The organism is Marmoricola sp. URHB0036, assembly GCF_000426045.1.
Classification (GTDB): Bacteria; Actinomycetota; Actinomycetes; order Propionibacteriales; family Nocardioidaceae; genus Marmoricola.
This window is the reverse complement of sequence record NZ_KE384490.1, coordinates 477,046-588,881: the sequence shown is the minus strand read 5'-3', so window position 1 is coordinate 588,881 and position 111,836 is coordinate 477,046. Positions and strand designations below refer to the sequence as shown.

Here is a 111,836-nt window from a genome sequence, read left to right as displayed (position 1 = left end):
GGTCGGGATCGCGACGGGCGCCTACGGGATCTCCTTCGGCGCCGTCTCGGTCGCCAGCGGCCTCAGCGTCTGGCAGTCGTGCGCGCTCTCCCTGATCGTGTTCACCGGCGCCTCGCAGTTCGCGCTGGTCGGCGTGATCGGCACGGGGGGCACGCCGTTGTTCGCCGCCGTCTCGGGACTCCTGCTCGGCACCCGCAACGCGCTCTACGGGCTCAAGGTCAACCCCCTGGTCGGCTGGCGTGGACCGAAGCGGGTGGCGGCCGCCCACCTCGTCATCGACGAGTCCTCCGCGATGACGATCACCCGGACCACCCAGGAGCACGCCCGGGCCGGCTTCCTCTCGACCGGACTGTCGGTGTTCGTCCTCTGGAACCTGGCCACGCTGGCCGGTGCGCTCGCCGGCACCTCGCTCGGCGACCCCCGCAGGTACGGCCTCGACGCCGCCGTCGGCGGAGCCTTCCTCGGGCTGCTGTGGCCACGGCTGTCCACCATGCGCAACCGGGTCGCGGCCCTGCTCGGTGCGGCTCTCGCGCTGTCTCTGGTGCCACTGACGCCGGCCGGGGTCCCGGTGCTCGCGGCCTCGGTGGTGGCGCTCGGCATGGGCCTGATCGGGAAGGACACCGACGAGTGATCTGGCTGGCCGTCATCGGCTGCGGCGTCGGCTGCTACCTGCTCAAGCTGGCCGGCATGTCCGTGCCGGAGCGAGCGCTCTCCCACCCCGTCGTACGACGCACGGCAGATCTCCTGCCGGTCGTACTCCTGGCCGCGCTGATCGCCGTGCAGGTGTTCGCGTCCAAGGGACCCGACGGCCCGGAGCTGAGCATCGACGCTCGGCTCGCCGGACTCGCTGCGGCCTTCGTGGCGCTGCTGCTGCGGATGCCGTTCCTCGTCGTGGTGATCGCGGCGGCTCTGACGGCCGCGCTGATCCGCCTGTAGCGGTCGCGCCCCCAGAACAGCTCGGCTCGCCCGGGGCACCCGAGAAGCCCCGGACGAGCCGACGGGCCCGTTTCTGGACCAAGGGGTGGATCAGTCGAACGGATGGAGCAGGTGGGGGGTCCGTGTGCCCAGCACGGGCCCCCCACCCGGGGGACTCCTGACCTCCGGTGGGGGGAGGGAGGTCAGGACACGGATACCGCGCTCCATGCAGCGGCGACCGTGGTGTATTGGGTGCTGCTCGCGCCGTAGAGGTCCTTGGCGGCGTTCAGCGTGGCGGTGCGGGCGGCCTTGTAGTTGGTGTTGGAGGTCATGTAGACGGTCAGTGCCCGGTACCAGATCTTCTGCGCGGCGGCGCGGCCGATGCCCGTGACCGTGGAGCCGTTGCAGGTCGGTGAGTTGTGCGCGACGCCGTTGATGGTCTTCGCCCCGGAGCCTTCGGCCAACAGGTAGAAGAAGTGGTTGCCGATGCCCGAGCTGTAGTGGACGTCGACGTTCTTGGCGTTGCTCGACCAGCAGCCCAGCGAGCTGCCGTCCGAGGCGGGGTTGTCCATCCGGCGGAGGCCGAGGTGCTTCTTGAGGTCGAACTGCTCGCCGATGAGGTAGTCGCCCGGGTCCTTGGCGTTGTTGGCGTAGAACTCCACCATCGTTCCGAAGATGTCGCTGGTCGCCTCGTTGAGACCACCGGACTCACCGGAGTACGTCAGGCCGGCGGTGTTCTCCGTGACGCCGTGGCTCATCTCGTGACCCGCCACGTCGAGCGACACGAGCGGACCGTAGCTGGTGCCGTCGCCGTCGCCGTACGTCATCTTGGTGCCGTCCCAGAAGGCGTTGACGTAGTTCTTGCCGTAGTGCACCCGGTTGTAGGAGCCCTTGCCGGTGCCGAAGATGCCGTTGCGGCCGAACGTCGCCTTGTAGTAGTCCCAGGTCTCGTTGCTGCCGTACTGCGCGTCTGCGCCGGCGGTGGCCCGGTTGCTGTTCTGGCCGTTGCCGAAGGTGGTCGTCGTGCTGGTGATCAGGGTCCCGGCCTTGCAGCCGGAGCCGAAGATCTGGCAGAGCGTCGAGTCCTCGGTGTTGTTCATGTCGGTCGTGTAGGTGTTGCCCCGCACGCCGTCGTTCTTGAGCTGGTACGTCGAACCCGACTTGGTGACGCTGAGCGGGACGGTGCCGTTCCACAGGGTGTTGCCGGTGCCGTCGACGTTCTCGATCTCCTGCTCGGTGCGGATCACCGCGCCGGTCTTCGCGTCGACGTACGTCGCGAGGCGGCTCGGGGTGCCGTTGGCCTGCATCCCACCGCTCAGCACCTTCCACGCCAGTCGGGGGGTGGCGCCGGAGGCGTCGACGACGAGAGAGGAGCCGTCGACCCTGGCGTCGGTGATCTTGCGGGTGACCGCGCTCGGTGCGAGCGCCTTGGCCTTGGCGACCGAGCTCGTGACCGCGGGGGCGACGGCGAGGTCGAGCGTCTTCGCGAGCGTCTGGCTGCTGCCCTTCCAGGCGCCCGACTTCGACTCGTGCACGACGAGGTCGCCGCCGACGACGTCCAGACCGCGGTAGGTGCGGTGCAGCCGGACGTGGGTGGTGCCGTCCGGGTCGACGATCGTGCCCACGGCCTTGAAGCCCTGTGAGCTCCCGAAGTGGGTGACGGCCGGGTGTGACTTGGCTCCGGCGATCGCCCGGTCGGTGCGCGACGAGGACCCGGCGGAGTCAGCCGCCTGGGCCTGTGTCGTACCGAGACCGGCGAACGCCACCGCCAGGATGGCGGTGCCGAAGAGAGTCACGCTCGAGCGCATCTGGATCCTTCAGGCTGTGTGGGCGAGGAGAATCCCTGCGATCCCCCGTCCGTTCCAGACTGCCCGCCACGCTCGGCAATGGCACCTGCCACGCGCCTTCACATCGTTGTTTTGCAGAAACCTGCAACAGTGCAGGAATGCGCGAGGAGTCTCATGTTCAGGGCTCGTCTGATGGACCTCGGCCGTCGTGAGCGGCGTCAGGCGCGTGCGATCGCTCTCCCGGGGTCCCCGCGGAATCGCGAGCGCAGCGAGCGATTCTGTGGGGTGGTGGCTTGGCGGAGGAGGGAAGGCGCGGCAGCGCCGCGTTGACCGACGAGAACGAAGCCAGCGCGCGTGAATGACGTCGCGCAGCAGGCCATGGGTCCGTCAGACGGGCCCTAGGTCGAGGAGCTCCTCGAGACCGACGGTGAGTCCGGGGTGATCGGCGATCTGGCGGAGGGCCAGCAGCACGCCGGGCGTGAAGGAGACGCGGTCGAGGGAGTCGTGGCGGATGGTCAGGGTCTCCCCCACCCCACCGAGCACGACCTCCTGGTGCGCGACGAGCCCGCGCACGCGCAGCCCGTGGATGTGGATGCCCTCGACCTCGGCGCCCCGGGCGCCTTCGAGTCCGGTGGAGGTGGCATCGGGCACCGGGCCGAGCCCGGCATCCGCTCGGGCGGCCGCGATCAGCTCCGCCGTACGACGTGAGGTCCCGGAGGGTGCATCGGCCTTGTCGGGGTGGTGCAGCTCGATGATCTCGACCGACTCGTAGAACCTGGCTGCCTCGGCCGAGAACCGCATCATCAGCACGGCACCGATGGAGAAGTTGGGAGCCACCAGCACGCCTACGTCCGGGTGGTCCGCGAGCCAGCCACGGAGGGTGTCGAGACGGTCGGCGTCGAAGCCGGTGGTGCCGACGACGGCATGGATGCCGTGGGAGATGCAGAACTCGAGGTTGTCCATCACCACGTCGGGGTGGGTGAAGTCGACGACCGCCTCCACCCCGGCGTCGACCAGCGCCTGCAGCGCGTCGTCGACGTCGACCTTGGCCACCAGGTCGAGGCCATCGGCATCCTCGACCGCGTCGCACACGGCCCGCCCGACCTTGCCCAGCGCACCCAGCACGCCCACCTTGAGAGTCACGACGTCAGGTTAGCGACGCGAGGCGGTGGTCGCCCCTCGTGGGCGCACGGGTGGACCTCACGGTGGATCGCTGTTGCGGGCATCTCGCTCTGTGTCGGTGGTTGAGGAGGGAGCGGAAGCGAGCGTCTCGAAACCACTGAAGATCCTCGTTTGGCCTTGCACACAAGGGGATTCTCGATCGAGAACTGTCAGTGGTGGCTGGTTGGATTGGGTTATGTCGCACCCCTCCTCCAGCCTCGTGAGCGAGCTGGCAGAGGTGCGCGGGCGGGTGGCCGAGATGGTGGCGACGTTGTGGGCGGTCCACGACGGTGGCGAGCTGATGGACATCATCGGCGAGGTCGAGGCCCTCAAGTCGACCTTGGACGCGGTCTCACTCGGCGTGGTCCGCGAGCTGGAGGCCACCGGTGCGGTCAAGGACGCCGGGTGGGCCTCGACCCAGGACTTCCTCACCCACACCTGTGGCGGTCACAAGGGCACCGGTCCCGCGCTGGTGCGCCTGGCAGCCGCGACCACCCGGCCCGGTCTCGCGCCAGTGGCCGAGGCACTGCGCGACGGCTGGCTCTCCACCGCCCAGGCCCACATCATCGAACGCGCCGTCGACCGACTCCCTGGTGACGCCGACCTGCGGGCACGTGGGGTGCAGGTGCTCCTGGCCGACGCCAAGACCCTTGACGCCTCGGAGCTGAAGAAGGCCGCCCTGCACCTGGTCAGCGTGGTCGACCCCGACGGTGCAGAACGCCGCGACGAGAAGGCCCTGGACCGGCTCGAACGCGCCGCCCACCTCACCCGGCACCTCACCATCACCGACGACCAGGCCGGCGGCGCCTGGATCAAAGGACGCTGCTCGACCGAGGACGCCGCCATGATCAAGGCCACCCTCATCCCCCTGGCCGCACCACAGCCCCTCGCCAACGGTGAACGCGACCTGCGCGACCACGGCACCCGGATGCTCGACGCCCTGGCCGAGGCCTGCCGTCGGCTGCAGACCGCCGACCTGCTGCCGGAGACCCACGGCGCCACCCCACGGCTCACCCTCACGATGGACTACCACCACCTCCTCGACCTCTCCGGCCACGCCACCACCGAGACCGGAGAACACCTCTCCGCCTCCGCCGTCCGCCGGCTGTGCTGCGAGGCAGAAGTCATCCCCGCCGTCCTCGCCGGCACCTCCCAAGTCCTCGACGTCGGCCGACAGATGCGCCTCGCCGCAGCCGCCATCTGGAAAGCACTCGTCGCCCGCGACCACCACTGCCGCTACCCCCACTGCACCCGACCACCCCTGATGTGCCACGCCCACCACATCAAGCACTGGGTCGACGGCGGCGAAACCTCACTGCACAACATGCTCCTGCTCTGCGGACACCACCACCGACTCATCCACTCGGGCCCCTGGGAGATCATCACCACGGCGCCTGGCCAATTCGAGTTCATCGCCCCAGGAGCGCACGCTCGTCCTGCCACCGCGAGGCCGCCGCCACGCGAGTGACGCCAGAATGTTGGCATGACCGAAGTGCGGCCGGCGGCGGATGCGGAGTCGGGGCGATTCCTGCTCCAGCCCACTGTCGGCTGGTGGGTTCTCATTCGCTGCGGCCCGCCGGGCTTCGACGTGTACGTGCGTGTCGCCTTCGCCGACACTGTCGACCCTGTCGGGGAAGATCCCACTCTTCGCCAGGCACTCGCGACGCTGGCCCATCACACGTCGACGCCTGACACGGGATACGCCGCGATCTGGGAAGGCTGGACGAGCGGCGGTCCTGCTCCGAGAGCCCCTCGACTGCCGATCCCGCATCGAGAGATGTTGCTGTTCACCGGCCCCCTCAACGTGTTGAGGGACGCACCCGCCCTGGCCTGGTGGGGCTCGGCGGAGGGCTGCTACGCGGAGCCACACCTGGTGTGGCCGGAAGACCAGAGCTGGTGCCTGGCGTGCGATGTCGACGAGGAGATCGAGTTCACCGTGGGGTGCTCTCTCGAGGCGGCCCAGGCGTTGGCCACCGCCATGCCCGGGGCAGTGCGCCGGGTTCGCTACGGCGAGTGGGAACAGCTGGATCGCCAGGTGCCCTAGCGCACGATGGATCACCTGCCGAGGACCGGAACCATGCCGACGAGGGCGTGTGAGGAGGGCTGGCGGATCCGCGTGCGACGCGTCAGGCGGGGCCCACCGTGGCGAGGGTCTGGGGGCGCGTGTAGAGCTCGGCTGCGAGGTCGTGGACGTTCTTCGGGGTCACCGCGTCGAGGTGCTCGAGGACCTCGTCCATCGAGCGGAGGCGGCGCTGGAACAGCTCGGCCTCGCCGAGGCGGCTCATCCGGGAAGCGCTGTCCTCGAGGCTGAGCACCATGCCGCCGCGGGCCTGGCCCTTGCCGCGCTCGACCTCCTCCTCGGAGAGCCCGGACTGTGCGACCCGGGCGAGCTCGGCGCGTACGACGCGGAGCAGGTCGTCGGCCTTGCTCGGCAGGGAGCCGGCCGCGACCCCGACCATGCCGGCGTCGGAGTAGCCGAGGCCGAAGGAGTAGACCGAGTACGCCAGCCCCCGTCGTTCGCGCACCTCCTGGAACAACCGTGAGCTGGAGCCGCCGCCGAGAGCGGCGTTGAGCACGCTGAGCACGTAGCGGCGCGGGTCGGAGCGGGTCAGCCCCTGCATCCCGAGCACCACGTTGACCTGCTCGAAGGGACGCGAGGTCGAGACCTCGCCGGCGTGCAGCGGTCGAGGGCGTGCGGCGACGCGGGGGCCGGATGGCTTGGCGTCGCCGTCGAGGAAGCCGTTGCGGGAGAACGACTTCCGCACGCGGCGTACGACGTCCGCGTGGTCGACGTTGCCGGCCGCCGCGATGGTCATCGCCTCGGGGCGGTAGCGGCGCTTGTAGTAGCCGTTGACCTGTGCGCGGGTGAGCGCCTTGATCGACTCGGTCGTGCCGGCGATCGGCCGGGCCAGCGGAGTGCCCGCCCAGGCCGTCGCGGCGAACAGGTTGTGTACGACGTCGTCGGGATCGTCGTCGTGCATGGCGATCTCGTCGAGGATCACCTCACGCTCGGCCTCGAGGTCCTCGGAGGTGATCGTCGAGGAGGTGATCATGTCGCCGAGCACGTCGAGCGCCATCGGCAGGTCCTCGTCGAGCACCCGCGCGTGGTAGCAGGTGTACTCCCGCGCCGTGTAGGCGTTGAACTCCCCGCCGACCTCGTCGAGGGCGGCGGAGATGTCCATGGCCGAGCGGGTCGGGGTGCCCTTGAACAAGAGGTGCTCCAGGAAGTGCGACGCGCCGTTGAGCTGCGCCGCCTCGTCCCTGGAACCCACCTGCACGTACACCCCGACCGCTGCCGACCGGACTCCGGGCATGTGTTCGGTGACGACGCGCAGACCGCCCTTGAGGACGGTCCGGCGTACGCCGCCCGGTAGTGACCGGGTCACTCGGAGTCGTCGGCCCCGTCAGCCTCGTCGGCCTCGGCGGACTCGCTGTCCTCGACCACCGGCACCAGCGACAGCTTGCCGCGGTCGTCGATCTCGGCGATCTGGACCTGGAGCTTCTGACCGACCGAGACGACGTCCTCGACGTTGTCGACACGCTTGCCACCGGCGAGGGCACGCAGCTTGCTGATGTGCAGCAGGCCGTCCTTGCCGGGCAGCAGCGAGACGAAGGCGCCGAAGTTCGTCGTCTTCACGACGGTGCCGAGGTAGCGCTCGCCGATCTCGGGCATCGTCGGGTTGGCGATCGCGTTGACCGCGGCGCGGGCAGCCTCGGCCGCCTCGCCGTTGGTCGCCCCGATGTAGACGGTGCCGTCGTCCTCGATCGACAGGGTCGCACCCGTGTCGTCCTGGATCTGGTTGATGACCTTGCCCTTGGGCCCGATGACCTCACCGATCTTGTCGACGGGGACCCGCACGCTGATGATCCGCGGGGCGTGCACCGACATCTCCTCGGGGGCGTCGATGGCCTCGGCCATCACCTCGAGGATCGCGAGACGCGCGTCGCGGGCCTGCTTCAGTGCGGCACCGAGGACCTCGGCGGGGATGCCGTCGAGCTTGGTGTCGAGCTGGAGGGCGGTGACGAACTCCTTGGTGCCGGCGACCTTGAAGTCCATGTCGCCGAAGGCGTCCTCGGCACCGAGGATGTCGGTCAGCGCGACGTACTGCGTCTCACCGTCGACCTCGCCGGAGATGAGGCCCATCGCGATACCCGCGACGGGTGCCTTGAGGGGTACGCCGGCCTGGAGCAGCGACAGCGTCGAGGCGCAGACCGAGCCCATCGAGGTGGAGCCGTTGGAGCCCATGGCCTCGGAGAGCTGGCGGATCGCGTAGGGGAACTCCTCACGCGACGGCAGCACCGGGAGCAGCGCGCGGCGCGCGAGCGCACCGTGGCCGACCTCGCGGCGCTTGGGCGAGCCCACGCGGCCGGTCTCGCCGGTGGAGAAGGGCGGGAAGACGTACTTGTGCATGTAGCGACGCTTCTTCTCCGGCGACAACGTGTCGAGCTGCTGCTCCATGGTGAGCATGTTCAGCGTGGTGACGCCCAGGATCTGGGTCTCGCCGCGCTCGAACAGCGCCGAGCCGTGCACCCGCGGGATGACCGCGACCTCGGCGGACAGCGTCCGGATGTCGGAGAGGCCACGGCCGTCGATGCGGACCTTGTCGCGCAGCACGCGCTCGCGGACCAGAGACTTGTTCAGGCCGCGGAACGCAGCGCCGAGCTCCTTCTCGCGACCCTCGAACTGCTCGCCGAGCTTGTCGAGCACCGACGCCTTGATCTGGTCGAGACGCTCCTCGCGCTCCTGCTTGCCGGCGATGGTCAGCGCGGGGGCGAGGTCGGCCTTGGCGGCGGCCTCGACGGCGGCGTACACGTCGTCCTCGTAGTCGAGGAAGATCGGGAACTCCTGGACCGGCTTGGCGGCCTGCTTGGCCAGCTCGGCCTGGGCCTCGCACAGCTGCTTGATGAACGGCTTGGCCGCGTCGAGGCCGGTCGCGACGATCTCCTCGGTCGGCGCCTGGGCGCCGCCCTGGACGAGGTCGAAGGTCTCCTCGGTGGCCTCGGCCTCGACCATCATGATGGCGACGTCACCGGTGTCGGTGACCCGACCGGCGACGACCATGTCGAAGGTCGCCTGCTCGAGCTGGCTGTGGCTCGGGAACGCCACCCACTGGCCCTCGATGAGGGCGACGCGGGTGCCGCCGACCGGGCCGGAGAACGGCAGGCCGGAGAGCTGGGTGGAGGCCGACGCCGCGTTGATCGCGAGCACGTCGTAGGGCTGGTCGGGGTCGAGCGCCAGCACGGTGATGACGACCTGGACCTCGTTGCGCAGGCCCTTCTTGAAGGTCGGGCGCAGCGGGCGGTCGATCAGGCGGCAGGTCAGGATGGCGTCCTCGCCGGGACGACCCTCGCTGCGGAAGAACGAGCCGGGGATCTGGCCCACGGCGTACATCCGCTCCTCGACGTCGATCGTCAGGGGGAAGAAGTCGAACTGGTCCTTGGGCTGCTTGCCGGCGGTGGTTGCCGAGAGCAGCATCGTCTCGTCGTCGAGGTAGGCCGTGACGGAGCCAGCGGCCTGGCGGGCGAGGAGCCCGGTCTCGAACTTGACGGTGCGGGTGCCGAACTTGCCGTTGTCGAGAACGGTCTCGACGGCGGTGATGTCGTTGTCAGACAAGAGTGTTTTCTCTCTGGTTCGCGGAAGCGATCCGCGATCCGCTGCGAGAGGCCGGTCTTCGATCGAGGTCCGCGGGATGGAAACCCCGAAGACCACTACCGGAGACCGAGCCGATGGGCTCGCGGATCGCTCCTGGTGGATTGTTCTGTTGTCGTTTCTAGCAGAAACGCACCCACCCTGAGGGTGAGTGCGCTTCGTGTGTCAGCGTCGCAGGCCGAGGCGGGAGACGATCGAGCGGTAGCGCTCGATCTCGGTCTTCTCGAGGTAGTTGAGGAGACGACGGCGCTGGCCCACGAGGAGCAGCAGTCCCCGACGGCTGTGGTGGTCGTGCTTGTGCTGCTTGAGGTGCTCGGTGAGGTGGGAGATGCGGTGGCTCAGCAGCGCGATCTGCACCTCGGGGGAACCGGTGTCGCCCTCGACGGTGGCGTACTCGGCGATGATCTTCTTCTTGGTCTCTGCGTCAGTACCGATCGACACGTCGAACTACCCATCTTTCACTCGTTGCGCGGCGCGCCGGGGCCTGTTCACCCGGGCACTCTGGATCCGCGGCCGATGCACGGCGGATGTCACCCGATCGGGCAACTGCACAAGATTATCAGCGCTGGCCCGGAGAGACGAATCGGTGCTTGGCCCGCTTGGTCGCTTGCGCGGCGGCCGCCTTCAGGCGCGCCTCCAGCTGCCCCGGACTCATCAGCACGCTGGGGTGCGCGTCCGCCAGCGTGACGGGAGACAGAGCCGCGAAGGGCGGCACCTGGATCCGGGCCTCCCCGGTCGGCTCCCCGGTGGACGGATCGAGCTTCTGCTCGGGGAGCGGGAAGACGCTGTAGAGCTCGATGCGCCCGTTCAACCACGGACTCTGGCGGAACTCTCCCCAGCCGGTTCCCTCACCGTAAGGGTCCCGGGTGACCGAGAGCCGGCGCCCCTGTCGGTCGATGAGCTGCACGCCGGTCAGCAGATGCCCCTGCGCGTCGTAGGGGTAGACGTTGGCGACCGGCTCACCGTTGAAGGCCAGCCCGTCCGCCGGGGGGACGTAGTCCGACGACCCCCCGGCCGAGAGCCAGCCCGGCACGACCAGGAACCGCTGGACCATGACGGGGATCAGCGCGATTGCGAAGAGGTTCAGAGCGACCAGCGCAAGCCGCAGGACCAGCGACCGCCTGATCAATGCACCGGTGCGCCAGACACCGCGCCCCAGCTGGACGCTCAGCACCACCGCGACAACGGCGAGCACGGCTCGGTTGAAGGTGAAGCCGTAGATGTAACCGTGGTCGGAGAACATCTCGACGAGCAGTGCCGTGACGCACAGCGCCCGGCCACCCACCAGACCGGGCGCAGGGACTGGGCGAACTCGGGTATGCCGAGGTGGTCACCTGTGTCCCCCCAGCGGTTCCAGGTGGCCGCACCCCGGTCGAGCCAGGCCATCGTGCGCCCGCGGAGAGCGCTGGCGCCACGGGAACGGGTGACCGCTACCGGGGAGAAACCGGCCGCCGAGCGCAGCTCGGCGGCGTACTCCGCCGGCTCGGGCAACGCCTCGACGCCGCGCTCCTCGACCAGGTCGCTCATGTCTCCCTCGAGGCCGCCGACGAGCTCCTCGCGCTCCTCCTCGGAGAGGTCCGTGAGGTGGTCTCGCACGGCCGCGACGAAGAGCTTGACGTCGGGAGTCGTGATGATCGTGTTCATGCGGTTGCTCCCTCGAGGATTCCGGTGACGGTGGTGGAGAACGACGACCAGTCGTCCTTCTGCTGCTTGAGCTGGGAGCGTCCGGTGGGCGTGATCCCGTAGTACTTGCGATGGGGGCCGGTCTCACTGGCCACGACGTACGACGTGAGCGCACCCGCGGCGTACAACCGGCGAAGGGTGCCGTACACCGACGCGTCGCCGACGTCGCCGAGCCCGCGGTCGCGCAGGCGGCGGACGATGTCGTAGCCGTAGCCGTCCTCGTCGTCGACGACGGCGAGCACCGTCAGGTCGAGCACTCCCTTGAGGAGCTGGGTCGTGTCCATGCACGGCACACTACTGTGCGATGCGTACTAGCGCGCAAGACACAGCGGCGTGTCGTGGCAGGATTCCCGGATGACGACTCCCCAGCGCACTGCTCTCGCCGCATGCAACCTGTGTGAGGCCATCTGCGGGCTCGAGCTCACCATCGAGGACCGGCCCGAGGGGCCGAAGGTCGTCTCGATCCGGGGCAACGCCGAGGACCCGCTGTCCCGCGGGCACATCTGCCCCAAGGGTGTCGCGCTCGCCGACGTCTACGACGACCCCGACCGGTTGCGGCGGCCGGTGAAGCGCGTCGGCGACGACTGGGTGGAGATCGGCTGGGACGAGGCCCTCGACCTGACCGCCGACGGCCTGTCCCGGGCGCTCAACGAGCACGGACGCGACGCCATCGGCATCTACTTCGGGAATCCCAACGCCCACTCGCTGGGCGCCCAGACGCACGGCAGCGGGATGATCAGGAGCCTGCGGACGCGCAACAAGTTCAGCGCCAGCTCGGTCGACCAGATCCCGCACCAGTTCGTGGCCTGGCAGCTGTTCGGCCACCAGCTGATGATCCCGATCGCGGACATCGACCGGACCTCCTACTTCCTGGTCTTCGGTGCCAACCCGATGGCCTCCAACGGCTCGCTGATGACCACGCCCGACTTCCCCAACCGGCTGCGTGAGCTGAAGAAGCGCGGCGGGCGGATGGTGGTCTTCGACCCGCGTCGCACGGAGACGGCCAAGGTCGCCGACGAGCACCACTTCGTGCATCCCGGCACCGACGCCGTGGTCCTGCTGGCGATGGTGCACGTGCTGTTCGAGGAAGGGCTGACCACGCCCCCGTCGTACGTCCGCGAGATCGAGTCGGTGCGGCTCGCCGTCGCCGACTTCACCCCGGAGTACGCCGCGGAGGCCTCGGGCGTCCCGGCCGACGTGATCCGTCGGATCGCGCGCGAGCTCGCTGCCGCCGACGGCGCGGCGGTCTACGGCCGCATGGGGCTCTCGACGCAGGGCTTCGGCTCGATCTGCCAGTGGGCGATCCAGTGCCTGAACATCCTGACCGGCAACTTCGACAAGGAGGGCGGGGTGCTGTTCACCGAGCCCGCGATCGACATCGTCGGCAAGGGGATCATCGGGCGCGGTCACTTCGACATCTGGCGCAGCCGGGTGCGCCAGGCGCCGGAGTTCGGCGGCGAGCTCCCGGTGAGCACGTTGCGCGAGGAGATCGAGACGCCCGGCGACGGTCAGATCCGGGCCATGCTCACGGTGGCCGGCAACCCGGTGCTGTCGACGCCCGACGGCAAGCGGCTCGGTGACGCGTTCGACGGCCTGGACTTCATGGCGGCGGTCGACATCTACCTCAACGAGACCACCCGGCACGCCGACGTCGTGCTGCCGCCGACGACCGCGCTCGAGCGCGACCAGTACGACCTGGTCTTCCACACCTTCGCGGTCCGCAACACCGCGCGCTTCACCCCGGCGGTGTTCGAGAAGCCCGAGGGTGCGCTGGACGACTGGGAGATCTTCCGCGAGATCGCGCTGCGCACCGCCGCGCGCCTGGACCGGAAGAAGCCGTTGCGGAAGGCAGTGACGGAACGGGCCCGGTTGAGCGTCAGCCCGCGGACCCTCGTCACCGGCCTCCTGCTGGCCGGGCGGCGTACGACGATGAGGGCGCTGCGTGCCACCCCGGCCGGTGTCGACCTCGGGCCACTGCGACCCACCATGCCGGGCCGTCTGCAGACCCGCGACAAGCTGATCCACCTCGCCCCCGATCAGGTGATCGCCGACCTGCCCCGGTTGCGCGAGAGCATCGCCACTCCCGCTGGCGACGAGCTGTTGCTGATCGGACGTCGCCACCAGTCCGACAACAACTCCTGGATGCACAACAGCGTCCGGCTGACGCGAGGCAAGCCGCGCCACCAGCTGCTGATGCACCCCGACGACCTCGAGGCACGAGGACTGATCGACGGCACCTCGGTGCGGGTCGCCTCTCGGGTGGGGACCGTGACCACCGAGGTCCGGGCGACCGACGACATGATGCCGGGTGTGGTCTCACTCCCCCACGGCTACGGCCACCAGCAGGACGGTGTCCGGATGGCCAACGCGAGCAAGGTCGCCGGAGTGTCCATCAACGACCTCACCGACCCCGAGCGACTCGACGTCTCCGGCAACGCGGCGCTCAACGGGGTGCCGGTGACGGTCGTTCCCGTCTAGCAGACCGATGCCTGGTCGCCGCCCTCGTCCACGTCGAAGTCGGCCCGCCGGGTCACCTCGGCGAGCGCCTGCCGGAACACCGGCACCCAGGTGCCGGACCGGAGCACGATGGAGGCATGGCCGCCGGGAGCGGTGTAGAGGCTGGCACCCTCGATCGAGGCGGCCAGCTTGCGCTGGCGACGCTGCGGGATGGTGTGGTCCTTCTCCGTCACGACGACGGCGGTGGGTACGTCGACCCCCGCGATCCAGCCGGCCGAGTTGAACCGGCCGAGCTCGGCCAGCACCTCGGGGATGCTCCACGCGCTGGTGCTGCGGAACTCGGCCCTCCCCCACACGGTCGGGTCGGACCGGTCCAGGGACGGGACCTCGGGCAGGGTCGAGGCCAGCTGCTCGACGCGGGAGAGGGCGTGCCCGGCCAGCGTCTGCGTGACCACGGTGAGCACCGGGAAGAACAGCTTCTCGCGGGTGAGACCGCGGAAGTTGCGTGCCGTCGAGCAGAGCACGAGGCCGGCCACCCGGTCGGGGTGCTGGTGCCAGACCAGCTGCGCGATCGCCCCACCCATCGAGTAGCCGGCGACGATGGCCCGCTCGACTCCCAACACGTCGAGCAGCGCGATGACGTCGTCGGCGCAGTCGGCGAAGGTGAACCGTGGCGAGCGGATGCCACGACCGTGCCAGCGCAGGTCGAGGGTGACCACCCGGTGGGTCCTGGACAGCTCGTCGATCGCGAGCGCCCAGCTGAGGTGGCCGGTGGTCGCCAGGGCGTGCAGGAGTACGACGACCGGGGAGTCGGGCCGCGTGCCGGGCACGTCGATGACGAACGTGCTGCCGCGTCCGGGCAGCTCGACCATCCGGCCCTCGAGCAGCTGGTCCACGACCGGCGGTGGCAGCACCTGACGTGTGCCCGCACCGACCGCCGTACGGACGGCCCATCCGGCCGGGGCCAGGACGGTACGGACGGTCGATCGTGCGTCCGGCTTCCTCATGCAGCACCCTTCGTCGTGCGCAGCTCCTCGAGCGCGCGGGGAAGCTCGGCCACCAGGGGCGCCAGGTCCTGGACCAGGTCGGGGCAGCCGAGGAAGGAGAAGTTCATCCGGTCCACGTAGGACCACGCCGTCACGTTGAGCCCGATGCCCTCGAGGATCGGACCGACGCTGAACAGGTCGCGCAGCTGCGCGCCCGAGATCGACACCGGCTCGCCGGGACCCCGGACGTTGGAGACCACCACGTTGAACGGCGCCGGGTGGTGGGAGGCAGCGCGCGAGCGGGAGTAGAGCCGCATCACCCCGGTCAGCGGCGCCGGCGGCGCGAACTGCACCCAGTCGACGAGCATGCTGGCCCCGAGCGTCTGGTGGATCAGCTTCGACTCCCCCGTCGTCCGCGAGATCGCGCGCAGCCGCTCCTCCGGGTCGTCGAGGTCGGTGGCCAGGGTGGTGAAGATGTTGGAGACCCGGTTGCCGCCGAGACGCGGGCCGGCACCGGCGACGTCGGTCGCCACCGGCACGCCCGCCACGAGGGATCGGGCCGGCAGCTCGCCCCGGGAGGCGAGGTAGCGACGCAGGGCACCGCCCACGACGGCGAGCACCACGTCGTTCATGGTGACGCCGTGGGCGCGCTGCACCTCCTTGATCAGCCCGATCGGCAAGGTGGCGGTCGCGAAGTTGCGGCGCGCGGTGAGGGCGCCGTTGAACGGCGTGCGGGGTACGTCGAGGAGAGGTCGCGGCACCGTCACGGTCGAGGCCCGCCGGTGCCGCACGACGGCGGTCACCGCCCGCACCGTGAGCGACACCAGGCTGGGCAGGTCGCCGATCTGGCGGATCGCGTCGACCAGGGCCATCCGGAGCTGGGCCGACCACGTCGGGGTCGGCTCCAGCTGCAGGTCGCGGTGCGGGCGGTCGCGGGCCGGCCTCGGGTCGCCCCCGAGCCCGTCGACGATGTTGCCGAGCAGCGCGTTGGCGGCCACCCCGTCGGCGAGCGCGTGGTGCATCTTGGTGATCACGGCGATCCGGTTGTCGCCGTACGGCTGGCAGACGTGCATCTCCCACAGCGGACGGGTCCGGTCGAGCGGCGTACCGGCGACGCGGCCGATCAGCACCTCCAGGCCGGCCATGCCGCCGGGGGCCGGCACGTCGTGGGCGAAGACGTGGTGCTGCGGGTCGACCGCGCGGTCGGTGACCCAGAGCGGGTGGTTGAGGTGGAACGGCGCCGGCAGCGCACGCCGCTGCAGCGGCGGCAGCTCGGCCAGCCGGGCGACCATCTCGGCCTGGAGCCTGGTGAGGTCGAAGGCCTCCGCCGGCTCCAGCACCGCGATCTTCAGTGTGTGCATGTGCATGGTGGGTGTCTCCATGTAGAGATACCCGGCGTCAACGCCCTCCATGCGGTCCACGCGGCGAAGTCTGGGCGACCGGGAGCGCGACGGCAAGGACAAACTGGAATGTGTTCTAGTTCTCGTTTCCCGAAACGAGAACACGTTCTAGTATTGGTCGGTGGCCGACATCGATCTCCCCGAGGACGACGTGCGGGACCGTCTTGCCTACCGCGACGGCAAGTGGGTCGCCGGGCTGATCCCGCTGCTGCGGCTCGTGGTCAAGACCTGGTACCGCTCCGAGGTCACCGGCATGGAGAAGATGCCCGAGGGCGGCGCCCTGATGGTCTCGAACCACTCCGGTGGGCTGATCGCCATGGACGTGCCCGTGATCGCGGTGGCCTTCCACGACATGTACGGCGCCGACCGGCCGCTCTACGTGCTGGCCCACGACCTGCTGTTCCTGGGCCAGAGCGGCCCGATCATGCGCCGCGCCGGCTTCCTGCCCGCCACCCGGGAGAACGCCCACGCCGTGCTGGCGTCGGGCGGCGTGACGATCGTCTTCCCCGGCGGCGACTACGACGTGTTCCGGCCCTCGTCGCGGTCGACCACCATCGACTTCGACGGCCGCACGGGCTACGTGCGTACGGCGCTGCGGGCCGGCGTACCGATCGTGCCGGTGGTCAGCATCGGTGGCCAGGAGGACCAGATCCACCTCTCGCGCGGGGAGCTGATCGCCAAGCTGTTCAAGCTCGAGGAGCGGCTGCGCACCAAGTACGTCCCGATCACCTTCGGTTTCCCGTTCGGCCTCACCCTGGCGTTCCCGCCCAACCTGCCGCTGCCGACCAAGATCCGCACCGAGGTGCTCGACCCGATCGACATCGTGGCGGAGTTCGGCGAGGACCCCGACATCGACGAGGTCGATGCGGCGGTCCGCGAGCGGATGCAGACGGCGCTCAACGAGCTCAAGCGCCGCCGGCGGTTCCCGGTGCTGGGATGAGCCGCGTCGTCTCGTTCCTGCGGTCGTTGCGGCGCCTGCTGGTCACCCTCAGGGTGCTCGTCGGCAGCGGCATGATCGCGCCGATGCGGCCGGACAAGTACCTGCGCCAGGCCCTGGTCGTACGACGGCACGGGGCCAACGCGATGAGCGGCATCGGACTCTCCGCTGCACGTGCTCCGAAGGCCACCGCGCTGGTCGACGAGCGCGGGTTCCTGACCTGGACCGAGCTCGACCAGCGCGTGGACGCGGCCGGGGTCGGGCTGCGCGAGCTGCTGGCAGACGGCGAAGGCACCCAGCACCCGACCTTGGGGATCCTGTGCCGCAACCACCGCGGGCTCGTCGAGTCGCTGGCCGCCGCGACGCGCATCGGCGCGGATGCGCTGCTCCTGAACACCGGCTTCTCCGGACCCCAGCTGCGCGACGTGCTGGAGCGCGAGCACGCCACGGTGGTGGTGTACGACGAGGAGTTCGCTCCCCTGCTCGCCCAGGCCAGGGAACGACTGCCCCACCTGACCGAGGTGCTGGCCTGGGTCGAGGACCCCGAGCACTCCCATCCCGGCGTACACGTCCTCGACGAGCTGGTCGACGCGCACCGCGGCCGCCGACCCGCGAAGCCCGCGCGTCCCGGCCGCACCGTGCTGCTGACCTCCGGCACCACCGGCACTCCCAAGGGCGCTCGCCGCTCGGGAGGGGCAGCCGGGTCGCTGGCGGCCATGCTCGACCGGATCCCGTGGCGGGCCGGCGAGACGACCGTCGTGGTGGCGCCGATGTTCCACGCCTGGGGCTTCGGGCAGCTCGCGATCTCCGCGACGATGTGCTGCACGGTCGTGATGCGTCGCCGGTTCGACCCGGAGGCGACGCTCGCGCTGGTCGACCGCAGCCAGGCCACGGGCCTGGCCGTCGTACCCGTGATGCTGGAGCGGATCATCGGCCTTCCCGCCGCCACCCTCGAGCAGTACAGCCTGGCCTCGCTGCGCTTCGTCACCGCCAGCGGTTCCCGGATGCGTCCCGACGCCGTGACCGCGTTCATGGACAGGTACGGCGACATCGTGCACAACTCCTACAACGCCACCGAGGCCGGGCTGATCAGCACCGCCACCCCGGCCGACCTCCGGGTCGCCCCCGACACGGCCGGACGACCGGTCCTCGGCACCGACCTGCGGATCCTCGACGACCACGGTCGGGAGGTCCCGCAGGGCGAGGTCGGCCGGATCACGGTGCGCAGCGATTCGGCGTTCGAGGGCTACACCTCGGGCGAGACCAAGGCCTTCGAGGACGACTTCATGGTCTCCGGCGACCTGGGAAGGCTGGACGAGGCCGGGCGGCTCTACGTGGTCGGGCGCGACGACGAGATGATCGTGTCCGGCGGCGAGAACGTCTACCCGCTCGAGGTCGAGCAGACCCTCAACGAGCACAGCGATGTCGTCGAGGCCGCGGTGATCGGCGTCGACGACCAGGACTTCGGACAGCGGCTCGAGGCATACGTCGTGCTGCGCGACGACGCGTCGGTGACCACCGACGAGCTGAAGAAGCACGTCAAGACGCACCTCGCCGGCTACAAGGTGCCGCGTCGTGTGGTCGTCCTCGACGACCTGCCCCGCAACGACAGCGGCAAGGTGATGAAGCGGGAGCTGGGCACCTAGTCGACCAGGCCCAGCAGCTCGCGGGTGCGGACGACGTCGTCCGCCATCGTCTCGATCAGCGCGTCCACGCCCTCGAACTTGACCATGCCGCGGATGCGGGAGACGAACGAGATCTCCACCGACTCTCCGTAGAGCTCGAGATCGGTGCGGTCGAGCACGTAGGCCTCCACCCGGCGCTCGCGCTCGCCGTCGAAGGTCGGGTTGGTGCCGACGCTGATCGCGGCGGGCAGCGGCGTGCTGCCGGGCTCGTCGAGCCGGACCAGCCAGCCGGCGTACACCCCGTCGGCGGGGACCGCCCGCCCCTGCGGTGGCACGTTGGCCGTCGGGTAGCCGAGCTCGCGACCGCGGTGGTCGCCCTCGATGACGTGCCCGACGACGGAGTACGGGCGGCCGAGCGCCTCGGCGGCACCCTCGACGTCTCCGGCGGCCAGGCAGGTGCGCACGTAGGTGGAGGACCACACTTGCGGGCCACCGTCGAGGGCGATCCCCTCGGCGTCGAAGTCCCGCTCGCGGCCGGCCTCCACGAGCGCCGCCACGTCACCGGCGGCTCGGGCACCGAAGCGGAAGTTCGCCCCCACCACGACGTGGGCGGCGTGCAGGCCGTCGACGAGCACCCGGTCGATGAACTCGAGGGGTGTCCAGGCGGCGATCTCGCGGGAGAACGGGATCACGAACACGTCGTCGACCCCGGCCTGCGCCAGCAGCAGGCAGCGCCGGTCGACGTCGGTGAGCGTGAGCGGAGCGTGCTCAGGCCGCAGCACCGCCATCGGGTGCGGGTCGAAGGTGACGGCGACGACGCTCAGTCCGTCGCGGTCGGCCAGTTCCCTGGCCCGTCGTACGACGTGACGGTGGCCGAGGTGCACGCCGTCGAAGTTGCCGATGACCACGACCGTGCGACCGAGGTCGCCGGGCACGTCGTCCAGGGAACGCCAGATCCGCACGAGCCGAGGTTAGCGAGCGCCAGAGCAGACGGCGATCGCCGCCCCTCGCCGGAGGCCGCTCGGCGTCCGCTGACTGCTCATGGCCGAGTGGGCGAGGACTCGTCGACGAGCGCAGCGAGGAGCACGTCGAGAACACTAGCGGCGGGACTTCAGACGAAGACCGCGACTGCCCTCGCGAGCTCGTCGTCCTGCTCGTAGAGCGCGAGGAAGTCGCCGTCCGGACCGAACAGCGCGACCGGACCGGCGTGGCCGAGGTCGAGGGCCAGCTTGCGGCCGAAGCCGACGTCGGTCGCCTGCTCGGCGTCGAGGTCGACGCTCGGGAACGCGCTGCGAGCAGCCTCCGCGATGGGCAGGACGGCGAGCTCGTCCTCGAGCTGCTCGAGGGTGTGCGCCACATCGAGGGTGTAGGGACCGACGGCGGTACGTCGCAGCGCGACCAGGTGGCCGCCCACCCCGAGGTGCTCCCCCAGGTCGCGGGCGATGGCCCGGATGTAGGTGCCGCTCGAGCACCGCACCGAGATGCGCACGTCGTCGCCCTCGACCTCGTGGACCTCGATCGAGTCGACCCGCACCGTGCGCGGCTTCAGCTCGACCTGCTCCCCGGCGCGGACCCGGTCGTAGGCCCGCTTGCCGTCGACCTTGATCGCGGAGACGGCCGAGGGCACCTGCTCGATGTCGCCGACGAACAGCTCGAGGGCCTCGCGGACCCGCTGCTCGGTGATGCCGGCGGTCGAGGCGGTGGCGATCACCTCCCCCTCGGCGTCGTCGGTGGAGGTGGCGACGCCGAGGCGCACCGTGGCGTCGTACGCCTTGTCGGTGAGCATCAGGTGACCGAGCAGCCGGGTGGCCCGGTCGAGGCCGAGCACGAGCACGCCGGTCGCCATCGGGTCGAGAGTGCCGGCGTGGCCGACCTTGCGGGTGCCGGCCAGTCGTCGTACGCGGGCCACGACGTCGTGCGAGGTCATGCCGCCGGCCTTGTCGACGATGACCAGACCAGGAACGACCGTCACTCGTCCTCGACGGCGTCGTCGGCGCGAGGCTTCTTGTACGGGTCCGGTTCCCCGGCGTACGTCGAACCGCTGGCCGACTGGGCAGCGGCTGCGTCTGCCTCGCGAACCTTCTCGAGGAGGTCGTCGATGTGGCGCGCCGTCTCGGGCAGGGCGTCGTGGATGAAGTCGAGCGTCGGCACGTGCCGCATGCCGAGCTGCTTGCCGACCTCGGAGCGGATCAGCCCCTTGGCCGACTCCAGCGCGACGGCCGACCCCTCGAGGTCCTTGTCCTCGCCGAGGACGGTGTAGAAGACCGTCGCCTGCTGGGTGTCACCGGAGACGCGGACGTCGGTCACGGTCACGAACCCCAGCCGCGGGTCCTTGATCCTGCGCTCCAGCATCTCCGCCACGATCACCTGGATCCGGTCGGCGATCTTGCGGACGCGTGGGTTGCTCATGTGTCCCTCTGTTCCCAGGTTTCACCACCGGAGTAGTGAAACTGGCACTGACGTACGAAAGTTTTCGGAAGGGTGTGCCGGTTTCACTACCGCAGTAGTGAAACCGGCACGGCCCGAGGCGCTCAGGCCCGCGGGATCTCCTTCATCTCGAAGGCCTCGACGACGTCGCCCTCCTTGATGTCGTTGAACCCCTTCAGGACGAGACCGCACTCGAAGCCCTCGCGGACCTCGGCGGCGTCGTCCTTCTCACGCTTCAGCGACGCCAGGTCCAGGCTGTCCGCGATGACGTTGCCGTCGCGGATCAGGCGCACCTTGGCGTTGCGTCGGATGACCCCACTGGTGACCATGCAGCCCGCGATGTTGCCGATCTTGGAGCTGCGGAAGATCGCACGGATCTCCGCCTGGCCCAGGGTCTGCTCCTCGAACTCCGGCTTGAGCATGCCCTTGAGCGCTGCCTCGATCTCCTCGATGGCGTTGTAGATCACCGTGTAGTAGCGGATCTCCACACCCTCGCGCTCGGCCAGCTCGGTCGCCTTGCCCTGCGGACGGACGTTGAAGCCGATGATGATCGCATCCGAGGCCGCGGCCAGGTCGACGTTGGTCTCGGTGATCGCACCGACACCGCGGTCGATGACGCGCAGCGACACTTCGTCGCCGACGTCGATCTTGGCCAGCGAGTCCTCGAGGGCCTCGACCGAACCGGAGACATCGCCCTTCAGGATCAGGTTGAGCTCCTGGCTCTCGCCCTTCTCCATGGAGGCCATGAAGTCTTCCAGGCTGCGACGCACGCGACGCTTGGCCTGCATGGCCGCACGCTCACGCGACTCGCGCTTCTCGGCGATCTGCCGGGCCACGCGGTCGTCCTCGACCACGATGAAGTTCTGGCCCGCACCGGGGACACCGGACAGGCCGAGCACCATCGCGGGACGCGACGGGTCGGCGTACTCGATGTTCTCGCCGTGCTCGTCGAGCATCGCCCGCACCCGGCCGTACGCCGGGCCAGCGACGATCGAGTCGCCCACACGGAGGGTTCCGCGCTGGACGAGGATCGTCGCGACCGGACCACGACCACGGTCGAGGTGTGCCTCGACCACGAGGCCCTGGGCGTCCTGGTCGGGGTTGGCCCGCAGGTCGAGCGACGCGTCGGCAGTCAGCACGATCGCCTCGAGCAGCTTGTCGAGGTTGAGCTCGGACTTCGCGGAGACGTCGACGAACATGGTGTCGCCGCCGTACTCCTCGGGGACCAGGCCGTACTCGGTCAGCTGACCGCGCACCTTGGTCGGGTCGGCCTCGGGCTTGTCGATCTTGTTGACCGCGACCACGATCGGCACCCCGGCGGCCTTGGCGTGGTTGAGCGCCTCGACCGTCTGCGGCATCACGCCGTCGTCGGCAGCGACCACGAGGACCGCGATGTCCGAGGACTGCGAACCACGGGCACGCATGGCGGTGAACGCCTCGTGACCCGGGGTGTCGATGAAGGTGATGCGACGGTCGGTGCCGTCGACCTCGGTGTGGACCTGGTAGGCGCCGATGTGCTGGGTGATCCCACCGGCCTCCTTGTCGACCACGTTGGCGCTGCGGAGCGCATCCAGCAGCTTGGTCTTTCCGTGGTCGACGTGACCCATCACGGTCACGACCGGCGGACGGGCCTCGAGGTCTGCCTCGACACCCTCGTCGGACCCGAACTGCAGGTCGAAGGAGTCGAGCAGCTCGCGGTCCTCGTCCTCGGGCGAGACGACCTCGACGACGTAGTTGAGCTCCTCACCGAGCAGCTGCAGCGTTGCGTCGTTGACCGACTCGGTCGCGGTGACCATCTCACCGAGGTGGAACAGCATCTGCACCAGTGAGGCCGGGTCGACGCCGATCTTCTCGGCGAAGTCGGTCAGCGAGGCGCCACGGGCCAGACGAACGGTCTCGCCGTTGCCCTTGCGGACGCGGACGCCGCCGATCGTCGGGGCCTCCATCTGCTCGAACTCTTGACGGCGCGCCCGCTTGGACTTGCGTCCGCGACGCGACGGACCACCGGGACGACCGAACGCACCCTGGGTGCTGCCGCGACCGCCCGGACGACCACGACCCGGACCACCGGGACGACCGCCGCCGGCCGGCGGGCCACCGAGGCCGCCGCCGGGAGGACCGCCGTAGCCGCCACCGCGGGGAGCCCCGCCACGGGCGGGGGCGCCGCCGGGGCCACCGCGAGCGCCGCCGGGACCACCAGGACCACCACGGGCGCCGCCGGGCCCACCGGGGCCTCCGCGACTACCGCCGCCGGGACCGCCACCGAAGGCGGCCGGGGACTTGGGCATCATCGCCGGGTTGGGGCGCGGCATGCCGTCGCCACGACCTGCCGGCGGGCGGGGCGGGCGCTGGTCGCCGGTGCCGGCACCAGGTGCGGGGGCAGTCCGACTGCCCATGCCCTGGGTCGACGAGAACGGGTTGTTGCCGGGACGCGGAGCGCCAGGACGGGCCGGACGCGGGCCGGGCTTGAAGCGCGCGCCGTCGCTGGGCGCGTCGCCGTCGCCCCCCTGGGCCGCGGTGTCCTCGGTCGCCGTCTCCGCACTCGCGGCGGGAACCTCGGGCTCGACCACGGGCTCGGACTCGGCCGGGGCCTCGATCTCGGGCTCGGCCGCCTTCGTGCGCGGACCGGGCCGGGGTGCGGCGGTCTTGGCCGCGGGGACCTCGACGGTCTCCTGGGCCGGGACCTCGGCGGGAGCTGCGTCCTCGCCGGACTCGGGGGCCGAAGCCGCCTTCTTGGCCGGGGCCTTCTTGGCAGCCTTCTTGGCCGCCTTCGCCTCTGCCTTGGCGGCGAGGTCGGCACCGTAGGTGTCGTTGAAGCGCTTCTCGACCAGCGGGTTGATGCCCGACGAAGGAGCCTTGACGAACTCGCCGAGATCGCTGAGGAGGCCGATCACCTCCTTGCTGGGCACGCCGTACTGCTTGGCCAGATCACTGACTCTGGTGTTTGCCACGAATTCCTCCTGGTCCGAACTGACCCGGAGGGCAGTGGACCGCTAGTTGATGTGCAGGCTCATCGCGAAGTTCTCATCGCAGGCTCATGAGCTGGTGCTCCCGCTTCTGGTTGGGATCTGTCTCATCTCGGTGCTGCATCGTGCCGCGTGAGGTGCTCCCGCAACCGCTCCAGGCTCAGTGGCCCCCGCTCTCCGGTCTCGTGTCTGAGTGCCCGGACGAAGGCACGTTTGCGCTCGGCGAGTGCGAGACAGTCGAGCGTGGGGTGCAGATGCGCCCCGCGACCCGGTGCTGTGCCGCGTGGGTCGGGTACGACGAACCAGGAACCATGTGCTCGATCCTGGGTCTTCGCGTCCGTCCCTGCGACCACCCGCAACAACTCACGCTTGGCGGCTCGTACCCGGCATCCGATGCAGGTCCGGACTGGTCCGTCGCCGCGGGTCGGGCTGTCGAGTTGTGAAACCACCGCAGACCACCATACCGGGGCGGCGTGGCGAATCCGAAACGGGAAAGCCCGCAGTGGGCGTGACGAGTAGCGTTTTCGCATGTCCGACCCCGTCGCCCAGGTCCACGACGCGCACGTACGTCGACTGGCCGGCATCGATCCCCTCGTCCGGGTGGGCAGCCTCGACGTCACCAGCGAGGCCTGCGTCGAGTGGTCGGCCGACCGCCAGGCCGTGGCGCTGGTCGACGTCCGGGAGACCGACCCGGAGTCGGAGGCCGGACTGTGGGTGGAGGACCGGGTGGTCCGCCTGCAGGTGCGAGCCGCGACCGACCAGGCGGCAGCGGCCACCCACGACCTCCTCGAGCGTGCGCACCGGATCGCCGGCGACGCGTGCACCACGCACGTGAGCGTGGCCTCCCGGGACACCGCCATGGTCCGACCGCTCCTGCGGGCAGGGTTCGCCCCCAACGCGGTCCTCGCCGTCCACCGGCTGACCCGATCCGACGTCCAGCCGCTCTCACCCGGCGAGCAGCACGAGGTCGCGGTCCGCGAGGCCCGTCCCGACGATCTCGACGCGGTCGTCGCGGCCGACGTCGCGGTCCAGGCCTACGACGCCCGCCTCGGCGGACTCCCGGAACGCCCGGACGCCGAGCGGGTGATCAGGCCCGGGGTCGAGAAGGCACTGCGTGAGCGTCCCGGCTGGACCTGGGTCGCCGAGCTGGACGGTGCGGTCGTCGGCGTCTGCCAGATGGAACCGCCCGAGGACGCGCAGTGGGTCGCCGGCGAGGTCGCCAGCCCCTCGACGGCGTACCTCGCTGACCTGCACGTCGACCCCGCTGCCCGGGGTCGGCAGGTGGGCTCGCGGCTCGTCGCCGCCGCGCACCTGCGAGCCACCGCGGCCGGTGCCCAGGTCGTGCTGCTGCACCACGCGGCCGCCAACCCGCTGTCCACACCGTTCTGGGCCCGCGCCGGCTACCGTCCGCTCGTCACGGGTTGGGCCCGTCGTGTCGGCTGACGCGACGTTCGCGGACGACTTCGACGGTCCCGGCCTCGACCCCGACGTCTGGCTGCCGCACTACCTGCCGATGTGGAGCTCGCGGGAGGCGACGCGGGCGTCGTACCGCCTCGAGCAGTCGTGCCTCGTGCTCGACATCCCGCGCGACCACGGCCTGTGGCTCCCCGAAGAACATCCGTCTCCCCTGCGACTCTCCGGCGTGCAGAGCGGCAACCGGTCCGGGCCGGTGGGCAGCGCTTCCGGGCAGCAGGCGGTGTACGACGGGCAGCAGGTCCGCGAGGAGCAACCCGAGCTCGTCGGCCACCTCCAGGACGGTGGCCACCTCGAGATCCGGTGTCGGATGACGATCTCGGCCCGCTCGATGGCCGCCTTCTGGCTGTGCGGCTTCGAGGACGAGCCCGAGCACTGCGGCGAGATCTGCGTGACCGAGGTCTTCGGCAAGGACGTCGTGCCGGGCCGGTCGGCCGAGGTCGGCGTGGGCCTCAAGCAGATCCGCGACCCCCACCTGGCCCAGGACTTCGCCGCGCCTCGGCTGCCGATCGACGTCGCGGACTTCCACACCTACGCCGTCGACTGGGACGCCGACGAGGCGGTCTTCACCGTCGATGGCGAGGAGGTACGCCGCTGCGCCGCACCCCCGACGTACCCGCTCCAGCTGATGGTCGCCGTCTTCGACTTCCCGGAGTGGAGCACGGGCGACGACGACCAGCTGGTGCCAGAGCTCTGGGTGGACCGGATCAGCGGGCGGGCCCCTCGGACCGGGCGGTCCAACCTGTCAGTGGAGGGGTGAAGTCTCAGCCGACCAGTGACGGTTTGGCCGGGCGCCCGGCCAAACCGCAGCTCACAACCGTCACTCGACCGGAGGCTCCATGGGAGGCGCGACCGGCACCTCCGGCTCGGTGTCGGGGCGGATGTCGATGCGCCAGCCGGTGAGCCGGGCGGCCAGACGGGCGTTCTGGCCCTCCTTGCCGATCGCGAGGGAGAGCTGGAAGTCGGGGACGATGACGCGGGCCGAGCGGGCGGCCTCGTCGACCACGATCACCTCGGAGACGCGGGCCGGACTGAGGGCGTTGCCGACCAGGGTGGCGGGCTCGTCGGACCAGTCGACGATGTCGATCTTCTCGCCGTGCAGCTCGTTCATCACGTTGCGCACCCGCTGGCCCATCGGACCGATGCACGAACCCTTGGCGTTGACGCCCGGCACGTTGGACATCACCGCGATCTTGGTGCGGTGGCCGGCCTCGCGCGCGATGCCGGCGATCTCGACGGTGCCGTCGGCGATCTCGGGGACCTCGAGGGCGAACAGCTTCTTGACCAGGTTGGGGTGGGTGCGCGAGAGCATCACCTGCGGGCCACGCATCCCCTTGCGGACACTGACCACGAGGCACTTGATCCGGGTGCCGTGGGAGTAGTCCTCGCCGGGCACCCGCTCCCCCGCCGGCAGCAGCGCCTCGAGCTTGCCGAGGTCGACCATCACGTCGTCGGGGTTGCGACCCTGCTGGATGAGCCCGGAGACGATGTCGCCCTCCTTGCCGGAGAACTCACCGAACTTCCGCTCGTCCTCGGCGTCCCGCAGCCGCTGCAGCATGATCTGCTTGGCCGTGGTGGCGGCGATCCGGCCGAAGCCCTCGGGGGTGTCGTCGTACTCCCCGACCTTGTTGCCCTCGTCGTCGTGCTCCTCGGCCATCACGGTGACGTGACCGCTCTTCTTGTCGAGGGCGACGCGAGCGTGCTCCTGCGCGCCGCTGGACTTGTGGTACGCCGTCAGCAGGGCCTGCTCGATGGCCTCGACGAGCACGTCGAAGGGAATCTCCTTCTCCCGCTCGAGCATCCGCAGGAGGCTCATGTCGATGTCCATCAGGTTGTCTCTCTCTTGAACTCGATCTGGACCTTGGCCTTCTTCACGTCGGCGTAGGCGATGCGCTGCTCGGTTCCCTCGACGTCGAGGACGGCGCCCTGCTCGTCAGTGGCCGTGATGCGCCCGGTCACCGGCTCACCCTCCACCGGGTTCACCTTGACCAGGCGTCCGGCGTTGCGGCGCCAGTGGCGCGGCAAGGTGAGCGGACGGTCGACGCCTGGGGAGGACACCTCGAGGGTGTAGGCCTGCTCGCCCATCACGCTGGTGTCGTCCAGGACTCGCGAGACCTCTCGGGTCGCGTCGGCGATGTCGTCCATCGTGACGCCACCGTCCTTGTCGATGGCCACGCGCAGCACCCGGCGCTTGCCGGCGCTGGTCAGGTCGACCGCTTCCAGGTCGAGTCCCAGCGCGTCGATCGGGCCGGACAGCTCCTCAGCGAGGCGATCCCTGGTGTCCGCCGCGTTCATGGCTGAGACCTCCTGCTTGCTGTGTGCTGTTGTGGTGCCCTCACCCTAGCGCGACGAGCAACTCGCGCCGGGCACCCGGGAACGCGCGGTCCGACCCCCTACGATTCCGGAGTGGCCGACGACTTCCCCCCGCATCCGGCGCGCCCTGCCGACGCGTGGACGAGCCGCCGCACCGTGCTCGCCGGGCTCGTGGGCGGCGCTGCCCTGCTGTCGGTCGCCGGGTGCAGCACCGACGACAAGCCGGGCACGCGAGCACCTGACTCCCCGGCCGGCCTGGCCCCCGATGTCGCGGTCGCGACGACCGCGCTGGCCGAGATTCGCGCCGTGCGGGAAGCAGTCACCGGGACGTTGCGACGCTTCCCGGCCACCCGCTCGACGATCGGGTCCCTGGTGGCGCTGCACCAGAAGCACGAGGCGACGCTGGTCGACGCCGTGCCCGCCCGCGCGTCGACGTCGGCCGCCCCGGCGCCGTACGTCGTCCCGCGCAACCGCGACCGGGCCGTCCAGGCGCTGGCGGTCCACGAGCAGAAGCTGCACGACACCCTCGACCGGCTGGCCCTGCGCGCGCAGAGCGGCCAGTTCGCACGGCTGCTCGCCAGCATGGGCGCGGCCGTGCACCAACGGCTCGCGGAGTGGCCGTCGTGACCCCGGTCGAGGCGCTGCAGAAGACCCTCGCGGCGGAGCACGCGGCGGTCCACCTCTACGGCGTCCTCGGTGGCCAGGCCTCGAAGTCCCAGAACCCGGCCCTGTTCCGCCAGCTGGACGAGGCGTACGACGAGCACCGGGCCTCGCGCGACCGCCTGACCGTGCTGATCAACGCCAAGGGCAAGGCGCCGGTGGCGGCGCTCGTCGACTACGCGGTGCCCGGTCCGACGGCCACACCGAATCAGATCGAGGCCGTCGCCCGCACCATCGAGCGCCGGGTGACCGCGACCTACGGGGAGCTGGTCGAGAACACCGCCGGCGCCGACCGCGGCTGGGCGATCACCGCCCTGGACGCGAGCGCCCTGCGGGAGCTGGGGTTCGGCGTCGCGCCGAGTGCCTTCCCCGGGCTGGACTGAGCCGTCGTCCGATTGGCTCAGTCCGGACCGAACGCCTCGCACTGGCGGCGCATGACCTCCCGCATCGAGGTGCCGCGCGGCACCCCGTAGACCGTCCCGGGGAAGTCGAGCGGTTCCTGCACCGCCCACAGCTCGGCATGACGATCGGGTGCGAACAGCTCCGCCGGCCGTCCGGCGGCGATCCAGCCGATGGGGACGACGGTCCCAGGTGGGAGCTCGGAGTTGACGTGCAGCACGCTGTTGATCCGCAGCTCCGACCCGGCGCCGGCCCGCGAGCCGGGAAACATCGAGACGCCGGTCGCGACGAAGACCTCGTCCTCGACGGTGGTGCCGTTGAGATGGGTGTGCGGGCCGATCAGCACGGCGCTGCCGATGCGCAGCGGATGGCTGGCCCGGCCGCGGAGCAGCGCGTGCTCCATGACGACGACGTCCTCGCCGATGGTGACCGGGCCCAGGTCGCCGGTGACGACGGCGTTCGCCAGGACGCGTGCATGCGGTCCGATGGTGACGTCCCCGGTCACCACGGCGCTCGGGGCCACCCAGGCGGTGGGGTCGATGTGTCCCATGTGCCGACCTTAGGACGAGACGTCCTAGGGTCGGGGGCATGAGCGAGTTCGACGCCGCGGAGGCGGCAGTCCAGGCGGCACTCGATGCCGGTGCGCGGTACGCCGATGCCCGGGTGATGCATCGCCGTACCGAGTCCATGTCCGCCAGGAACGGCGAGGTCGAGTCGTTGTCGCAGGACGCCAGCTCCGGTCTCGGCGTACGCGCGCTGGTCGGGTCGGGCTGGGGGTTCTTCGCCGTACCCAACCTCGAGTTCGGTGTCTCCCGCGACGCCGGCCGCCGGGCAGCGGAGATCGCCGCCGCCAGCGCGTTGGTCGGTCGTGACGACTCGACGCTGGTGCCGAGCGAACCGGTCCAGGGGTCGTGGGCGAGCGAGTGCACCGTGGATCCCTTCACGGTCTCGCTCGCCGACAAGGGCGACCTGCTGGTGCGGGCCACCACGACGATGCGCGAGAACGGTGCCGACATCGCCGAGGGCCAGTACCAGCTCTGGGACACCGAGAAGTGGTTCGTCTCCAGCGAGGGGCACCGCATCGACCAGCACATCCGCGAGAGCGGCGCCGGGATCATGTCCACCGCGATCGGCGACGACGAGACCCAACGCCGCTCCTACCCCGCGGCTCGCGGCCAGTACGGCACCCGCGGCTGGGAGTTCGTCGAGGAGATCGACCTGGAGTCGCACGCCGCCCGGGTGGGCTCGGAGTCGCGCGAGCTGCTCACCGCACCGATGTGCCCCTCGGGCGAGACCACGCTGATCCTGGGTGCCGAGCAGCTCGCGCTGCAGATCCACGAGTCGGTCGGGCACGCGATCGAGCTCGACCGCATCCTCGGCTGGGAGGCGGCGTACGCCGGGACCTCGTGGCTCGACCTGGCCCAGCTCGGCTCGCTGAAGTACGGCTCGCCGCTGATGAACATCACCATCGACCCGTCGATCCCGGGCGCCCTCGGGTCGTTCGGGTACGACGACGAGGGCACCCCCGCGACCAAGCGCGACGCCGTCCGCGAGGGAATCTGGGTCGGCGTGCTCGCTGGTCGCGACTCCGCGGCGGTCGCCGGGCTCGACTACGGCGGCAGCGTGCGCGCCGACGGCTGGGCCCGGCTGCCGATGGTGCGGATGACCAACGTCGGGCTGGAACCCGGGCCGCACACCTTCGACGAGATCATCGCCGAGACCGACGACGGGATCTTCATGGAGACCAACCGCTCCTGGTCGATCGACGACCGCCGGCTCAACTTCCAGTTCGGCACGGAGGTCGGCTACGAGGTGAAGAACGGCAAGCTCGGCCGACTGCTCCGCAACCCGACGTACACCGGCATCGGTCCGCAGTTCTGGTCCTCGATGGACATGTTGTCGAACGAGACCGTCGCGTGGGGTACGCCGAACTGCGGCAAGGGCCAGCCGGGTCAGACCGGCCACACCGGCCATCCCGCTGCGCCCGCCCGGTTCCAGAACGTGCGAGTAGGAGTCCGCGCATGAGCGACCAGGGTCGACTCCCTGACCAGACGGTCGAGCAGGCACTCGCGGTGCTCCCCGGTGCGGAGGTCTCCGTCCAGGTCGACCGGCACCGGCTCGCGCTGACCAGGTTCGCCAACTCGGTGATCCACCAGAACGTGGCCGAGGACGCGACGACCATGCGGCTCGTCGTACACCTCGACGGGCGGACCGCCAGCGGCTCGACCAGCGTCGTCACGTCGGACGACGTGCGCTCCCTGGTCGATCGGGTCGCCGACGCCGTCCGGGTTGCCCCCTCCGACCCGAGCTGGCCGGGTCTGGCCCCGGTGGCCGAGGCCGGTTCAGCGGCCGGCGTCGACCTCGCGACGGCGGGCGCGACCCCGGCCGACCGGGCGGAGGTGGTCCGCGGGTTCGTCGACGGAGCCGAGGGACTCGAGACGGCCGGGTACTGCCGCACCAACCACTGGACCGGCGCCTTCGCCAGCTCGGCGGGGCAGTCGGTGTCGGGCGAGGCGGTGGAGTGCGGGCTGTCCGGGATCGCGCGGCTCGACGGAGCCGACGGGCTCGCGCGGTACGCGCCGTCGAGCATCGCCGAGCTCGACGGCCTCGCGCTCGGTCGACGGGCGGCCGCCAAGGCCCGGGCCTCGCAGGACGCCGTCGAGCTCCCGCCCGGGCGCTACGAGGTGGTGCTGGAGCCGAGCGCGGTGTTCGACCTGATCGGCAATCTCGGCGGCAACTCGTTCGGCGGACGTGCGGTGAACGAACGCCGGTCCTTCCTCGAGCTCGGCGCCGACCAGTTCGACCCGTCGATCACGCTGGTCGACGATCCGCTGGTGGTCGGTCTCGGGTACGACGCCGAGGGCACGCCGCGGATGCGGCTGCCCCTGGTCGACGGCGGTCGCACGGTCGGGGTGACCCACGACCGTCGTACGGCGGCGGAGGCCGGCACGACGAGCACCGGCCACCTGGGCATGGACGTGCACTACGGACCCATCGCCCGCCACCTCGAGCTGGCCGGGTCGGACCCGGAGGCGGTCGCAGCCGAGGTCGAGGGACCGGCCTGCGACTCCTCGGTCGGAGCCCTCGTCGCCGGGGTGGAGCGCGGGATCCTGGTCTCGGACTTCTGGTACACCCGCGTCCTCGACCCCCGGTCGGTCGCGATGACCGGCCTGACCCGCAACGGGGTCTGGCTGATCGAGAACGGCGAGATCACCACGCCGGTGAAGAACTTCCGGTTCACCCAGGCCTACGCCGACGCACTCGCCCCCGGTCACGTGCTCGGCGTCGGTGCGACGACGACCGCCGTCCCGGGCGACACCTACACGACGACGTCCCCGCGGTTCACCTGCCCGGCGCTGCACCTGAAGTCCTGGAACTTCACGGGCGGCGCCTCGGGCTGAGCTGCATGCCAGACTCGTGCCATGCCGACTCCGGTGGAGGGCAACGGCCAGGGGGCTCGCAGGGCCGAGGTCCTGGCCGCCCTCTCGATCTCGATCGACCTGGGCCTGGGACTGCCCATGGAGCACGTCCTGCGTTCCTCGCTGCTGGCCGCGATGCTGGCCGACGAGCTCGACCTCGACGACGAGCAGCGCGCGACGGTCTACTACACGAACCTCGTGCTCTGGATCGGCTGTCACGCCGACTCCCACGAGTTCAGCCGCTGGTTCGGCGACGACCTGGCGATGCGCCGTGACAGCTACCAGCTCGACTGGTCCGGGCTGCCCTACCTGGTCTACCTGGTCCGTCGTACGGGATCCGCACGGCCGCTGCCGATGCGCACCCGGCTGCTGCTCACGCTGCTGCTGACCCCACGTACCCGGATGGCGGCGCTGATCCACTCGCACTGCCAGTCGGCGGGCCTGATGGCCGAGCACATCGGGCTCGACCGCAGCGTGGGCGAGGCGGTGGCCTGCGCCTTCGAGCGCTGGGACGGGAACGGCCTCCCGGAGGGACGCAGCGGGGCGGAGCTGCCGCTGGCCACCCGCGTGGTCCAGCTCGCCGAGGTGTGCGAGGTGCACCTGCGGACCCACGGGACGAGTGGCGCCCTGGCGATGGCGCGGGCCCGCAGCGGACGGCAGTTCGACCCGTCGCTCGTCGAGGCGCTGCTGCGCTGCCGCAGCCGGATCAACGTGCTGCCCGACCAGGACGTCTGGTCTCGGGCGCTGGAGCTCGCCCCCGACCGGGACGTGATGCTGCACGGCGACGACCTCGACGTGATGCTGCGCGCGCTCGGCGACTTCGCCGACCTGAAGTGCCCGTTCACGGTCGGCCACTCGCGTGCGGTCGCCGACCTGGCCAGTGCAGCGGCGGGCCGGTTGGGGCTGCCGCCGTCCGACGTCGCACGAGTACGACGGGCGGCGTACGTGCACGACCTCGGCCGGATGGGCGTGCCCAACTCGGTCTGGGAGAAGCCGGCCACCCTGTCGGAGTCGGACCGGGAACGCATCCGGCTCTATCCCTACCTGACCGGCCGCATCCTCAGCCGCGTGCAGGGGCTGCAGGCCGAGGCGTCGATCGCCGAGGCACATCGTGAGCGCCTCGACGGCTCCGGCTACCCGCGGGGGTTGAGCGGGTCCGCGCTGCCGATGACCCAGCGGATCCTGGCCGCGGCCGACAGCTACCGGGGGTCCGTCGAGGCACGACCGCACCGACCGGCACTCGATCCCGCAGCGGCAGCGGCCCGGCTCCGCGAGGAGGTGCGGGCAGGTCGTCTGGACAAGGCAGCCGTCGACGCCGTGCTCGCCGAGGCAGGGCACCCCCGCGCGGGACGCTCGTCGGGACCGGCCGGCCTCACGGCGCGCGAGGTGGAGGTGCTGAGCCTGGTCGCGTGCGGCTGCACCACCAGCGAGGTCGCGCGTCGGCTGGTGATCAGCACCAAGACGGTGAGCAACCACCTCGAGCACATCTACCTCAAGGCCGGCGTCAACAACCGTGCCGGGGCGGCGTTGTTCGCGGCCGAGCACGGGTTGGTCGGCGCGCTCGAAGATGGGGCAACCACCCCATGATCCGGGGCTCCATGGCGGGGCACGATCACGAGGTCAGTCCCCGCCACACAAGGAGCCCCGATGAACACCAAGTCCGTGATCAGCCTGACGACCGGGCTCGAGGACGCCGAGAAGGTCACCGTCGCCTTCCTCGTCTCCGTCGGGTCGGCCGAGGCGGGCCGACCGACGCTGATGTTCCTGACCAAGGAGGCCGCCCGCCTCGTGGTCGGCGACACGGCCCGAGCCGCGGCCTGCGAGGGCTGCCCGCCGCTGGAGGACCTCGTCCGGAGGTACGCCGAGGCCGGCGGCCGCTACCTGGTCTGCCCGATCTGCTTCGACGCGCGCCACCTCGACAAGGGTGACCTACTGCCCAACGCCGAGCTCGGCGGCACCGTCCCGATGTGGGAGTGGATCGGCGATGAAGCAGCCAACACCTTCAGCTACTGAGCAGGCGACGACGCTCGGCGTACGGCTGGCCCACGCGGTCGCCGACCGGGACGCCACCCGGCTGTGCTCGCTGTTCGCCACCCCGGTCGTCTTCCGGGCCGTCACCCCGCGACGCTTCTTCGACGCCGAGACCCCGATGGGCGTGGTCGACATCGTCCTGGGCGTCTGGTTCGACCCGAGCAAGACCGTCACGGGACTGGTCGACCTCGAGACCGGCATCGTGGCCGACGTGGAACGGGTGAGCTACCGCATCGAGGTCGAGATCGACGGACGACCGGCCGTGATCGAGCAGGTCGCCTACTACAGCCACGTCGGCGGTCAGATCACCCAGCTGCGGTTGGTGTGCAGCGGCTTCCGGGCGGTCTGACCTCGGGGTGCCGGTCAGAGCCGGTCGAGCAGCCCGGGAATGTCGCTGAGCTCGTGGGCGACGGCATCGGGGTCGCCCTCGCTGTGGCCGTACTGCTCGACGGGGATGTCGCTGTGCGGGATGTGGATCGCCTTCAGCCCGGCGTTGTGCGCACCCCAGATGTCGTCGAAGAGCCGATCCCCGACGTACACGCTGCGCGCCGGGTCCTCGACCCCCACCGCCTCCAGGGCCGCGAGGAACGCCTCGGGAGCCGGCTTGGTCCACGGGATCTCGCTGGTGTAGACGGCGCCGTCGATGAGGTCGAGGACACCGTCGCGGGCGAAGAAGTCCTCGTGCCAGGCGCGTGGCCAGATCGTGTTGGACAGCACGCCGACCCTGATGTCGCGGTCACGGAGGGTGAGGAAGAGCGGCGCCACCTGCGGATCGGTCGCGGTGTGCGGCTCCCAGAACTCGCGGTAGTGGGTGAGCAGCTCGGGGTCGTGGCTCAGCCCGGCCTCGGTGAACAGGTCGGCGACGGTCGCGCTCTGCTGGTGGTCGCGGCTGCGACCCCACACTGCCTGGTTGGCGCGGTGCAGGGCCTCGGCGTGCACGGCGTGCTCCTGGTCGGACTCGACGACGGCGTGCGCGAGGGCAAGTGACTCGGCGTGGAAGTCGATGTCGTGCCACCGGGTGAGGGTGCCGCCCCAGTCGAAGATCACGGCGTCTGGCTGCATGGGGCGACGTTAGTGGGTGACTAGCATGACCGGATGCTCGGGCGACGCGGCGGCGCACTGGTCCTGGCCGCGGGAATGCTCGCCACGGGCTGCCACTCGTCCGGTGACGAGACCCTGGGCTCGGCGCAGGGAACCGCGCCGCCGGGCACGTACCGGGTCACCTGCGAGCTGCGGTCCGCTCACGGAGGCGTCACCGTCGCCCTCGACCTGCCGACGCGCTACCACCGGGCCCACCTCCGTGGGCAGGACTGCTCCTGGAGCACCTCGATGGTGGACGCCGCGGCCAGCAACGACCTCGGCACGGTCAGGGCCGACCTGGTGGTCAGCCTCGACCACGTCCCGGACGCGCACCCGTTGCGCGAGGTGTACGACGAGCAGGCACCCAACGCGATCGAGGGTGACGACCCGGAGGGCGATGACTCGGTGCTCCACCTGAAGCTGGCCACCGACGTCCCGACCTTCGGCCGGACCAGGGGCGACCGGCTGGCGTGGTGGTGCTACTGCGACGGCCAGAACACCCTGACTCGGATGGTGCAGGCCGCCGGCGTACGACTGACGTGGACGGGCGTGAAGTCGCTCGAGCCGCTCATCGACCAGTCGCTCGCGACCGCGCTGCGGCAGGCTGGTACGACGGGTTAGGGGCTGCTCGTAGGGTCGTCGCATGGACATGGACTACCGCCCCCTCGGTCGCTCGGGACTCATGGTCAGCGCGGTCGGTATCGGCACCAACGCCTTCAGCCGTCGCGTCGACCAGGACGGCGTCACCGAGATCCTCGACACCGCCCAGGAGGTCGGTGTCACGTTGCTCGACACCGCCGACATCTACGGCGTACACCCCGGTGGCAGCGAAAAGCTGCTCGGCCACGCCCTCAAGGGTCGTCGTGACGAGTTCGTGGTCGCCACCAAGTTCGGCATGGACATGCAGGGCGCCAACGGCGAGGACCACGGCACCCGCGGCTCGCGCCGCTACGTCCGGCGCGCGGTCGAGGCCAGCCTGGGTCGGCTGCAGACCGACCACATCGACCTCTACCAGCTGCACGCGCCCGACCCCGTCACCCCGATCGCCGAGACGCTCGGTGCCCTGACCGAGCTGGTGCACGAGGGCAAGGTGCGCTACGTCGGCTGCTCCAACTTCGCCGGCTGGCAGGTCGCGGACGCGGCGTGGACGGCCGAGACCAAGGGGCTGGAGCCGTTCGTGTCCGCCCAGAACCGCTACTCGCTGCTCGACCGTAGCGTCGAGGACGAGCTGGTCCCGGCATGCGAGCGGTTCGGCCTCGGCATGCTGCCCTTCTTCCCGCTCGAGTACGGCCTGCTGACCGGCAAGTACCGCCGCGGCGAGGCGGCCCCCACCGGCTCCCGAGCGGACCTCGACGCCGGCCGCGCCGGTTGGCTGGCCGCAGCCGACTGGGACCGCATCGAGGCGCTGGAGGCGTACGCCGCCGAGCGCGGCCTCTCGGTCCTCGACGTCGCCATCGCCGGACTCGCCGCCCAGCCGACGGTCGCCTCGGTCATCTCGGGCGTGACCCGCGGCGAGCAGGTGCGCACGAACGCCGCCGCGCTCCGCTGGGAACCCACCGAGGACGACCTGGACGATCTCGACCAGATCTGACACCGGCCCGGGACGTCATACGAACTGGTCGCTATGGCAGCCAACTCGTATGACGTCCCCCACAACGTCATACGAACCGTGCGCTATAGGCACCAATTCGTATGACGCAAGCCCCGGTCAGCTGCGGACCACACCCACCAGGTGGGTGACGGCGTCACCGACCGGGACGTCGGTGCGCTCGCCGGAGCGGCGGTCCTTGACCTCGACGTTGCCGTCGGCGAGACCACGGCCCACCGTGACGATCGTGGGTACGCCGATCAGCTCGGCGTCCTTGAACTTCACACCGGGGCTGACCTTGGGGCGGTCGTCGTAGATGACGTCGAGACCGGCGGCGGACAGGTCGTCGGCCAGCTTGGAGGCCGCCTCGAACACAGCGGCGTCCTTGCCGGTCGCCACGAGGTGTACGTCGGCCGGGGCCACCTCGCGCGGCCAGATCAGGCCCAGCTCGTCGTGGTTGTCCTCGGCGATCACCGGCACCGCGCGCGAGACGCCGATCCCGTAGGAGCCCATCGTCACGGTGACGAGCTTGCCGTTCTCGTCGAGCACCTGGAGGCCGAGCGCGTCGGCGTACTTGCGACCCAGCTGGAAGATGTGACCCATCTCGATGCCGCGCGCGGTCTCCAGCGTCCCGTCGTCGCAGTTGGGGCACGGGTCGCCGTCGCGGACCTCGGCCGCCTCGATGGTGCCGTCGGGCGTGAAGTCGCGACCGGCGACGAGGTCGAGCACGTGGCTGCCGTGCACGTTGGCGCCGGTGACCCAGCGGGTGCCCTCGACGATGCGCGGATCGACGAGGTAGCGGATGCCGGACTCCGACTTCTCCCCCAGCTCGGCCGGGCCGATGTAGCCCTTGACCAGCGAGGGGTACTTCGCGAAGTCCTTCTCGTCCATCGCCTCGACCTCGGTCGGCTCCAGCATCCCCTCGAGGCGCTTCTGGTCGACCTCGCGGTCACCGGGCAGCCCGATGGCGAGCGGCTCGCGGGTGCCGTCGGCGTGCTTGAGCACCACCAGCACGTTCTTGAGGGTGTCACCGGCGTTCCAGGGCCGGTCCTCGCGCGGGAAAGCGGCGTTGAGGTGGTCGACCAGCGTCTGGATGGTCGGGGTGTCCGGGGTGTCCTCGGCGTGGGCGGCCGGGGCGTCGTCGTACGCGACGGGCGCGGGCGGGCGCACCTGCACCGCCTCGACGTTGGCGGCGTAGTCACACTTCGTGCAGCGCACGTAGGTGTCCTCGCCGACCGGGCTGCTGGCCAGGAACTCCTCGGACTTCGACCCCCCCATCGCCCCGCTGGTCGCCTTGACGATCACGTAGTCGAACCCGAACCGCTCGAAGGTCCGGATGTAGGCCTCGCGGTGGGCGGCGTACGACGCATCCAGCCCGGCGTCGTCGATGTCGAAGGAGTAGCTGTCCTTCATCACGAACTCGCGCCCGCGGATGAGGCCGGCGCGGGGACGCGCCTCGTCGCGGTACTTGGTCTGGATCTGGTAGAGCCACACCGGCAGGTCCTTGTACGACGAGTACAGCTCCTTCACGACGAGGGTGAACATCTCCTCGTGCGTGGGCCCGAGCAGGTAGTCGTTGCCCTTGCGGTCCTTGAGCCGGAAGATCCCGGCGCCGTAGTCGGTCCACCGACCGGTCGCCTCGTAGGGCTCGCGGGGCAGCAGGGCCGGGAACTGCAGCTCTTGGGCGCCGATCGCGTTCATCTCCTCGCGGACGATGTTCTCGACCTTCTTGTAGACGCGCAGCCCCAGCGGCAGCCAGGAGTAGATGCCGGGTGCGGCCCGACGGATGTAGCCGGCACGCACGAGCAGCCGGTGGCTCGGCACCTCGGCGTCCACGGGGTCCTCTCGGAGGGTCCGCACGAACAGCTTCGACATTCTCAGGATCACCGGGCAAGGCTAGCCGTGGGGCTCCGCGGCGGACGACTCGGTTTCCCTCGCCGTACTGTGCACCTGTGCCTCCGCCGTCGATGCCGCCACCCGTCGTCGCCTTCGACGACGACCTCTTCCACCGCGCACACGCGATGTCGGCCACCGGCCGGGTCGTCCTCGGCATCTGCGGTGCCCCCGGCGCCGGCAAGTCCACGCTCGCGGAACGGCTCGTGCACCGCTACGGCGCAGAGGCCGTGGTGGTGCCGATGGACGGGTTCCACCTGCACGACGACGAGCTGGCCCGGCTCGAGCTGAGCCATCGCAAGGGCGCCCCGGAGACCTTCGACGTCGCCGGGTACGTGGCCCTGCTCCGCCGGCTGCGCAACGAGCCGGGCCACACCGTGTACGCACCGGCCTTCGACCGGTCCCGCGAGCTGGCGGTCGCGGGTGCGGTCGCCGTACGCCCCGAGCACAAGCTGGTCGTCACCGAGGGCAACTACGTGCTGTACGACGCACCGGGCTGGTCGGAGGTGCACGGGCTCCTGGACGAGGTGTGGTTCGTCGAGGCCGACGAGACCACCCGCCTCGAGCGGCTGGTCGATCGGCACGCCGCGCACGGCAAGCCGCGCGACCTCGCGGAGCGGTGGGCCACCGTGTCCGACCAGGCCAACGCCGACCTCGTCTCGGCCACCCGCGAGCGGGCCGACGTCGTCGTCCGCATCGACTGACCGCACGGATCAGCTGGCGCGGGCCACCTTCAGCGCGGCGCGGATCATCGGGAGCTGCAGCGGCAGCCGGGCCAGGCTGATGGCCCGGTAGGCCTGGTTGCGCGTCTTGCGCGCGTCCAGCGCCATCTTGATGTTGCCGGGGAAGACACCGACCAGCACGGCAGCGCTGGCGAGCCCCGCGAGGCGGCGGGTCCGCGGGTGCAGCATGCCGACCGCGCAGACCAGTTCGGCGACCCCGCTGGCGTAGATGACCTCGCGATGCATCGGCACCGCCTCGGGCATCAGCGGCTCGAAGGTCTCCGGACGCACCAGGTGCACGGTGCCGGAGGCGAGGAAGGCGCCGACGACGATCTTGGCGTCCAGGGGAAGGGACATCGTTCTCCTCAGAACATGATCGTGGCGAACGTGCCGGTCTGCTCGAACCCGGCCCGACGGTACGCCGCACGTGCGGGCTCGTTGTGCCCGTTCACGTAGAGCGAGACGGCCGGTGCGATCTCACGCAGGCAGATGTCCACCACGGTCGCCATCCCGGCGGTGCAGAGTCCCTGGCCGCGCAGCTCGGGGTCGACGTACACCCCCTGGATCTGGCAGGCGTTCGGCGTCGCGCAGGCGACCTCGGCCTTGAACACCACGCGGTCGCCCTCGATCCGCGAGAACGACCAGCCGCGGCCGACCAGCTGGTTGACGCGGGCGCGGTAGAGGTCGCGGCCGCCGTCCTGCTCGGGGCTGATGCCGACCTCCTCGGTGTACATCGCCACGCAGGCCGGGTAGAGCACGTCCACCTCGTCCTTGGTCGTTCGCCGTACCAACGGGTCGCGCGGCACCGTCGGCTCGCGAGTCGCCACCAGGTGGGGCTGGTCCCACCGGAAGTCGCGCGGCGCCGGCCAGTGCTCCTCGAGCCCGGACCACAGCAGCGCGACCGCGTCGCGCGGGCCCACGATCGTCGAGCTGCGCGGGCCGGTGCGGATGGCGCGGTCGACGAACGCGTCGCAGGCCTCCGGGGAGGCGTTGACCGGCACCAGGTTGGCGCCGACGTGGCACATGGAGGCCAGCCGGTCGCCGTCGAAGTAGCCCCACATCTCGCCGCCGAGCCAGCGGGGGTCCAACTGGGTGATCCGGGTGCGGTAGTCGGCGAAGACGTTGACCACCGGATCGGTGCCGATGACCTCCAGTCCGGCGGCGACGTCACTGGGCCCGAGCACACGAAGGCTCTGGCTCGTCCGGACCACGCCCGGAGCCTACGACAGAAGGCGCCCGCGCGTTCGCCGGTCAGCGAGGCTGTGGACCACTAGCGTGACCGGCATGCGTCCTCCAGCCCGCGCCGGGCGTGCTGCCCTCGGAGTGGCACTGGTGCTGCTCGTGGGCGGATGCGGCAGCGACGAGGCGAAGGCCGACGCACCCAGCAAGGCGACGACCGCCTGCCGTGGGCAGTGGAAGGACCTCGGCCAGCAGGTCCGCGGCAACGACCAGAAGACCAACCCCTCGGCCCTGGCCGAGCGCTGGAACACCGTGGTCGTGACCATCGACTACTACGCGAGCTCGGCCAAGGCCTCGGGCTGCGACGCGGCGATCGACCGCGAGAAGAGCGCGATCAGCGCGTTGACCACCTTCGGCGCCAAGCTGGCGCCGTACGACATGGAGCTGCGGCTCGCCGAGATCCGCGACGCTGCCGAGAAGTACGCCGCGAGGCCGACTCCCTCATCCAGCCCCACCCCGAGTCCGAAGAACAAGGACAAGAAGAAGCAGAAGAAGCCCAAGGCTCCCCCGGCTCCGCCGACCCCGGCCCAGGTGCGCGCCGCACTGACGTCCTGCACGACCCAGGCGCCGGTGGCGACCCAGCAGCAGCGACCGGGCTGGCAGCAGGCGCAGGTCATCGAGCTCACCGACGCGGCCGCCGTGACGAAGGCCGTCAAGGACCTGGCCTTCCTGTCCTCCGAGAGCCCTGCCTGGCGCTCGTGCGCGGCGTCGCTGGCGTTGGTCAAACGAGCCCTGGCGGCCAGCTGAGCCTCAGGAGACGGTGACCTCGGCCGAGGAGCCCTCCTGGGACTCCATGCCCTCGGCGATCCGCATGGCCTCCTCGATGAGGGTCTCCACGATCTGTGACTCCGGGACGGTCTTGATGACCTCGCCCTTGACGAAGATCTGCCCCTTGCCGTTGCCGGAGGCGACGCCGAGGTCGGCCTCGCGGGCCTCGCCGGGGCCGTTGACGACACACCCCATCACCGCGACCCGCAGCGGCACCTCCATGCCCTCGAGCCCGGCGGTCACCTCGTCGGCCAGCTTGTAGACGTCGACCTGGGCCCGCCCGCAGGACGGGCAGGAGACGATCTCGAGCTTGCGCTCGCGCAGGTTCAGCGACTGCAGGATCTGCAGGCCGACCTTGACCTCCTCGACGGGGGGTGCGGAGAGGGAGACGCGGATGGTGTCGCCGATGCCCTGGCTGAGCAGGGCGCCGAACGCCGTGGCCGACTTGATCGTGCCCTGGAAGGCCGGCCCGGCCTCGGTCACCCCGAGGTGCAGCGGCCAGTCGCCGGCCTCGGCCAGCAGCTCGTAGGCGCGCACCATCACCACGGGGTCGTTGTGCTTGACCGAGATCTTGAAGTCGTGGAAGTCGTGCTCCTCGAACAGCGAGGCCTCCCAGACCGCGGACTCCACCAGCGCCTCGGGGGTGGCCTTGCCGTACTTCTCCATCACCCGCTTGTCGAGCGACCCGGCGTTGACGCCGATGCGGATCGAGGTGCCGTGGTCCTTGGCAGCCTGCGCGATCTCCTTGATCTGGTCGTCGAACTTCTTGATGTTGCCAGGGTTGACGCGTACGGCGGCACACCCGGCCTCGATCGCGGCGAAGACGTACTTCGGCTGGAAGTGGATGTCGGCGATCACCGGGATCTGCGACTTCTGCGCGATCGCGGGCAGCGCCTCGGCGTCGTCGGCCGAGGGACACGCGACCCGGACGATGTCGCAGCCGGAGGCGGTCAGCTCGGCGATCTGCTGGAGGGTGGCGTTCACGTCGGCGGTCAGTGTCGTGGTCATCGACTGCACCGAGACGGGCGACTCACTGCCGACACCCACCTTGCCCACCTTGATCTGGCGGGTCTTGCGGCGGGGGGCGAGCACCGGCGGCGGGGCCGCGGGCATGCCGAGGGAAACGCTCATGTGTCGATTCTAGGTTCGTGGCCTGTGGAGGGCCTGAGTGGGCGGTTCAGCTGATGGAGATGGGCGCCACGATGTCGGCGAAGATCAACACCACGCTGACCAGCAGGATGACGGCGGCCATCACGTAGGTGACCGGCAGCAGCTTGGCGCTGTCGAAGCCACCCGGGTCCGGCCGGTGCAGCAGCTTGGCGATCCAGCGGCGCACGGTCTCGTAGAGGGTGGCCGCGATACCGCCGCCGTCGAACGGCGGGAGCGGCACCAGGTTGATCAGGCCGAGGAACAGGTTCAGGCCGGCGAGCAGCAGGATCAGCGAGAAGAACCGGTCGGCGTAGGAGATCTTGTGCTCGGAGGCGACCTCGCCTGCCACCCGGCCCGTGCCGACGACGCTCATCGGTCCGGTCGGGTCGCGTTCCTCGAGGCCGAGCGCGGCTCGGCCGACGTGGTAGACCTTCACCGGCATCGAGCCGATGGCCTGCAGGGTCTGCCAGGTGCCGTCGGCCATCGTGGTCACGGCGTACCCGAGACCCTGGCGCTCGCGCTCGGTCGTGGGGGCGAGGCCGAGGAAGCCGACCTTGGTGATCCGCTCGGGGTGGTCCGGGTCGACGCGGGGCGAGACCACCGTGGCCGGGTGCAGGGTCAGCTGCTTGCCGTCACGGTCCACCACCACGGTCGCCGGCTTGGCGCCGTTGGAGCGGATCTCCTTCTGCACCTGCGTCCAGCTGGTCACTGCCGCACCGTTGAAGGACACGATCCGGTCGCCGGGCTTGAACCCGGCGGCCAGCGCCGGTGCCACCGGATCGGCGGTCGTGCACTTCCGGATCGGCTCGCCGCGGTTGGCCTCGGTCACAGCGATCACGCACTTCGAGACCGTGTCGACGGTGGTGGTGGCCTTCTGGACGCCGTACCCGGAGAACACGAAGACGAAGAGCACGAACGCGAGGACCAGGTTGATGGCCACCCCGGAGCCCATGATGATCACGCGCTTCCACCAGGGCTTGTTGTAGAACAGCCGGTCGTGGTCGTGCTCGTCGACCAGCTCCCACTCGGCCGAGCGGGCGTCGCTGACGAGCTGGGCGAACATGCCGGTGCGGGTCTCGCGGATCTTGTTGGGGTCCTGGTCGGGCTCCGGCGGGAGCATCCCGACGAGCTTGCAGTAGCCGCCGAGCGGAATTGCCTTGAGGCCGTACTCGGTCTCGCCCTTCCGCTTCGACCAGATGGTGCGCCCGAAGCCGACGAAGAACTGGGTGACCTTGACGTTGAACAGCTTGCCCGGGATCAGGTGCCCCATCTCGTGCAGGCCGATCGAGGCGGCGACACCGACGGCGAACAGGAGCACGCCCAGGAGGTACAGCAGGGCAGTCATCGGGCGGGGTCCTTTTCGGGGTCCTTCAGGAGGGTCGCGGCAGTCGACCGGGCCCAGGCATCGGCTGCGAGCACGTCGTCGACGGTGAGGTCTGCAGCCGAGCCTACGGGGTGGCTGTTCATGACTTCGGCGATCGTGTCGACGATGTCGACGAAGGCCAGGCGCCCGGTGCGGAAGGCCTCCACGCACACCTCGTTGGCCGCGTTGTAGACAGCCGGAGCGGTGCCGCCGCGCTCCCCCGCGTCGCGAGCGAGGCGTACGGCGGGGAAGGCCTCGTCGTCGAGCGGGAAGAACTCCCAGGTCTGGGGACTCGACCAGTCGACCGGTGGTGCGGTGTCCGGCAGCCGGTCGGGCCAGGCGAGGCCGAGGGCGATCGGGATCAGCATGGTGGGCGGGCTGGCCTGGGCCAGCGTCGAGCCGTCGGAGAACTCGACCATCGAGTGCACCACGCTCGTCGGATGCACGACGACCTCGATGCGGTCGAAGGGGATGTCGAAGAGCAGGTGGGCCTCGATCACCTCGAGCCCCTTGTTGACCAGCGTCGCGGAGTTGATGGTGACGACCGGGCCCATGTCCCAGGTGGGGTGGTTCAGCGCCTCCTCGGGGGTGACCTCGCTCAGCTGCTCGCGAGTACGGCCACGGAAGGGGCCCCCGCTGGCAGTGAGGACGAGGCGGCGTACCTCCTCCGCACGGCCGCCGCGCAGACACTGCGCCAACGCGCTGTGCTCGCTGTCGACGGGCACGATCTGGCCGGGCTTCGCGAGGGTGGTGACCACCGGACCGCCGATGATCAGCGACTCCTTGTTGGCCAGCGCCAGGGTGTTGCCGGACTCGAGCGCCGCCACGGTGGGACGCAGCCCGACCGCGCCGGTGATCCCGTTGAGCACGACGTCACACGACAAGGCGGCCGCTTCGGTGGATGCGTCCTCGCCCAGGCCGTGGAAGGCGGGCTTCCACTCAACGACCTGCTCGTGGAAGAGCTGCTCCTGCGAACCGCCCGCGGTCAGCCCGACGACCCGGAACCGGTCGGGGTTGGCGCGCACGACGTCGAGGGCCTGGGTCCCGATGGACCCGGTCGACCCGAGGATCACGACGTCGCGGCGTTCACTCACGCCGGCCATTGTCGCAGCGGGGTCGGGCTGGAAGGGTGACCGGATGGACTGGACCCTGGAAGTCGTCATCGTGCCCGTCAGCGACCTCGAGGCCGCGATCGCCTTCTACCGCGACCAGGCGGGTTTCGACCTCGACCACGACACGCAGAACGAGCACATGCACGTGGCGCAGCTGACCCCGCCCGGCTCGGGCTGCTCGATCGTCGTCGGCAGCCTGCCGATGCAGAACGAGATGGCCCCGGGTTCGTTGCGGGGACTGCAGCTCGTCGTACCCGACGCTGTGGCTGCCCGCGAGGAGCTCGTGGGCCGAGGCGTCGAGTGCTCGGAGATCCAGAAGTTCGACGACCGCGACGGCGGCACGTTCTTCGGCTTCGCCGACCCGGACGGCAACACCTGGGCCGTGCAGGAGATCAGGGCCCGGGCCGAGAAGCCACTGATCCCGGTCGAGGCACGAGGTCGGTTCGGCGAGGAGAGCTAGCTCGCGACAAAACGGTTGGGGCTGGCGGGCAATTCTCAGGGCTGGCGGGCAGAGTATTGCCTGCCAGCCCGCGGTTTCCCCGGACGTCCGGGGAAACCGACACCCCTACACCCCCAGCAACCCCCGCAGCTCCGAGGCGTCGTACGGCGCCGAGGTTCCCGCGAGCAGCTCGATCTGGTCGGCCACGCTGCGGTCCGGGGAGTACGGCGCGCTGGGGTCCAGGAGCTCGGTGGCAGCAGGGTCGGTGCGGCCGGCGCGGAGCAGCACTTCCCAGTCCGCGTCCGGCTCGGTGACCGACTCGCCCCGGACCAGGCGGACCCGTCCCTCGCCGGAGAGCGCGGACCCCGCCGACACCACCAGCACGGGCGCGTCGGGTGTGTCGACCGTGGTCAGGACCCCACCGATCCGTGCGACGGCCAGTGCCGCGACGACCGCGTCGTCGTCGTCCTCCAGGTCGACCACGACCGGAGAGCCACGGTCCACGCCGAGGTACTTGAGCGCGCCGCCGAGCGCGGCCACCTCCTCGAGGAGCCGGGCGTGCGTACGCCGCCCGACGACCGGGTCCTCCCCCCGACCGGCGATGACCGCGGCGTCGAGGAGCGCGAAGCTGACGTTGCTCACCATGCCGGAAGGCTAACCAGACACCGATCGGCCATGATCGGCCCATGATCGAGATCGAGTCGCTCGAGGAGTTCGACCGGGCAGTGGCGCGCACCCGCGAGCACCGGCACTCCATGTCCGGCTGGCAGGTCCAGGACCTCGACCTCACCGAGCGCGAGGACACGCTGCTCGAGCTCGACCCGCACGGCTCCCTCTTCCTCGGCTGCACGATCTCCGACGACGTGACCCACCGACTGCGAGCGGGCGGAGCGCTGATCTTCCCGGCCGTGCCCGACGTGCCCTTCGATCCCTGGCGGGCGCAGCTGTACACCCCGGCCGAGCTCTACGCCGGCCTCGAGCACGGGTACGAGCACACGCCCGACGCGCGCATCTACGCGTGGTCGCGGTCCGGGACGGGACACGACCTGCGCCGGATGCTGGCCAAGTCGCTGCACGACGGGTCGGTCGACGACGCGCTCGGCGAGTACACCGCCGCGCGCCGGATCGTCGGCGTGATGGGCGGCCATGCGCTGACCCGCGAGGACCCGGCGTACGCCGACGCGGCCCGTCTCGGTCACGGTCTCGCGGCCAGTGGCCTGACGGTGGCGACCGGGGGCGGCCCCGGTGCCATGGAGGCTGCCAACCTCGGGGCGCGACTGGGAGACGACGACGGTGGCGGCCTCGAGAAAGCGCTGGCCACCGTCCGAGCGGTGCCCGCCTTCCGCCCCGACATCACCGCGTGGGCCCGGGCCGCGCTCGACGCCTGCGGCGACCTGGCCGACTCGGGTCGCTCGCTGGGCATCCCGACCTGGCACTACGGCCACGAGCCGCCGAACGCGTTCAGCTCGGTGGTGGCGAAGTACTTCCGCAACGCCATCCGGGAGGACGTGCTGCTGGAGGTCAGCCGCGGCGGCATGGTCTTCCTGCCCGGCGCAGCGGGGACGGTCCAGGAGATCTTCCAGGCGGCGTGCACCAACTACTACGCGGCCGAGAGCCAGGTGGTGCCGATGGTGTTCGTCGGTACCGACTACTGGACCAGGACCCTGCCCGCCTGGCCGCTAGTCGACGTCCTCGCCGCCGGCCGGCCCTTCGCCGGCCGGGCGCGTCTCGTCGGCACCACGGAAGAGGCCCTTGCGCTGCTCGTGCAGGAATGACGAGGCCGGACCCGGCATCGACCCGTCGTCGGTCACCTCCGGGTCCTCGTCGGCGGGACGACGCAGCGACCAGGGCTCGAGCTTGCGATAGCCGCGCACCGACGTACGCCGGAGCCGACGCAGCTTGAAGTGCTCGTTGTCCTTGAGCTGCTCGGCCAGCGCCCGGTCCACCAGCACGCGCCCCGGCCGTGACGTCGACGTCAACCGCGAGGCCACGTTGACGACCGGACCGAGAATGTCGCCCAGCCGTGCCAGGGCCGGACCCCAGGCCAGTCCGACCCGGAGCTCGGGGAAGTCCTCGTCCCGCAGCCGCTCCTCGATCAGCTCCAGCCCGATGCGGGCGATCGACTCGGGGTCGTCGGCCACGAACAGGATCTCGTCGCCGATCGTCTTGATGATGCGGCCGTCGTGCGCACCGATGATCTCGAGGGCGCGGGCCTCGAAGCTGTCGACGAGGTGCCCCAGCTCCTTCCGGCTCAGCGACCGGCTCTGGCGGGTGTAGTTCACGATGTCGGCGAAGCCCACGCCGACGACCTCTCCCTCGCGGTCCCCCGGCTGGTCGCCGGTCGGGTCCGCGTCGTCCTCGTCGGCGGCCAGCAGGAGCCGCGCCGCGACGGCGAGCGTGTGCCGCCGCCACACGTAGTTCTGCAGCGACTCCACCGCCGGCACCACCTCGTCCATGATCGTGCGCAGCTCGTCGAGCTCCATGGAGTCGATGTCGATCATCCGCGCGAGCAGGCGCATCTGCCACTCCGCCAGCCGGGCGAAGCTGCGCCCCAGCGTGCGCACCAGTGCCGACTCGTCGTCGGCCTCGACGAAGCCGAGTTCGCTGAGCCGCTGGGTCAGCCGCAGGGCCTCGAGGTCCGCGTGGGTGAAGGCCGGCACGTCGCCGCCCACCGCGGTGAAGCCGAGGCTGCGCCACCGGTCACGTGCCGTCTCGAACGGGATGCCGACGTCGCTGGCCAGCTCGTTGCCCGTCAACGAAGGCTCCTCGCCGAGGAGGTAGGCCTCGAGGAGGTCGATCAGGTGCTTGTGGTCGACCGGTTCGGCCACGCCACTGGTCCCCTGTCAGTCATCGATCCGCCAGTTGTCGATCCGCCAGTCGTCGATCGTCAGTCCTTGGACTCCTTGGGCGCACCGAGGCGGTCGTCGGTGGTCTGGCGAAGCGCGTCGCCGAAGGCGGGCACCTCGTCGAGCAGCTCCTCGAGGGACTCCTTGGTGAAGTGGATGACCTCGACCGGGGTCAGGCTGACCACGCTCGCGGAGCGGAGCTTGTGGCGGACGATCGCCATCTCGCCGATGACGTCACCCGGACCGAGCCGGGCGACCTCCTCCTTGCCCTTCCGCACCGCGACCTCGCCGTCGACGATCAGGTAGGCCTTGTCGGCCGGGGTCTTCTCCCAGATCAGCGACCAGTTGGCGGGCAGCCGGACGTGGCGCCCCTTGTCGATGACCGCCTTGAGCTCGTCGTTGCTCAGGTCCTCGAGCCGGTGGAGCTGCTCGAGCTTTTCCGGCTGCGGCGCGTCGGCCATCGACTACTCCTCGGGTGAGTGACTCCTGAACCCGAATGATCCCGTTCCCACCGCAGGCTGTCCACCACCGGAGCCGGTTCTGGGACCCACCCGGTCGTGAGATGCGTCTCTCGGCTCAGCCCGTGCGCGGCAGGTCGGACTCACCCGCGTCAGCGTGTTCGAGCGGCCGGCAGACGGCCCGGTAGTGCTGGACGAGCTGGTCGTTGACGGCGTACCAGGACCGGTGGCGCACGCCGGCCACCGCGCGTCGCCCCAGCACGCGGCGCAGCGGCTCGTCGGCAGCGAGGCGCTCGACCAGCCGACGCAGCTCGGCACCGTCGCCCGGCTCGTAGAGGAACCCGTTGACCCCTTCGGTCACGAGGTCGACGGGACCGCCCGCTCGCGGAGCCACGACCGGGACCCCTGCGGCGAGCGCCTCCTGGGCCGACTGGCAGAACGTCTCCGTGCGCCCGGTGTGCACGAAGACGTCGAGGGAGGCCACCACCGAGGCGAGGTCCTCCCCGTGGCGTACGCCGAGCAGCGCCGCGTCCGGGAGCAGGGTGCGCAACCGCTGCTCCTCGGGCCCGCCACCGACCAGCACCAACCGGGTGCCGGGGACATCGCGCAGGTGGGTCAGCAGCTCGAGCTCCTTCTCGGCGGCCAGGCGTCCGACGTACCCCACGAGGACACCCCCGCCCAGCTCCTTGCGGACCCGCTCGTCCCGGCGGTGCGGGGTGAACAGCTGCGTGTCCACGCCGCGTCCCCACCGGTGGATGCGTTCGATGCCCAGCGCGGCGAGCTGGCTCCCGCTCGCCGTGCTCGGGACGAGGTTGCGGTCGGCCGGCCCGTGCACGCGGCGCGTGAGGGTGCGCATCGCGCCGGCAGCACCCGGGAAGGGGTAGCGCTCGGCGAACCCGATCAGGTCGGTCTGGTAGACCGCGACCACCGGGATGCCCAGGCTCCGGGCCGCCTCCCCCGCCTGGTGGCCCAGCCACGCCGGTGAGGCCAGGTGCACGACGTCGGGGGCGAAGGCCGTCATCAGCCGACGCAGGTGGCCCCGCGTGGCGAGGCCGACCGGGAACTCGCGATAGGTCGGCATCGCCATCGTGCGGACGCGGTGGACCGGCGCTCCGGCGTAGGTGTCGGGTCCCGACGGGGCGACGAGCATCGCGCGGTGCCCCTCGACCTCGAGGTGCTCCAAGGCCCGTCGTACCGAGTTGGTGACCCCGTTGACCTGGGGCAGGAACGACTCGCTGACGATCAGGATGTCCACGTTTCCGACGGTGCGGCAGCGTTCGTAACGGTTCTCCACCGCGACCCGTCGTGTCGGTGAACGTCGCGTGACCACCTTCACAAGCGGTCGTTGTCCTGACCATGGAGCTCTCGCGTCGCCACCTGCTCAAGTCCGCCCTCGTCGTGGGCGGGGCTGCTGTCGTCAGCCGCGAGATGGTCTTCGGGTCGCTGAGCGAGCAGGCCGTCGCCGCCGGGCGTACGACGGCCAACGGCACCTTCGGGCCGGGCGCACCCGACGCCAAGGGCTACCGCAAGGTGGTCGCCAAGCCGGCCGACGCTCGGCTGGTGCGTACCGACCTCGGCATCGCGGCGAGGAGCACCCGCACCAGGTCCCGCCGCAACCTGCTCGCCTTCGCCCAGCTGAGCGACGTGCACGTCGTCGACCACCAGTCCCCCGCCCGCGTCGAGTGGACCGACCGCTACGACGACCCCAACCCGAGTGGGCAGGTCACCGGCATCTTCGAGTCGGCGTACCGCCCGCAGGAGATGCTCTCCGCCCAGGTCGGCGACGCCATGGTCCGGGCCGTCAACGCCGTGAAGACCGGTCCGGTGACCGGCCTGCCGCTGCTGTTCGCGATCGAGACCGGCGACAACTCCGACAACTGCCAGTACAACGAGGTCCGTTGGAACATCGACGTGCTCGACGGCGAGAGAGTGGTGCCGGACAGCGGCGCGCTCGACCGCTACGAGGGCGTGATGGACGCCGACCCGCTCTACTACGACACGCACTACTGGCACCCCGGCGGCACCCCCGTTGGGCTCGGCCATTCATTGGCGGACGACCGCTACCGCAGCGTGTTCGGCTTCCCGACCATCCCGAAGCTGCTCGACGCCGCCCGCCGTCCGTTCACGGCGGCCGGCCTGGACATCCCCTGGTACACCTGCTTCGGCAACCACGACGGCCTGTCCCAGGGCAACTTCCCGATCAAGACGGTGCCGACCAGCACCCTGGCGACGGGCGCCGTCAAGGTGATCTCACCTCCGGCGGGCGTCTCGCCGGCCGACATCTCCTCCGACCCGAGCGCCGCCTCGCTCGACGCGTTGCTCGGAGGCATCACGGTCTCGCCGTACGCCAAGGCCGTGAGCACCGATCCCAGGCGCCGCGAGCTCAGCCGCGGCGAGATCGTCGACGAGCACTTCACCACGTCGGGACTTCCCAAGGGACACGGCTTCACCCAGGCCAACCGCGATGCCGACACGGCGTACTACTTCTTCGACAAGGGCCGCTTCCGGTTCGTGGTGATGGACACCGTCAACCCCAACGGGTACGCCGACGGCTCGATCGACGCCACCCAGCTCGCCTGGCTCAAGACGACGGTCGAGTCTGCCACCGGCAAGGCCGTGATCGTGTTCAGCCACCACACCAGCGCCAGCATGAGCAACCCGTTCGTCGGGACCGGCGGAGACCCGAACCCGCGCGTCCTGGGCGACGAGGTGACGGCGTACCTCCTCAGCCAGCCGCGCCTGATCGCCTGGGTCAACGGCCACACCCACCGCAACCAGATCACCGCCCACAAGCGGGCCGACGGCACGGGTGGCTTCTGGGAGATCAACACCGCCTCGCACATCGACTACCCGCAGCAGTCGCGGCTGGTCGAGGTGGCTGACAACTCCGACCACACCCTGTCGATCTTCACCACGATCATCGACCACGCCGGCCCGGCTGACTACCGGGGCGACCTCAGCTCGACCGTCAGCCTGGCCGGCCTCTCGCGCGAGCTGTCGGTCAACGACCCGCACGCCAAGCTGGACGCGGCCGGTACGCCGACCGACCGCAACACCGAGCTGCTGGTCGCCATGCCCGCAGACATGGCCTGAGGGTCAGTCCACTCCCACCTGGATGCGAAACGTGTCCCGACCGGTGTGCAGCTCCCAGAGTCGCTCGGCGAGGGCGTCGGGGTCCTTCTCGGGATCGCCCTCGATGATCTGACCGCCGATGATCAGCTGCCCGACGTAGATCCCCTCCTCGCCGAGGACCTCGTGCAGCAGCTCGGCGTACGCCGCCTGGCCGGCGAACGCCACGGACGTCCCGGTCCGCGTGCGATCCGGCCTGACGGCGGCGTCGCCGTTGACGAACAGGATGCTGGGCGTCGCGCCGCCACCGAGGGAGCGCATGCCCGGGAGCACCTGCTCCACCGCGGCCACGGACCCGTGGATCGAGAAGTCGACCGCGCCTCGGAGGTCCGCGGCGGTCGTCTCCAGGACCGGGCGCATGAACGCCTGTTCCGGCAGCGGGCTGTACTGGAGCACCTCGATCGGACCGAGCGCCTCACTCACCTGCTGCAGGGCGGTCGCGATCGTCGCGGGCACGCGCACGTCGGCCGTGAAACCCTGCGCCTGCACATCGTCCTGCCCGAGCTCCGCGGCCAGCGCGTCGAGGTGCCCCTGGTGCCGCGAGACGAGCCCGACGGCGAACCCTGCGCGGCCGAAGCGCCGGGCCACGGCGGCACCGAGTCCCCTGCCTGCTCCGAGGATCGCGACGGTCGTCATGCAGGAGTCCGCACTGGTGGCGACTCACTCCACCGCGGCCAGCTGGCCGCACGCACCGTCGATCTCGCTGCCGCGGGTGTCACGGACCGTGGTGGGGATGCCCTTGGCCTCGAGCCGACGGACGAACTCGCGCTCGTCGCGAGGGTCGCTCGCGGTCCACTTCGAGCCTGGCGTCGGGTTGAGGGGGATCAGGTTGACGTGCACCCAGCCCCAGTCGCCGTAGGAGTTGAGCACGTCGCCGAGGAGGTCGGCCCGCCATGCCTGGTCGTTGATGCCGCGCATCATGGCGTACTCGATCGACACCCGACGCTTCGTGACGCGGGCGTAGTTCCAGGCCGCCTCGACGGCCTCGCCCACCTTCCAGCGGGTGTTCACCGGGACCAGCTCGTCGCGGAGCTCGTCATCGGGGGCGTGCAGGCTGAGGGCCAGCGTGACCGGGATGCCCTCCTCGGTGAGCTGGTTGATCCGAGGGACGAGACCGACGGTGCTCACGGTGATCCCGCGCGCGGACATGCCGAGTCCGTCGGGGGTGGGATCGGTGAGACGGCGTACGGCGCCGATGACCGCCTTGTAGTTGGCCATCGGCTCGCCCATGCCCATGAAGACGACGTTGGACACGCGGCCGGGACCTCCGGGGACCTCGTCACGCGCGAGCGAGCGGGCGCCCGCCACGACCTGCTCGACGATCTCGGCGGTGGACATGTTGCGCTGCAGGCCGCCCTGTCCCGTCGCACAGAACGGGCAGGCCATGCCGCACCCGGCCTGGCTGGAGACGCACATGGTGACCCGGCCGGGGTAGCGCATCAGCACCGACTCGACGAGCGCGCCGTCGAACAGCTTCCACAGCGTCTTGCGGGTGGTGCCCTTGTCGGCCTCGAGGGTGCGCAACGGGGTCATCAGGTGAGGCAGGAGTCCCTCGACCAGCTCGGCGCGCTGGGTCGCCGGCAGGTCGGTCATCTCCTCGGGGTCGTCGACGAGGCGGGAGAAGTAGTGCGCGGACAGCTGCTTGGCGCGAAACCCCGGCAGCCCGAGCTCCTCGAGCCGGGCCTTGCGCTCGGCAGGGGTCAGGTCGGCCAGGTGACGGGGCGGCTTGCCGCGTCCCCGGGGTTCCTCGAAGACGAGGGGCAGGCTCTTCTGAGTGGGGGTCTCGATGGATTCGCTCACAACCGGCCCAGTGTCTCATCGGGCGCTTGCGTCATACGAATCGTGGCTTTGAGGCCACGATTCGTATGACGCAACGGATGGCGCGACGGGTGTCGGCAGGGCCGGGCAGGATGGCGGCATGGCGCCCTGGGTCCTGCACGTCGACATGGACCAGTTCATCGCGGCGGTGGAGATCCTCCGCCGTCCCGAGCTGGCCGGGTTGCCGGTGATCGTCGGCGGCCGGGGCGACCCCACCGAGCGTGCGGTCGTGTCGACGGCGACCTACGAGGCTCGCGAGTTCGGGGTCAGGTCGGGGATGCCGCTCAAGACCGCCGTACGCCGCTGCCCGGAGGCCGTGCTGCTGCCGGTCGACGGACCGGCCTACGAAGCCGTCTCGTCGGTGGTGATGGACACCCTGCGCGCCATCCCGGGCGCCGTCGTCGAGGTGCTCGGCTGGGACGAGGCGTTCGTCGGCATCGAGACCGACGACCCCGAGCAGGTCGCCCGCACCATCCAGTCCGAGGTGCTGGCGGCGACGAAGCTGCACTGCTCGATCGGTATCGGCGACACCAAGGTGCGCGCCAAGATCGCCACCGACTTCGGCAAGCCACGCGGGATGTTCCGGTTGACCCGGGAGAACTGGTTCCCGGTGATGGGCCATCGGGCGACCCGCGAGCTCTGGGGCATCGGCTCGCGCATCTCCGAGCGGCTCTCCTCGCTCGGCATCGAGACCGTCCGCCAGCTGGCCGAGACCCCCGACGAGCCGTTGGTCGCGGAGTTCGGCCCCAACACCGGACCGCACATCGGCCGGCTCGGCCGAGGCGTGAGCAGCAACGTCGTGGACGACACCCCGTGGATCGCGCGGGCCCACGGCCGCGAGACCACCTACCAGCACAACCTGACGACGCCCGACGAGGTCGAGGCCGCGATCCGGTCGCTGGCGGACCAGGTCGTCGCGGACATCCGCGGCGAGGGTCGTCCGTGCCTGCGGGTCCACCTCAAGGTGCGGTTCGCGCCGTTCTTCACCACCAACCGCTCACGCAAGCTGGCCGAGCCGACCTTCGACAGCGCGGTGATCGCCGACGCCGCGCTCGGGCTGCTCCGCAAGCTCGCGGACGACCGCCCGATCCGGCTGCTCGGCGTGCGGGCGGAGATGGTGCCGCCCGAGGGTGGGTACGACGCCCCGCGGACCCACGGACGACGCGGCAACCCCTAGGTCGTTCAGGTCACCAGATAGTGCAGCAGCAGCCAGATTGGTGCGGCGGTGGCGAGCAGCGAGTCGAGCCGGTCCATCAGCCCGCCGTGGCCGGGGATCACCTGGCTCATGTCCTTGATGCCGAGGTCGCGCTTCATCACCGACTCGCACAGGTCGCCGAGCGTGGCCATCACGACCGCGATCACGCCGAGGATCACGCCGACCCACCAGTCCCCGTCCAGCAGGTGTACGACGAGCAAGTATCCGACGACCACACAGGTGATGGCCGATCCGGCGAAGCCCTCCCACGACTTCTTCGGCGAGATGACCGGCGCCATCGGGTGCTTGCCGAACAGCACCCCGGCGGCGTACCCCCCGATGTCGGAGGCAGCGGTGACCGCGATGAAGACGAGCACGTCCTTGGCGCCGGCGTCCTCGGCGAGGATCAGCGCCACGAACGAGCCCAGGAACGGGATGTAGATCAGCGTGAACACCGACGCGGTGGCGTTCTGCACGTAACCGGCGACGCCCCTGCGCAGCAGCCAGAGCATCGTCACGAGGGCCGTGACGGCGGTTGCGGTGACCAGGGCCGGCGCGCCGAACAGGTAGGCGACCACCACCATCACCACGCCGCCGAGCATCAGCGGTTCCTGCGGGATGTCGATCTCGCGCGTCATCAGGCCGCGGTGCATCTCCCAGATCGCCACCACGACAGCCGCGGCGACGATGAGCATGAACGAGGGCGCCCACAGCCACAGCGACAGGATGATCGCGGCCGCGAGGACGACACCCGACGCGATGGCGACGGGCAGGTTGCGTCCGGCCCGGCCCGGGTCCTTGGGAGACTTCTCCGGCTGGGCCGGCGCGGGTGTCGGAGTGGTCATGGGAGGCAGCTCGGAGGAGGTGCTCACACCTCGAGCAGCTCGGATTCCTTGTGCTTGAGCAGTTCGTCGATCACGTCGGTGTGCTTCTTGGTCGTCGAGTCGAGTCGCTTCTCGGCACCGGTGACGTCGTCCTTGCCCACCTCGCCGTCCTTCTCGAGCTTCTCGAGGGTCTGCTTGGCGTTGCGCCGGATGTTGCGTACGGCGACCCGGCCCTCCTCGGCCTTGGTCTTGGCGACCTTGATGTACTCCTTGCGCCGCTCCTCGGTCAGCTCGGGGAAGACGCAGCGGATCAGCTTGCCGTCGTTGGACGGGTTCACGCCGAGGTCGGACTCGCGGATCGCCTTCTCGATCGCCGGCATCGCGCTCACGTCGTAGGGCTGGACCAGGATGATCCGTGCCTCGGGAGCCGTGAACCCGGCCAGCTGCTGGATCGGCGTCGGGGTGCCGTAGTAGTCGGCGGTGAGCTTGGCGAACATCGACGGGTTTGCCCGCCCGGCCCGGATCGCCGAGAACTCCTCCCGGGTGACCTCGACGGCCTTGTCCATCTTCTGGTCGGCCTCGCTGAGGGTCTGGTTGATCGTCAAAGCACTGTCTCCTACTCGAAGTGATGGCCGGTCGCACCGGCGGCGGCGCCGGCGCTCACGAGCGTGCCGATCTTCTCACCCTGGACGACGCGGAGGATGTTTCCCTCGGGCTGCATGCCGAACACGATCATCGGCAGGCCGTTCTCCATGCATAGCGCGAAGGCGGTCGCGTCGGCCACCTTGAGGCCCTGCTGGAGCGCCTCGACGAAGGTGAGCTCGTCGTACTTCACGGCGTCGGGATGGGTGCGGGGGTCGGCGTCGTACACGCCGTCGACACCGCTCTTGCCCATCAGCACGACCTCGCACTTGGTCTCCAGGGCGCGCTGGGCGGCGACGGTGTCGGTGGAGAAGTACGGCAACCCGGCACCGGCACCGAAGATGACGACCCGACCCTTCTCGAGGTGCCGGATCGCGCGGCGAGGGATGTAGGGCTCGGCGACCTGGCCCATGGTGATGGCGGTCTGCACGCGGGTCTCCACGCCCTCCTTCTCCAGGAAGTCCTGGAGGGCCAGGCAGTTCATCACGATGCCGAGCATGCCCATGTAGTCGGCCCGGGCCCGGTCCATGCCGTGCTGCTGGAGCTCGGCGCCGCGAAAGAAGTTGCCGCCGCCGGTGACGATGGCCACCTGGACGCCGGTCTGCTGCACCTGGGCGATCTCACGGGCGATGCCGCGCACCACGTCGGGATCGACGCCGACCTTGCCGCCACCGAAAACCTCGCCGGACAGCTTGAGCAGGACACGCTGGTAGCCAGTCATGCGGTTCCTCTCGTCTGGGGCGGTCTACCGTCGAAACCTACTTGGTGGTCACCTCGGAGGCGAACCGGGCCTTCCCGGAAAACCGGTTGTCCCGCTCCCGGGCGTGGCAGAAGGTCGCCGGGTGAGCACGGATGGGCGCGCCGGCATCGACGCCGGCCTGGTGAGCAGGTTGGTGGCCGACCAGTTCCCGCAGTGGGCCGACCTATCGGTCGTCCCGGTCGAGGTCGACGGGTGGGACAACCGCACCTACCGGCTCGGCTCCGAGCTCTCGGTGCGCCTGCCCACGGCCGACTCCTACGTGCCCGCGGTCGAGAAGGAGCAGCGCTGGCTGCCCGTGCTCGCCCCGCACCTGCCGCTGCCGGTCCCCCAGCCGGTGGCGCTCGGCGCTCCCTCCGCCGACTTCCCGCGACCGTGGTCGGTGCGCCGCTGGATCGAGGGCACGCCGGTGGTGGCCGGCATCGACGAGGACCTACTCGCGCTCGACCTGGCGGAGTTCCTGGTCGCGCTCCGAGGAGTAGACGCCAGCTCAGGTCCACGGGCCGGCGCCCACAGCTTCTTCCGGGGCGGCCCGCTGGCGGCGTACGACGAGGAGACGCGCCGCTGCCTGGCCCGCCTCGAGCTGGACGACGCGGATGTCTGGGACACGGCGGTGGCCTCGGCCTGGGACGGGCCGGACGTGTGGTTCCACGGTGACGTGGCCGTCGGGAACCTGCTGGCTCGCGAGGGGCGGCTGGCTGCGGTCATCGACTTCGGGACCAGCGGGGTCGGTGACCCGGCGTGCGACCTGGTCATCGCCTGGACGTTCTTCGGCGACTCGGCCAGGGAGACGTTCCGCTCAGCCGTGGGGCTCGACGAGGACACCTGGGCCCGCGCCCGTGGCTGGGCGCTCTGGAAGGCGCTCCTCGGTCTCGTCGACGATCCGCGATCCGCCGGCGACCTCCGCACCGTCGAGCGCGTCATCGGGGAGCACCGCGCCGGAAGCTGACGAGGGGCCGGCACGACTTTCGTCGTACCGGCCCCTCGGCGTCAGCAGTTGGTGCGCGTCAGGCGCCGACCTCGAAGCGGGCGAACCGCTTGACCTCGACACCGGCGGCGTCGAGCACGGCCTTCACGTTCTTCTTGGAGTCGGTGACCGACGGCTGGTCGAGCAGCGCGACGTCCTTGAAGAAGCCGTTGAGGCGACCCTCGGCGATCTTCTCGATCGCCTGCTCGGGCTTGCCCTCCTCGCGAGCGATGGCGGCACCGATCTCGCGCTCCTTCTCGACGACGTCGGCGGGGACGTCGTCGCGGGAGAGGTACTTCGGCTTCATCGCGGCGATCTGCATGGCCGCGCCACGAGCGGCATCCGCGTCGGTGCCGTCGTACTCCACGAGCACGCCGACGGCCGGCGGGAGGTCGGCGGCACGCTTGTGCATGTAGACGACCGACTGCCCGTCGAAGTACGCGACCTGGCCGAGCTCGATCTTCTCGCCGATGGTGATCGCGAGATCCTCGACGACCTCGCCGACGGTCTTGCCGTCGAGCGGGACCGCCTTGAGCGCCTCGGTGTCGGCCGCCTTGGCAGCGGCGGCAGCGTCGGCGATCTTCTGGGCGGCCGCGACGAAGTCGTCGTTCTTGGCCACGAAGTCGGTCTCGCTCTTCAGCTCGACCAGGGCACCACCGGAGGTGGCCACCAGGCCCGAGGTCGCCTCACGCTCGGCGCCGCGGGCGGCAGCCTTCTTGCCCAGCTTGATGCGCAGCAGCTCGGCGGCCTTGTCGAAGTCGCCCTCGGCCTCCTCGAGCGCCTTCTTGCAGTCCATCATCCCCGCGCCCGTGAGCTCGCGGAGCTTCTTGACGTCGGCGGCGGTGATCGCCACGCTCAGTCCTCCTTCTTCTCGTCGGCCGTCTCGGCGGCCTTCTCGTCAGTGGCCTCGGCGACAGGCGCCTCGGCAGCGGGTGCCTCGTCGGCCGGAGCCTCGGTGGCAGGAGCCTCGGTGGCAGGAGCCTCGTCGGCAGGAGCCTCGTCGGCCGGAGCCTCGGCAGCAGTCTCGGCAGGCGCCTCGGTGGCGGCCACCTCGGCCTGCTTGGCCTCGGTCGCCTCCGCGGCCGCACCGGTCGCCTCGACGGCCGGGGTCGCCTCGGTGGCGGTGTCGCCACCGGTGGCAGCGACGGCGGCCTCGTCGACCTTGGCACCCTCCTGGCCCTGCAGCAGGTCACGCTCCCAGTCGGCGAGCGGCTCGTCGGAGCCGATCGCCTTGTCGGCCTCGTCGCCGGTCTTGGCGCCGGAGCGGGCGATCAGGCCGTCGGCCACGGCGTCGGCGATCACGCGGGTCAGCAGGCCGACCGCACGGATGGCGTCGTCGTTGCCCGGGATCGGGTAGTCGACGAGGTCCGGGTCGCAGTTGGAGTCCAGGATCGCGATGATCGGGATGTGCAGCTTGCGGGCCTCCTCGACGGCGAGGTGCTCCTTGTTGGTGTCCACGATCCACACCGCGGACGGCGTACGGCTCATGTCGCGGATGCCGCCGAGCGTCTTGTCGAGCTTGATCTGCTCGCGACGCATGTGGAGGAGCTCCTTCTTCGTGCGACCCGAGCCGGCGACGTTGTCGAAGTCGATGTCGTCGAGCTCCTTGAGGCGGTTGATCCTCTGGTGCACGGTCTGGAAGTTGGTGAGCATGCCGCCCAGCCAGCGCTGGTTGACGAAGGGCATCCCGACGCGGGTCGCCTGCTCGGCGATGGCCTGCTGGGCCTGCTTCTTCGTGCCGACGAACATGATCGTGCCGCCCTTGGCCACGGTGTCCTTGATGAACGCGTAGCTGGTGTCGATGTAGGACAGCGACTGCTGCAGGTCGATGATGTAGATGCCGTTGCGCTCGGTCATGATGAAGCGCTTCATCTTGGGGTTCCAGCGACGGGTCTGGTGCCCGAAGTGGACGCCGCTCTCGAGGAGCTGGCGCATGGTGACGACTGCCATTTGCTTCTTTCCTGTCGTGTCCGCGCACGCTGAGGCACGCGAACTGTTTTCAGTTCGTTGCAGGGGCCCCGCCCCGGAGACGGGGGTGACCTGCCCTGACGCTCGTGCGGGACCCGACCCACCGGAGTGGGACTGAGGGCCCTCGCCCGCGTGGCTCCGCCTCGACCAGGAAGTCGGGGACGGCACGGAAACGAGCGTGCGAAGTCAACCCATACGGGTTGCTGCCTGCACTCTATCCGGGGGCCGGTGGGGTTGTCGAAACGCGGCTGACTGATCGGTAGGTTGTCCCCCTTGCTCGTCGACGACAGTGCGGAGGTGGCGTGGTGCGACTGGTGCCCACCCTGATCGTGCTCGCGCTGCTGGGCCTGTCCGGCTGCGGGGGCGGGGACGAGGACACGCCTCCGGCGCACCGAGCCGCTCCGAAGGCGCCCTTCATGCTCGACTTCGAGTCCATGCCCACGGTCGGCGACGACGTGAGCACGGTGTCGAACGCCGGCTCGGCCGACGTGAAGGTCGAGGTCAGGTCAACGGGAGGCGCCTCCGTCCAGGCGGTCGAAGGTCCCGACGGCGGACACGCCGTACGCTTCCCCGCCTACACCGGCGCCGCTGCCGCGCCGGCCGCGGTGCTGGTCGCCACCGAGCAGGGTGGCGACGCCCTCGACCCGGGTGCCGACGGGTTCACCTTCGGGGCCAGCTTCCAGCTCGACGAGAAGTCGTCGGGCAGCGAGGCCGACAACGGCGACAACCTGGTCCAGCGCGGGACCTTCGACAGCCCCGGCCAGCTGAAGATCCAGCTCGACCACGACGTACCGTCCTGCCGGGTCAAGGGCGACGCCGGTGAGGCCTTCGTCAAGGCGGACGGCCCCGTGGACCCCGGTGCGTGGTACTCCGTGACCTGCGAGCGCAAGGGCTCCGACCTCGAGCTCACGGTCAAGGCCTACGACGACGGGGCCGGCGGCGGGACCTGGCACACCTCGGCGCCGACGGGGGACGTCGCCATGGACGATCTGCCCCTCACGATCGGCGGGAAGACCGGGCCCGACGGCACGCCGGTCGCCTCGCCCGACCAGTTCAACGGCGCGGTCGACGACGTCTTCTTCCGGGTCGGCTGACCACTCGGCGTGCTCCGTGCGCCAGTTGGCGTGCACACCCACGCGCACGACCCCCCGGATCCACAGCCGGCCGATCTCCGCTCGCCGAGGCAGCCGCGCGGCCGCACCCTGTCGACATGCGCCTCCTCTCCGTCCTGCTCGCGACCCTGTTCCTGGCCTCGCCCTCCCTCGCTGCGCCGTCGGCCGCCGAGACGAGGCCGGCGCCAGCGCGCGACGGGGTCTGGCCACTCTCTCCGCGGCCGCAGGTCGTCCAGGGATTCGACCCACCCGCCACCCGGTGGGGCGCCGGCCACCGCGGGGTCGACGTGCTCGGCCACGTGGGCCAACCGGTGCACAGCTCCCTCGCGGGGACCGTGACCTTCGCTGCTCCCCTCGCCGGTCGTGGGGTCGTGGTGGTCGACCACGGTGGAGTGCGCACGACGTACGAGCCGGTGAGCGCCAGCGTGGCGGTGGGCGAGGTGCTGGCCCGGGGTGCGGTGCTCGGCACGCTGCAACGCGCCTCCAGCCACTGCCTCCCACGTGCCTGCCTGCACTGGGGACTCCTGCGCGGCGACGCCTACCTCAACCCGTTGACCCTCGTCGGGGCTGGACCGATCAGGTTGTTGCCGCTTTCCGGCAGCCTGCCGTCCGGCTCGACCTCCACGGCCTTCATGGCGCCGGTCGGTCCAGTCAACACGCGTCTGGTCACGGGTCCTCGCGGCGCGGTGTGAACGAGGCGCCGCCGGAGGTTCAGGCTCGTGGGTGGGCCAGCTTGTAGGCCTGGCGGAGCCGGTCGGTGCTGACGTGGGTGTAGATCTGCGTGGTCGCCAGCGAGGCGTGGCCGAGCAGCTCCTGCACGGTGCGCAGGTCGGCGCCGCCCTCGAGCAGGTGGGTGGCCGCCGTGTGCCGCAGGCCGTGCGGCCCCATGTCGGGGGCGTCGGGCACGTCCGCGAGCCGGTTGTGCACCAAGGTGCGGACCGCCCGCTGGTCGATGCGCTTGCCCCGGGCTCCCAAGAACACCGCAGCACCGGCTCCCGGCGTGAACAGCTCCGGTCGACCACTCTCGAGCCAGCGTCCGAGGGCCTCGTCGGCCGGGACGCCGTACGGCACCGTCCGCTCCTTGCTGCCCTTGCCGAGGACGCGCACCACCCGGCGCGAACGGTCGACGTCGTCCACGTCGAGCCCACACAGCTCTCCCACCCGGATCCCGGTGGCGTACAACAGCTCCAGGATGGCCACGTCGCGCAGCCCGACGGCGCTGCCGTCGTCAGCCCGCACGGCAGCCGACTCGAGCAGGGCCCGCGCCTCCCCGGCATTGAGGGCCGGCGGCAGCGGCTTGTGCGCCTTCGGGCTGCCCAGCGACGCCCCCGGGTCGGTGTCCGCACGGCCGGTGCGCAACGCCCACGCGGTGAACACCCGCACGGCCGTGGCCCGACGCGCCATCGTCGTGCGTGCCTTGCCCAGGGTCTGCTGCTTGGCCAGCCAGCTGCGCAGCACCCCGAGGTCGAGCGTGCGCAGACTGGTGTGTCCCAGCGCAACGGCGTGCTCGAGCATCCCGGTCACGTCGCCGAGATAGGCCCGCACGGTGTGCGCCGCGAGGTTGCGCTCGGAGGCGAGATGGCGTTCGTACGCCGCCAGCGCGCTCGCCATCTCCTCAGGCAGCAGTTCGTGGGTGACGGTCACCTGGTCAGACTACGAACCCGGTGGCGCCCTCCCGCGCAGGCGCGACGAGCTCACGGCGCCCACCCCTCGCCCTGCTCGTCCAGCGCGGGATCCGCTGCCACCCGCCACCGGCCGAGGGAGTGCTCGACCAACCCGGCTCGGAGGAGCACGAGAAGCGCCTCCTTGGTGGGGCTGTGCGCGATGCCGGCCGTCTCGGCGATCTTGCGCGAGTCGACCGCCTGGACCAACGGCACTGCGTCCAGCACCTGGCGCTGCCGCGGCTCGAGCCGGTCGCGCGGGTGCTCGGGCTCACGAGGCTCGCTCAGGGCATAGCTGCCCATCGGACCCACGGCTTCGAGCACCTCCTCGCCGGACGTGACGAGGACCGCATCGCGAGCCCGGATCAGCTGGTGCACGCCGGCCGACGGCGCGCTGGTGACCGGCCCTGGCACCCCCATCACCATGCGCCCCAGACCTCCGGCCCAGCTCGCTGTGTTCAGCGCACCACTGCGGACAGCGGCCTCGACGACCACCGTCCCCCGCGCCAGGGCCGCGATCAGGCGGTTGCGGGCCAGGAAGCGGATCCGCGTGGGCGCACACCCGGGCGCGGCCTCCGAGACCACCAGGCCCACGTCGGCGACGTAGTCGATCAGGCTGCGGTGCGCGGACGGATAGGCCCGGTCGGCGCCGCAGGCCAGCACGGCGACCGTCGGGCCGCGACCGGCCAGCGCGCCGCGATGAGCCGCCTGGTCGATGCCGAACGCCGCCCCGGACACGACCGTCCACGACTCCCGGGCGAGCGTGCCGGCGATCTCTCCGGCCACGGACCCGCCGTAGGTCGTCGCCGACCGCGAGCCCACCACCGACACCGCGCGCTCCGCTGCCTCGGCCAGTCGGAGCGGTCCTCGGCACCACAGGCCGATGGGCACCCCACCCCGCTCATGGAGGTGGGGTGCATGGGCGAGGTCGTCCAGCGTGACCGGCCATTCGTCGTCCCCTGGTACGACGAACCTGATGCCCCTGGCGGCCGCCTGCTCCAGGTCTCGTTGCGGGTCGGCCGAGGCGAGGCGCTCGGCGAGGTCGGCGCCGAGCTCCCGATGGACCGCCTGGGTCTGCAGGCTCTCCAGCACCCGCGCGGCACCGAGCTCCTGCACCGCATCTGTCATCCGGGGGTACCCCGGCTCACTGATCCTGGAGAGCGCCGCCCGGGCCAGACGTTCGCTCTCCGAGACGGGCGGACCGGGACTCACGCGCCCACCTGCCCGACGACGTGCACCCGGCTCGGCAGCTGGCGGAGAAGCAAGGGAGTGGCGGCACGGAGGCGGAGGGCCACGTCGAGCTCGACGATGCCCGGCCGTTCCACACCGGCGAGGTCGGCCACCGACCAGGCGACACGATGCACGCGGACGGCGCCGCGACGCGTGAGCCGACCGGCGTAGACCTCGTCGTCGAGTCGCACCATGGCCGCGTCGGACAGGGGCCACTGGACGCGCAGCATCGGACCCGGAGCATGCACGTTGAGGCGCCAGGGCATCTCGGCGTAGCGCATCCGCTGTCGCTCGCGGGCGGCCGTCACGCGGACCCTGATCGGAGCGCTCGGCTCGGGCCGGAACATCGGCATCTCCGCTTCGCGCCGTTCGTGCTCCCGGACCGGCTCGACGAAGCGGGTGATGTCGATGCGGTCGGCGATCGGGCCCGAGATCTTGCGGCGGTACTCGCGACGCTTGATCTCCCTGCACGTGCACTGGTGGTCGCGCGAGTAGGGGTGGTACTCCCCGCACGGGCACGGGTTGCACGCGAACACGAACATCGTGCGGGCGGGGTACGTCGCATCCTCCTCACCCCGCGAGATCGAGATCTCCCCCGCCTCGAGGGGCTCCCGCAGCGCCTCGACGACGTCGGTCGGGAACAGCGGGAACTCGTCGAGGAACAGCACGCCGAGATGGGCCTTGCTCACCTCCCCCGGCCGCACCCGACCAGTGCCGCCGCCGAGGATGCCGCTGCGGGAGGCGGAGTGGTGGGGAGCGCGGAAGGGCGGACGGACCAGACGCGCCGCCCCCTCGGGCAGGGCACCGGACAGCGAGTGCACGGCCGTCAGCTCCAGGGACTCCTCGTCACTGAGGTCGGGCAGCAGACCCGGGATCCGTTCGGCGAGGGTGGTCTTGCCCGACCCCTTCGGACCGGTCAGCATCAGGTGGTGGCCGCCGGCCGCTGCGACCTCGACGGCGTATCTCGCATCGGCCATCCCGACGAGGTCGGCCATGTCGAGGTCCTCCAGCCGCTCCTCCCCGCGCCAGGACAGCAGGGGCGCCCCCGACATCGGCTCCACCTCGGGCGCCTCCGGGATGGGCTCGCCGGTCAGCAAGGCCATCACCTGGCCCAGGGAGCGGATCCCGAAGACCCGCATGCCGGGCACCATCGCCGCCTCGGCCGCCTGCGGCTCCGGGACGTAGACCGTCTCGATCCCCCGCGCGGCCGCGGCCATCGTCATCGGCAGCACTCCGGGGACGCAGCGCACCCGCCCGTCCAGGGTCAGCTCGCCGATCATCGCCGCCCGGACCAGCGTGTCGTGGGGGAAGTCCTTGGCGCTGGCGGCCGCCAGGACGGCAACGGCGATGCCGAGGTCGAAGTGCGGGCCACGCTTGGGCAGGTCGGCCGGCGAGAGCAGCACCGTGATGCGGCGGGTGTTGGGCCAGCGCAGGTTGCTGTTGATGACGGCGGCCCGGCAGCGGTCGCGGGCCTCGGTGATGGAGGCATCGGGACGTCCGACGAGCGCCGTCCCGGGCAGCCCGTCGGACAGGTCGACCTGGACGTCCACGACGTGCCCGATCGCTCCTTGCAGGGAGACGGTGTGGGTGGTGGCGACCATCAGCCCACGCCCCTGAGGTGCTCGACCTCGGCCCGACCCCGTTCCGCGACGAGCACCCCGACCAGGTCGATCCGGATGCCTTCGGGGCGTACGTCGTGCTCCTGGATCCAGCGCTCCGCCAACCTCCGCAGGCGCTCGGCCTTGGCCGGGGTGACCGCCTCCAGCGGGTGGCCGTACGCCGACGAGGTGCGCGTCTTGACCTCGCAGAAGACCAGCACGCCCTCGTCGCGGAGCACCAGGTCGATCTCGCCGAGATCGCACCGCCAGTTGCGGTCGACGAGGAACATGCCGCGTTCGACGAGCCGTTGCGCCGCGACTCGCTCGCCGTAGGCACCGAGGCCGTCGTTGTGTGGGTTCCCGCTCATGCACCGCAGCACACCCGAGCGGAAGGACACTCCGCCGCTCGGTCGCCGCGGCCTGTGGACGAGGGGTCCCCGGCGGCCGCCTGTGGACGGGAGCTGGCCGACCGGACAGATCTCATCAAAACGCCACAAAAGATGCTCGGTTCAAAATACGCTTCCTTCACCACGACGTGTGGCGAACCAGGCCATCCGGCCGTCACAGGTCAGAGGAGGGTCCATGGCACGTCGACAGCGTTCCGAGCGCGGCGCTGTGGCGGTCGAGGCTGCCCTCGTGACCCCCCTGCTGATGCTCCTGGTCTTCGGCATCATCGAGATGTCCCTCCTGATGAGGGACGCCTCCGGCGTGACCAACCAGGTGCGTGCCGCCGCCCGCATCGCCGCCACCGAGGCCGGCGCCGGCACCCCGGTGAGCGCCACCACACCGACGCTGGCCGACGATGCCGTCAACGCGATCCAGAACGCCGGCTCCAGCATGCCGCTGAGCTCGGTCAACTGGGTGCTGGTCTACCAGGCCAACCAGTACGGATACCCGCTGCCCGCCACGAACACCTCGAGCGTGACGTGCACGACCAACTGCATCAAGTACGTCTGGAGCGCCGCCTCCAACAAGTTCATCAAGTCCAGCGGCTCGTGGGCCACCTCCACCATCAACGCCTGTGTCAACGACCCCAACCGTCAGTCCGTGGGCGTCGCCATGTCCGCCAAACACACCTGGGTCACCGGGCTGTTCGGGGCCGGCGTCGACGTACCCGCCCGCCTGATGATGCAGTTCGAGCCGTTGCCCGCCACGACGTGCGCGTCCGGGAACCACCCGTGAGCTTCCTGTCCGGACGCACGACATCGCGACGCCGCGCACGCACCGAGTCCGGGTACGCCGCCATCCTGGTCGCCATCCTGACGGCCACGATCGTGCTGCCACTGTGCGCCATCTCGGTCGACGTCGCTCGGTGGTACCTCGAGATCGCACGCGTCCAGAACGTGGCCGACGCCGCCGCCACCGCCGGCGTGACCTGGCTTCCCGACGACTTCGCCTCCGCCACCACGACCGCCGTCGAGGTGGCCAAGGACAACGGCTACCCGAACTCGGGGAACAACACGGTCAAGACCTCGGTGGGCGCCAAGCCGACCCAGCTGACGGTGACGATCAGCACCAGGGTGCCCAACCAGTTCGGCGCCGCGTTCGGCGTTCCGTGGACGACCGTGACGCGCTCCGCAACGGCGGACTACAACGGTCCAGCGCCGATGGGCAGCCCCTGCAACACCTTCGGCAACGAGCCGGCCGGGTCCAGCCCGAGCTCGGTGGACCCCCGGGGCCCGAACACGAGCGTGATCGTGACGCCGGCCGGCGGAGCCAGCTGTCTGCCCAACCCGCAGTTCTGGGCGGCCATCGCCGGCCCGGAGACCCTCAAGGGCTACGGCGACCAGTACATGACCCGCAGCTGCGCCTCGGGCACCGACGGCTGCACCAACGGGGGCAACGACGACTTCAACCCCGAGGGGTACTTCTACGTCGTCCGCGTCGGGACGGCGGCGGTGAACCAGCCGGTGACGCTGCAGCTCTACGACCCGGCCTGGGTCGGGACCGGCGACGCCTGCGGCGACGCACCGACGGTGACCAGTGGGCTGCCCCTGCGCAACAACATGAACCCCTACACGACCACCGACGGCACCACCAGGTACGCCAAGGCCACCAACTCGTTCTGCACCGGCGACGTGCTCAACGGCGGTAGCACCCCGATCGTGACCTCGTTCGGGCTGCGCAAGCCGACCGACACCTACCAGCCGGACAAGGGGGCCCCGATCACCACCTGCGTGCGGCAGTACCCCGGGTTCCTCCAGGCATCGGGCACCCCGGACAAGGTGTCGACCGGCACCCTGGCCCAGATGAAGGCCAAGCCGAGCGACCCCACCCAACCGGACACCAACACCAACAGCGGCTACAACGACGCGCTCGCCAAGCTGTTCCACCAGTGGGTGAACTTCTGCACCTTCACCCCTGACAAGGCCGGCGACTACTACCTGCAGGCGCGCACCAACGTGGCGCTCGACACGAGCGCACCTGACGGCAACGGCGGGTACGGCGGCAACACCGACGTGTTCACCCAGGAGGACGACGACACCAGTGTCGGCGGCAACGGGAACAACCGGTTCGCGCTGCGGGTCAAGTCCGGGTCGACCGCGGTCACCGGTGCCGTCTCGATCGCCGGCTGGCAGAACATGTCGATCTACGCCAACTACTCGGGAGCCCCGCAGATCTTCAACCTGGTGCGGACGATCCCGGCCGCCCAGACCAAGACCTTGAACATCCACTTCTTCGACATCGGCGACGCCACGGCGCCGACCTCGGTCACCGTGCTGCCGCCGCTCGACGCGAAGGTGAACGGCACCCCACTGGCCTCGTTCTCCGGGTGCACCGGCTCCGGCGTCGTCAACGGATCACTGGGAACGACGTGCGGCGTGAGCGGGGCCACCAGCGGCAGCTACAACGGCAAGGTGCAGACGGTCTCGGTCCCGATCCCGGACACCTACACGTGCAACTCCACGCAGAGCGGCGGCTGCTGGGTGCGGGTCCAGCTCAAGCTAGACCAGGCCGGAGACACGACCGACACCACGACCTGGAGCGCCAGCGTCGACGGCGACCCCGTCCGGATGATCAAGTAGCCCGGCACTCTCAGCTGCTGGGGGGCGGCTCGATCTCGCTGTGGCTGAGCTCCTCGACGTTGACGTCCTTGAAGGTCAGCACCTTGACGTTCTTGGCCAGCCGGCGGGCGGGGCGGTACATGTCCCACACCCACGCGTCGGTCAGGGTGACCTCGAAGAACACGTCCCCGGCCTCGGTGCGGGCCTTCACGTCCACCTGGTTGCAGAGGTAGAAGCGCCGGTCGGTCTCCACGACGTACTTGAAGATGCCGACCACGTCGCGGTACTCGCGATAGAGGTTGAGCTCCATCTCGGTCTCGTACTTCTCGAGATCCTCGGCGCTCATGGTGCGACCTCCTGGAGGGGGACGGGGGTTTCGAACAGCTCGAGCTGAGGCTCAAGCGTGAGGGGTTCGGGATCGATGATCCCGGCGGCTCGCCGCACGTTGACGAATCGCATCCGGTGCACCGGGCTCGGCCCGAGCTCGGTGAGTACGGCGGAGTGCTCCTCGGTGATGTAGCCCTTGTGGGTGGCGAAGTCGTAGGCCGGGAACTGCTCGTGCAGCTCGCACATGATGCGGTCGCGCGTGACCTTGGCGATCACGCTGGCCGCCGAGATGCAGGCGGCAACCCGGTCGCCCTTCCACATCGCCAGGCCGGGCACGTCGAGCCCGTCGACCGGGAACCCGTCGGTGAGGACGTACGCCGGACGCTGCTCCAGCCGGGCCAACGACCGTCGCAGGGCAGCGACGTTGGCGACGTGCATCCCGACCCGGTCGCACTCGTCGTGCGGGACGACGACCACCGACCACGCCACCGCGCGGCGCAGGATCTGCTCGTAGCAGCGCTCGCGCGCCTTGGCGGTGAGCAGCTTGGAGTCGGCCAGACCCGGCACCTGACCGGCCTTGCCCTCGGGGAGGATCGCCGCGGCCGCCACGAGGGGGCCTGCGCACGCTCCACGGCCTGCCTCGTCGACGCCGGCGATTGGGGAGAGCCCGACCCGCCGCAGCGCCCGCTCGTAGCCGTAGAGGCCGGCGTCCCGGCGTACCGTCGATCCGCGAGGGAGCGTGCTCATCGGGAGTCCGGGATGCCCTCGAAGGTCGCCGGGCGGTGGATGATCTCGGCGCGCTTCCAGGGCCAGATCAGCGCGAAGACCTTGCCCACGACCAGGTCGTCGGCGACGTACCCGCCTCCGGCACTGCCCATGTGGCCACGGGAGTCGAAGGAGAAGCCACGGTTGTCACCCATCAGCCACAGGTGGTCCTTGGGGACCTTGACGTCGAACTTGACCTGGGAGGGAGCCATGCCCTTGGGCAGGTAGGACTTCTCGTCGAGGGCATGCCCGTTGACGGTCACCCTGCCCTTGGTGTCGCAGCACACCACCCGGTCTCCACCGACGCCGATGACGCGCTTCACGAGGTGTCCACCGGTCGGGTAGAGCCCGATCTTCTCCATCACCTTGGTGAGCCCGGAATGGGCCGTGTCGCCCTCGTCGGCGGGCAGCCAGCCGCCGGGGTCCTTGAACACCACGATGTCGCCACGGCTCGGCGAGGCGCTGCCCCAGTAGGAGACCTTCTGGACGAGGATCCGGTCGTTCTTGACGAACTGCGGCTCCATCGAGGGCGACGGGATGTAGAACGCCTGGACGAACAGGCTCTTGATAATGATCGCCAGCAGCAACGCCAGCACGAGCAGCAGGATGGTCTCCTGCCACAGCGGCATCGCCTTCTTCGCGGACTTCTTCCCGGACTTCTCGCCGGGGCGGCCGCCTGAGTCATCAGAGGCGGTGGCGGCCTCGTCCACGTTCGTCACGCACAGAGCCTAACCATCGTCGGAACGACGACGGGCTCAGCCCTCGCGACGCTCCTTGATCTTGGCCGCCTTGCCGCGCAGGTTGCGCAGGTAGTACAGCTTCGCCCGGCGTACGTCGCCCCGGGTCACGATCTCGATCTTCTCGAAGATCGGGGAGTGGAGCGGGAAGGTCCGCTCGACACCGACACCGAAGGAGACCTTGCGGACGGTGAAGGTGCGACCGACACCGGAGCCCTGCAGCTTGAGCACCACGCCCTGGAAGACCTGGATACGGGAGCGGTTGCCCTCGACCACCTTGACGTGCACCTTGACGGTGTCACCGGCCCGGAAGTCGGGCACGTCGTCGCGCTTGGTCTGGCTGGACAGGTCGTCGATGATCGACATGGTGTCTCCTCGTGACTGCCACAGGTCACCCACGGATGGTGGTGTACGTCGGTGTGGCTCTCAGCATCGGCGCCGATCGGCCGTCCCCCTGTGGCAGGTGACCGCGGCTACTGGGCCAAGGAGCGATTTTGCCACAGGGGTCGCCGTACGGCGAAATCGGCGGCCGGGCGGGAGCCCACTAGCGGCGGCGCTTGACCAAGCGTACGGCGCCGGGGGCCTCCGGGGCCGGGCCGAGCAGCCGGTAGCCGGCCTTCTTGTAGATCCGGATGTTCCGCTCGCTGAGGGCGCCGGTGAACAGCACGTAGCCGGTCGCCTCGTCGGGGGCGGCGGCCTCGATGGCCTCGAGCAGCACCCGCCCGACCCCGCGACCCTGGAGGTCCGGGGCGACCATCAGCCGACCGATGTCCCACTCCGCGCCGGCGAGGCGACCACGGACCGCGCCGACCAGCCGACCGCCGCTGCGCAGCACGAGCGTCGTCCACTCCCCCAGCCACCCCTCCACGTCGGAGAGCTCCTCGTGCAGCGGCGGGATGCGCGTGTCGGGGTTGGCCTGCTGCTCCTGGACCCAGCACGCGCGCTGGAGGGTGAACAGCTCGGCGGAGTCGGACGGAGCCGCCAGGGCTATCTCGGCCGCGAGGGTGCCCAGCTCGACGGCGCGTGAGACGTGGGCCAGGTCGGGGCGGCGCTCGGCGGTGCGGCGTACGGACTGGTCGTGGCGCCAGGCCGCTATTCGGGCGTGGTCGCCGGACAGCAGCACCTCGGGCACCTCGTGACCGCGCCACGTGGCCGGCTTGGTGTAGACGGGGTACTCGAGCAGCCCGTCGGTGTGGGACTCCTCCTCCAGCGACCCCGCGTTGCCCATGAACCCGGGGAGCAGCCGCACGACCGCCTCGATCATCGCGAGCGCGGCCACCTCTCCCCCGTTGAGCACGTAGTCGCCCACGGAGAGCTCGCGCACCTCCAGCCGCGTCGCGGCCTCGTCGATGACGCGTTGGTCGATGCCCTCGTAGCGTCCGCAGGCGAAGACCAGGTGGTCCCGCTCGGCCAGCTCGACCGCGACGTCCTGGGTGAACCGCGTGCCGGCAGGGGTGGGTACGACGAGCACGGCGCCGGCGGGGGCGACCGTGTCGAGCGCCTCACCCCAGGGCTCGGGCTTCATCACCATCCCCGCGCCGCCGCCGTAGGGGGTGTCGTCGACGGTCCGGTGCCGGTCGTGGGTCCACTGGCGCAGGTCGTGGACGTGCAGGTCGAGCAGCCCGCTCTGCTGCGCCTTGCCGGGCAGCGACAGCCCGAGCGGGGCGAGGTACTCCGGGAAGATCGAGACGACATCGATGCGCATCAGGATGACTCCTCGACCAACAGTCCCGGACGGTCGTCGATGACGATCCGGCCACCGGGGACGTCGACCTCCGGCACCAGCGCGGTCACGAACGGGAAGAGCACCTCGCGCTCCGGCGTACGGATCACGAGCAGGTCCTGCGCGGCGTTGTGCTCGATGCGGGCCAGCTCGCCGACGACGTCGCCGTCGGTGGTCTCCACCCGCAGGCCGACGAGCTGGTGGTCGTAGAACTCCTCGGGGTCCTCCGGCCGCTCGGTCGCGTCGATGCTGACGCTCAGCTCGGTCCCCCGGGCGGTCTCGGCCGCCGTGCGGTCGGTGAGCTCGACGAAGTGCACCACGAGCCGGCCCGAGTGGGTGCGCGAGTCCGCGACGGTCAAGGTGCCACCGGTCGCCTGCAGCACCGCGCCCGGGGCGAAGCGCCGCTCGGGCTCGTCGGTGCGCGGCTCCACGAACACCTCGCCGCGCAGCCCGTGGGCCGGGCCGATGCGGCCGACCACCACGTAGTCCTCCACCTTCACTCCTCCATGCAACAGGGGCACCATCCTCCCGTAGGAAGAGGTGCCCCTATACGACGGCAGTGGGTCAGCGTCTCCGGTCGACGTCCACGAAGTCGATGCGTGCCCCACCACGACCGGCCAGCGAGCTGATCACGGTGCGGAAGGCGGTCGCCGTCCGGCCACCGCGACCGATCACCTTGCCGAGGTCCGTCGGGTGCACGCGCACCTCGAGGATCGACCCCCGGCGCAGCTGCTTGTCGCGCACGGAGACGTCGTCGGGGTGCTCCACGACCCCGCGGACCAGGTGCTCGAGAGCCTCGGCCAGCATCCGGATCAGGCCTCGGTCTTCTCGTCGGCGGGCTTCTCGGCCTCGGCGACGTCGGCGTCTGCTGCGGTCTCGGAGGTCACGGCCGACTCGTCGGCCGGAGTCTCCTCAGCGGCGGGCGCCTCGGTAGCGGGAGCCTCCGGAGCAGCCTCGGCGGCGGACTCCTCGGCCTTCTCCTCGGCCTTGGGCTCCTCGGCCTTGGGCTCCTCGGCCTTGGTCTCGGCCTTGGGCTCGGCCTTCTTGGCGGCGGCCTTCTTGGTCACGGCCTCGGCCTTGGGCTCGTTGGCAGCGTCCTTGAGAGCCTCGTTGAAGATCTCCTGCTTGTCCCGCTTGGGCTCCTTGGTGCGGAGGGTGCCCTCGGCACCGGGAAGGCCCTTGAACTTCTGCCAGTCACCGGTGACCTTGAGGATGGCCTCGACGGCCTCGGACGGCTGCGCGCCGACTCCGAGCCAGTACTGCGCCCGGTCGGAGGTGACCTCGATGAACGAGGGCTCCTCCTTGGGGTGGTACTTGCCGATCTCCTCGATGACCTTGCCGTCCCGCTTCTTGCGGGAGTCGACGACGACGACGCGGTAGTAGGGCTGACGGATCTTGCCCATGCGCTTCAGACGAATCTTGACGGCCACGTGTGTGGTGTCTCCTTGCGATGTGTGTGGTGGTGGCTCCCGCGCTGCCTGGTGGGGCCAGGTGCGGTGGGATCCGGTGGGCGTTCGCAGTCCGGTTGAGAGGGGCCGGAGCGGCGTACGACTCAGCGCGCCATTGTGCCAGACGAACCCGATCCGGCCGAAATCGCCCGGACCAGGGTGGACATCTCCCGCACCACCACGCCGGCGGCCAGTCCCGCGGCCGCGCAGGCCGCCGCGGTGCCCTCGGCCTGCGGCCGGCTCGTCTCGATCAGCAGCGTGCCTCCCGGGCGGAGCCAGGCAGCGGCCCCGGCGGCCACCCGTCGGTGCAGGGCGAGGCCGTCGGCGCCGCCGTCGAGGGCGACCCGGTGCTCGTGGTCGCGGGCGTCGGTCGGCATCAGCGCGATCTCGTCGGTGGGCACGTAGGGCGCGTTCACGGCCAGTACGTCGACCCGGCCGAGCAGGTCCCTCGGGAGGGCGTCGTACAGGTCCCCCTCGTGCACCTGCCCCATCGTCACGTTGCGTCGCGCGCAGGCGACGGCTGCGGGATCGAGGTCGGCGGCGTGCAGCTCGGTGCTGGGTTCACGGGAGGCGATCGCCACCCCGATGGCGCCGGTTCCGCAGCAGAGGTCGACGACGACGGGCTTGTCGAGGTCGACGATGATCGCGACGGCCAGGTCGACGAGGGCCTCGGTACGCCGACGCGGGACGAACACCCCCGGTGACACCACCACCCGGAGCCCGCAGAACTCGGCCCAGCCGACGATCTGCTCCAGCGGCTCCCCGGCCACGCGGCGCTCGACCATGTCGCGGAGGTCACCGAGGGTGCGCGCCTCGGCCTCGAGCAGCGCGGCCTCCTCCTCGGCGAACACACAGCCGGCCGCGCGCAGGGCGTCGACGATGCGCGGGTCCGGGTCAGCCAACAACTCTCCCGCGCAGCACGATGCAGGACGGTTCAGCGAGGACCGAGAGGTCCTGGAGCGGATCCCGGTCGAAGACGACGAAGTCCGCGGTGGTGCCCTCCGAGAGCCGGCCGTCGAGCCCGAGCCACTCCCGCGCCCGCCACGAGGCCGCACCCAGGGCGGCCTCGGCGCTGAAGCCGTAGTCGGCCAGCTCGCGCACCTCGCTGGCGATCAGCCCGTGCGGGAGTACCCCCCCGGCGTCGGTGCCGGCGTAGATCGCCACCCCGGCCTCGTACGCCGCCATGATCGTGTCGCGACGACGGCGGTGGAGGTCGTGCATGTGCTCGGCGTACGCCGGGAACTTCTCGCCGGCAGCCGAGGCGTACTCCGGGAAGTTGTTCAGCTGCATCGCGGTCGGCACCAGCGCTGTCCCACGCGCCACCATCTCGTCGATCAGGTCCTCGGAGAGCCCCGTGCCGTGCTCGATGCAGTCGATGCCCGCCCCGATCAGCCCCGGCAGCACCGCCTCCCCGAAGCAGTGCGCGGTGACCTTGGCACCGTGCTCGTGCGCGACCCGGATGGCCTCGGCGAACGCGTCGGCCGGGAAGGACGGTGCGAGGTCGCCGGTGTCGCGGTCGATCCAGTCCCCGACCAGCTTGACCCAGCCGTCGCCGCGCTGCGCCTCCTGGGCGACGTACGCCGGGAGCTCGGCCGGCTCGACCTCGTGGGCGTAGTTGCGGATGTAGCGCTTGGTCCGCGCGATGTGGCGTCCGGCGCGGACCAGCCGCGGCAGATCCTCGCGGTCGTGGATCCAGGAGGTGTCGGCGGCCGACCCGCAGTCGCGCAGCAGCAGGGCCCCGGAGTCGCGGTCGGTGATCGCCTGCTGCTCCGACGTCTCGTCGTCCACGGCTCCGTGCTCGTCGAGGCCGACATGGCAGTGCGCGTCGACCAGTCCGGGCACGATCCAGCCCTCGGCCACCATCTCGGCACCGGCCTGCGGCTCGTAGGTCACCACTCCACCGGCGGGGCCGTCCACGACGTACAGGTCGCGCGCCTCGCCGTCGGGAAGCACCGGCCCCCGGAATCGCTGTGCAGCCATGCCGGGACGCTACCGCGGCGGTCGTCGTACCCGGTCCCCGGAATCCGCGTCAGGTACGTCCCGATCCGCCGCGAACACCCCGGTTGTCCTGGCTAGACAGGCGCCGGGGAGCCCTTGCCGGGCCCGCGGGGCGAGCGCAAGGTGAGTGACGTTCTCGACCATCACTCCCCCACACCTGGAGTCCAGATGTCACGGAAGCTTGCCCTCCGTACCAGCACCTTCGTCGTCGCGACCGGCGTCGCCGCGGCCACCGCCCTGGTGGCCGCACCGGTCGATGCCGCCCGATCACCCGGCGCGGCCCCTCAACGCACCACAGCAGCGCGCGTCCTGGCGTCCGGTCTCAACAACCCACGACACCTGGTCTTCCGTGGTGGCACGTTGTACGTCGCGGAAGCAGGCAAGGGCGGGACGAAGAACTGCGTGCCCGGCCCCGAGGACCCCACCGCGTTCGTCTGCTACGGCGCGACCGGCTCGATCATGCGACTGGGCAAGCACCCCCGTCGGATCATCACCGGGCTGCCCTCCATCGGCGACAAGGGCACGGGCGCCTCGGCCCTCGGACCCTCCGGCATCACCACCGTGGGCGGCAAGCTCGCCTTCACCGTCGGCGGCGGCGGCACGCCTGCTCACCGCGCGACCTTGCCGGCATCGGCCCGCAGGATCGGGACCCTCGTTGTTGCCTCGCACCGCGGGAAGAGCTGGACCCGGCACACCCTGCGCCAGGTCGCGGACCTGATGCGCTTCGAGGCCCGCAACGACCCCGACGGCCAGGGGGCCGACAGCGACCCGACCGGCCTGATCCGGCGAGGCAGCCACTTCCTGACGACCGACTCCGGCGGCAACGACCTGCTCCGGGCGGGCGGTGGCGATCCGATCCGGGTGCTCGCGAAGTTCGGCAACCGGATGGTCGACAACCCGTTCGCGCCGGGTCAGGTGCCGATGCAGTCGGTGCCCACGGCGGTGGCGGTCGGCCCCGGTGGGGCGCTCTTCGTCAGCGAGCTCACCGGCTTCCCGTTCCCGCAGGGCGCGGCCCGGATCTTCCGGGTGGTCCCGGGGCACGCACCGACGGTCTGGGCCACCGGCCTGACCAACGTGACCGACCTGACCTGGTACCGCGGCTCGCTGTACGCCGTCCAGCTCGCCAACACCGGCCTGCTCGCCCCGGGTCTCCCGGTCGGCTCACTGGTCAAGGTCCACCGGGGCTCGACCCACACCCGGATCGGCAGCAACCTGCACGCGCCGTACGGCGTGGCCATGCGCAACGGCACCGCCTTCGTCACCACCTGCAGCGTCTGCGCTGGTGGCGGCAAGGTCGTCCGGATGCAGCTGCCCTGACCTGGGGTCACCCGGCGACGGTTTGGCCGGTCGTCCGGCCGTCCTGTCAGTGGAGGGGTGATGTTTCAACCCTCCACTGATGGTTTGGCCGGGCGCCCGGCCAAACCTCAGGCCCCAGACGCCGCTACTTGAGGTACTTCGACAGGTCCGGCAGCTGGCTGGGGTCGAAGTCGTCGGGTACGCCGGCGTCGTCGCCGCCGAGGCCGAACGCCGAGCCGGCTGCGGCGGCTGGCCTCTCGGCGGCGGCCGCCTGCTCCTGGGCGCGCTTGGCCGGGTTGCCGGAGCGACGCTTGCCCTTGGCCTGCTTCTGCTGGGGCGCCTGACGACCCTTGGCCTTCTTGCCCAGGCCCATGCCGGGCGAGCCGGGCATGCCGGGCGCGCCGCCGCGGGCCATCTGCTGCATCATCTTGCGGGCCTCGAAGAACCGGTCCACGAGCTGGTTGACGTCGGACACCTGGCGCCCCGAGCCCTTGGCGATGCGGGCGCGGCGCGAGCCGTCGATCGTCTTCGGGTTGGCGCGCTCGGCCGGCGTCATCGACTGGATGATCGCCTGGATCCGGTCGATCTCGCGCTCGTCGAAGTTCTCGAGCTGGTCGCGGAACTGGCCCATCCCCGGCAGCATCCCGAGCATCTTGGTCAGCGAGCCCATCTTGCGGACCTGCTGCATCTGCTCGAGGAAGTCGTCGAGGGTGAACTCGCCGTCGCCCTGGAGCTTGGCGGCGGCCTTGGCGGCCTGCTCGGCGTCGAAGGTCTTCTCGGCCTGCTCGATGAGGGTGAGCAGGTCACCCATGTCGAGGATGCGCGAGGCCATCCGGTCGGGGTGGAAGACGTCGAAGTCGGTGAGCTTCTCGCCGTTGGAGGCGAACATCACGGGCTTGCCGGTCATCTGCGCGATCGACAGGGCGGCACCACCACGCGCGTCGCCGTCGAGCTTGGTGAGTACGACGCCGTCGTACCCCACCCCGTCGAGGAACGCCTGCGCGGTGTTGACCGCGTCCTGGCCGATCATCGCGTCGACGACGAAGAGCACCTCGTCGGGGCTGACCGCGTCGCGGATGTCGGAGGCCTGCTTCATCAGCTCCTGGTCGATGCCCAGGCGACCGGCGGTGTCGACGATCACCACGTCGTGCAGGGTGCGCCGGGCCTCCTCGATCGAGCGGCGAGCGACCTCGACCGGGTCGCCGGTGCCGTTGCCGGGCTCGGGCGCGAACACCGTCACTCCGGCGCGCTCGCCGTTGACCTGGAGCTGCTGCACGGCGTTGGGCCGCTGGAGGTCGGCGGCGACCAGCATCGGGCTCTTGCCCTGGTCCTTGAGCCAGAGCGCCAGCTTGGCCGCGAGGGTGGTCTTACCGGCACCCTGGAGACCCGCGAGCATGATCACCGTGGGCGGGTTCTTCGCGAACCGCAGCCGACGGGTCTCGCCGCCGAGGATCGTGACGAGCTCCTCGTCGACGATCTTCACGACCTGCTGGGCCGGGTTCAGGGCGCCGCTCACCTCGGCGCCGCGGGCACGCTCCTTGACGGCCGCCACGAAGTCCTTGACCACGGGCAGGGCCACGTCGGCCTCGAGCAGGGCGAGCCGGATCTCGCGCGCGGTGGCGTCGATGTCGGCCTCGGAGAGCCGACCCTTGCCGCGAAGGTTCTTGAAGGTGTCGGAGAGGCGATCGGAGAGCGTGGCGAACAAAGAGGTTCCTCGGGTTTCCGGATGGTCAGGACCAGTGGCCCAGCCTAGTTGGTCCCTGGTGCCGAGAAGGCCGAGACCAGCGCCTGGCGTACGGCGTGAGCGGCGGACGCGGCTCGTTCCTCCGAGAGCGCGCCGGCCGCAGCCTCCTGCACGTAGAACACGTCGACGGCCTGGGGGCCCAGGGTGGACACGTGCGCCGAGCGCACCGAGATGTCCATCTGGGCCAGCGCCCGGCACACCACGTGGATCAGCCCGGGCCGGTCGGCGGAGCGGACCTCGACGACGGTGGCGCGCGGCGACGCGTCGGGGCGTACGGCGACCGTGGGCTCCAGCTTGACCGGCGCCACCCGCAGCAGCCGCTCGGTGGCGTCGATGCGACCGTCGACGATCGCCTCGAGCCGCTGGCGCAGCAAGATGTCGTCGAGCCCGGTCTCGGCGACGTCCCAGACCGAGACCCCGAACCCGTCCTGGGTCCACGCCCGGGCCGCCCTGACCGAGGTCTTCTGCAGTGCCAGCATCGCGGCCGCGTCGGCGAGCAGCCCGATGCGGTCACCGGAGACCACGGTGATCCGGGAGCCGTCCGTCGCGGGTCCGTCTCCCGACGGCTGGGCCACCACCGAGACCGACGAGGGGTCGGTGCGCACCCGCTCGGGGATCTCGATCTCGACTCCGTCGTCGTCGGGCATCGGCTCGTCGGAGAGGGCGGCCGCGGCCCGTCGTACCAGCGTGCGCACCAGGGACGCCCGCCACTTGGTCCAAGCCTTCTCGGAGGTGGCCCGTGCGTCGGCCTCGGTCAGCGCCGCGAGCAGCTCGAGCTCCTCGCGGTCCGCGACCTTGGCGGTGACCAGCTCGACGGTGGCCGGGTCGTCGGGATCGCGGGTGGTGGCCGTCTCCGGCAGCAGCAGGTGCCAGCGGACGAGGTCACCGACGAGCTCGATCTCGCGGGCGTCGAAGCCGAGACGCACGGCGATCGCGCGCGCGATCGGCTCGCCGGCGACGCAGTGCTCGGTCAGCTGGCCCTTGCCGATGTCGTGCAGCAGCGCGCTGACCATGAGCACGTCGGCGCGCGCCACCCGACGGATCAGGGTGGACGCCTCGATGCAGGTCTCCACAAGGTGGCGGTCGACGGTGAAGCGGTGCACGACCGAGGCGTGCGGCAGCAGTCGGACCCGCTCCCACTCGGGGAGGATCCGCTCGAGCGCACCGGTCTCGTCGAGGGTCTCCCACACGCCGAGCAGGCCGTCTCCCGCGGCGAGCAGCCGCACGAACAGGTCGCGTGCCTCGACCGGCCAGGGGTCGGGCAGGTCGGGCGCTTCGCGGACCAGCCGGGCGGCGGTCTGTGGCGCCAGCACCAGGTCGCGCTCGGCCGCCTCGGCGGCGGCGCGCAGGAGGAGCAGGGGGTCACCGGCGACGTTGGCGCCCTTGTCGAGCACGATCTCCTCGAACGAGATGGCCACCCCGGGCGCCACCGTCTCCAGTCGGGGGCGACGCCCACCGGTCGCGCTGGGCTGGCGCTGGACCGCCTCGGCCCGGCGCCACGCCAGTCGGGAGAGGTGGGTCAGCCGACGCGCGAGCCCCCGGGTGTGCACCTGTACGGCGGTGCCGTCGGCCAGTCCGAGGAGGGGCGCGATCTCCTCCCAGTACTCCGGCGCCACCCGGTCGGTCGCCCGGCCGGCGACCTCGTGCAGCGCGTCGCGTACGTCGAGCAGGGCAACCCGGCAGCGCTCCAGGTCGGCGTGGGGTACGTCGACCAGCCAGCTGGCCACCAGGGCCTTGAGCATCGTCGCGTCCCGGAGTCCGCCGACCGACTCCTTGAGGTCGGGCACGGAGGCGTGCGCGAGCTCTCCGGTCATCCGCCCGCGCTCGGAGACCAGCTCGTGCATGTCGTCGAGCCGGGTGCGGGCGTCGCGCCGCCACTGGTTGAGCACGGCCGACCGCAGCCGCAGGGTCAGGTTGGGGTCGCCGGCGAGGTGGCGTACGTCCAGCATCCCGGTCGCCACGCGGAGATCGGCGTCGGCCTGCTCGAGGACCTCCTCGACCGTGCGCACCGAGTGGTCGATGTTGGCGCCGGAGTCCCAGAGCGGGTACCAGATCTGCCCCGCCCAGTCCCCCATCCCGACGTCGGGGTCGTGCACCAGCACGACGTCGAGATCGCTGAACGGCGCCAGCTCCTGCCGGCCGTAGCCGCCCACCGCCACCAGCGAGACGCCGGTGTCGGGGCAGCCGGTGGACGCGAACGCCTTCACGCACAGCTCGTCGGCTGCGCGGGTGCGCTCGGCCCGCTCGGCGGCAGTCATCGCACGTCTAGATCGCCGAGGCGTCGCGGTCGCCGGTACGCACGCGCACCACGCTGTCCACCGGGGAGACCCAGACCTTTCCGTCGCCGATGCGGCCGGTCGCGGCAGCTCCGACGATCGCCTCGGACACCGCCTCCACGTCGGCGTCGTCGAGCACGATCTCGATGCGCACCTTGGGCACCAGTGCGATGTCGTACTCGGCGCCGCGGTAGACCTCGGTGTGGCCCTTCTGCCGGCCGTAGCCACTGACCTCGCTGACGGTCATCCCGGTCACCCCGACGCCCTCGAGCGCGGAGCGGACCTCTTCCCACTTGTGCGGCTTGATGACCGCGGTCAGGATCTTCATGGCTCCAGCCTCTCTCATTCTGTCCCGGCGAACGGCCCGGCCGTCGCCTTCGGCGCGTGGAACCCACCACTGCTGCGGGCTCCCGCCGTCGAGTGCAGGTCGTAGGCCGTCTCGGCGTGCACGATCAGGTCGATCCCGTTCACCTCGTGCTCCTCGTCGATCCGGAAGCCCATCACCCGGTGCACCACCCAGGCGATCGCACCGGAGGCGAGGAAGGCGTAGGCGAGCACGACCGCTGCTCCGAGCAGCTGCTTGCCGAGCTGGTCGACGCCACCGCCGTACAGCAGCCCGTCGACGGCGGTGGGCGCCGCGGCGGTGGCGAGCAGGCCGATGCCGATGGTCCCCACCAGACCGCCGACGAGGTGGACGCCGACCACGTCGAGCGAGTCGTCGTACCCCCAGCGGTACTTGAGCCCGACGGCGAGAGCGCAGACCACCCCGGCCGCCAGACCCATCACCAGGGCACCCAGCGGTGTGACCGAGCCGCCGCTCGGCGTGATCGCCACCAGACCCGCGACCATCCCCGAGGCCGCACCCAGCGTGGTGGCGTGCCCGTCGCGGACCCGCTCGAGCACCAGCCAGCCGATCGCCCCGGCTGCCCCCGCGCAGCTGGTCGTCACGAACACCACCGCGGCCGCGTGGTTGGCCCCGAGCGCGGAGCCGGCGTTGAAGCCGTACCACCCGAACCAGAGCAGTCCCGCGCCCAGCATCACCAGGGTCAGGTTGTGCGGCCGCATCGCGTCCTTGCCGAACCCGACGCGCGTCCCCACGACCATGGCGAGGGCGAGTGCACTGGCGCCCGAGCAGATCTCCACCGCCATGCCACCGGCGAAGTCGATCGTGCCGACGCGGTTCGCGAGCCAGCCACCGACGTGCCCCGGGTGGTCGAGGTCGAAGACCCAGTGCGCGACCGGCGCGTAGACGAGCACCGTCCACCCCGACACGAACACCATCCACGCCCCGAACCGGGCGCGGTCGGCGATCGCGCCGCTCACCAGGGCGCCGGTGATCACGCAGAACAGACCCTGGAACATCGCGAACAGGATCACCGGCACCGTCAGCCACGAGTCGGCGCCCTCGGCGACGAGGTCCTGCAGCCCAAGGTGGTCGAACGGGTTGCCGAGCAGCCCGAGTCCGAGGTCGTCACCGAAGGCGAGCGAGTAGCCGACGACGACCCAGATGACGGTGATCGCCGCCAGGGCACCGAAGGTCATCATCATCATGTTCAGCACGCTCTTGGAGCGGACCATGCCGCCGTAGAACAGCGCGAGTCCCGGCGCCATCAGCAGCACGAGCGCCGAGGCGGCCAGCAGCCAGGCGGTGTCGCCGCTGTCGATCGCATGTGGCGTGATGGCGAGCAGGACCGGACGGGCCGCGAGGGTGAGGGTGGCCATGGCAGCACCCTGTCGAAGCCGGGAAAGGCTCACGGGCGCATCCCACATGTCAGACATGAGGGATGCGCCCGCGACACCGATCAGATCGCTGCCTCGTCCTTGTCGCCGGTACGGACCCGTACGACGCTGTCGACCGGCGAGACCCACACCTTGCCGTCGCCGATGCGACCGGTCTGCGCGGCCTTGACCACGATCCCGGCGACGTCCTCGACGTCACCGTCGTCGACCAGGATCTCGATCCGGATCTTCGGCACCAGGGCGATGTCGTACTCCGCACCCCGGTAGACCTCGGTGTGGCCCTTCTGCCGGCCGTAGCCGCTGACCTCGCTGACGGTCATGCCGGTGACACCGAAGGTCTCGAGTGCGGCGCGGACCTCTTCCCACTTGTGCGGCTTGATGACCGCAGTCACGAGCTTCATGCGTTGACTCCCCTCGACTCGGCGGTGGACTGGGCGAGTGCGGACGGGGTGCCGGGGGCGCTCCCGGACAGGGAGACGAAGTCGTACGCCGTCTCTCCGTGCTCCGAGAAGTCGATGCCCTCGACCTCGTCCTCCTCGTCGATCCGCCAGCCCATCGTGTACTTGATGCCCAGTCCGATCAGTGTGGTGAACAGGGCGGTCCACACGATCGCGATCCCCGCGGCGCCGGCCTGCTCGCCCAGGGACTTCAGCCCGCCGCCGTAGAAGAGGCCGTCGATCCCGCCGGGGGCCGACGAGGTCGAGAAGAGCCCGATCAGCACGGTGCCGACGACACCACCCACGAGGTGGACACCGACGACGTCGAGCGAGTCGTCGAGGTTGAACTTGAACTTCAGGCCGACCGCGTAGGCACAGGCACCACCGGCGATGGCGCCGATCGCGATCGCGCCCACGGTGTTGACCGCGCCGCACGATGGCGTGATCGCCACCAGTCCGGCCACGATCCCGGAGGCCGCGCCCAGGGAGGTGGCCTTGCCGTGCAGGATCCGCTCGATCAGAAGCCAGGCCAGCATGGCCGCCATGGTCGCGATCGTGGTGTTCAGGAAGGTCACGCCGGTCTCGCTCATGAACTGGGCGATGTCCTTCTTGCCGCCGTCACCGGCGACGAACACCAGCGAGCCGACGTTGAAGCCGTACCAGCCGAACCAGAGCAGTCCGGCGCCGATCATGGTCAGCGTCAGGTTGTGCGGCCGCATCGGGTCGCGCTTGAAGCCGACCCGGCGCCCGATGATCAGCGCCAGGATGCCGCCGGCCACACCGGCGTTGATGTGCACCACGGTGCCGCCTGCGTAGTCCTGCGCGTGCAGGTGGCTGGAGATCCAGCCGCCGCCCCACACCATGTGGGCCAGCGGGAAGTAGCTGAGGGTGATCCAGAGCGGAAGGAAGACCATCCACGAGGAGAGCTTCACCCGGTCGGCGATGGCGCCGGAGATCAGGGCCGCGGTGATGACCGCGAAGGTGAGCTGGAAGCACACCGCGATGTACGACGTCCAGTCGACGTCCTTGAGCCCGAACAACGTGAACGGGTTGGAGAACAGGCCCCCGGCCAGCTCGTCCGGTCCGAACGACATCGACCAGCCCCACAGGACGTAGACGATGCCCACGACCGCCATCGCGACGTACGACATCATCATCATGTTGAGCACGGACTTCGCCCGGGTCATGCCGCCGTAGAACAACGCCAGGGCGGGCGTCGTCATCATCAGGACCAGCGCGGTGGCGACGATCATCCACGCGTAATAGCCGTCCATGGAACCTCCAGGGTGAGTGAGAACTACTGCGAGCCGGGCGTGCGGGACAGCGCTGTCGATCGGTCCCGGGCCGCCACTGGGCTGAACTCTGCGGTTTGCAGGTTTCAGGGGTCGGCGATGCGTGTTTCGACCGCGTCACGGAATCGAAAGTTGTGTTACAGGCGGGTGAAATCCACCTATTTAGGAAAAGTCGCCCGGGGGATCCCTTTCCGAACCTATGCTTCCCGAGTGGAAACGAGCATCGTGGAGGCGTCGGTGAATGACCGGTCCGCCCCAGAGAAGAGTCCGGTCACGGACCGCTCGACCACGCCCGAAGCACCCGCCCCGGTAGTACGCCGCAAGCGCGGTCGTCCGCGCGATCCCGAGGCCGACGGCCGCATCCTCGCCGCCGCCTCCTCGCTGATCCTGATGCGCGGCTTCGAGAGCATGACCGTCGACGAGGTGGCCAGCAACGCCGGTGTCGGCAAGGCCACCGTCTACCGCCGCTGGTCACGCAAGGAGGACCTCGCGGTCGCTGCGATGGAGCAGCTCTACCGCGACGAGATGCCGTCCCCCGACACCGGCTCGATCCGTGGCGACCTGGAGTCGATGTTCGCCTCGGTGCTGGGCTTCGTGAACTCCACGGCCGGCATCGACTACGTGCGCACCACCATCAAGGAGTCGATGCGCGACGACCGCATCGCCACGCTCTACCGCGAAGCCAGCCTGCGCGCAGCGGCGAGCGCGACCGAGGTCTTCCAGCGCGCCATCGCCCGCGGTGAGGTGCGACCCGGCATCCCGGTGCGGGCCGCCGTCGAGTTCCTCGGCGGACTGGTTGCCATGCGCGTCATCACCGGCGAGGACATGCCGGGTCTCGAGCAGGTCGACGACCTCGTCGACTTCGTGCTCAACGGGATCAGTGCCTGAGCTGAGCCAATGGCGGTTTGGCCGGGCGCCCGGCTGAACATGCAGTGGAGAGGTGAAATTTCAGCCCTCCAGTGAACATTTGGCCGGGCGCCCGGCCAAACTGCCGCTAGCCCTGGTCGAGCAGGGCGTCCACGAACGCCTCGGGGTCGAACGGCGCCAGGTCGTCCGGACCCTCGCCCAACCCCACCAGCTTCACCGGTACGCCGAGCTCGCGCTGTACGGCGACCACGATGCCGCCCTTGGCCGAGCCGTCGAGCTTGGTGAGCACGATGCCCGAGACGTCGACGACCTCGCGGAACACCCGGGCTTGCACCAGACCGTTCTGACCGGTCGTGGCATCGAGCACCAGCAGCACCTCGGTGACCGGGGCATGCCGCTCCACGACTCGCTTGACCTTGCCGAGCTCGTCCATCAGGCCGGCCTTGTTCTGCAGGCGGCCAGCCGTGTCGACCACCACCACGTCGACCCCACGCTCCACCCCGACGCGCACCGACTCGAAGGCGACGCTGGCCGGGTCACTGCCCTCGGGCCCGGTGACGACGTCGACCCCGACCCGCTCCCCCCAGGTGGCGAGCTGTTCGGTGGCGGCCGCGCGGAAGGTGTCGGCCGCGCCGAGCACGACGGTCTTGTCCTGTGCCACCAGCACGCGGGCCAGCTTGCCGACCGAGGTGGTCTTGCCGGAGCCGTTGACGCCCACGACGAGCACCACGCCAGGCTTGCCGTCGGCGCCGGTGACCGCGATCCGCCGGTCCATCGACGGGTCGACGAGAGCGAGCAGCTCCTCGCGGAGGATGGTCGAGGCGCTGGCCTCGCCGGCACCCTCGACCCGCAGGCGGGTGCGCAGCCTCTCGACCAGCTCCTGGGTCGGCGCGACACCGACGTCGGCGGTGATGAGGGTGTCCTCGATCTCCTCCCAGGTGTCCTCGTCGAGCCGTTCGCGGGAGAGCAGCTTGAGCAGTCCGCGTCCGAGGCCGCCTTGTGAGCGCGCGAGTCGCTGGCGCAGCCGGACCAGCCGGCTCGCCGTACCTTCGGGACGCTCGAGGGTGGTGACCGGCGACTGAGGTTCCGCGGGTGCCTCCGGCGCCTCGGCCGGCGGTTCGGCGGTGATGGTGCCGGTTGGGGCGGACGGCGGGACCGGTCGCGGTGGCTGCTTGCGACCGTTGACGAGGGCGACCAGCCCGACGACGAGGCCGATCACCAGGATGGCGATCACGAGGATGACGAAGACGGTCATGCGTCGATCCAATCAAACGCCCGGCGGGCGAGGCTCAGCGGTGGGAGTCCACCCGTGCACGAGGTGCGATGGAGACGTCCTCGGCCGAAGCCGGTTCGGGGTCCACCGTCGGCAGCGCATCGACGCCGCGGCGCATGGCCTCACCGAGCAGGGGCGTGACCGGGGTCTGCTGACCACGGTAGGGATAGGCGACGTACAACATGACCGCTGCAGCGAGCACGAGTGCGAGCAGCAGCACGACCACGATGGCTCCCATGAGGGCTCCTTCGTCGGGGAATGTCGGGCCCGACGATCCTCACACGGAGGTGAGGTCAGTCCCGCAGCAGGGGTACGACGGCCGCCCGTACCTCGTCGGGCAGCGGGCAGGTGGACCGCCCCTCCGCGCTGGTGTTGTCGACGTACACGTGCACGAACCTGCCCTCGGCAGCCGCCTGCGCCCCGGCTCCCTCCGGATCGCCCTGGAACAGCCCGACCCGGTAGATGACCGAGGAGGTACCGATCCTGTCCACGACCATGCCCAGGTCGACGGGCTCGGGGTAGCCGATCTCGCGGAAGTAGCGACAGCTGACCTCGGCCACCACCCCGATCGCCGGCAGCGTCCTGATGTCGGTGCCGACCGCCTCGGCCAGATGAGCGTTCACCGCAGTGTCGATCAGCTCGAAGTAGACCGCGTTGTTCATGTGTCCGTAGACGTCGTCGTCGGCCCAGCGGGTGGTCGCCTGACGCCAGACGACGTAGTCCTCGCGGCGGGGGCGTGGGGGTCGGTCGCTCACGGGCGTCATTGTGGCGCATCTGTCGAGAACCCGGAGACGGCTCCGTCCCTGCTGTGAACCCACCCACGGTGACCACCAGGAGGAACCATGCAGGACCACACGAACATCACTCTCCGCCGCAGCCTCGGCGTTCCGCCCGAGCGGATCTGGGAGCTCTGGACCACGCCCGAGGGCATCGGAGCCTGGTGGGCACCCGATGGGTTCCAGACCACGGTCGACGTGCTCGACCTCCGGCCGGGCGGCGCCCTCGACTACACCATGACGGCCACCGGTGCCGACCAGATCGCGTTCATGGAGCAGGCCGGGATGCCGCTGTCGACGTACTCCCACAAGGAGTTCACCCAGGTCGACGAGCCGACGCGGTTGGCGTACACCTCGTTGATCGACTTCGTTCCCGGGCACGCCCCCTACGACCACCTGACGGTCGTCAGCCTGCAGCGCACCGCGACCGGCACCGACGTGGTGATGGAGTGCGAACCCCTGCACGACCAGGTCTGGACCGACCGCATCATCGCCGGCCGCACCAACGAGCTCGACAACCTCGAGCGCCTGACCGCCTCCGCGGGATGAGCCGACTCCCGGACAGGGCGCCTACGTCATACGAATCGTGGCCTCGAGGCCACGATTCGTATGACGCACCGGGCACTCAGGCCGGCTCGGCCTCGCGCAGCCGCTGGCTGATCACGGCCGAGACACCGTCGCCACGCATGGTGACGCCGTAGAGGGCGTCGCCGACCTCCATGGTCCGCTTCTGGTGGGTGATGACGAGCAGCTGGGAGTTCTCGCGCAGCTCCTCGTAGATCTCCAGCAGCCGGCCGAGGTTGGTGTCGTCGAGGGCGGCCTCGACCTCGTCGAGGATGTAGAACGGCGAGGGCCTGGCCTTGAACAGCGAGACCAGGAACGCGACTGCGACGAGCGAGCGCTCGCCACCGGAGAGCAGCGAGAGCCGCTTCACCTTCTTGCCCGCAGGCCGCGCCTCGACCTCGATGCCGGTGTTCAGCATGTCGTCGGGGTCGGTCAGGACCAGTCGCCCCTCCCCGCCCGGGAAGAGTCGGGTGAAGGTCGAGTCGAAGGCCTCGCTGACGTCGGCGTACGCCTCGGTGAAGACCTGCTCGACGCGCTCGTCGACCTCGCGCACGATGTCGAGCAGGTCGCGACGGGTGCTCTTGAGGTCCTCGAGCTGCTCGGTGAGGAACTTGTGGCGCTCCTCCAGGGCCGAGAACTCCTCGAGCGCGAGCGGGTTGATCCGGCCCAGCTGGGCCAGAGCACGCTCGGCGGTGCGCAGCCGCTTGGTCTGCTCCTCGCGGTCGAAGGCCACCGGGGCCGGGACCTCCTCGCCCTCGGCGACCTCGCCGGTGAAGGGGACCAGCTGGTCGGGGCCGTACTCCGCCACCAGGGCCTCGGCGTCGAGACCCAGCTCCTCGAGCGCCCGCTCCTCGAGCTGCTCGATCCGCATCTTCTGCTGGGTGCGGGCCATCTCGTCGCGGTGCACGGTGTTGACCAGCTCGTCGAGGTCACGACCGAGGTCGCGCATCCGCTCCCGGGCCTCGCGCAGCTCCTGCTCGCGACCGGTGCGGCTCTGCTCGACCCGGGTGCGCTCGGCGGAGGCCGACGCGATCGACTCCTCGAGGCGGGCGAGTACGACGGCGACCCCGCGACCCACGGCCTCACCGACCCGACCCTCGCGCTGGAGCTGTTCGCGGCGGGCGATCGCCGCTGCACGTGCGTCGCGCTCAGCCTGGGCCGCCTTGAGCAGCGAGTCGGCGCGACCGTGGAGTGCCCGCGCCCGCTCCTCGGTGGTGCGCAGTGACAGCCGCGCCTCCATCTCCGTCGCCCGGGCGGCGCGGGACTCCTCGCCCAGCCGCTCGCGGGTCGCGGTGTCGGGCTCCTCGTCGGGTGCGTCCTCGGCGCTGGCCAGGCGAGACTCCAGCTCGGCCAGGCCCTGGAGGTCACGGTCGCGCGCCTCGGTCGCGGCCAGGATCGCCTGGTCGAGACGGTCGGCCTCCGCCCGCGCGTTGCGGGCCTGGGAGCCGTACTGACCGAGCTCCTCGGCCACGGCGGCCAGCGTCGCGTCGGACTCGTGCAGCTTGGCCAGGGCGACGTCGACCCGGCGGCGGGCCTCCTCGCGCTCGCGCTCCAGCGTGGAGGCGTCGAAGGTGAGCCGCTCCAGGGTGTGCGCGGCCGTGGCGAGTTGTTCGGCCGCCTCGTCGACCGCGGCCTGCACCTCGATCAGGCTGGGCTGGCTCGAGGAGCCACCGGCCGCGAAGTGAGCGCCCAGGAGGTCGCCGTCGCGGGTCACGGCCGTCACGTCGGGAGCGTCGGCGACCAACGCCCGCGCCGCGGACAGGTCGTCGACCACGGCGACCTTGAACAGCAGCCTGACCAGGGCCGGCCGGAGCTCGGCGGGGCACTCCACCACGTCCATGGCGTACGCCGCCCCGGCGGGCAGGCCCGGCCAGGAGGTGTCGTCCAGGTGTGCGCCGCCGAGCAGGATCCCCGCGCGACCGAGGTCGTCGTCCTTGAGGTGCCCGATCGCGCCGATGGCCGCGTCCACGTCGCGGACCGCGACCGCGTCGGCCGCACTCCCGAGGGCCGCGGCGACGGCCGACTCGTAGCCGGTGCGCACGCTGAGCAGCGCGGCGACCGAGCCCAGCAGCCCGCTGACCGAGTCGGTCGCGGCCAGCAGCGCACCTGCGCCGTCCTTGCGGTTGAGGCCGAGCTCGAGCGCCTCCTTGCGGGCACTGAGCGAGCTGCGCTCCCGCTCGGCGGCGGTGAGCTCCTCGCGGGTCTTGGCGAGCCGGTCCTCGATGTCGGAGAGCAGCGAGCTGGCCGCCTCGTGCTCGGAGTCGAGGCCCTCCTCGCCGGCGTCGAGCCCGGCCACGCGGGACTCCAGCGAGGTGAAGTCGTGCTGCGCACGATCGGCGCGGGCGACTGCTTCGGCCCGCGCGTCGGTCAGGCGACCGACCTCCTCCTCGGCCGCGGCGGCACGGCTGCGCAGCCCGTTGACCTGGCCGTGCAGGCGAGCCATCCCCTCGCGCCGGTCGGCAGCGGCCCGCAGGAGCCCGGCCACCCGGCGCTCCTCCTCGGCGAAGGCCTGCTCGGCGGCCTGGCGGTCACCCACGGCGCCGTCGAGAGCAGCCCGGTTGGACTCGACCTCGGCGAGGATCTCGTCCTCCTGCTCGCGCACCCGGGCGGCCTCGGCCTCGAGCTCGTCGGGGTTGCGGCCCTCCGGCACCTCAGGCTGCGAGGCGGCGTTGCGCACGCGCTCGGCGGCCAGGCCGGCCGTCCCGCGCAGCCGCTCGCGCAGCCCCGACAACCCGAACCAGGTCTCCTGCGCCTGCGCCAGCGCGGGCAGATCCTCGCGCAACGCGGCCTCGAGCGCCGCCTCGGTCTCGCGGGTGGCAGCCAGCGCCTGCTCCACCTCCGTGCGCCGCTCGAGCAGGATCGACTCGTCCTGGAGCTCCTGCTGCAGCGCCGTGCTGGCGGTGGCGAGGTCGTCGGCCATCAGCCGGGCCCGCGCGTCACGTACGTCGGCCTGCACGGTCTGCGCCTTGCGGGCAACCTCGGCCTGGCGCCCCAGCGGCTTGAGCTGGCGGCGGATCTCGCTGAGCAGGTCGGCGAGCCGGGTCAGGTTGCCGTCGGTCGACTCCAGCTTGCGCAGCGCCTTCTCCTTGCGCTTGCGGTGCTTGAGTACGCCGGCCGCCTCCTCGATGAATCCTCGACGGTCCTCGGGGGTGGCGTGCAGGATCGAGTCGAGCTGGCCCTGGCCGACGATGACGTGCATCTCGCGTCCGATGCCGGAGTCGCTGAGCAGCTCCTGCACGTCGAGGAGTCGGCAGTGGTTGCCGTTGATGGCGTACTCCGAGCCCCCGTTGCGGAACATGGTCCGGCTGATCGTGACCTCGGCGTACTCGATCGGCAGGGCACCGTCGGTGTTGTCGATGGTCAGCTGGACCTCGGCGCGACCCAGCGGGGGGCGACCCGACGTACCGGCGAAGATGACGTCCTCCATCTTGCCGCCGCGCAGCGACTTGGCGCCCTGCTCACCCATCACCCACGCGAGCGCGTCCACGACGTTGGACTTGCCCGACCCGTTGGGGCCCACGATGCAGGTGATCCCCGGCTCGAGCTGCAGCGTCGTGGAGGAGGCGAAGGACTTGAAGCCCTTGAGCGTGAGGCTCTTGAGGTACAACGTCTGCTCTCCCTGCGTCGCCGGCGTCTGCGGTGCTCTGTTGCTGGACGCGGCATCCTCTCAGCCCTCCCCGAGGCTGCACTGGGCGGTCTCGGGCGGACCTGGTTGCTGCGACGGGGAAGGGTCAGCGCCCCGACCCTACCCAGCCATCGCGGGCATTTCGGGGAGGCATGCCGAGGGCGATCCGGGGTCACTCCGGGGCGGTGGCGGGGTCCTGCTCGACCTGCTCCTCGTCGGCGTGGGCGACGTGGACGAGCTGGCGCCAGATCAGCGCCAGGAAGATCGCGGACCCCACGAAGGCGAACCAGAACGGCGCGGTGATGCCCCAGTGGCTGGCGATGACGCCCCCGAGGGCCGATCCGATCACCATCCCGCCGGTGACGCCGATGAGGTTGACGCTGGTGACCCGCCCTTGCATCGCTGTCGGTACGGCGCGCTGGCGGACCGTGGTCGAGATCGTGCCCCACACGAAGGCGTGTGCCCCGAAGACGAAGAACACGACGAGCGCGACGGACGGGAGGGTGTTCACGGCCAGGACCAGGTGCGTGAGGGTCTCGATGACCAGGCCGCCCCGCATGATGTTGCCCAGGCTGATGTGTCGCTCCAGCCAGCCGAAGGACAGCGTGCCGACGAGGCCACCGCAGGCCAGCGCCGAGGTGAGCAGGCCGAAGCCCACCTCGCCCATGCCGAGCCGTTCGAGCGAGTAGAGCACCAGCACCGACCACGCCGCCCCGAAGGTGACGTTGAAGGTGACGATCGTCAGCACGAGGGTGCGGATGGCGGCATGTCGCCACACCCAGCGGATGCCCTCGACGATGTCGGAGCGGATGGTCGAGGGCTCGGCGGTGTGATCGCGGCCGTGAGCCGGCAGACGCACCCTGAGCATCAGCAGCACGCTGAGCGCCAGGCAGGTGCACTGGGCCGCGAACGGGTAGGCACGACCGAGCCCGAACAACAGGGCACCGACCGGAGGCCCGGCGAGCTGGTTGAAGGTGACGATGCCGGTGATCAGCCGCGCGTTGGCGACGCCGAGGTCGCGCTTGGCGACGATCATCGGCAGCAGGGTCGAGGTGGTGGTGTCGGCGAAGGTCTCCCCCACGCCGAGCAGGAACATCGCCGTCAGGACGACCGCGATGTTGACGTGGCCCGAGACGACCGTCCCGACCAACACGGCCACGACCACCACCCGGCACAGGTCGGCGACCACGATCATCCGACGTCGGTCGACCCGGTCGGCGACGACACCGGCGAACAGGCCGAACAGCAGGAAGGGGAGGTACTGGAGCACCGCCGCGAGCGCGACCAGGAACGGGTCGTGGGTCTCCGAGGCGACCAGCAACGGACCGGCGGCCACCTGCAGGCCGTCGGCGATGTTGCTCACCCAGCTCGACCCGAGCAGCCACCGGAACGGGGTGCCGAGACGGGCGGGGAGCACCCTCTCGACCACACCGACGACCACAGGGGTCGATGTTCGCAGAGCGGTCGGACACCGGCAAACCGATTGCCGGGACCCTGCGTCAGCCGGGTCTCGTCGAGCCCGGCGAAGGGATGCCCGCGGTCAGCGGGCCGGTATCAGGTGCGGGCCAGGGAGTCGTCGCGGGCAACGGCCTCGTCGACGGACTCGGTGGCAAGTGCGGCAAGAGCGTCGTTCTCGGTCTGGAGACGAAGGGTCATGTCTTCCAGGTCGGCGACGCGCTGGCGGAGGATGCGGTTCTCCGCCGAGAGGCGGTAAATCACTCGAGGGTCGGACCCTGTGGAGTAGCCGAGCAGCGCCTTGGCCATAGATGTTGCCTTCCAGGGAGCGAGGAGGGAACGGGCCCGTCTGGACCGCCTACAAGAGTCTCACGCAGGTCACGGCTTCATCAAGTCCTGCTGGGGCCGGGCTGCCACCCCGCCTCCGACCCCGCCTCCGACCCCGCCTGCGACCCCGCCTCCGACCCCGCCCGTGGGCCGGCCGCTACCGGGTACGGCGCAGCCGGGGAGCAGGCTGACAGACCGGGCAGAAGTAGGACGAACGGTTCATGAACGTGATCCGCCGGATCGGCGTACCGCAGCGGCTGCAGGGCTCCCCCTCGCGGCCGTAGACCTCCAGGGAACGGTCGAAGTAGCCGCTCTGCCCGTTGACGTTGACGTAGAGCGCGTCGAAGGAGGTGCCGCCCTGGCCGAGCGCGGACAGCATCACCTCGCGGCAGCCCGCGAGCACACGCTGCACGTCGGTCCGACGCAGCCGCGAGCCGAGCCGCTCGCCGTGGATCCGGGCCAGCCAGAGCCCCTCGTCGGCGTAGATGTTGCCGACGCCCGAGATGACGGCCTGGTTGAGCAGGATGCGCTTGATCCCGGACTGGCTGCGCCGCACGCGGCGTACGAAGGCCTCGTCGTCGAACCCGGCGTCGAGCGGGTCCCGCGCGATGTGCGCGATCTCCGGTGGCAGCTCGGCCCCGCCCTCGGAGACCGACAGTCCTCCGAACATCCGCTGGTCGACGAACCGCAGCTCGAGCGGCGGCTCGCCACCGAGCAGGAAGCGGACCCGCAGGTTGCGCTCGTCGGGTACGCCGGGAGGCTGCACCAGCATCTGGCCGCTCATGCCGAGGTGACCGAGAAGGGCGTCGCCGTTGTCGAGGGCGACCCACAGGTACTTGCCGCGCCGGTGGGCGGCCGTGAACGTGCGTCCGGTGAGCCGGGCTGCGAAGTCCGTGGCGCCGGCCAGGTGACGGCGTACCGGACGGGGATGGAGGACCTCGACGGACTCGATCGGTCGGCCCAGGACGTGGGCCTCGAGGCCGACCCGGACGACCTCGACCTCGGGCAGCTCAGGCATCGCCGGCCGGCGGACGTACCACCCGGGCCTCGACTCCGTTGCTGGAGAGCTGGCCGGACCCCTCGTGGTGCGGCAGCTCGTCGCTGAGGGTGCGGTAGGCGGTCTCCGCCGCCTGCTGCTCGGCCTCCTTCTTCGAGCGGCCGACGCCGCGGCCGTGCAGCCGGTCGGCGACCCGGACCCGCGCGGTGAAGGTCTTCATGTGGTCGGGACCCTCGTCCTCGATGACGTACTCGGGGACGCCGAGGTCGTGCAGCGCGCTGAGCTCCTGCAGGCTCGTCTTCCAGTCCAGGCCGGCGCCCATCGCGGCCGCCGCCTCGAGCATGGGGTCGAAGAGCAGGTGGACGACCCGGGCCGCGTCCTCGAAGCCGCCGCTGAGGTAGACGGCGCCGATCAGCGCCTCCACCGTGTCGGAGAGGATCGAGGACTTCTCCCGGCCTCCGGTCGCCTCCTCGCCCTTGCCGAGGCGGATGTGCACGCCGAGACCGATCGTGCGGGCGACGTCGGCCAGGGCACGGGCGTTCACGACGGCGGCCCGCAGCTTGGCCAGGCGGCCTTCGGAGAGCCCGGGGTGGGTCAGGTAGAGCGTCTCGGTGATCACCACGCCGAGCACGGAGTCGCCCAGGAACTCCAGGCGCTCGTTGGTCGGCAGGTTGCCGTTCTCGTAGGCGTAGGAGCGGTGGGTCAGGGCAAGCAGCAGCAGCTCGGGGTCCAGGACAGGATTCCCGAGCGCCTCACGCAGCTCGTCGGTCGGGTTCGACCCCGACGCGGGTGGCAACCCGGCGCTCGCGGTCAGAGGACCTGACGACGGTCGGCCCGGGCGCCGTACTGGCCGCACTCGGGGCACGCGCGGTGCGGCAGGTGCTTGGCGCCGCAGGCCGGGTTGGCGCAGTTCACGAGCGAGGGCGCGACGGCCTTCCACGCAGAACGACGGTGTCGCGTGTTGCTGCGCGACATCTTCCGCTTCGGGACAGCCACGGTTGCTCCTTGGGATTCGGTGGTGCTCGGTTGCTTCAGGTCAGTCTTCGGATGGTGCGGGTGCTTCGTGTACTGCGACCACGTCACCGAGGGCGGCCCACCTGGGGTCGACCGGTGCGTCGTGCCGATGCTCCGGGTCGTCCGCGAGCCGCGCACCACACTCGGCGCACAGTCCCGGACAGTCCTCCCGGCACAGCGGCTGGAACGGCAGTGCAAGCACGACCGCGTCCCGCAGCAGTGGCTCGAGGTCGATCAGATCGTCCTCCAGCCGGCTGACATCGTCGTCCTGGTCGTCCCCACGCCGCTCATGACCGGGGTCGTCGTAGACGAACAGCTCCTGGAGGTCGACGTGGAGGGTGTCCTCGATCGTCTCCAGGCACCGCGAGCACTCACCCTCCAGATCGGCTTGCGCCGTCCCGGTGACGAGCACTCCCTCCATGACCGCCTCGAGCCGCAGGTCGATGTCGACCGGCGAGCCCTCGGGGACCCTCAGGATCTCGATGCCGAGCTCTGCCGGCGCCTCCGCGGAGAACGACACCTGGCGTTGGGACCCCGGGCGGCGGCCGAGCTCGCGGGTGTCGAGCACGAGCGGCGCTCTCGGGTCGAGATTACGCAAGAGGTCACTTCCGTGGTGGTGCAAGCAGAACCTGCGGGAGTCTACCGGCCGATGTGCTGCGCAACCAACTCGGCAGGAACCCGTCAGTCGGCCTGGTCGGAGCGGGCGCGCTCGGCGAGGCGCTCGGTGAGCTGGGTGAGGACGTCGGGCGGGAGCAGCCCCGAGACGTCGCCCCCGAGCATCGCGACCTCCTTGACCAGCGAGGAGGCCAGGAACGACCACTCGGGGCTGGTCGGGATGAACACGGTCTCGACGTCGACCAGCGAGGAGTTCATCTGGGCCATCTGGAGCTCGTAGTCGAAGTCGCTGACCGCCCGGAGTCCCTTGACGATCGCGCGGATGTCGCGCTCCTGGCAGAAGGTGGTCAGCAGGCCCTCGAAGCCGGCGACGGTCACGTTGGGGAACTCGGCGCAGACCTTCTCCAGCATCGCGATGCGTTCCTCGGCGGAGAACAGCCGGGCGCGCGACTTGGCCTTGTTGATGCCGACCGCCACGACGACCTCGTCGAAGAGCAGCGAGGCCCTGGAGATGATGTCGATGTGGCCGTTGGTGACGGGGTCGAAGGAGCCCGGACAGACGGCCCTGCGCACTGTGTCGCTGCTCGTCATCGGGCGCACCCCCTGGGTCATGAGTCCTCGGCCGGCGAGTCGGCGCGAACGTACCAGAGCACCGTCTCGCCGTACTCCTTGCTCCGCTCGCGCACCAGGCCCGCGGGCCAGGCGGGTTCCACGCTACGCGCCGAGCGCTCCACGACCAGCACCGATCCGGGCGCGACCCAGCCGTAGTCGAGGAGCAGCGCCAGCACCTGCTCGAGCTCGGCGTTCTCCAGGGGGTACGGCGGGTCGGCGAACACCACGTCGTACGGCGCCCGTGCGTGCTGGCCGAGCACCCGCGCGACCGGGAGGGCGAGCACCTCGACCTTCCGGAAGCCCAGGGTGCCGGCGTTGTCCTGCACCATCCGGGCCGTACGACGGTCGGACTCCACCGAGGTGACCACACCGGCGCCGCGCGACATCGCCTCGAGGCCGATGGCACCCGAACCGGCGTACAGGTCGAGGAAGCGGAGCCCCGTCAGCGAGCCGAGCTGGGCCTCCAGCGCGGAGAAGAGTGCCTCGCGGACCCGGTCGGCGGTCGGCCGGGTGGCATCGCCCGTGGGCGTCTTGAGGCGTCGGCCGCCCGCGGTCCCCCCGATGATCCGCGTCATGTCATCTCCAGGTACTCGGCCTGCTCGGAGTCCTCGAGGCGGCGGGTCGCCTCGGCCAGGGCCGGGCTCGCCGAGAGGTCGGGGTCGGTGGCGAGGTGCTGGGTGGCGGCGGCGCGGGCACGCTCGATGACGTCCTCGTCGCGCAGCACCGAGAGCAGCTTGAGACTCGACCGCCCGCCGCTCTGCTCGATGCCGAGCACGTTGCCCTCGCGACGCTGCTCGAGGTCGATCCGGGAGAGCTCGAAGCCGTCGCGGGTCGAGGCCACCGCCGTCAGCCGCTCCATCGAGGTGCTCCCGGGGTCGACGGCCGTGACGAGCAGGCAGAGGCCGCTGTGACCACCCCGGCCGATGCGGCCGCGCAGCTGGTGCAGCTGGGAGACGCCGAAGCGGTCAGCGTCGAGGATCACCATCACGGTCGCGTTGGGGACGTCGACCCCGACCTCGATGACGGTGGTGGAGACGAGCACGTCGACCTCACCGGCGGCGAAGGACTGCATCACCCGGTCCTTGTCCTCGGGCGCCATCCGTCCGTGCAGCATCTCCACGCGCAGCCCGGAAAGCTGCCCCTCGGTCAGCTCGACAGCCGTCTCCTCGACCGAGCGGAGGGGTGCGCGACCGGTGTCGTCCCCTTCGTCGAGGTCGATGCGCGAGCAGACGACGTACGCCTGGCGGCCCTGCCCGACCTCCTCACGGATCCGCTGCCAGGCCCGGTCCAGCCAGTCCTGGCGAGCGGCCGGTACGACGGTCGTCTGCACGTCACCCCGCCCGGCCGGCAGCTCGGTCAGCGTGGAGGTGTCGAGGTCTCCGAACACCGTCATCGCGACCGTGCGCGGGATCGGCGTCGCGGTCATCACCAGCACGTGCGGCGGCGCCCCGGCCTTGCCGCTCAGGGCGGCCCGCTGCTCGACCCCGAACCGGTGCTGCTCGTCGACCACCACCAGGCCGAGCTCGGCGAACTGGACACGCTCCTCGAGGAGGGCGTGGGTGCCGATGACGATGCCGGCCTCGCCGCCGGCGGCCTCCGCGAGAGCAGTGCGGCGCGAGGCGGCGTTCAGCGAGCCCGTCAGCAGCGCCACCCGGGTCGCCCCCTCCGCTCCTCCGAGGAAGCCTCCCTCGGCCAGGTCGCCGAGCATGGCGACGATCGAGCGGTGGTGCTGCTGGGCCAGCACCTCGGTCGGCGCCAGCAGAGCCGCCTGGCCGCCTGAGTCGATCACCTGGAGCATCGCCCGCAGCGCGACCACCGTCTTGCCGGAGCCGACCTCGCCCTGCAGGAGCCGGTGCATCGGGTGGCCCTGTCCGAGCTCGGTCGCGATCTCGTCGCCGATCTCGCGCTGCCCGTCGGTGAGTGCGAACGGGAGACGCTCGTCGAAGCGGTCGAGCAGCCCACCGCTCCGACCCGGTCGCGGGTTGGCGACGGTGGCCTCGATGGCGGCTCGGCGGCGGGCGAGCAGGGTCTGGGTGACGAAGGCCTCGTCGTACTTCAGCCGGTCGGCCGCCTTGACCTTCTGACCCCAGTTGTCGGGGCGGTGGATCCCGCGCAGCGCGTGGCCGATCGTGACGAGGTCCTCGGCCTCGCGCACCGAGGGGGGCAGCACGTCGGGGACGTCCTCGACGAGGTCGAGCGCCATCGCGATGGCGTTCTCGAGGTTCCACGGGTTGATGCCGGCCACGGCCGGGTAGATCGGGATCAGGTCGGGCATCCTGGCGAACGCGTCATCGGCCTGGTCGCCGTACATGCGCGACTCGGGGTTGGTCAGCTGCCAGGCGCCGTTGAACCACTTCAGCCGGCCGACGAACAGACCGACGGCTCCCTGCGGCATCTGCTTGGCCCGCCAGTCGGCGGTGTGCTTCTGCCGGTCGAAGTAGGTCATGGTCAGGCTGCCGTCCTCGGCACGGACGCGGACCTCGAGGCGGTAGGCCGTGCGGTGCGTACGACGGTCCTGGTAGGGCTTCTGGACGCTGCTCACGACCTCTCCGACCATCGTCAGCAGGTCGCCCTCGTTGAGGTCGTCGAGCTCGCTGAGGCTGCCCTTGCGGACGTAGCGGCGCGGGAACACGCCGAGCAGGTCGCCCACCGTCTCGATGCCGGTGGCCTTCTTGATCTTGCCCGCTTCCTTGCCGCCGATGGCCGCCACCGGCGACTCCCAGCGCACCTGCACCCCCGCCACGGCTACTCCACCGCCACCAGCAGCGGGTAGCGGTCCTGGCCGCCCTCGTAGACCACCACGTCGACGCCGGGGTGGGCTCGTTGCACCCACGCCTCGCACGCCTGCGCCAGGTCGCCGGCCTCGGCACCCGCGACCAGCGTGACCAGCTCCCCGCCGCCGCCGATCAGCCGTTCGAGCACGCCGCACGCGACCTCGTAGAGGTCCTTGGCCACGATCGCGAAGTCACCGTTGATGACCCCGAGCGCGTCGCCCACCGAGCAGGGGCCGGCGGTCGTCATGGCGTCCTTGGCCGCGACGGTGACCGCGCCGTGCCGGGCGCCGCGGGCGGCGGCGGTCATGTGCACGACGTCGCTGTCCAGGGGCCGACCGGGCTCGTGCACGGCCAGCGCGGCGATGCCCTGGACCTGGGCCCGGGTCGGGATCACCACGACGTGGATGCCCTTGGCCTCGGCCTCGTGGGCCGCCGCCTCGGCCACTCCCAGCGAGTCGGGGTCGTTGGGCAGCACGATGACCTCCTCGGCCGCCGTCTGCTCGATGGCCTCGAGCACCTCACGCGTGCTCGGCCGTCGGCCGGGGCCACCGTCGATGACGAGGGCGCCGGACTCGCGGAACAGGGCGTTCAGGCCGGGTCCGGCGGCGACGATGACCAGTCGGCGGCCGCGGCGCTCGGCCCGCTTGTCGCGGGCGCGATCGATCTGCTCGGCGAAGTGGGTGACCTCGATCCGGCGGGGTGAGCCGGCCCGGATCCCGGCCTCGACCGCGGCGCCGACGTCGGCGACGTGCACGTGGACGTTCCAGAGTCCCTCGCCGCCCACCACGACCAGGGAGTCGCCCAGCGAGGCCAGCTCCTCACGCAGCGGCGCGATGGCGTCGTCGTCGGCCTCGAGCAGGTACATCACCTCGTACGCCGGCCCGCCCTCGGTCAGGTCGCCGGTCTGGATCCTCGCGACCGGGATGGCCGGCGAACCCACGTGGGGAGTGGCGGTGGTGGCGCGCTTGCCGGTGATCGCGGACTCGGCGGCGTCCAGCACCACGCACAGGCCCCGACCGCCCGCGTCGACCACACCTGCCTGGGCCAGGACGGGCAGCTGTTCGGGAGTCCGGGCCAGGGCCTCCCGGGCGGCGCTGGCGGCGGCCCGCACGACGTCACCGAGCCGGTCCTCGCGGACCTCCGCCGCCGTCGCAGCCGCCTCCGACGCGGCCCGGGCGACGGAGAGGATGGTGCCCTCGACCGGTTTGCCGACCGCGGCGTAGGCAGCCTCGGTGGCGAGTGCCATCCCCTCGGCGAACACCGATGCCGAGCGGTCGTCGGGGCCGGCCCGCCCGATCCGCCGGAGCAGGGCCCCGATCAGCTGGCTGAAGATGACGCCGGAGTTGCCGCGAGCGCCGAGCAGCGCACCGCGGGCGTAGGCGCGCATGGCCAGACGCAGGTCGTCCGGGTGCTCCTCGAGAGCAGCCGCCATGGCGTCGCGAGCCGACTCGACGGTGAGGAACATGTTGGTCCCGGTGTCGCCGTCCGGGACCGGGTAGACGTTGAGGGCGTCGATCTCCTCGCGGCTCGCGGAGAGCCCGTCGACAGCGAGGTCCGCGAACCGGCGTACGACGTCGAGATCGAAGGTGGCAACATCTGCCTGCGCCATCGCCGTCGTACCCCCTGCCCTGTGGAAGGGATCACGGTAGACGGTCGCTCCTCGATTCGCGTCTCGGTGGGGCTCTGAGTTATTCTCGTGCGGTTGCCCGAAGCTCACTCTCGGGCCCCCTGACTGAACCTGTCTTGTTCGAGATCCAACCCGAGGAGTGCACGGTGGCTGCCGTCTGCGACATCTGCGCCAAGAAGCCTGGCTTCGGCAACAACCGACCGTGGTCGCGCAAGATCACGAAGCGTCGCTTCAACCCCAACATCCAGCGCGTGCGGGCCACCGTCAACGGCTCCCCCAAGCGTCTCAACGTCTGCACCGGCTGCCTCAAGGCCGGCAAGGTCAGCCGCTGACGCACTGAAGCTGCCGCGACCGCCCTCGTCCTCCTGGACGGGGGCGGTTCGTGTTTCTGTGCCCTGGTTCACGACACGTGTTGTGACCGGCAGCCCGCTCAGAAGTGCGCCCACCCAGCCGGCCCGTCGTACGCCGCCCCGTCGACCGTGACGCCCTCCCCCGCGGCCACCGTGCCGATCCGGGTGAACCCCTCCGGGAGGTCGGTGCCGGCCGGGAAGGTGGCGAGGATGGCGTGGTCGTCGCCGCCGCCGAGGACGAACTGCATCGGGTCGACCCCGAGGGCGGAGCCGACGGCCCGCATCGGCTCGGCCAGCTCGAAGGCGGCGCGCTCGATGTCGACGGCCACCCCCGATCCGGCGGCGACGTGGCCGGCGTCGGCCACCAGCCCGTCGGAGACGTCGATCATCGCGGTGGCGCCGGCGCGGGCAGCGGCCAGGCCCGCGGTGTACGGCGGCTGCGGGCGCTGGTAGGCCTCGACCAGGACGCGAGGCGAGCGGAAGCCCCGGCCGAGCACGGCGAGGCCGGCGGCGGCCCAGCCCTGGCGACCGGCGAGGGCGAGTACGTCGCCCGGCTGGGCGCCCGACCGGAGCACCGGCGAGACCTCGCAGGTGCCCATCACCGTGATGGCGATGACCACCTCGTCGGCCGTGGTCAGGTCTCCCCCGACGATCGTGGCACCGACCAGGGCCGCCTCCTCGGCGATCCCGTCGGCGAGGTCGAGGGCCCAGCGCACGGGCAGGTCGGCAGGTGCGGCCAGTCCGACGGTCAGCGAGTGCGCCGTACCACCCATGGCGTTGACGTCGGAGAGGTTGGCAGCGGCCGCCTTGCGACCGATGTCGCGTGCCTGTGCCCACTCGCGGCGGAAGTGGCGGCCCTCGACGAGCAGGTCGGTGGAGACCACGACATGACCCTTCGGGGTGCGGAGCACGGCAGCGTCGTCACCGGGTCCGACGTACACGTGGGAGTCCTGGGTGAAGCGCCCCGTCAGTACCGAGATCAGGCCGAACTCCCCCGCGTCGGCGAGTGTGGCGTCGGCCGCGAACGGCTCCTGGGGAGTCATGGCACCATCTGACCAGATCGACTCGGCCCGGCATCGAGGCCCATCGTGTTTCGCCCCGGCTGGTCGTCGGGTAGGTTGCGAGCGTTCCAGACTTTTCCGATCACCGAGGGAGTCCACATGGTCGTCCAGGCCTACATCCTGATCCAGACCGATGTCGGCAAGGCCGCGGAGGTCGCGCAGCGGATCACTGACATCAAGGGCGTCATCCTCGCCGAGGACGTCACCGGCCCCTACGACGTCATCGTCCGCGCGGAGGCTCGCAACGTCGACGAGCTCGGCAAGCTGGTGGTGGCCAAGGTGCAGACGCTCGAGGGCATCACGCGTACGTTGACGTGCCCCGTCGTCCACATCTGAGCACCCGCTCCTCCCGACGCCCGTCACCCCTCGGGGTGGCGGGCGTCGTCGTGCTGACGACCCTGCTCGTCTCCACCCTGGCCGGCTGCGGCGCCGTGCGCCTGCACGACCACGAGGTCTCGGCGGCCGATCGCCGGGCCTGCCAGGCGCTGGTCGACGACCTGCCCCACCGGGTCTCCGAGCTCCCGCGTCGCGGGACCAAAGGTGGTGACCTCGGCGCCGCGTGGGGTGACCCGGCCATCGTGCTGACGTGCGGAGTCGGTACGCCGAAGGGCTACCGCCCGACGTCTCCGTGCCAGCGGGTCAACGGGGTCGGCTGGTTCGTCCCGGAGGACCAGATCTCCGACCAGGGCAAGGACGTCGTGATGACCACCATCGACCGCAAGCCGAACATCGAGGTCGTCGTACCCTCCGACTACCGCCCCCCGGACGCCGCCATGGTCGACCTCGCCGGGGCCATCAAGAAGCACACCAAGGTGGTCAGTCCCTGCTCGTGAGCGAGCCGCTCAGCGCAACCCGGTCTCGCGGTCCAGGGCGAGCTGCACGAGGCGCTCGATCAGGGCGGGATAGCTGAGCCCGGACTCCTGCCACAGCAGCGGGAACATCGAGGTCGCAGTGAAGCCGGGCATGGTCTCGACCTCGTTGACCAGCACCCGGTTGTCCGGCAGCACGAAGAAGTCGACGCGTGCGAGGCCCTCGACGTCGAGTGCCTCGAAGGCGCGTACGGCGAGGTCGTGCACCTGCTCGACGATGTCCTCGTTGAGCGAGGCAGGGATGCGGTAGCTCTGCTCGAGGTACTTCGCCTCGAAGTCGTAGAACGAGTGCTCGGGAGCAACGGTGATCTCGGCGATCGCACTCACCTCCGGGACACCGCCGTCGAGTCCCTGCAGGACCCCGATCTCGACCTCGCGGGCGTTGGTGGCCGCCGACTCGACGAGCACCTTCGGGTCGTAGCGCCGCGCCTCCTCGATGGCCTCGTCGAGCTGGGAGGCGTCGTCGACGCGGCTGATCCCGAAGCTCGATCCGGCTCGCGCCGGCTTCACGAACACCGGGTAGTCGAGGGCCTCCACCGCCTCGCGGATGGCCGCTGGGTCGCGTTCCCACTGGCGGGGGCGGACCAGCACGTAGGGCAGCACCGGCAGTCCGGCGGCCATGAACAGCTGCTTCATGAAGTGCTTGTCGGTGCCGACGGCGCTCGAGAGCACTCCCGCCCCGACGTACCGCACGTCGGCCATCTCCAGCAGCCCCTGCAGGGTGCCGTCCTGGCCCCACGGCCCGTGCATGACCGGGAAGACGACGTCAACCTCGCCGAGGACGTTGGGCACGTCCCCGGGGTCGGTGACCACCAGCCCCTGGCCGGGTGTGAGCGCGACCTCGGTCTTCCCCGTCACCGAGGGCAGCTCGCCCGCCGGGCCGAGCGCGAGCTGGCCCTCGTCGACCGGCTCCAGCACCCAGCGGCCGTCGGGGGCGATCCCGACCGGCACCACGTCGTACTTCTCCGGGTCGAGCGCTGCGATCACGCTGCCGGCGGAGATGCAGGAGATCGAGTGCTCGCTGGAGCGGCCACCGAACACGACGGCGACACGGGGCTTGCGGCCAGGGTCCGAGGGGCTGCTCACGCGAGCGACCCTACCGGCGCCTCTGGGCCGCGCCGGGGTGCACGCGCACGACTATCTACGCTGGCGCCATGCGTCCCGCCACCCGCGCCGTCCACTCCGGCCGTCCGCCGCACGAGCCCGACCAGCCGCTGAACACGCCCATCACGATGGCCGCGACGTACGTCGCCGGCGGTGACCTGGAGTACGGCCGCTACGACAACCCCACCTGGCGGGCGTTCGAGGAGGCACTCGGCGAGCTCGAGGGTGGCCGGTGCCTCAGCTTCGCCAGCGGGCTGGCCGCCGTCTCGACCATCCTCGACCTCGTCGCCAACGGCGAGAAGGTGGTCGCTCCCCGGCACGCCTACAACGGTTCGCTCGGCCAGCTGGCCGACCTCGAGGCCCGAGGGCGCATCACCTCCCACCTCGTCGACATCGAGGACACCGATGCGGTGGTCGCCGCCTGCGAGGACGCGTCGCTGGTGTGGATCGAGTCGCCGACCAACCCCGCCATGGAGCTGGCCGACATTCCCACGATCACCAAGGCGGCGCACGACGCCGGGGCGTACGTCGTCGTCGACAACACCTTCGCCACCCCGGTCCTCCAGCAGCCGCTCGAGTGGGACGTCGACCTGGTCGTGCACTCGGCGACCAAGTTCATCGGCGGCCACGCCGACCTGCTGATGGGTGCGATCGTCACCCGCGACGAGCAGCTGTACGGCGTGCTCAAGGGACGACGCGACCTCGTCGGCGCCATCCCCGGAGCATTCGAGGCGTGGCTCGCGCTGCGTGGCCTGCGCACGCTCCCGCTGCGGATGGAGCGTTGTCAGTCCAACGCCGCCGAGCTCGTACGACGGTTGCGGGAACGCCCCGACGTCACCGAGGTCCGCTACCCCGGCTTCGGCGGCATGATCTCGATCGTGCTGCCCGACGGCGGGATCGCCGACCTCGTCCAGCACTCCACCCGGCTCTGGGTCTACGCCACCTCGCTCGGCGGCGTCGAGTCCACGCTCGAGCGTCGCCGGAGGTGGAAGAGCGAGCCCGCCACCATCCCCGACGGACTGATCCGGCTCTCGGTCGGCATCGAGGACGTCGAGGACCTCTGGGAGGACCTCGTCCAGGCTCTCGACGCCGGCACCGCCTGACCGTTCGCCCCATCGGGCACGCCTCGGCGTGTGCTCCACCGCTGACGGCGAAGCCTGGGACAAGATCGAGGCAGCCCCCGTGTGGCGTCAGTCACCAGCAGGGTTGTCGTGCTTGCACGATGCGGCGCGGCTCGGGACGTACCCCGGGAGGAACCCCGATGAAGCGAGTCACCCGCATCACCACCATCGCCGGCGCCACGCTGGCCACGGCGGTCGTCGCCAGCAGCGTGGTCGGCACCCACCTCGCCGACACCGACAGTGCCGCCAAGGCGACGCTGACCGCCACGCGCGTCACCCCCGACTCCGCGATCGAGAAGAAGATCAACGCCCTGGTCGACAAGATGACGACCAAGGAGAAGCTCCAGCAGGTCCAGCTGCTCTCCGACGGCCAGATCACCGACGCCGACGCCAAGGCGGGCGTCGGTGGGGTCTTCTCGTTGACCGACCCCGCCAAGATCAACCACTTCCAGCACCTCGCGGTGGAGAAGTCGCGGCTGCACATCCCGATCCTGTTCGCCTACGACACCATCCACGGCTACCGCACGATCTTCCCGGTGCCGCTCGGCGCGGCCAGCTCGTTCGACCCCGACGTGGCGCGCACCGACGCCTCGATCGGCGCTCGGGAGTCGGCGACGGTCGGCATCAAGCAGATCTACAGCCCGATGGTCGACGTCTCCCACGAGCCGCGCTGGGGCCGCATCGTCGAGGGCAACGGTGAGGACCCGTACCTCGGCTCGGCCATGGCAGCCGCCCGGGTGCACGGCGCCCAGGGCATCGACTACGCCGCGAAGAACAAGACGGTCACCTCGGTCAAGCACTTCGTCGGGTACGGCGCCGCGGAGGGCGGTCGCGACTACAACACCACCGACATGTCCGAGTCGACGCTGCGCAACCTCTACCTGCCGCCGTTCAAGGCCGCGGTGGATGCCGGGTCCGACACGGTGATGTGCTCCTTCAACGCCCTCAACGGTGTCCCCGGCTGCGCCAACAAGGACACCGAGACCAACATCCTCAAGAAGGAGTGGGGCTTCGACGGCTTCATCGAGAGCGACTACACGGCCGTCTCCGAGACACGGGCCTGCCCCCAGACGAACCCCGACGGGACCCCCGCCCCGTGCGGCCACGGGACCGCGGCCGACGGCGCCGAGGCCGGTGCCAACTCACTGATGGCCGGCACCGACTCCGAGATGGTCAGCACCCACATCCGCGACAACGGCGTGCAGCTGCTGGCGCAGAAGAAGATCACCATGAGCCGGCTCGACGACGCCGTACGCCGGATACTGCGGGTCAAGTTCCGCGCCGGCCTGTTCGACCACCCCTACGTCGACCAGGCCAAGGCCACCGACCCGAAGTCGTTCGTGACGGCCGCCGACCGCAAGGCCGCCCGCACCGCCGCGTCGCGCTCGATGGTGCTGCTGAAGAACGACAAGAGCGGCGCCAACCCGACATTGCCGCTCGACCCCACGAAGAAGACCGCGGTGATCGGCCCGCTCGGCGACGACCAGCACGACATGCTCGGTCCGTGGTGGGGCAAGGGCAAGGGCGAGGACACCGACGCCGTGAGCGTCTTCCAGGGCATCAAGGCCCAGTCGCCGAGCGCGACGTACAGCCAGGGCTGCAAGATCGACAACCTCGAGCCGCCGCAGAACACGCCTGAGAGCGAGTGCTCGCCCACCGACGGCTTCGCCGACGCCATCGCCAAGGCCAAGGCGGCCGACCAGGTCGTGCTCGCGCTCGGTGAGTCCCGCGAGATGAGCGGTGAGGCGACCTCCCGCTCGAACATCGACCTGCCGGGCCAGCAGCAGGAGCTGATCGACGCGATCGCCAAGACCGGCAAGCCGTTCGTGGTGGTCCTGTTCAACGGTCGGCCGCTCACGCTGTCGAACGTCGCCGCTTCCTCGCCGGCCATCCTCGAGGCGTGGTTCCCCGGCATCGAGGCCGGCAACGCGGTCGCAGACGTCGTGTTCGGCAAGACCGACCCGGGCGGCAAGCTGCCGGTCTCGTTCCCGCAGCGGCTCGGCCAGGTGCCGATCTACTACAACCACGAGCCCACCGGACGGCCGTGCGACGTCACGCAGAAGTACAACTCGCGCTACCGCGACCTGCGCTCGTGCGACCCGCTGTACCCGTTCGGGTTCGGCCTCAGCTACACGACGTTCTCGGTCACCAACCTGAGCCTCGACCACACCAAGGTCGACCGTGACGGTCGGGTGCACGCGTCGGTGAAGGTGACCAACACCGGGAAGAGGACCGGCGACGACGTCGTACAGCTCTACCTGCACGACCCCGTCGCGAGCCTCTCCCAGCCCGTACGCCGCCTCCGCGGCTTCGAGCGGGTCACCCTGAAGCCGGGCCAGTCGCAGCGCGTCAGGTTCACCATCGACCGCTCCGACTTCGGCTTCTACGACAACGACGGGAAGTTCGTGGTCGAGCCCGGCCAGATCGACCTCTACGCCGGCGACTCCTCGCAGGCCACCCTCACCAAGTCGTTCCAGGTCACCGACTGAGCGCAACGTCATACGACGTGGTCGCCATGGCGACCACTTCGTATGACGTCACAACCTCGCCGGCCGGATCGTCACCCAGATGACGGAACGAGACGCGAGGATGTGACCCGTGAGCGACGACGAGCGGCTGGTCGAGGAGTTCGAGGCCCACCGGGAGCGGCTGCGTGCAGTGGCCTACCGGATGCTGGGGTCGGGGCACGAGGCCGACGACGCCGTGCAGGAGACCTGGCTGCGACTGCGCCGCAGCGAGGGCATCGACAACCTCGGTGGCTGGCTGACCACCGTGGTGAGTCGCGTCTGCCTCGACATGCTGCGGGCACGGACGAACAAGCGCGAGGACGAGCTCACCGAGGCCGTTGTGTACGACGGCGTGGTCGGTGGCACGAGCGAGAGCGACCCGGAGCTCGAGGCCGAGCTCGCCGACTCGGTCGAGGAGGCCCTGCATGTCGTGCTCAGGTCGCTCTCGCCGGCCGAGCGGCTCGCCTTCGTGCTGCACGACCTGTTCGCCGTGCCCTTCGACGACATCGCCACCATCATCGGCCGCTCCCCCGCAGCCACTCGTCAGCTGGCCAGTCGGGCACGGCGACGCGTGCAGCAGCCGAACGCTCCGGCCGACTACGGCGACCGTGAGGTGGTCAGGGCCTTCCTGCAGGCCTCGCGCAACGGTGACTTCGAGGAGCTGCTCGCGCTGCTCGACCCGGGCGCCGTCGTACGCGCCGACGCGGCCGCCGTGCAGATGGGGTCCGAGGCGCTGGTCAGCGGGTCTCAGGCCGTGGCCGAGACGTTCGTGGGCCGGGCACGGGCGGCCAAGGAGGCACTCGTCGACGGCGCCTCCGGCGCGGCGTGGCAGCTGCACGGCGAGACCAAGGTCGCCTTCGGCTTCACCGTCGTCGACGGGCTGATCACCGAGATCGAGCTGCTCGCTGACCCGGAGGTGCTGGCACCCCAGCGGGTGGTGCTGGTCTGATCACTCGCGCTCGTGCTTGGTGTCGCGGGCGATGAACGCGTGCATCATGTCCTGCGGGCTCATCTCGCCGGCGACCACCGCGGCGACGTGCTCCGCAACCGGGGCGTCCACACCGCTGTTGCTGGCCAGGTCGTAGAGGGAGGCGCACGACTTGGCGCCCTCGGCCACCTGCCGGGTCGAGGCGATGATCTCCTCGGTCGACATGCCGCGGCCGATGTTCTCGCCGAAGGTGCGGTTGCGCGACAGCGGCGAGGAACAGGTCGCGACGAGGTCACCGAGTCCGGCCAGCCCCATCAGCGTCAGCGGGTCGGCGCCGAGCTTCATCGCCAGCCGCGCCGTCTCCGCGAGCCCGCGCGTGATCAGGGAGGCGGTCGTGTTGTCGCCGAAACCGAGCCCGATCGCCATGCCGACACAGAGAGCCACGACGTTCTTGTAGGCGCCGCCGAGCTCGCAGCCGAGCACGTCGGTGCTGCGGTAGGGGCGGAAGGCCTGGGAGTGGCACAGGTCCTGCAGCCGTCGCGCGACGTTCTCGTCCTCGCACGCGACGACGCTCGCAGCCGGCTCGCGCTGCGCGATCTCCCGAGCCAGGTTGGGCCCGCTGACCACGCAGATGCGCTCGGCGGGGGCGCCGGTGACCTCGCGGATCACCTCGCTCATCCGCTTGGTGGTGCCGAGCTCGACGCCCTTCATCAGCGAGACGAAGACCGCGTCGGCCGGCATCACGTCGGTCCACTGGCCGAGGTTCTCGCGCAGCTTCTGCGACGGCACGGAGAGTACGACGAACTCGGCGCCCGCGGCCGCCTCCTCGGGGTCCGGGGTGGCGCGTACCGAGGGCGGCAGCTCGATCCCGGGGAAGTACTCGGTGTTCTCGTGGCGCTCGTTGATCGCCTCGCAGACCTCGGGACGGCGGCCCCAGATGGTCACGTCCTGGCCGGCGTCCGCGAGCACGAGGCTGAACGCCGTACCCCACGAGCCGGCACCGAACACCGCCACCTTGGTCATGCCTGCCCCCGCTTCCGCTTGTTCGGGTTGCCGATCTCGTGCACGCCCGAGCCCTTCGGGTCGAAGCGTACGGCGGGAGCCGTGCTGCCGCGGAGATCCTCCACGAGCCGGGTGATGGCGGCCATGATCCGGTCGGTCGCCTCGCGCAGGACCTCCTCGGTGAGCGGCTTGCCACGCAGGTCGTCGAGGTCGACGGGGTCGCCGACCTTGTAGTGCGCCGTCCTGCGCGGGATCACGTGCGGTCTCACGGAGTACGCCGGCAAGATGTTCTGGGCCCCCCACTGCCCGATCGGGATCACCGGGCACCCCGTGGCCAGGGCGATCCGGGCCGCGCCGGTCTTGCCGCGCATCGGCCACCCGTCGGGGTCCTTGGTGATGGTGCCCTCGGGGTAGACGCCGATGCACTCGCCTGCGTGGATCGCCTCGACCGCGGCGTCGAACGCGCTGGCCGCGCCATCGGTCATCCGGGCCACCGGGATCTGGCCCGCGTCCTTGACGATGTGCTTGAGCAGCGGCGTGTGCCAGAGCGCCTCCTTGGCCAGGTAGCGCACCAGCCGTCCGTGCTCGTAGAGGAACCAGCCCAGCGTCATCGGGTCGAGGTGGCTGATGTGGTTGACCGCGACGACGCAGCCGCCGGTGGCCGGGATCTTCTCGCCGTCGATCCAGTCGTGCCTGGTCGCCGCCAGCAGCGTCGGCTTCACGATGACGACGACCGTCGACCACGCCCAGCCACGCTTCTGCTGCAGCTTGCGGACCTTCGCCACCGACGCCTCCCGTTCTCCGCCCGTCCCGCACGCGAGCCTACTGCTCAGCGGCTCCTCGACCCCTGAGAGGATCGACACGATGTCGCACACGTTCGCCCTGCTGGTGCCGGTGAAGGCGCTGTCACTGGCCAAGTCCCGGCTCGCGGTCAGCGGGGCCGGAGGCCGAGAGCCGCTGATGCGGGCGTTCGCCCTCGACGCGATCACGGCGGCCCTGCGGAGCCCGGTGGTCGGCCAGGTCCACGTCGTCACCGATGACCCCGGGTTCGAGGTCGACGGCGTACGCCGCCTCCCCGACGAGGGCCAGGGCGACCTGAACCGGGCCCTGCACCACGCGGCGCTACGGGTGCGCCTCGCTGATCCCGACGTCGCGGTGGCGGCCATGTGCGCCGACCTCCCCAGCCTGCGTACCGAGGACCTGACCGATGCCTTGTCGGCCGGGCTGACACCCCGCTGGTTCGTCGCCGACGCGGCCGGCACCGGTACGACGCTGCTCGCGGCCGGCCCGGGCGTCGATCTCGACCCGCACTTCGGTGCCGGGTCGGCCCGTCGCCACGAGGACTCGGGTGCTGCACCGGTCCGCGCCGAGCTCGTCTCGTTGCGCCGGGACGTGGACACCGAGGACGACCTGGCGGCCGCGCAGGCACTCGGCTTCGGTGCGCACACCGTCCGCGCCCTGGCCGGGACATGAAAGAGCGGCGGGACCCGTGTGGGTCACCGCCGCTCTCGTGCGAGGAGGACGCTAGGACTTCTTGGCGGTCTTCTTCGCGGGTGCCTTCTTGGCCGTCGACGCCTTCTTGGCCGGTGCTTTCTTGGCCGTCGTCTTCTTCGCTGCCGAGGTCTTCTTGGCCGTCGTCTTCTTGGCCGTCGACGCCTTCTTCGCCGTCGACTTCTTGGCAGCCGAGGTCTTCTTGGCCGGTGCCTTCTTGGCCGTCGACGCCTTCTTCGCCG

Annotated in this window: 114 protein-coding genes (1 of these 114 running past the window's edge); 39 read left to right on the top strand and 75 right to left on the bottom strand. The window is 70.6% G+C overall.

Features of this window, described 5'->3' with window-relative positions; all coding sequences use genetic code 11:
* Both H976_RS28225 and H976_RS0123015 read left to right on the top strand, forming a co-directional pair.
* Positions 1 to 631, top strand: partial view of an AzlC family ABC transporter permease gene (locus tag H976_RS28225; protein ID WP_036227694.1) — the 3' portion only. The gene continues 47 nt to the left of window position 1, outside the view; 631 of the gene's 678 nt are visible here — the last part of the coding sequence; its start codon lies off the left edge, out of view; the stop codon is at positions 629 to 631.
* A complete protein-coding gene (locus H976_RS0123015) occupies positions 628 to 936 on the top strand; it encodes an AzlD domain-containing protein (protein WP_027863434.1) in 309 nt (102 codons plus the stop codon). The genes H976_RS28225 and H976_RS0123015 overlap by 4 nt, the downstream gene beginning before the upstream one ends.
* Before the next feature lie 182 nt (positions 937 to 1,118).
* On the opposite strand, the gene H976_RS0123010 is transcribed toward H976_RS0123015, so the two are convergent.
* Together H976_RS0123010 and dapB are read right to left on the bottom strand one after the other, a co-directional pair.
* On the bottom strand, positions 1,119 to 2,723 hold the full coding sequence (locus tag H976_RS0123010) for a M4 family metallopeptidase (RefSeq protein WP_027863433.1): 1,605 nt from the start codon (positions 2,721 to 2,723) through the stop codon (positions 1,119 to 1,121).
* Between the two features lie 366 nt (positions 2,724 to 3,089).
* The gene (dapB, locus tag H976_RS0123005; RefSeq protein WP_027863432.1) at positions 3,090 to 3,845 is read right to left on the bottom strand and encodes a 4-hydroxy-tetrahydrodipicolinate reductase; all 756 of its coding nucleotides are present in this window, start codon (positions 3,843 to 3,845) and stop codon (positions 3,090 to 3,092) included.
* A gap of 214 nt (positions 3,846 to 4,059) precedes the next feature.
* Between dapB and H976_RS29305 the strand changes: the two genes are divergently transcribed.
* Complete coding sequence (locus tag H976_RS29305; RefSeq protein WP_051277390.1) at positions 4,060 to 5,331, top strand: HNH endonuclease signature motif containing protein; 1,272 nt, start codon at positions 4,060 to 4,062, stop codon at positions 5,329 to 5,331.
* 15 nt (positions 5,332 to 5,346) lie between these two features.
* On the top strand, positions 5,347 to 5,907 hold the full coding sequence (locus H976_RS0122995) for a hypothetical protein (protein WP_027863431.1): 561 nt from the start codon (positions 5,347 to 5,349) through the stop codon (positions 5,905 to 5,907).
* Positions 5,908 to 5,989: 82 nt separating this feature from the next.
* On the opposite strand, the gene H976_RS0122990 is transcribed toward H976_RS0122995, so the two are convergent.
* The 6 genes from H976_RS0122990 to H976_RS0122970 all read right to left on the bottom strand — a co-directional run bounded on the left by H976_RS0122990 (position 5,990) and on the right by H976_RS0122970 (position 11,480).
* On the bottom strand, positions 5,990 to 7,249 hold the full coding sequence (locus tag H976_RS0122990) for a pitrilysin family protein (RefSeq protein ID WP_027863430.1): 1,260 nt from the start codon (positions 7,247 to 7,249) through the stop codon (positions 5,990 to 5,992).
* Positions 7,246 to 9,477, bottom strand: coding sequence for a polyribonucleotide nucleotidyltransferase (locus tag H976_RS0122985; protein WP_027863429.1), 2,232 nt, complete (start codon positions 9,475 to 9,477; stop codon positions 7,246 to 7,248). Before H976_RS0122985 ends, H976_RS0122990 begins: the two co-directional genes overlap by 4 nt.
* Before the next feature lie 201 nt (positions 9,478 to 9,678).
* On the bottom strand, positions 9,679 to 9,954 hold the full coding sequence (gene rpsO, locus H976_RS0122980; protein ID WP_027863428.1) for a 30S ribosomal protein S15: 276 nt from the start codon (positions 9,952 to 9,954) through the stop codon (positions 9,679 to 9,681).
* 118 nt (positions 9,955 to 10,072) lie between these two features.
* Positions 10,073 to 10,756, bottom strand: a complete 684-nt coding sequence (locus H976_RS0122975) for a hypothetical protein (protein WP_155918659.1) — start codon at positions 10,754 to 10,756, stop codon at positions 10,073 to 10,075.
* Positions 10,681 to 11,157, bottom strand: coding sequence for a hypothetical protein (locus H976_RS30240; protein WP_155918657.1), 477 nt, complete (start codon positions 11,155 to 11,157; stop codon positions 10,681 to 10,683). The genes H976_RS0122975 and H976_RS30240 overlap by 76 nt, the downstream gene beginning before the upstream one ends.
* Positions 11,154 to 11,480 carry a PadR family transcriptional regulator gene (locus tag H976_RS0122970; protein WP_027863426.1) on the bottom strand — a complete coding sequence of 109 codons (327 nt, stop codon included), beginning with the start codon at positions 11,478 to 11,480 and terminating at the stop codon, positions 11,154 to 11,156. Before H976_RS0122970 ends, H976_RS30240 begins: the two co-directional genes overlap by 4 nt.
* 70 nt (positions 11,481 to 11,550) lie before the next feature.
* Between H976_RS0122970 and H976_RS0122965 the strand changes: the two genes are divergently transcribed.
* Entirely contained in the window at positions 11,551 to 13,674 is a 2,124-nt protein-coding gene (locus H976_RS0122965; protein ID WP_027863425.1) for a molybdopterin-dependent oxidoreductase, read from the top strand.
* Here the strand turns inward: H976_RS0122965 and H976_RS28215 are convergent.
* Positions 13,671 to 14,660 (bottom strand): alpha/beta fold hydrolase, encoded by a 990-nt coding sequence (locus H976_RS28215; RefSeq protein ID WP_051277388.1) that lies wholly within the window; start codon positions 14,658 to 14,660, stop codon positions 13,671 to 13,673. The two genes, H976_RS0122965 and H976_RS28215, sit on opposite strands and share 4 nt — an antisense overlap.
* Positions 14,657 to 16,051: a wax ester/triacylglycerol synthase family O-acyltransferase gene (locus tag H976_RS0122955; RefSeq protein WP_081683135.1), complete on the bottom strand. Its 1,395-nt coding sequence runs from the start codon at positions 16,049 to 16,051 to the stop codon at positions 14,657 to 14,659. The genes H976_RS28215 and H976_RS0122955 overlap by 4 nt, the downstream gene beginning before the upstream one ends.
* A 109-nt stretch (positions 16,052 to 16,160) precedes the next feature.
* Between H976_RS0122955 and H976_RS0122950 the strand changes: the two genes are divergently transcribed.
* Together H976_RS0122950 and H976_RS0122945 are read left to right on the top strand one after the other, a co-directional pair.
* On the top strand, positions 16,161 to 16,979 hold the full coding sequence (locus H976_RS0122950; protein WP_081683134.1) for a lysophospholipid acyltransferase family protein: 819 nt from the start codon (positions 16,161 to 16,163) through the stop codon (positions 16,977 to 16,979).
* Entirely contained in the window at positions 16,976 to 18,622 is a 1,647-nt protein-coding gene (locus H976_RS0122945) for an AMP-binding protein (RefSeq protein ID WP_051277384.1), read from the top strand. Before H976_RS0122950 ends, H976_RS0122945 begins: the two co-directional genes overlap by 4 nt.
* Here the strand turns inward: H976_RS0122945 and H976_RS0122940 are convergent.
* The 5 genes from H976_RS0122940 to H976_RS29780 form a co-directional block, all read right to left on the bottom strand.
* Positions 18,619 to 19,563: a bifunctional riboflavin kinase/FAD synthetase gene (locus H976_RS0122940; protein ID WP_027863421.1), complete on the bottom strand. Its 945-nt coding sequence runs from the start codon at positions 19,561 to 19,563 to the stop codon at positions 18,619 to 18,621. The two genes, H976_RS0122945 and H976_RS0122940, sit on opposite strands and share 4 nt — an antisense overlap.
* 149 nt (positions 19,564 to 19,712) lie before the next feature.
* Positions 19,713 to 20,573, bottom strand: coding sequence for a tRNA pseudouridine(55) synthase TruB (truB, locus tag H976_RS0122935; protein ID WP_027863420.1), 861 nt, complete (start codon positions 20,571 to 20,573; stop codon positions 19,713 to 19,715).
* Positions 20,570 to 21,010 carry a 30S ribosome-binding factor RbfA gene (rbfA, locus tag H976_RS0122930; protein ID WP_027863419.1) on the bottom strand — a complete coding sequence of 147 codons (441 nt, stop codon included), beginning with the start codon at positions 21,008 to 21,010 and terminating at the stop codon, positions 20,570 to 20,572. Before rbfA ends, truB begins: the two co-directional genes overlap by 4 nt.
* Positions 21,011 to 21,132: 122 nt before the next feature.
* Positions 21,133 to 23,979, bottom strand: a complete 2,847-nt coding sequence (infB, locus tag H976_RS0122925) for a translation initiation factor IF-2 (RefSeq protein ID WP_027863418.1) — start codon at positions 23,977 to 23,979, stop codon at positions 21,133 to 21,135.
* 122 nt (positions 23,980 to 24,101) lie between these two features.
* Positions 24,102 to 24,524: a YlxR family protein gene (locus H976_RS29780; RefSeq protein ID WP_081683133.1), complete on the bottom strand. Its 423-nt coding sequence runs from the start codon at positions 24,522 to 24,524 to the stop codon at positions 24,102 to 24,104.
* Here H976_RS29780 and H976_RS28210 point away from each other — a divergent pair.
* Entirely contained in the window at positions 24,523 to 25,437 is a 915-nt protein-coding gene (locus tag H976_RS28210; RefSeq protein WP_051277382.1) for a GNAT family N-acetyltransferase, read from the top strand. The two genes, H976_RS29780 and H976_RS28210, sit on opposite strands and share 2 nt — an antisense overlap.
* Entirely contained in the window at positions 25,427 to 26,227 is an 801-nt protein-coding gene (locus H976_RS0122915) for a glycoside hydrolase family 16 protein (RefSeq protein ID WP_027863417.1), read from the top strand. The genes H976_RS28210 and H976_RS0122915 overlap by 11 nt, the downstream gene beginning before the upstream one ends.
* 60 nt (positions 26,228 to 26,287) lie before the next feature.
* Here H976_RS0122915 and nusA read toward each other — a convergent pair whose 3' ends face one another.
* Positions 26,288 to 27,295: a transcription termination factor NusA gene (nusA, locus tag H976_RS0122910; RefSeq protein WP_027863416.1), complete on the bottom strand. Its 1,008-nt coding sequence runs from the start codon at positions 27,293 to 27,295 to the stop codon at positions 26,288 to 26,290.
* Positions 27,295 to 27,762, bottom strand: a complete 468-nt coding sequence (rimP, locus tag H976_RS0122905; RefSeq protein WP_027863415.1) for a ribosome maturation factor RimP — start codon at positions 27,760 to 27,762, stop codon at positions 27,295 to 27,297. Before rimP ends, nusA begins: the two co-directional genes overlap by 1 nt.
* A gap of 111 nt (positions 27,763 to 27,873) precedes the next feature.
* On the opposite strand from rimP, the gene H976_RS0122900 reads away from it, so the two are divergent.
* Both H976_RS0122900 and H976_RS28205 read left to right on the top strand, forming a co-directional pair.
* Positions 27,874 to 28,407 carry a hypothetical protein gene (locus H976_RS0122900; RefSeq protein WP_027863414.1) on the top strand — a complete coding sequence of 178 codons (534 nt, stop codon included), beginning with the start codon at positions 27,874 to 27,876 and terminating at the stop codon, positions 28,405 to 28,407.
* Positions 28,395 to 28,823, top strand: coding sequence for a ferritin-like domain-containing protein (locus tag H976_RS28205; protein ID WP_051277380.1), 429 nt, complete (start codon positions 28,395 to 28,397; stop codon positions 28,821 to 28,823). Before H976_RS0122900 ends, H976_RS28205 begins: the two co-directional genes overlap by 13 nt.
* Before the next feature lie 17 nt (positions 28,824 to 28,840).
* Here the strand turns inward: H976_RS28205 and H976_RS0122890 are convergent, their stop codons facing one another.
* Positions 28,841 to 29,389, bottom strand: a complete 549-nt coding sequence (locus H976_RS0122890; protein WP_027863413.1) for a gamma carbonic anhydrase family protein — start codon at positions 29,387 to 29,389, stop codon at positions 28,841 to 28,843.
* A 38-nt stretch (positions 29,390 to 29,427) separates the two neighbouring features.
* On the opposite strand from H976_RS0122890, the gene H976_RS0122885 reads away from it, so the two are divergent.
* The 5 genes from H976_RS0122885 to H976_RS28200 are packed head-to-tail and all read left to right on the top strand — an operon-like array spanning position 29,428 to position 34,638.
* Positions 29,428 to 30,864 carry a TldD/PmbA family protein gene (locus H976_RS0122885; protein WP_027863412.1) on the top strand — a complete coding sequence of 479 codons (1,437 nt, stop codon included), beginning with the start codon at positions 29,428 to 29,430 and terminating at the stop codon, positions 30,862 to 30,864.
* A complete protein-coding gene (locus tag H976_RS0122880) occupies positions 30,861 to 32,240 on the top strand; it encodes a TldD/PmbA family protein (RefSeq protein WP_027863411.1) in 1,380 nt (459 codons plus the stop codon). The genes H976_RS0122885 and H976_RS0122880 overlap by 4 nt, the downstream gene beginning before the upstream one ends.
* Positions 32,241 to 32,261: 21 nt before the next feature.
* The gene (locus H976_RS0122875) at positions 32,262 to 33,845 is read left to right on the top strand and encodes an HD domain-containing phosphohydrolase (RefSeq protein ID WP_027863410.1); all 1,584 of its coding nucleotides are present in this window, start codon (positions 32,262 to 32,264) and stop codon (positions 33,843 to 33,845) included.
* Between the two features lie 60 nt (positions 33,846 to 33,905).
* Positions 33,906 to 34,271, top strand: a complete 366-nt coding sequence (locus H976_RS0122870) for a peroxiredoxin (RefSeq protein WP_027863409.1) — start codon at positions 33,906 to 33,908, stop codon at positions 34,269 to 34,271.
* Positions 34,243 to 34,638 carry a hypothetical protein gene (locus H976_RS28200; protein WP_051277378.1) on the top strand — a complete coding sequence of 132 codons (396 nt, stop codon included), beginning with the start codon at positions 34,243 to 34,245 and terminating at the stop codon, positions 34,636 to 34,638. The genes H976_RS0122870 and H976_RS28200 overlap by 29 nt, the downstream gene beginning before the upstream one ends.
* A 14-nt stretch (positions 34,639 to 34,652) precedes the next feature.
* On the opposite strand, the gene H976_RS0122860 is transcribed toward H976_RS28200, so the two are convergent.
* Complete coding sequence (locus tag H976_RS0122860) at positions 34,653 to 35,351, bottom strand: HAD family hydrolase (protein ID WP_027863408.1); 699 nt, start codon at positions 35,349 to 35,351, stop codon at positions 34,653 to 34,655.
* Between the two features lie 33 nt (positions 35,352 to 35,384).
* Between H976_RS0122860 and H976_RS0122855 the strand changes: the two genes are divergently transcribed.
* On the top strand, positions 35,385 to 35,990 hold the full coding sequence (locus tag H976_RS0122855; RefSeq protein ID WP_027863407.1) for a hypothetical protein: 606 nt from the start codon (positions 35,385 to 35,387) through the stop codon (positions 35,988 to 35,990).
* A 22-nt stretch (positions 35,991 to 36,012) separates the two neighbouring features.
* Complete coding sequence (locus H976_RS0122850) at positions 36,013 to 36,960, top strand: aldo/keto reductase (RefSeq protein ID WP_027863406.1); 948 nt, start codon at positions 36,013 to 36,015, stop codon at positions 36,958 to 36,960.
* 117 nt (positions 36,961 to 37,077) lie between these two features.
* Here the strand turns inward: H976_RS0122850 and H976_RS0122845 are convergent, their stop codons facing one another.
* A complete protein-coding gene (locus H976_RS0122845; RefSeq protein WP_027863405.1) occupies positions 37,078 to 38,844 on the bottom strand; it encodes a proline--tRNA ligase in 1,767 nt (588 codons plus the stop codon).
* A 65-nt stretch (positions 38,845 to 38,909) separates the two neighbouring features.
* On the opposite strand from H976_RS0122845, the gene H976_RS0122840 reads away from it, so the two are divergent.
* Positions 38,910 to 39,554, top strand: coding sequence for a nucleoside/nucleotide kinase family protein (locus H976_RS0122840; protein WP_231389026.1), 645 nt, complete (start codon positions 38,910 to 38,912; stop codon positions 39,552 to 39,554).
* Positions 39,555 to 39,563: 9 nt separating this feature from the next.
* Here H976_RS0122840 and H976_RS0122835 read toward each other — a convergent pair whose 3' ends face one another.
* Together H976_RS0122835 and H976_RS0122830 are read right to left on the bottom strand one after the other, a co-directional pair.
* The gene (locus H976_RS0122835; protein ID WP_036227693.1) at positions 39,564 to 39,929 is read right to left on the bottom strand and encodes a DoxX family protein; all 366 of its coding nucleotides are present in this window, start codon (positions 39,927 to 39,929) and stop codon (positions 39,564 to 39,566) included.
* Between the two features lie 8 nt (positions 39,930 to 39,937).
* Positions 39,938 to 40,783 (bottom strand): DUF4081 domain-containing GNAT family N-acetyltransferase, encoded by an 846-nt coding sequence (locus H976_RS0122830; protein WP_027863402.1) that lies wholly within the window; start codon positions 40,781 to 40,783, stop codon positions 39,938 to 39,940.
* Between the two features lie 73 nt (positions 40,784 to 40,856).
* On the opposite strand from H976_RS0122830, the gene H976_RS0122825 reads away from it, so the two are divergent.
* Positions 40,857 to 41,558 (top strand): hypothetical protein, encoded by a 702-nt coding sequence (locus H976_RS0122825; protein ID WP_155918655.1) that lies wholly within the window; start codon positions 40,857 to 40,859, stop codon positions 41,556 to 41,558.
* A gap of 3 nt (positions 41,559 to 41,561) precedes the next feature.
* Here H976_RS0122825 and ispG read toward each other — a convergent pair whose 3' ends face one another.
* Genes ispG through dxr form a run of 3 tightly spaced genes read right to left on the bottom strand, consistent with a single transcriptional unit; the run spans position 41,562 to position 45,185 of the window.
* The gene (gene ispG / locus H976_RS0122820) at positions 41,562 to 42,710 is read right to left on the bottom strand and encodes a flavodoxin-dependent (E)-4-hydroxy-3-methylbut-2-enyl-diphosphate synthase (RefSeq protein ID WP_027863400.1); all 1,149 of its coding nucleotides are present in this window, start codon (positions 42,708 to 42,710) and stop codon (positions 41,562 to 41,564) included.
* Positions 42,711 to 42,756: 46 nt separating this feature from the next.
* Complete coding sequence (locus H976_RS0122815; protein ID WP_027863399.1) at positions 42,757 to 44,073, bottom strand: RIP metalloprotease; 1,317 nt, start codon at positions 44,071 to 44,073, stop codon at positions 42,757 to 42,759.
* Positions 44,070 to 45,185 (bottom strand): 1-deoxy-D-xylulose-5-phosphate reductoisomerase, encoded by a 1,116-nt coding sequence (gene dxr / locus H976_RS28195; RefSeq protein ID WP_369759045.1) that lies wholly within the window; start codon positions 45,183 to 45,185, stop codon positions 44,070 to 44,072. The genes H976_RS0122815 and dxr overlap by 4 nt, the downstream gene beginning before the upstream one ends.
* 43 nt (positions 45,186 to 45,228) lie before the next feature.
* Between dxr and H976_RS0122805 the strand changes: the two genes are divergently transcribed.
* On the top strand, positions 45,229 to 45,663 hold the full coding sequence (locus H976_RS0122805) for a VOC family protein (RefSeq protein ID WP_027863540.1): 435 nt from the start codon (positions 45,229 to 45,231) through the stop codon (positions 45,661 to 45,663).
* A 105-nt stretch (positions 45,664 to 45,768) separates the two neighbouring features.
* Here H976_RS0122805 and H976_RS0122800 read toward each other — a convergent pair whose 3' ends face one another.
* Entirely contained in the window at positions 45,769 to 46,287 is a 519-nt protein-coding gene (locus H976_RS0122800) for an AMP-binding protein (protein ID WP_027863398.1), read from the bottom strand.
* A gap of 41 nt (positions 46,288 to 46,328) precedes the next feature.
* Between H976_RS0122800 and H976_RS0122795 the strand changes: the two genes are divergently transcribed.
* The gene (locus H976_RS0122795; protein ID WP_051277376.1) at positions 46,329 to 47,417 is read left to right on the top strand and encodes an LOG family protein; all 1,089 of its coding nucleotides are present in this window, start codon (positions 46,329 to 46,331) and stop codon (positions 47,415 to 47,417) included.
* Here the strand turns inward: H976_RS0122795 and H976_RS28190 are convergent.
* From H976_RS28190 to H976_RS28185, 3 genes are all read right to left on the bottom strand, one after another.
* Positions 47,322 to 48,470, bottom strand: a complete 1,149-nt coding sequence (locus H976_RS28190; RefSeq protein ID WP_051277374.1) for an adenylate/guanylate cyclase domain-containing protein — start codon at positions 48,468 to 48,470, stop codon at positions 47,322 to 47,324. The genes H976_RS0122795 and H976_RS28190 overlap by 96 nt on opposite strands.
* A 59-nt stretch (positions 48,471 to 48,529) precedes the next feature.
* Entirely contained in the window at positions 48,530 to 48,949 is a 420-nt protein-coding gene (locus H976_RS0122785) for a Crp/Fnr family transcriptional regulator (protein WP_027863396.1), read from the bottom strand.
* A 115-nt stretch (positions 48,950 to 49,064) separates the two neighbouring features.
* Positions 49,065 to 50,201 (bottom strand): glycosyltransferase family 1 protein, encoded by a 1,137-nt coding sequence (locus H976_RS28185; RefSeq protein ID WP_231389025.1) that lies wholly within the window; start codon positions 50,199 to 50,201, stop codon positions 49,065 to 49,067.
* A 101-nt stretch (positions 50,202 to 50,302) separates the two neighbouring features.
* Between H976_RS28185 and H976_RS0122775 the strand changes: the two genes are divergently transcribed.
* Entirely contained in the window at positions 50,303 to 52,039 is a 1,737-nt protein-coding gene (locus tag H976_RS0122775; protein WP_036227691.1) for a TIGR03767 family metallophosphoesterase, read from the top strand.
* Between the two features lie 3 nt (positions 52,040 to 52,042).
* On the opposite strand, the gene H976_RS0122770 is transcribed toward H976_RS0122775, so the two are convergent.
* Together H976_RS0122770 and rlmN are read right to left on the bottom strand one after the other, a co-directional pair.
* Positions 52,043 to 52,711 (bottom strand): SDR family NAD(P)-dependent oxidoreductase, encoded by a 669-nt coding sequence (locus H976_RS0122770; protein ID WP_027863394.1) that lies wholly within the window; start codon positions 52,709 to 52,711, stop codon positions 52,043 to 52,045.
* Between the two features lie 24 nt (positions 52,712 to 52,735).
* Positions 52,736 to 53,875, bottom strand: coding sequence for a 23S rRNA (adenine(2503)-C(2))-methyltransferase RlmN (gene rlmN, locus H976_RS0122765; protein ID WP_027863393.1), 1,140 nt, complete (start codon positions 53,873 to 53,875; stop codon positions 52,736 to 52,738).
* 118 nt (positions 53,876 to 53,993) lie between these two features.
* Here rlmN and H976_RS0122760 point away from each other — a divergent pair, with 118 nt between their 5' ends.
* Complete coding sequence (locus tag H976_RS0122760; protein ID WP_027863392.1) at positions 53,994 to 55,070, top strand: DNA polymerase IV; 1,077 nt, start codon at positions 53,994 to 53,996, stop codon at positions 55,068 to 55,070.
* A gap of 5 nt (positions 55,071 to 55,075) precedes the next feature.
* Here H976_RS0122760 and H976_RS0122755 read toward each other — a convergent pair whose 3' ends face one another.
* Genes H976_RS0122755 through pyrH form a run of 3 tightly spaced genes read right to left on the bottom strand, consistent with a single transcriptional unit; the run spans position 55,076 to position 57,275 of the window.
* The gene (locus tag H976_RS0122755; RefSeq protein WP_027863391.1) at positions 55,076 to 55,933 is read right to left on the bottom strand and encodes a phosphatidate cytidylyltransferase; all 858 of its coding nucleotides are present in this window, start codon (positions 55,931 to 55,933) and stop codon (positions 55,076 to 55,078) included.
* 23 nt (positions 55,934 to 55,956) lie between these two features.
* On the bottom strand, positions 55,957 to 56,511 hold the full coding sequence (gene frr / locus H976_RS0122750; protein ID WP_036227816.1) for a ribosome recycling factor: 555 nt from the start codon (positions 56,509 to 56,511) through the stop codon (positions 55,957 to 55,959).
* A gap of 17 nt (positions 56,512 to 56,528) precedes the next feature.
* Positions 56,529 to 57,275 (bottom strand): UMP kinase, encoded by a 747-nt coding sequence (pyrH, locus tag H976_RS28180; RefSeq protein ID WP_051277372.1) that lies wholly within the window; start codon positions 57,273 to 57,275, stop codon positions 56,529 to 56,531.
* A 121-nt stretch (positions 57,276 to 57,396) separates the two neighbouring features.
* Between pyrH and H976_RS0122740 the strand changes: the two genes are divergently transcribed.
* Positions 57,397 to 58,260 (top strand): aminoglycoside phosphotransferase family protein, encoded by an 864-nt coding sequence (locus H976_RS0122740; RefSeq protein ID WP_027863389.1) that lies wholly within the window; start codon positions 57,397 to 57,399, stop codon positions 58,258 to 58,260.
* 58 nt (positions 58,261 to 58,318) lie between these two features.
* On the opposite strand, the gene tsf is transcribed toward H976_RS0122740, so the two are convergent.
* Entirely contained in the window at positions 58,319 to 59,131 is an 813-nt protein-coding gene (tsf, locus tag H976_RS0122735; protein WP_027863388.1) for a translation elongation factor Ts, read from the bottom strand.
* Positions 59,132 to 59,133: 2 nt separating this feature from the next.
* Complete coding sequence (gene rpsB, locus H976_RS0122730; protein WP_027863387.1) at positions 59,134 to 60,228, bottom strand: 30S ribosomal protein S2; 1,095 nt, start codon at positions 60,226 to 60,228, stop codon at positions 59,134 to 59,136.
* A 332-nt stretch (positions 60,229 to 60,560) separates the two neighbouring features.
* Here rpsB and H976_RS0122725 point away from each other — a divergent pair, with 332 nt between their 5' ends.
* Together H976_RS0122725 and H976_RS28175 are read left to right on the top strand one after the other, a co-directional pair.
* On the top strand, positions 60,561 to 61,340 hold the full coding sequence (locus tag H976_RS0122725) for a LamG domain-containing protein (protein ID WP_155918653.1): 780 nt from the start codon (positions 60,561 to 60,563) through the stop codon (positions 61,338 to 61,340).
* 116 nt (positions 61,341 to 61,456) lie between these two features.
* Positions 61,457 to 62,050, top strand: coding sequence for a M23 family metallopeptidase (locus H976_RS28175; protein WP_081683131.1), 594 nt, complete (start codon positions 61,457 to 61,459; stop codon positions 62,048 to 62,050).
* 19 nt (positions 62,051 to 62,069) lie between these two features.
* On the opposite strand, the gene H976_RS0122715 is transcribed toward H976_RS28175, so the two are convergent.
* The 4 genes from H976_RS0122715 to H976_RS0122700 all read right to left on the bottom strand — a co-directional run bounded on the left by H976_RS0122715 (position 62,070) and on the right by H976_RS0122700 (position 66,215).
* On the bottom strand, positions 62,070 to 62,969 hold the full coding sequence (locus H976_RS0122715) for a tyrosine recombinase XerC (RefSeq protein WP_051277444.1): 900 nt from the start codon (positions 62,967 to 62,969) through the stop codon (positions 62,070 to 62,072).
* Between the two features lie 83 nt (positions 62,970 to 63,052).
* Entirely contained in the window at positions 63,053 to 64,231 is a 1,179-nt protein-coding gene (gene dprA, locus H976_RS28170; protein ID WP_036227690.1) for a DNA-processing protein DprA, read from the bottom strand.
* Entirely contained in the window at positions 64,228 to 65,850 is a 1,623-nt protein-coding gene (locus tag H976_RS28165; RefSeq protein ID WP_036227689.1) for a YifB family Mg chelatase-like AAA ATPase, read from the bottom strand. Before H976_RS28165 ends, dprA begins: the two co-directional genes overlap by 4 nt.
* The gene (locus H976_RS0122700; protein ID WP_027863384.1) at positions 65,850 to 66,215 is read right to left on the bottom strand and encodes a YraN family protein; all 366 of its coding nucleotides are present in this window, start codon (positions 66,213 to 66,215) and stop codon (positions 65,850 to 65,852) included. The genes H976_RS28165 and H976_RS0122700 overlap by 1 nt, the downstream gene beginning before the upstream one ends.
* A gap of 214 nt (positions 66,216 to 66,429) precedes the next feature.
* Between H976_RS0122700 and H976_RS30505 the strand changes: the two genes are divergently transcribed.
* Together H976_RS30505 and H976_RS0122690 are read left to right on the top strand one after the other, a co-directional pair.
* Positions 66,430 to 67,029 (top strand): TadE/TadG family type IV pilus assembly protein, encoded by a 600-nt coding sequence (locus tag H976_RS30505; protein WP_051277370.1) that lies wholly within the window; start codon positions 66,430 to 66,432, stop codon positions 67,027 to 67,029.
* On the top strand, positions 67,026 to 68,873 hold the full coding sequence (locus H976_RS0122690) for a TadE/TadG family type IV pilus assembly protein (protein ID WP_027863383.1): 1,848 nt from the start codon (positions 67,026 to 67,028) through the stop codon (positions 68,871 to 68,873). Before H976_RS30505 ends, H976_RS0122690 begins: the two co-directional genes overlap by 4 nt.
* 10 nt (positions 68,874 to 68,883) lie before the next feature.
* Here the strand turns inward: H976_RS0122690 and H976_RS0122685 are convergent, their stop codons facing one another.
* The 10 genes from H976_RS0122685 to H976_RS0122640 all read right to left on the bottom strand — a co-directional run bounded on the left by H976_RS0122685 (position 68,884) and on the right by H976_RS0122640 (position 75,832).
* The gene (locus H976_RS0122685) at positions 68,884 to 69,198 is read right to left on the bottom strand and encodes a DUF2469 domain-containing protein (protein WP_027863382.1); all 315 of its coding nucleotides are present in this window, start codon (positions 69,196 to 69,198) and stop codon (positions 68,884 to 68,886) included.
* Complete coding sequence (locus tag H976_RS0122680; protein ID WP_027863381.1) at positions 69,195 to 69,926, bottom strand: ribonuclease HII; 732 nt, start codon at positions 69,924 to 69,926, stop codon at positions 69,195 to 69,197. Before H976_RS0122680 ends, H976_RS0122685 begins: the two co-directional genes overlap by 4 nt.
* Complete coding sequence (gene lepB / locus H976_RS0122675) at positions 69,923 to 70,663, bottom strand: signal peptidase I (protein WP_027863380.1); 741 nt, start codon at positions 70,661 to 70,663, stop codon at positions 69,923 to 69,925. Before lepB ends, H976_RS0122680 begins: the two co-directional genes overlap by 4 nt.
* Before the next feature lie 36 nt (positions 70,664 to 70,699).
* The gene (gene rplS, locus H976_RS0122670) at positions 70,700 to 71,047 is read right to left on the bottom strand and encodes a 50S ribosomal protein L19 (protein WP_027863379.1); all 348 of its coding nucleotides are present in this window, start codon (positions 71,045 to 71,047) and stop codon (positions 70,700 to 70,702) included.
* Positions 71,048 to 71,225: 178 nt separating this feature from the next.
* On the bottom strand, positions 71,226 to 72,386 hold the full coding sequence (gene trmD, locus H976_RS0122665) for a tRNA (guanosine(37)-N1)-methyltransferase TrmD (RefSeq protein WP_027863378.1): 1,161 nt from the start codon (positions 72,384 to 72,386) through the stop codon (positions 71,226 to 71,228).
* On the bottom strand, positions 72,386 to 72,898 hold the full coding sequence (gene rimM / locus H976_RS0122660) for a ribosome maturation factor RimM (protein ID WP_027863377.1): 513 nt from the start codon (positions 72,896 to 72,898) through the stop codon (positions 72,386 to 72,388). Before rimM ends, trmD begins: the two co-directional genes overlap by 1 nt.
* A 70-nt stretch (positions 72,899 to 72,968) precedes the next feature.
* On the bottom strand, positions 72,969 to 73,211 hold the full coding sequence (locus H976_RS0122655) for an RNA-binding protein (protein ID WP_027863376.1): 243 nt from the start codon (positions 73,209 to 73,211) through the stop codon (positions 72,969 to 72,971).
* A gap of 5 nt (positions 73,212 to 73,216) precedes the next feature.
* Complete coding sequence (gene rpsP / locus H976_RS0122650) at positions 73,217 to 73,834, bottom strand: 30S ribosomal protein S16 (RefSeq protein WP_027863375.1); 618 nt, start codon at positions 73,832 to 73,834, stop codon at positions 73,217 to 73,219.
* 122 nt (positions 73,835 to 73,956) lie between these two features.
* Positions 73,957 to 74,754: a putative protein N(5)-glutamine methyltransferase gene (locus H976_RS28155; RefSeq protein ID WP_051277367.1), complete on the bottom strand. Its 798-nt coding sequence runs from the start codon at positions 74,752 to 74,754 to the stop codon at positions 73,957 to 73,959.
* Positions 74,747 to 75,832 (bottom strand): amidohydrolase family protein, encoded by a 1,086-nt coding sequence (locus H976_RS0122640; protein ID WP_027863374.1) that lies wholly within the window; start codon positions 75,830 to 75,832, stop codon positions 74,747 to 74,749. Before H976_RS0122640 ends, H976_RS28155 begins: the two co-directional genes overlap by 8 nt.
* A 186-nt stretch (positions 75,833 to 76,018) precedes the next feature.
* Between H976_RS0122640 and H976_RS28150 the strand changes: the two genes are divergently transcribed.
* On the top strand, positions 76,019 to 77,167 hold the full coding sequence (locus H976_RS28150; RefSeq protein ID WP_051277365.1) for a ScyD/ScyE family protein: 1,149 nt from the start codon (positions 76,019 to 76,021) through the stop codon (positions 77,165 to 77,167).
* A gap of 124 nt (positions 77,168 to 77,291) precedes the next feature.
* On the opposite strand, the gene ffh is transcribed toward H976_RS28150, so the two are convergent.
* From ffh to H976_RS0122605, 6 genes are all read right to left on the bottom strand, one after another.
* Complete coding sequence (gene ffh / locus H976_RS28145; RefSeq protein WP_036227688.1) at positions 77,292 to 78,851, bottom strand: signal recognition particle protein; 1,560 nt, start codon at positions 78,849 to 78,851, stop codon at positions 77,292 to 77,294.
* 44 nt (positions 78,852 to 78,895) lie between these two features.
* On the bottom strand, positions 78,896 to 81,148 hold the full coding sequence (locus tag H976_RS28140) for a [protein-PII] uridylyltransferase (protein WP_051277363.1): 2,253 nt from the start codon (positions 81,146 to 81,148) through the stop codon (positions 78,896 to 78,898).
* 7 nt (positions 81,149 to 81,155) lie between these two features.
* Positions 81,156 to 81,494: a P-II family nitrogen regulator gene (locus H976_RS0122620; protein ID WP_027863373.1), complete on the bottom strand. Its 339-nt coding sequence runs from the start codon at positions 81,492 to 81,494 to the stop codon at positions 81,156 to 81,158.
* A gap of 14 nt (positions 81,495 to 81,508) precedes the next feature.
* The gene (locus tag H976_RS28135; RefSeq protein WP_196804191.1) at positions 81,509 to 82,888 is read right to left on the bottom strand and encodes an ammonium transporter; all 1,380 of its coding nucleotides are present in this window, start codon (positions 82,886 to 82,888) and stop codon (positions 81,509 to 81,511) included.
* Positions 82,889 to 82,968: 80 nt separating this feature from the next.
* The gene (locus tag H976_RS0122610) at positions 82,969 to 83,307 is read right to left on the bottom strand and encodes a P-II family nitrogen regulator (protein WP_027863372.1); all 339 of its coding nucleotides are present in this window, start codon (positions 83,305 to 83,307) and stop codon (positions 82,969 to 82,971) included.
* Positions 83,304 to 84,617: an ammonium transporter gene (locus H976_RS0122605; protein ID WP_027863371.1), complete on the bottom strand. Its 1,314-nt coding sequence runs from the start codon at positions 84,615 to 84,617 to the stop codon at positions 83,304 to 83,306. The genes H976_RS0122610 and H976_RS0122605 overlap by 4 nt, the downstream gene beginning before the upstream one ends.
* Positions 84,618 to 84,845: 228 nt before the next feature.
* On the opposite strand from H976_RS0122605, the gene H976_RS28130 reads away from it, so the two are divergent.
* Entirely contained in the window at positions 84,846 to 85,523 is a 678-nt protein-coding gene (locus tag H976_RS28130) for a TetR/AcrR family transcriptional regulator (protein ID WP_196804190.1), read from the top strand.
* Between the two features lie 106 nt (positions 85,524 to 85,629).
* On the opposite strand, the gene ftsY is transcribed toward H976_RS28130, so the two are convergent.
* From ftsY to H976_RS0122585, 3 genes are read right to left on the bottom strand one after another with little or no spacing between them, the layout of a single operon-like run.
* Positions 85,630 to 86,757, bottom strand: a complete 1,128-nt coding sequence (ftsY, locus tag H976_RS0122595; protein ID WP_027863370.1) for a signal recognition particle-docking protein FtsY — start codon at positions 86,755 to 86,757, stop codon at positions 85,630 to 85,632.
* Positions 86,758 to 86,791: 34 nt separating this feature from the next.
* Positions 86,792 to 87,013 carry a hypothetical protein gene (locus H976_RS0122590; RefSeq protein WP_027863369.1) on the bottom strand — a complete coding sequence of 74 codons (222 nt, stop codon included), beginning with the start codon at positions 87,011 to 87,013 and terminating at the stop codon, positions 86,792 to 86,794.
* A gap of 55 nt (positions 87,014 to 87,068) precedes the next feature.
* Complete coding sequence (locus tag H976_RS0122585; RefSeq protein WP_027863368.1) at positions 87,069 to 87,530, bottom strand: thioesterase family protein; 462 nt, start codon at positions 87,528 to 87,530, stop codon at positions 87,069 to 87,071.
* Between the two features lie 87 nt (positions 87,531 to 87,617).
* On the opposite strand from H976_RS0122585, the gene H976_RS0122580 reads away from it, so the two are divergent.
* Positions 87,618 to 88,100 carry an SRPBCC domain-containing protein gene (locus H976_RS0122580; RefSeq protein WP_027863367.1) on the top strand — a complete coding sequence of 161 codons (483 nt, stop codon included), beginning with the start codon at positions 87,618 to 87,620 and terminating at the stop codon, positions 88,098 to 88,100.
* A 76-nt stretch (positions 88,101 to 88,176) separates the two neighbouring features.
* On the opposite strand, the gene smc is transcribed toward H976_RS0122580, so the two are convergent.
* From smc to H976_RS0122525, 11 genes are all read right to left on the bottom strand, one after another.
* Positions 88,177 to 91,722: a chromosome segregation protein SMC gene (gene smc, locus H976_RS0122575; RefSeq protein WP_027863366.1), complete on the bottom strand. Its 3,546-nt coding sequence runs from the start codon at positions 91,720 to 91,722 to the stop codon at positions 88,177 to 88,179.
* 190 nt (positions 91,723 to 91,912) lie between these two features.
* Positions 91,913 to 93,169, bottom strand: coding sequence for an MFS transporter (locus tag H976_RS28125; protein ID WP_196804189.1), 1,257 nt, complete (start codon positions 93,167 to 93,169; stop codon positions 91,913 to 91,915).
* 125 nt (positions 93,170 to 93,294) lie between these two features.
* A complete protein-coding gene (locus tag H976_RS0122565) occupies positions 93,295 to 93,504 on the bottom strand; it encodes a hypothetical protein (protein WP_027863365.1) in 210 nt (69 codons plus the stop codon).
* A gap of 175 nt (positions 93,505 to 93,679) precedes the next feature.
* Positions 93,680 to 94,540, bottom strand: a complete 861-nt coding sequence (gene mutM / locus H976_RS0122560; RefSeq protein ID WP_027863364.1) for a bifunctional DNA-formamidopyrimidine glycosylase/DNA-(apurinic or apyrimidinic site) lyase — start codon at positions 94,538 to 94,540, stop codon at positions 93,680 to 93,682.
* On the bottom strand, positions 94,533 to 95,315 hold the full coding sequence (rnc, locus tag H976_RS28120) for a ribonuclease III (protein WP_231389024.1): 783 nt from the start codon (positions 95,313 to 95,315) through the stop codon (positions 94,533 to 94,535). The genes mutM and rnc overlap by 8 nt, the downstream gene beginning before the upstream one ends.
* Positions 95,316 to 95,329: 14 nt before the next feature.
* Positions 95,330 to 95,515: a 50S ribosomal protein L32 gene (gene rpmF, locus H976_RS0122550; RefSeq protein ID WP_027863363.1), complete on the bottom strand. Its 186-nt coding sequence runs from the start codon at positions 95,513 to 95,515 to the stop codon at positions 95,330 to 95,332.
* A 40-nt stretch (positions 95,516 to 95,555) separates the two neighbouring features.
* Positions 95,556 to 96,101: a DUF177 domain-containing protein gene (locus tag H976_RS0122545; RefSeq protein ID WP_036227676.1), complete on the bottom strand. Its 546-nt coding sequence runs from the start codon at positions 96,099 to 96,101 to the stop codon at positions 95,556 to 95,558.
* A gap of 113 nt (positions 96,102 to 96,214) precedes the next feature.
* Positions 96,215 to 96,739: a pantetheine-phosphate adenylyltransferase gene (coaD, locus tag H976_RS0122540; protein ID WP_231389023.1), complete on the bottom strand. Its 525-nt coding sequence runs from the start codon at positions 96,737 to 96,739 to the stop codon at positions 96,215 to 96,217.
* Positions 96,740 to 96,756: 17 nt separating this feature from the next.
* Entirely contained in the window at positions 96,757 to 97,335 is a 579-nt protein-coding gene (rsmD, locus tag H976_RS0122535; protein ID WP_027863360.1) for a 16S rRNA (guanine(966)-N(2))-methyltransferase RsmD, read from the bottom strand.
* Complete coding sequence (locus H976_RS0122530; protein ID WP_196804188.1) at positions 97,332 to 99,503, bottom strand: ATP-dependent DNA helicase RecG; 2,172 nt, start codon at positions 99,501 to 99,503, stop codon at positions 97,332 to 97,334. The genes rsmD and H976_RS0122530 overlap by 4 nt, the downstream gene beginning before the upstream one ends.
* A 2-nt stretch (positions 99,504 to 99,505) precedes the next feature.
* Positions 99,506 to 101,143, bottom strand: a complete 1,638-nt coding sequence (locus tag H976_RS0122525) for a DAK2 domain-containing protein (RefSeq protein ID WP_027863358.1) — start codon at positions 101,141 to 101,143, stop codon at positions 99,506 to 99,508.
* Between the two features lie 164 nt (positions 101,144 to 101,307).
* Here H976_RS0122525 and rpmB point away from each other — a divergent pair, with 164 nt between their 5' ends.
* Positions 101,308 to 101,493, top strand: coding sequence for a 50S ribosomal protein L28 (gene rpmB, locus H976_RS0122520; protein ID WP_027863357.1), 186 nt, complete (start codon positions 101,308 to 101,310; stop codon positions 101,491 to 101,493).
* A 98-nt stretch (positions 101,494 to 101,591) separates the two neighbouring features.
* On the opposite strand, the gene H976_RS0122515 is transcribed toward rpmB, so the two are convergent.
* Positions 101,592 to 102,554 (bottom strand): thiamine-phosphate kinase, encoded by a 963-nt coding sequence (locus H976_RS0122515; protein WP_027863356.1) that lies wholly within the window; start codon positions 102,552 to 102,554, stop codon positions 101,592 to 101,594.
* Between the two features lie 117 nt (positions 102,555 to 102,671).
* On the opposite strand from H976_RS0122515, the gene H976_RS0122510 reads away from it, so the two are divergent.
* Both H976_RS0122510 and H976_RS0122505 read left to right on the top strand, forming a co-directional pair.
* Positions 102,672 to 102,908 (top strand): Lrp/AsnC family transcriptional regulator, encoded by a 237-nt coding sequence (locus tag H976_RS0122510; protein ID WP_027863355.1) that lies wholly within the window; start codon positions 102,672 to 102,674, stop codon positions 102,906 to 102,908.
* Positions 102,887 to 103,405 carry a DUF3515 domain-containing protein gene (locus H976_RS0122505; RefSeq protein ID WP_081683125.1) on the top strand — a complete coding sequence of 173 codons (519 nt, stop codon included), beginning with the start codon at positions 102,887 to 102,889 and terminating at the stop codon, positions 103,403 to 103,405. The genes H976_RS0122510 and H976_RS0122505 overlap by 22 nt, the downstream gene beginning before the upstream one ends.
* A gap of 9 nt (positions 103,406 to 103,414) precedes the next feature.
* Here the strand turns inward: H976_RS0122505 and H976_RS0122500 are convergent, their stop codons facing one another.
* On the bottom strand, positions 103,415 to 104,527 hold the full coding sequence (locus tag H976_RS0122500; protein WP_027863353.1) for a D-alanine--D-alanine ligase family protein: 1,113 nt from the start codon (positions 104,525 to 104,527) through the stop codon (positions 103,415 to 103,417).
* A gap of 68 nt (positions 104,528 to 104,595) precedes the next feature.
* Between H976_RS0122500 and H976_RS0122495 the strand changes: the two genes are divergently transcribed.
* The 3 genes from H976_RS0122495 (at position 104,596) to H976_RS0122485 (ending at position 109,122) form a co-directional block, all read left to right on the top strand.
* Positions 104,596 to 105,648, top strand: a complete 1,053-nt coding sequence (locus tag H976_RS0122495; protein WP_036227674.1) for a PLP-dependent aspartate aminotransferase family protein — start codon at positions 104,596 to 104,598, stop codon at positions 105,646 to 105,648.
* A gap of 158 nt (positions 105,649 to 105,806) precedes the next feature.
* Positions 105,807 to 108,155, top strand: coding sequence for a beta-glucosidase BglX (gene bglX, locus H976_RS0122490; protein ID WP_081683124.1), 2,349 nt, complete (start codon positions 105,807 to 105,809; stop codon positions 108,153 to 108,155).
* Positions 108,156 to 108,264: 109 nt separating this feature from the next.
* Positions 108,265 to 109,122 carry a sigma-70 family RNA polymerase sigma factor gene (locus H976_RS0122485; protein ID WP_027863350.1) on the top strand — a complete coding sequence of 286 codons (858 nt, stop codon included), beginning with the start codon at positions 108,265 to 108,267 and terminating at the stop codon, positions 109,120 to 109,122.
* Here H976_RS0122485 and H976_RS0122480 read toward each other — a convergent pair whose 3' ends face one another.
* Together H976_RS0122480 and H976_RS0122475 are read right to left on the bottom strand one after the other, a co-directional pair.
* Complete coding sequence (locus H976_RS0122480; protein ID WP_027863349.1) at positions 109,123 to 110,124, bottom strand: NAD(P)H-dependent glycerol-3-phosphate dehydrogenase; 1,002 nt, start codon at positions 110,122 to 110,124, stop codon at positions 109,123 to 109,125.
* Positions 110,121 to 110,888 carry a 1-acyl-sn-glycerol-3-phosphate acyltransferase gene (locus H976_RS0122475; protein WP_027863348.1) on the bottom strand — a complete coding sequence of 256 codons (768 nt, stop codon included), beginning with the start codon at positions 110,886 to 110,888 and terminating at the stop codon, positions 110,121 to 110,123. The genes H976_RS0122480 and H976_RS0122475 overlap by 4 nt, the downstream gene beginning before the upstream one ends.
* Positions 110,889 to 110,967: 79 nt before the next feature.
* Here H976_RS0122475 and cofC point away from each other — a divergent pair, with 79 nt between their 5' ends.
* Positions 110,968 to 111,576 (top strand): 2-phospho-L-lactate guanylyltransferase, encoded by a 609-nt coding sequence (cofC, locus tag H976_RS0122470; RefSeq protein ID WP_036227801.1) that lies wholly within the window; start codon positions 110,968 to 110,970, stop codon positions 111,574 to 111,576.
* A 51-nt stretch (positions 111,577 to 111,627) separates the two neighbouring features.
* On the opposite strand, the gene H976_RS30835 is transcribed toward cofC, so the two are convergent.
* On the bottom strand, positions 111,628 to 111,836 hold a 209-nt coding region (locus H976_RS30835; protein WP_036227667.1), incomplete at its 5' end, for a hypothetical protein.

Excerpts from the sequence above, each read along its gene's own strand:
- trmD (WP_027863378.1), bottom strand. The coding sequence starts at position 72,386 with ATGCGCATCGATGTCGTCTCGATCTTCCCGGAGTACCTCGCCCCGCTC.
- H976_RS0122880 (WP_027863411.1), top strand. The coding sequence starts at position 30,861 with ATGAGCGACCAGGGTCGACTCCCTGACCAGACGGTCGAGCAGGCACTC.
- H976_RS28135 (WP_196804191.1), bottom strand. The coding sequence starts at position 82,888 with ATGGCCACCCTCACCCTCGCGGCCCGTCCGGTCCTGCTCGCCATCACG.
- H976_RS0122875 (WP_027863410.1), top strand. The coding sequence starts at position 32,262 with ATGCCGACTCCGGTGGAGGGCAACGGCCAGGGGGCTCGCAGGGCCGAG.
- H976_RS0122640 (WP_027863374.1), bottom strand. The coding sequence starts at position 75,832 with ATGGCTGCACAGCGATTCCGGGGGCCGGTGCTTCCCGACGGCGAGGCG.
- H976_RS0122515 (WP_027863356.1), bottom strand. The coding sequence starts at position 102,554 with ATGACTCCCCAGGAGCCGTTCGCGGCCGACGCCACACTCGCCGACGCG.
- H976_RS0122605 (WP_027863371.1), bottom strand. The coding sequence starts at position 84,617 with ATGGACGGCTATTACGCGTGGATGATCGTCGCCACCGCGCTGGTCCTG.
- H976_RS0122610 (WP_027863372.1), bottom strand. The coding sequence starts at position 83,307 with ATGAAGCTCGTGACTGCGGTCATCAAGCCGCACAAGTGGGAAGAGGTC.
- H976_RS0122945 (WP_051277384.1), top strand. The coding sequence starts at position 16,976 with ATGAGCCGCGTCGTCTCGTTCCTGCGGTCGTTGCGGCGCCTGCTGGTC.
- rbfA (WP_027863419.1), bottom strand. The coding sequence starts at position 21,010 with ATGAGCAACCCACGCGTCCGCAAGATCGCCGACCGGATCCAGGTGATC.
- rimP (WP_027863415.1), bottom strand. The coding sequence starts at position 27,762 with ATGAACGCGGCGGACACCAGGGATCGCCTCGCTGAGGAGCTGTCCGGC.
- H976_RS0122955 (WP_081683135.1), bottom strand. The coding sequence starts at position 16,051 with ATGGAGGGCGTTGACGCCGGGTATCTCTACATGGAGACACCCACCATG.
- H976_RS0122970 (WP_027863426.1), bottom strand. The coding sequence starts at position 11,480 with ATGGACACGACCCAGCTCCTCAAGGGAGTGCTCGACCTGACGGTGCTC.
- H976_RS0122525 (WP_027863358.1), bottom strand. The coding sequence starts at position 101,143 with ATGGCGCAGGCAGATGTTGCCACCTTCGATCTCGACGTCGTACGCCGG.
- rpsB (WP_027863387.1), bottom strand. The coding sequence starts at position 60,228 with ATGGCAGTCGTCACCATGCGCCAGCTCCTCGAGAGCGGCGTCCACTTC.
- H976_RS0122885 (WP_027863412.1), top strand. The coding sequence starts at position 29,428 with ATGAGCGAGTTCGACGCCGCGGAGGCGGCAGTCCAGGCGGCACTCGAT.
- bglX (WP_081683124.1), top strand. The coding sequence starts at position 105,807 with ATGAAGCGAGTCACCCGCATCACCACCATCGCCGGCGCCACGCTGGCC.
- H976_RS0122700 (WP_027863384.1), bottom strand. The coding sequence starts at position 66,215 with ATGAGCGGGAACCCACACAACGACGGCCTCGGTGCCTACGGCGAGCGA.
- pyrH (WP_051277372.1), bottom strand. The coding sequence starts at position 57,275 with ATGACTGGCTACCAGCGTGTCCTGCTCAAGCTGTCCGGCGAGGTTTTC.
- coaD (WP_231389023.1), bottom strand. The coding sequence starts at position 96,739 with ATGACGAGCAGCGACACAGTGCGCAGGGCCGTCTGTCCGGGCTCCTTC.
- H976_RS28165 (WP_036227689.1), bottom strand. The coding sequence starts at position 65,850 with ATGGTCGCCACCACCCACACCGTCTCCCTGCAAGGAGCGATCGGGCAC.
- H976_RS28210 (WP_051277382.1), top strand. The coding sequence starts at position 24,523 with ATGTCCGACCCCGTCGCCCAGGTCCACGACGCGCACGTACGTCGACTG.
- rplS (WP_027863379.1), bottom strand. The coding sequence starts at position 71,047 with ATGTCGATCATCGACGACCTGTCCAGCCAGACCAAGCGCGACGACGTG.
- H976_RS0122715 (WP_051277444.1), bottom strand. The coding sequence starts at position 62,969 with ATGGCGAGCGCGCTGGCGGCGTACGAACGCCATCTCGCCTCCGAGCGC.
- H976_RS0122860 (WP_027863408.1), bottom strand. The coding sequence starts at position 35,351 with ATGCAGCCAGACGCCGTGATCTTCGACTGGGGCGGCACCCTCACCCGG.
- H976_RS28215 (WP_051277388.1), bottom strand. The coding sequence starts at position 14,660 with ATGAGGAAGCCGGACGCACGATCGACCGTCCGTACCGTCCTGGCCCCG.
- H976_RS0122760 (WP_027863392.1), top strand. The coding sequence starts at position 53,994 with ATGGCGCCCTGGGTCCTGCACGTCGACATGGACCAGTTCATCGCGGCG.
- H976_RS0122795 (WP_051277376.1), top strand. The coding sequence starts at position 46,329 with ATGATCGAGATCGAGTCGCTCGAGGAGTTCGACCGGGCAGTGGCGCGC.
- H976_RS0122870 (WP_027863409.1), top strand. The coding sequence starts at position 33,906 with ATGAACACCAAGTCCGTGATCAGCCTGACGACCGGGCTCGAGGACGCC.
- H976_RS0122785 (WP_027863396.1), bottom strand. The coding sequence starts at position 48,949 with ATGGCCGACGCGCCGCAGCCGGAAAAGCTCGAGCAGCTCCACCGGCTC.
- H976_RS0122770 (WP_027863394.1), bottom strand. The coding sequence starts at position 52,711 with ATGACGACCGTCGCGATCCTCGGAGCAGGCAGGGGACTCGGTGCCGCC.
- H976_RS0123010 (WP_027863433.1), bottom strand. The coding sequence starts at position 2,723 with ATGCGCTCGAGCGTGACTCTCTTCGGCACCGCCATCCTGGCGGTGGCG.
- H976_RS0122965 (WP_027863425.1), top strand. The coding sequence starts at position 11,551 with ATGACGACTCCCCAGCGCACTGCTCTCGCCGCATGCAACCTGTGTGAG.
- nusA (WP_027863416.1), bottom strand. The coding sequence starts at position 27,295 with ATGGACATCGACATGAGCCTCCTGCGGATGCTCGAGCGGGAGAAGGAG.
- H976_RS0122565 (WP_027863365.1), bottom strand. The coding sequence starts at position 93,504 with ATGGCCAAGGCGCTGCTCGGCTACTCCACAGGGTCCGACCCTCGAGTG.
- H976_RS0122580 (WP_027863367.1), top strand. The coding sequence starts at position 87,618 with ATGCAGGACCACACGAACATCACTCTCCGCCGCAGCCTCGGCGTTCCG.
- H976_RS30505 (WP_051277370.1), top strand. The coding sequence starts at position 66,430 with ATGGCACGTCGACAGCGTTCCGAGCGCGGCGCTGTGGCGGTCGAGGCT.
- H976_RS0122510 (WP_027863355.1), top strand. The coding sequence starts at position 102,672 with ATGGTCGTCCAGGCCTACATCCTGATCCAGACCGATGTCGGCAAGGCC.
- cofC (WP_036227801.1), top strand. The coding sequence starts at position 110,968 with ATGTCGCACACGTTCGCCCTGCTGGTGCCGGTGAAGGCGCTGTCACTG.
- H976_RS0122815 (WP_027863399.1), bottom strand. The coding sequence starts at position 44,073 with ATGACTGCCCTGCTGTACCTCCTGGGCGTGCTCCTGTTCGCCGTCGGT.
- H976_RS29305 (WP_051277390.1), top strand. The coding sequence starts at position 4,060 with ATGTCGCACCCCTCCTCCAGCCTCGTGAGCGAGCTGGCAGAGGTGCGC.
- H976_RS0122855 (WP_027863407.1), top strand. The coding sequence starts at position 35,385 with ATGCTCGGGCGACGCGGCGGCGCACTGGTCCTGGCCGCGGGAATGCTC.
- H976_RS28175 (WP_081683131.1), top strand. The coding sequence starts at position 61,457 with ATGCGCCTCCTCTCCGTCCTGCTCGCGACCCTGTTCCTGGCCTCGCCC.
- rsmD (WP_027863360.1), bottom strand. The coding sequence starts at position 97,335 with ATGACGCGGATCATCGGGGGGACCGCGGGCGGCCGACGCCTCAAGACG.
- H976_RS0122890 (WP_027863413.1), bottom strand. The coding sequence starts at position 29,389 with ATGGGACACATCGACCCCACCGCCTGGGTGGCCCCGAGCGCCGTGGTG.
- H976_RS28200 (WP_051277378.1), top strand. The coding sequence starts at position 34,243 with ATGAAGCAGCCAACACCTTCAGCTACTGAGCAGGCGACGACGCTCGGC.
- H976_RS0122800 (WP_027863398.1), bottom strand. The coding sequence starts at position 46,287 with ATGGTGAGCAACGTCAGCTTCGCGCTCCTCGACGCCGCGGTCATCGCC.
- ftsY (WP_027863370.1), bottom strand. The coding sequence starts at position 86,757 with ATGACCGTCTTCGTCATCCTCGTGATCGCCATCCTGGTGATCGGCCTC.
- H976_RS30240 (WP_155918657.1), bottom strand. The coding sequence starts at position 11,157 with ATGAACACGATCATCACGACTCCCGACGTCAAGCTCTTCGTCGCGGCC.
- H976_RS0122995 (WP_027863431.1), top strand. The coding sequence starts at position 5,347 with ATGACCGAAGTGCGGCCGGCGGCGGATGCGGAGTCGGGGCGATTCCTG.
- H976_RS28140 (WP_051277363.1), bottom strand. The coding sequence starts at position 81,148 with ATGACTGCCGCCGAGCGGGCCGAGCGCACCCGCGCAGCCGACGAGCTG.
- H976_RS0122620 (WP_027863373.1), bottom strand. The coding sequence starts at position 81,494 with ATGAAGATCCTGACCGCGGTCATCAAGCCGCACAAGTGGGAAGAGGTC.
- H976_RS0122850 (WP_027863406.1), top strand. The coding sequence starts at position 36,013 with ATGGACATGGACTACCGCCCCCTCGGTCGCTCGGGACTCATGGTCAGC.
- H976_RS0122480 (WP_027863349.1), bottom strand. The coding sequence starts at position 110,124 with ATGACCAAGGTGGCGGTGTTCGGTGCCGGCTCGTGGGGTACGGCGTTC.
- H976_RS28150 (WP_051277365.1), top strand. The coding sequence starts at position 76,019 with ATGTCACGGAAGCTTGCCCTCCGTACCAGCACCTTCGTCGTCGCGACC.
- H976_RS0122590 (WP_027863369.1), bottom strand. The coding sequence starts at position 87,013 with ATGGGAGCCATCGTGGTCGTGCTGCTGCTCGCACTCGTGCTCGCTGCA.
- H976_RS0122685 (WP_027863382.1), bottom strand. The coding sequence starts at position 69,198 with ATGAGCGCCGAGGATCTCGAGAAGTACGAGACCGAGATGGAGCTCAAC.
- H976_RS0122655 (WP_027863376.1), bottom strand. The coding sequence starts at position 73,211 with ATGCTGGCCGAGGCTCTCGAGCACCTGGTCCGCGGGGTCGTGGAGCAC.
- H976_RS0122975 (WP_155918659.1), bottom strand. The coding sequence starts at position 10,756 with ATGTTCTCCGACCACGGTTACATCTACGGCTTCACCTTCAACCGAGCC.
- H976_RS0122755 (WP_027863391.1), bottom strand. The coding sequence starts at position 55,933 with ATGACCACTCCGACACCCGCGCCGGCCCAGCCGGAGAAGTCTCCCAAG.
- ispG (WP_027863400.1), bottom strand. The coding sequence starts at position 42,710 with ATGAGCGTTTCCCTCGGCATGCCCGCGGCCCCGCCGCCGGTGCTCGCC.
- H976_RS0122805 (WP_027863540.1), top strand. The coding sequence starts at position 45,229 with ATGGACTGGACCCTGGAAGTCGTCATCGTGCCCGTCAGCGACCTCGAG.
- H976_RS0122495 (WP_036227674.1), top strand. The coding sequence starts at position 104,596 with ATGCGTCCCGCCACCCGCGCCGTCCACTCCGGCCGTCCGCCGCACGAG.
- H976_RS0122680 (WP_027863381.1), bottom strand. The coding sequence starts at position 69,926 with ATGAGCACGCTCCCTCGCGGATCGACGGTACGCCGGGACGCCGGCCTC.
- H976_RS0122775 (WP_036227691.1), top strand. The coding sequence starts at position 50,303 with ATGGAGCTCTCGCGTCGCCACCTGCTCAAGTCCGCCCTCGTCGTGGGC.
- H976_RS29780 (WP_081683133.1), bottom strand. The coding sequence starts at position 24,524 with ATGCGAAAACGCTACTCGTCACGCCCACTGCGGGCTTTCCCGTTTCGG.
- H976_RS0122825 (WP_155918655.1), top strand. The coding sequence starts at position 40,857 with ATGCGTCCTCCAGCCCGCGCCGGGCGTGCTGCCCTCGGAGTGGCACTG.
- mutM (WP_027863364.1), bottom strand. The coding sequence starts at position 94,540 with ATGCCTGAGCTGCCCGAGGTCGAGGTCGTCCGGGTCGGCCTCGAGGCC.
- H976_RS0122835 (WP_036227693.1), bottom strand. The coding sequence starts at position 39,929 with ATGTCCCTTCCCCTGGACGCCAAGATCGTCGTCGGCGCCTTCCTCGCC.